At 63.0% G+C, this 111,418-nt stretch carries 108 protein-coding genes, 1 tRNA gene and 2 pseudogenes (1 of these 111 only partly in view); 44 read left to right on the top strand and 67 right to left on the bottom strand.

The genetic code is table 11. The annotated features are described in order from the left end of the window. Nucleotides 1–30: 30 nt before the first annotated feature. Nucleotides 31–1,584 (bottom strand): annotated as a pseudogene (locus F7R19_RS13535) (IS3 family transposase). A gap of 249 nt (nucleotides 1,585–1,833) precedes the next feature. On the opposite strand from F7R19_RS13535, the gene F7R19_RS13530 reads away from it, so the two are divergent. Together F7R19_RS13530 and F7R19_RS13525 are read left to right on the top strand one after the other, a co-directional pair. Beyond that, on the top strand, nucleotides 1,834–2,979 hold the full coding sequence (locus tag F7R19_RS13530) for an acyl-CoA dehydrogenase family protein (protein WP_041863569.1): 1,146 nt from the start codon (nucleotides 1,834–1,836) through the stop codon (nucleotides 2,977–2,979). A 51-nt stretch (nucleotides 2,980–3,030) separates the two neighbouring features. Beyond that, complete coding sequence (locus F7R19_RS13525; RefSeq protein WP_012248113.1) at nucleotides 3,031–4,098, top strand: MBL fold metallo-hydrolase; 1,068 nt, start codon at nucleotides 3,031–3,033, stop codon at nucleotides 4,096–4,098. Between the two features lie 10 nt (nucleotides 4,099–4,108). Here F7R19_RS13525 and F7R19_RS13520 read toward each other — a convergent pair whose 3' ends face one another. Together F7R19_RS13520 and F7R19_RS13515 are read right to left on the bottom strand one after the other, a co-directional pair. Next, the gene (locus F7R19_RS13520) at nucleotides 4,109–5,329 is read right to left on the bottom strand and encodes a phenylacetate--CoA ligase family protein (RefSeq protein WP_012248114.1); all 1,221 of its coding nucleotides are present in this window, start codon (nucleotides 5,327–5,329) and stop codon (nucleotides 4,109–4,111) included. A gap of 27 nt (nucleotides 5,330–5,356) precedes the next feature. Next, entirely contained in the window at nucleotides 5,357–6,145 is a 789-nt protein-coding gene (locus F7R19_RS13515; protein ID WP_012248115.1) for an enoyl-CoA hydratase/isomerase family protein, read from the bottom strand. A gap of 185 nt (nucleotides 6,146–6,330) precedes the next feature. On the opposite strand from F7R19_RS13515, the gene F7R19_RS13510 reads away from it, so the two are divergent. The 12 genes from F7R19_RS13510 (at nucleotide 6,331) to F7R19_RS13455 (ending at nucleotide 19,922) form a co-directional block, all read left to right on the top strand. Then, the gene (locus F7R19_RS13510; protein WP_012248116.1) at nucleotides 6,331–7,428 is read left to right on the top strand and encodes a CaiB/BaiF CoA transferase family protein; all 1,098 of its coding nucleotides are present in this window, start codon (nucleotides 6,331–6,333) and stop codon (nucleotides 7,426–7,428) included. A 123-nt stretch (nucleotides 7,429–7,551) separates the two neighbouring features. After that, nucleotides 7,552–8,790, top strand: a complete 1,239-nt coding sequence (locus F7R19_RS13505) for a thiolase family protein (protein WP_012248117.1) — start codon at nucleotides 7,552–7,554, stop codon at nucleotides 8,788–8,790. A 64-nt stretch (nucleotides 8,791–8,854) separates the two neighbouring features. Then, complete coding sequence (locus F7R19_RS13500) at nucleotides 8,855–10,408, top strand: class I adenylate-forming enzyme family protein (RefSeq protein WP_012248118.1); 1,554 nt, start codon at nucleotides 8,855–8,857, stop codon at nucleotides 10,406–10,408. Between the two features lie 90 nt (nucleotides 10,409–10,498). Then, the gene (locus tag F7R19_RS13495; RefSeq protein WP_012248119.1) at nucleotides 10,499–11,260 is read left to right on the top strand and encodes an SDR family NAD(P)-dependent oxidoreductase; all 762 of its coding nucleotides are present in this window, start codon (nucleotides 10,499–10,501) and stop codon (nucleotides 11,258–11,260) included. Nucleotides 11,261–11,394: 134 nt separating this feature from the next. Beyond that, on the top strand, nucleotides 11,395–12,195 hold the full coding sequence (locus tag F7R19_RS13490) for an ABC transporter ATP-binding protein (protein ID WP_012248120.1): 801 nt from the start codon (nucleotides 11,395–11,397) through the stop codon (nucleotides 12,193–12,195). 8 nt (nucleotides 12,196–12,203) lie between these two features. Then, nucleotides 12,204–14,159, top strand: coding sequence for an AMP-dependent synthetase/ligase (locus tag F7R19_RS13485; protein ID WP_209159056.1), 1,956 nt, complete (start codon nucleotides 12,204–12,206; stop codon nucleotides 14,157–14,159). Then, complete coding sequence (locus F7R19_RS13480) at nucleotides 14,156–15,040, top strand: branched-chain amino acid ABC transporter permease (RefSeq protein WP_012248123.1); 885 nt, start codon at nucleotides 14,156–14,158, stop codon at nucleotides 15,038–15,040. Before F7R19_RS13485 ends, F7R19_RS13480 begins: the two co-directional genes overlap by 4 nt. A 3-nt stretch (nucleotides 15,041–15,043) precedes the next feature. Next, nucleotides 15,044–16,096, top strand: coding sequence for a branched-chain amino acid ABC transporter permease (locus F7R19_RS13475; RefSeq protein ID WP_012248124.1), 1,053 nt, complete (start codon nucleotides 15,044–15,046; stop codon nucleotides 16,094–16,096). 155 nt (nucleotides 16,097–16,251) lie between these two features. Continuing rightward, nucleotides 16,252–17,433 (top strand): ABC transporter substrate-binding protein, encoded by a 1,182-nt coding sequence (locus F7R19_RS13470; RefSeq protein ID WP_223505854.1) that lies wholly within the window; start codon nucleotides 16,252–16,254, stop codon nucleotides 17,431–17,433. Nucleotides 17,434–17,490: 57 nt separating this feature from the next. Continuing rightward, on the top strand, nucleotides 17,491–18,279 hold the full coding sequence (locus F7R19_RS13465; RefSeq protein ID WP_041862736.1) for an ABC transporter ATP-binding protein: 789 nt from the start codon (nucleotides 17,491–17,493) through the stop codon (nucleotides 18,277–18,279). A gap of 26 nt (nucleotides 18,280–18,305) precedes the next feature. Beyond that, entirely contained in the window at nucleotides 18,306–19,103 is a 798-nt protein-coding gene (locus F7R19_RS13460; protein WP_041862737.1) for an enoyl-CoA hydratase, read from the top strand. Nucleotides 19,104–19,157: 54 nt separating this feature from the next. Next, a complete protein-coding gene (locus F7R19_RS13455; RefSeq protein WP_012248128.1) occupies nucleotides 19,158–19,922 on the top strand; it encodes an SDR family NAD(P)-dependent oxidoreductase in 765 nt (254 codons plus the stop codon). A gap of 22 nt (nucleotides 19,923–19,944) precedes the next feature. Here F7R19_RS13455 and F7R19_RS13450 read toward each other — a convergent pair whose 3' ends face one another. Further along, complete coding sequence (locus tag F7R19_RS13450) at nucleotides 19,945–20,889, bottom strand: NAD(P)H-dependent flavin oxidoreductase (protein ID WP_012248129.1); 945 nt, start codon at nucleotides 20,887–20,889, stop codon at nucleotides 19,945–19,947. Between the two features lie 358 nt (nucleotides 20,890–21,247). Between F7R19_RS13450 and F7R19_RS13445 the strand changes: the two genes are divergently transcribed. From F7R19_RS13445 to F7R19_RS30175, 5 genes are all read left to right on the top strand, one after another. Beyond that, nucleotides 21,248–21,958, top strand: a complete 711-nt coding sequence (locus tag F7R19_RS13445) for a TetR/AcrR family transcriptional regulator (protein ID WP_012248130.1) — start codon at nucleotides 21,248–21,250, stop codon at nucleotides 21,956–21,958. Between the two features lie 51 nt (nucleotides 21,959–22,009). After that, entirely contained in the window at nucleotides 22,010–22,687 is a 678-nt protein-coding gene (locus F7R19_RS13440) for a hypothetical protein (RefSeq protein WP_012248131.1), read from the top strand. Between the two features lie 24 nt (nucleotides 22,688–22,711). Further along, nucleotides 22,712–23,089, top strand: coding sequence for a hypothetical protein (locus tag F7R19_RS13435; protein WP_012248132.1), 378 nt, complete (start codon nucleotides 22,712–22,714; stop codon nucleotides 23,087–23,089). Between the two features lie 442 nt (nucleotides 23,090–23,531). Further along, nucleotides 23,532–23,738, top strand: a complete 207-nt coding sequence (locus F7R19_RS13425; protein ID WP_041862738.1) for a DUF6494 family protein — start codon at nucleotides 23,532–23,534, stop codon at nucleotides 23,736–23,738. A gap of 761 nt (nucleotides 23,739–24,499) precedes the next feature. Beyond that, nucleotides 24,500–24,913 (top strand): peptidoglycan-binding domain-containing protein, encoded by a 414-nt coding sequence (locus F7R19_RS30175; protein ID WP_050978206.1) that lies wholly within the window; start codon nucleotides 24,500–24,502, stop codon nucleotides 24,911–24,913. 1 nt (nucleotide 24,914) lies between these two features. Here F7R19_RS30175 and F7R19_RS13415 read toward each other — a convergent pair. Together F7R19_RS13415 and F7R19_RS13410 are read right to left on the bottom strand one after the other, a co-directional pair. Then, nucleotides 24,915–26,467, bottom strand: a pseudogene (locus tag F7R19_RS13415) (IS3 family transposase). Between the two features lie 35 nt (nucleotides 26,468–26,502). After that, a complete protein-coding gene (locus F7R19_RS13410) occupies nucleotides 26,503–26,721 on the bottom strand; it encodes a hypothetical protein (protein WP_223505856.1) in 219 nt (72 codons plus the stop codon). 533 nt (nucleotides 26,722–27,254) lie between these two features. Here F7R19_RS13410 and F7R19_RS13405 point away from each other — a divergent pair. Beyond that, nucleotides 27,255–30,197, top strand: a complete 2,943-nt coding sequence (locus tag F7R19_RS13405; RefSeq protein WP_170292591.1) for an autotransporter family protein — start codon at nucleotides 27,255–27,257, stop codon at nucleotides 30,195–30,197. A gap of 152 nt (nucleotides 30,198–30,349) precedes the next feature. Here the strand turns inward: F7R19_RS13405 and F7R19_RS13400 are convergent, their stop codons facing one another. The 3 genes from F7R19_RS13400 to F7R19_RS13390 are packed head-to-tail and all read right to left on the bottom strand — an operon-like array spanning nucleotide 30,350 to nucleotide 32,984. Further along, nucleotides 30,350–30,850 (bottom strand): GDYXXLXY domain-containing protein, encoded by a 501-nt coding sequence (locus tag F7R19_RS13400; RefSeq protein ID WP_150980947.1) that lies wholly within the window; start codon nucleotides 30,848–30,850, stop codon nucleotides 30,350–30,352. Further along, nucleotides 30,847–31,974 carry a DUF4401 domain-containing protein gene (locus F7R19_RS13395; protein WP_150980946.1) on the bottom strand — a complete coding sequence of 376 codons (1,128 nt, stop codon included), beginning with the start codon at nucleotides 31,972–31,974 and terminating at the stop codon, nucleotides 30,847–30,849. The genes F7R19_RS13400 and F7R19_RS13395 overlap by 4 nt, the downstream gene beginning before the upstream one ends. After that, entirely contained in the window at nucleotides 31,971–32,984 is a 1,014-nt protein-coding gene (locus F7R19_RS13390; protein WP_150980945.1) for a DUF2157 domain-containing protein, read from the bottom strand. The genes F7R19_RS13395 and F7R19_RS13390 overlap by 4 nt, the downstream gene beginning before the upstream one ends. Nucleotides 32,985–33,162: 178 nt before the next feature. Between F7R19_RS13390 and F7R19_RS13385 the strand changes: the two genes are divergently transcribed. Then, entirely contained in the window at nucleotides 33,163–33,930 is a 768-nt protein-coding gene (locus tag F7R19_RS13385) for a 5'-methylthioadenosine/adenosylhomocysteine nucleosidase (protein ID WP_150980944.1), read from the top strand. 49 nt (nucleotides 33,931–33,979) lie between these two features. Here the strand turns inward: F7R19_RS13385 and F7R19_RS13380 are convergent, their stop codons facing one another. Continuing rightward, a complete protein-coding gene (locus F7R19_RS13380) occupies nucleotides 33,980–34,222 on the bottom strand; it encodes a hypothetical protein (RefSeq protein ID WP_061953370.1) in 243 nt (80 codons plus the stop codon). A 156-nt stretch (nucleotides 34,223–34,378) separates the two neighbouring features. On the opposite strand from F7R19_RS13380, the gene hemA reads away from it, so the two are divergent. The 6 genes from hemA to F7R19_RS13350 all read left to right on the top strand — a co-directional run bounded on the left by hemA (nucleotide 34,379) and on the right by F7R19_RS13350 (nucleotide 39,466). Further along, nucleotides 34,379–35,683 (top strand): glutamyl-tRNA reductase, encoded by a 1,305-nt coding sequence (gene hemA, locus F7R19_RS13375; protein ID WP_061953272.1) that lies wholly within the window; start codon nucleotides 34,379–34,381, stop codon nucleotides 35,681–35,683. 104 nt (nucleotides 35,684–35,787) lie between these two features. Then, nucleotides 35,788–36,870, top strand: a complete 1,083-nt coding sequence (prfA, locus tag F7R19_RS13370; protein WP_150980943.1) for a peptide chain release factor 1 — start codon at nucleotides 35,788–35,790, stop codon at nucleotides 36,868–36,870. Nucleotides 36,871–37,042: 172 nt separating this feature from the next. Further along, nucleotides 37,043–37,366, top strand: a complete 324-nt coding sequence (locus tag F7R19_RS13365) for a hypothetical protein (protein WP_061953277.1) — start codon at nucleotides 37,043–37,045, stop codon at nucleotides 37,364–37,366. Nucleotides 37,367–37,512: 146 nt separating this feature from the next. Further along, complete coding sequence (prmC, locus tag F7R19_RS13360; RefSeq protein ID WP_061953279.1) at nucleotides 37,513–38,376, top strand: peptide chain release factor N(5)-glutamine methyltransferase; 864 nt, start codon at nucleotides 37,513–37,515, stop codon at nucleotides 38,374–38,376. Between the two features lie 146 nt (nucleotides 38,377–38,522). Beyond that, the gene (grxD, locus tag F7R19_RS13355) at nucleotides 38,523–38,834 is read left to right on the top strand and encodes a Grx4 family monothiol glutaredoxin (RefSeq protein WP_061953372.1); all 312 of its coding nucleotides are present in this window, start codon (nucleotides 38,523–38,525) and stop codon (nucleotides 38,832–38,834) included. Between the two features lie 14 nt (nucleotides 38,835–38,848). Continuing rightward, the gene (locus F7R19_RS13350) at nucleotides 38,849–39,466 is read left to right on the top strand and encodes a UbiX family flavin prenyltransferase (protein ID WP_150980942.1); all 618 of its coding nucleotides are present in this window, start codon (nucleotides 38,849–38,851) and stop codon (nucleotides 39,464–39,466) included. 167 nt (nucleotides 39,467–39,633) lie between these two features. On the opposite strand, the gene F7R19_RS13345 is transcribed toward F7R19_RS13350, so the two are convergent. From F7R19_RS13345 to F7R19_RS13335, 3 genes are all read right to left on the bottom strand, one after another. Further along, a complete protein-coding gene (locus F7R19_RS13345) occupies nucleotides 39,634–39,852 on the bottom strand; it encodes a hypothetical protein (protein ID WP_223505858.1) in 219 nt (72 codons plus the stop codon). Between the two features lie 154 nt (nucleotides 39,853–40,006). Further along, entirely contained in the window at nucleotides 40,007–41,494 is a 1,488-nt protein-coding gene (gene amaB / locus F7R19_RS13340; protein WP_407648857.1) for an L-piperidine-6-carboxylate dehydrogenase, read from the bottom strand. Between the two features lie 32 nt (nucleotides 41,495–41,526). Continuing rightward, on the bottom strand, nucleotides 41,527–42,720 hold the full coding sequence (locus F7R19_RS13335) for a saccharopine dehydrogenase C-terminal domain-containing protein (RefSeq protein ID WP_150980940.1): 1,194 nt from the start codon (nucleotides 42,718–42,720) through the stop codon (nucleotides 41,527–41,529). 138 nt (nucleotides 42,721–42,858) lie between these two features. On the opposite strand from F7R19_RS13335, the gene F7R19_RS13330 reads away from it, so the two are divergent. Beyond that, nucleotides 42,859–43,308, top strand: coding sequence for an Lrp/AsnC family transcriptional regulator (locus F7R19_RS13330; RefSeq protein WP_061953288.1), 450 nt, complete (start codon nucleotides 42,859–42,861; stop codon nucleotides 43,306–43,308). A 118-nt stretch (nucleotides 43,309–43,426) separates the two neighbouring features. Beyond that, entirely contained in the window at nucleotides 43,427–44,236 is an 810-nt protein-coding gene (gene dapB, locus F7R19_RS13325; protein WP_061953290.1) for a 4-hydroxy-tetrahydrodipicolinate reductase, read from the top strand. A gap of 39 nt (nucleotides 44,237–44,275) precedes the next feature. On the opposite strand, the gene F7R19_RS13320 is transcribed toward dapB, so the two are convergent. The 3 genes from F7R19_RS13320 to F7R19_RS13310 form a co-directional block, all read right to left on the bottom strand. Beyond that, a complete protein-coding gene (locus F7R19_RS13320; RefSeq protein ID WP_061953292.1) occupies nucleotides 44,276–45,055 on the bottom strand; it encodes a hypothetical protein in 780 nt (259 codons plus the stop codon). Between the two features lie 100 nt (nucleotides 45,056–45,155). Then, a complete protein-coding gene (locus F7R19_RS13315) occupies nucleotides 45,156–45,452 on the bottom strand; it encodes a hypothetical protein (RefSeq protein WP_150980939.1) in 297 nt (98 codons plus the stop codon). 197 nt (nucleotides 45,453–45,649) lie between these two features. Then, nucleotides 45,650–47,005, bottom strand: coding sequence for a chloride channel protein (locus F7R19_RS13310; RefSeq protein ID WP_233474140.1), 1,356 nt, complete (start codon nucleotides 47,003–47,005; stop codon nucleotides 45,650–45,652). Between F7R19_RS13310 and F7R19_RS30170 the strand changes: the two genes are divergently transcribed. Further along, complete coding sequence (locus F7R19_RS30170) at nucleotides 46,923–47,237, top strand: hypothetical protein (RefSeq protein ID WP_223505969.1); 315 nt, start codon at nucleotides 46,923–46,925, stop codon at nucleotides 47,235–47,237. The genes F7R19_RS13310 and F7R19_RS30170 overlap by 83 nt on opposite strands. Nucleotides 47,238–47,444: 207 nt before the next feature. Here the strand turns inward: F7R19_RS30170 and F7R19_RS13305 are convergent, their stop codons facing one another. Beyond that, entirely contained in the window at nucleotides 47,445–48,416 is a 972-nt protein-coding gene (locus F7R19_RS13305; protein ID WP_150980938.1) for a Bug family tripartite tricarboxylate transporter substrate binding protein, read from the bottom strand. Between the two features lie 99 nt (nucleotides 48,417–48,515). Continuing rightward, a complete protein-coding gene (locus tag F7R19_RS13300) occupies nucleotides 48,516–50,009 on the bottom strand; it encodes an AMP-binding protein (RefSeq protein ID WP_061953299.1) in 1,494 nt (497 codons plus the stop codon). Nucleotides 50,010–50,138: 129 nt separating this feature from the next. Between F7R19_RS13300 and F7R19_RS13295 the strand changes: the two genes are divergently transcribed. The 3 genes from F7R19_RS13295 to F7R19_RS13285 all read left to right on the top strand — a co-directional run bounded on the left by F7R19_RS13295 (nucleotide 50,139) and on the right by F7R19_RS13285 (nucleotide 53,034). Next, nucleotides 50,139–51,059, top strand: coding sequence for a LysR family transcriptional regulator (locus tag F7R19_RS13295; RefSeq protein WP_150980937.1), 921 nt, complete (start codon nucleotides 50,139–50,141; stop codon nucleotides 51,057–51,059). Between the two features lie 78 nt (nucleotides 51,060–51,137). Then, a complete protein-coding gene (locus F7R19_RS13290) occupies nucleotides 51,138–51,680 on the top strand; it encodes a winged helix-turn-helix transcriptional regulator (protein WP_061953303.1) in 543 nt (180 codons plus the stop codon). 4 nt (nucleotides 51,681–51,684) lie between these two features. Continuing rightward, entirely contained in the window at nucleotides 51,685–53,034 is a 1,350-nt protein-coding gene (locus F7R19_RS13285; protein WP_407648858.1) for an MATE family efflux transporter, read from the top strand. Nucleotides 53,035–53,084: 50 nt separating this feature from the next. Here F7R19_RS13285 and F7R19_RS13280 read toward each other — a convergent pair whose 3' ends face one another. Next, the gene (locus tag F7R19_RS13280; RefSeq protein WP_150980935.1) at nucleotides 53,085–55,505 is read right to left on the bottom strand and encodes a carbohydrate-binding family V/XII; all 2,421 of its coding nucleotides are present in this window, start codon (nucleotides 55,503–55,505) and stop codon (nucleotides 53,085–53,087) included. Nucleotides 55,506–55,766: 261 nt separating this feature from the next. Between F7R19_RS13280 and F7R19_RS13275 the strand changes: the two genes are divergently transcribed. Further along, nucleotides 55,767–56,909, top strand: coding sequence for a metallophosphoesterase (locus F7R19_RS13275; protein ID WP_061953307.1), 1,143 nt, complete (start codon nucleotides 55,767–55,769; stop codon nucleotides 56,907–56,909). Between the two features lie 158 nt (nucleotides 56,910–57,067). Here F7R19_RS13275 and ettA read toward each other — a convergent pair whose 3' ends face one another. Then, on the bottom strand, nucleotides 57,068–58,735 hold the full coding sequence (gene ettA, locus F7R19_RS13270; RefSeq protein WP_061953309.1) for an energy-dependent translational throttle protein EttA: 1,668 nt from the start codon (nucleotides 58,733–58,735) through the stop codon (nucleotides 57,068–57,070). A gap of 139 nt (nucleotides 58,736–58,874) precedes the next feature. On the opposite strand from ettA, the gene F7R19_RS13265 reads away from it, so the two are divergent. Continuing rightward, nucleotides 58,875–59,099, top strand: coding sequence for a hypothetical protein (locus F7R19_RS13265; RefSeq protein ID WP_061953311.1), 225 nt, complete (start codon nucleotides 58,875–58,877; stop codon nucleotides 59,097–59,099). Between the two features lie 42 nt (nucleotides 59,100–59,141). After that, entirely contained in the window at nucleotides 59,142–59,639 is a 498-nt protein-coding gene (locus tag F7R19_RS13260) for a M48 family metallopeptidase (RefSeq protein ID WP_150980934.1), read from the top strand. A gap of 19 nt (nucleotides 59,640–59,658) precedes the next feature. Here F7R19_RS13260 and F7R19_RS13255 read toward each other — a convergent pair whose 3' ends face one another. Next, the gene (locus F7R19_RS13255) at nucleotides 59,659–60,552 is read right to left on the bottom strand and encodes an endo alpha-1,4 polygalactosaminidase (protein ID WP_150980933.1); all 894 of its coding nucleotides are present in this window, start codon (nucleotides 60,550–60,552) and stop codon (nucleotides 59,659–59,661) included. A 5-nt stretch (nucleotides 60,553–60,557) separates the two neighbouring features. Here F7R19_RS13255 and F7R19_RS13250 point away from each other — a divergent pair, with 5 nt between their 5' ends. Next, nucleotides 60,558–60,770: a hypothetical protein gene (locus F7R19_RS13250; protein WP_150980932.1), complete on the top strand. Its 213-nt coding sequence runs from the start codon at nucleotides 60,558–60,560 to the stop codon at nucleotides 60,768–60,770. Nucleotides 60,771–60,931: 161 nt separating this feature from the next. On the opposite strand, the gene F7R19_RS13245 is transcribed toward F7R19_RS13250, so the two are convergent. From F7R19_RS13245 to petA, 6 genes are all read right to left on the bottom strand, one after another. Continuing rightward, nucleotides 60,932–61,007 (bottom strand) — tRNA-Thr (locus tag F7R19_RS13245). 51 nt (nucleotides 61,008–61,058) lie between these two features. Beyond that, nucleotides 61,059–61,559: a ClpXP protease specificity-enhancing factor gene (locus tag F7R19_RS13240; protein WP_150980931.1), complete on the bottom strand. Its 501-nt coding sequence runs from the start codon at nucleotides 61,557–61,559 to the stop codon at nucleotides 61,059–61,061. Between the two features lie 27 nt (nucleotides 61,560–61,586). Beyond that, nucleotides 61,587–62,198, bottom strand: coding sequence for a glutathione S-transferase N-terminal domain-containing protein (locus F7R19_RS13235; RefSeq protein WP_008643086.1), 612 nt, complete (start codon nucleotides 62,196–62,198; stop codon nucleotides 61,587–61,589). Nucleotides 62,199–62,480: 282 nt separating this feature from the next. Continuing rightward, nucleotides 62,481–63,224, bottom strand: a complete 744-nt coding sequence (locus F7R19_RS13230; protein WP_150980930.1) for a cytochrome c1 — start codon at nucleotides 63,222–63,224, stop codon at nucleotides 62,481–62,483. Between the two features lie 37 nt (nucleotides 63,225–63,261). Further along, nucleotides 63,262–64,665, bottom strand: coding sequence for a cytochrome b (locus tag F7R19_RS13225; protein ID WP_150980929.1), 1,404 nt, complete (start codon nucleotides 64,663–64,665; stop codon nucleotides 63,262–63,264). 2 nt (nucleotides 64,666–64,667) lie between these two features. Next, nucleotides 64,668–65,285 carry a ubiquinol-cytochrome c reductase iron-sulfur subunit gene (gene petA / locus F7R19_RS13220; protein WP_061956423.1) on the bottom strand — a complete coding sequence of 206 codons (618 nt, stop codon included), beginning with the start codon at nucleotides 65,283–65,285 and terminating at the stop codon, nucleotides 64,668–64,670. A gap of 231 nt (nucleotides 65,286–65,516) precedes the next feature. On the opposite strand from petA, the gene mscL reads away from it, so the two are divergent. Further along, the gene (mscL, locus tag F7R19_RS13215; RefSeq protein WP_150980951.1) at nucleotides 65,517–65,951 is read left to right on the top strand and encodes a large conductance mechanosensitive channel protein MscL; all 435 of its coding nucleotides are present in this window, start codon (nucleotides 65,517–65,519) and stop codon (nucleotides 65,949–65,951) included. A 34-nt stretch (nucleotides 65,952–65,985) separates the two neighbouring features. Here mscL and F7R19_RS13210 read toward each other — a convergent pair whose 3' ends face one another. After that, nucleotides 65,986–66,732, bottom strand: a complete 747-nt coding sequence (locus F7R19_RS13210; protein ID WP_150980928.1) for a Nif3-like dinuclear metal center hexameric protein — start codon at nucleotides 66,730–66,732, stop codon at nucleotides 65,986–65,988. A 20-nt stretch (nucleotides 66,733–66,752) separates the two neighbouring features. Here F7R19_RS13210 and F7R19_RS13205 point away from each other — a divergent pair, with 20 nt between their 5' ends. Beyond that, nucleotides 66,753–67,946, top strand: coding sequence for a Do family serine endopeptidase (locus F7R19_RS13205; protein WP_061956429.1), 1,194 nt, complete (start codon nucleotides 66,753–66,755; stop codon nucleotides 67,944–67,946). 581 nt (nucleotides 67,947–68,527) lie between these two features. Here F7R19_RS13205 and F7R19_RS13200 read toward each other — a convergent pair. The 27 genes from F7R19_RS13200 to F7R19_RS13070 all read right to left on the bottom strand — a co-directional run bounded on the left by F7R19_RS13200 (nucleotide 68,528) and on the right by F7R19_RS13070 (nucleotide 89,566). Then, nucleotides 68,528–69,670, bottom strand: a complete 1,143-nt coding sequence (locus tag F7R19_RS13200) for a porin (protein WP_061956431.1) — start codon at nucleotides 69,668–69,670, stop codon at nucleotides 68,528–68,530. Nucleotides 69,671–69,925: 255 nt separating this feature from the next. After that, on the bottom strand, nucleotides 69,926–70,708 hold the full coding sequence (gene tatC / locus F7R19_RS13195; protein WP_150980927.1) for a twin-arginine translocase subunit TatC: 783 nt from the start codon (nucleotides 70,706–70,708) through the stop codon (nucleotides 69,926–69,928). 2 nt (nucleotides 70,709–70,710) lie between these two features. Further along, nucleotides 70,711–71,232 (bottom strand): Sec-independent protein translocase protein TatB, encoded by a 522-nt coding sequence (tatB, locus tag F7R19_RS13190; protein WP_061956435.1) that lies wholly within the window; start codon nucleotides 71,230–71,232, stop codon nucleotides 70,711–70,713. 90 nt (nucleotides 71,233–71,322) lie between these two features. Continuing rightward, on the bottom strand, nucleotides 71,323–71,559 hold the full coding sequence (tatA, locus tag F7R19_RS13185; RefSeq protein WP_061956437.1) for a Sec-independent protein translocase subunit TatA: 237 nt from the start codon (nucleotides 71,557–71,559) through the stop codon (nucleotides 71,323–71,325). A 161-nt stretch (nucleotides 71,560–71,720) separates the two neighbouring features. Further along, a complete protein-coding gene (locus F7R19_RS13180) occupies nucleotides 71,721–72,077 on the bottom strand; it encodes a histidine triad nucleotide-binding protein (protein ID WP_061956439.1) in 357 nt (118 codons plus the stop codon). An 84-nt stretch (nucleotides 72,078–72,161) separates the two neighbouring features. Beyond that, nucleotides 72,162–72,554, bottom strand: coding sequence for a DUF4870 family protein (locus F7R19_RS13175; RefSeq protein ID WP_061956441.1), 393 nt, complete (start codon nucleotides 72,552–72,554; stop codon nucleotides 72,162–72,164). 55 nt (nucleotides 72,555–72,609) lie between these two features. Further along, nucleotides 72,610–72,987, bottom strand: coding sequence for a phosphoribosyl-ATP diphosphatase (locus F7R19_RS13170; RefSeq protein ID WP_061956443.1), 378 nt, complete (start codon nucleotides 72,985–72,987; stop codon nucleotides 72,610–72,612). Continuing rightward, entirely contained in the window at nucleotides 72,984–73,391 is a 408-nt protein-coding gene (gene hisI, locus F7R19_RS13165; protein WP_061956580.1) for a phosphoribosyl-AMP cyclohydrolase, read from the bottom strand. The genes F7R19_RS13170 and hisI overlap by 4 nt, the downstream gene beginning before the upstream one ends. Nucleotides 73,392–73,393: 2 nt before the next feature. Further along, nucleotides 73,394–74,164, bottom strand: coding sequence for an imidazole glycerol phosphate synthase subunit HisF (hisF, locus tag F7R19_RS13160; protein ID WP_061956445.1), 771 nt, complete (start codon nucleotides 74,162–74,164; stop codon nucleotides 73,394–73,396). Nucleotides 74,165–74,225: 61 nt separating this feature from the next. Beyond that, nucleotides 74,226–74,969 carry a 1-(5-phosphoribosyl)-5-[(5-phosphoribosylamino)methylideneamino]imidazole-4-carboxamide isomerase gene (hisA, locus tag F7R19_RS13155; RefSeq protein WP_061956447.1) on the bottom strand — a complete coding sequence of 248 codons (744 nt, stop codon included), beginning with the start codon at nucleotides 74,967–74,969 and terminating at the stop codon, nucleotides 74,226–74,228. A gap of 172 nt (nucleotides 74,970–75,141) precedes the next feature. After that, nucleotides 75,142–75,795, bottom strand: a complete 654-nt coding sequence (gene hisH / locus F7R19_RS13150) for an imidazole glycerol phosphate synthase subunit HisH (protein ID WP_061956449.1) — start codon at nucleotides 75,793–75,795, stop codon at nucleotides 75,142–75,144. Continuing rightward, nucleotides 75,792–76,415, bottom strand: a complete 624-nt coding sequence (locus F7R19_RS13145) for a YchE family NAAT transporter (protein WP_061956451.1) — start codon at nucleotides 76,413–76,415, stop codon at nucleotides 75,792–75,794. The genes hisH and F7R19_RS13145 overlap by 4 nt, the downstream gene beginning before the upstream one ends. A 90-nt stretch (nucleotides 76,416–76,505) precedes the next feature. Continuing rightward, the gene (gene hisB / locus F7R19_RS13140; protein ID WP_061956453.1) at nucleotides 76,506–77,093 is read right to left on the bottom strand and encodes an imidazoleglycerol-phosphate dehydratase HisB; all 588 of its coding nucleotides are present in this window, start codon (nucleotides 77,091–77,093) and stop codon (nucleotides 76,506–76,508) included. 7 nt (nucleotides 77,094–77,100) lie between these two features. After that, nucleotides 77,101–78,201 (bottom strand): histidinol-phosphate transaminase, encoded by a 1,101-nt coding sequence (hisC, locus tag F7R19_RS13135; protein WP_150980926.1) that lies wholly within the window; start codon nucleotides 78,199–78,201, stop codon nucleotides 77,101–77,103. A gap of 125 nt (nucleotides 78,202–78,326) precedes the next feature. Next, nucleotides 78,327–79,661 carry a histidinol dehydrogenase gene (gene hisD, locus F7R19_RS13130; RefSeq protein ID WP_061956457.1) on the bottom strand — a complete coding sequence of 445 codons (1,335 nt, stop codon included), beginning with the start codon at nucleotides 79,659–79,661 and terminating at the stop codon, nucleotides 78,327–78,329. A 44-nt stretch (nucleotides 79,662–79,705) separates the two neighbouring features. Next, nucleotides 79,706–80,380 carry an ATP phosphoribosyltransferase gene (gene hisG / locus F7R19_RS13125; RefSeq protein WP_061956459.1) on the bottom strand — a complete coding sequence of 225 codons (675 nt, stop codon included), beginning with the start codon at nucleotides 80,378–80,380 and terminating at the stop codon, nucleotides 79,706–79,708. Nucleotides 80,381–80,418: 38 nt separating this feature from the next. Further along, nucleotides 80,419–81,669 (bottom strand): UDP-N-acetylglucosamine 1-carboxyvinyltransferase, encoded by a 1,251-nt coding sequence (gene murA / locus F7R19_RS13120; protein WP_061956461.1) that lies wholly within the window; start codon nucleotides 81,667–81,669, stop codon nucleotides 80,419–80,421. Between the two features lie 64 nt (nucleotides 81,670–81,733). Next, nucleotides 81,734–81,982, bottom strand: a complete 249-nt coding sequence (locus F7R19_RS13115; protein WP_061956463.1) for a BolA family protein — start codon at nucleotides 81,980–81,982, stop codon at nucleotides 81,734–81,736. Nucleotides 81,983–82,016: 34 nt separating this feature from the next. Further along, nucleotides 82,017–82,853 carry an ABC transporter permease gene (locus F7R19_RS13110; protein WP_150980925.1) on the bottom strand — a complete coding sequence of 279 codons (837 nt, stop codon included), beginning with the start codon at nucleotides 82,851–82,853 and terminating at the stop codon, nucleotides 82,017–82,019. Next, nucleotides 82,850–83,800, bottom strand: coding sequence for an ABC transporter ATP-binding protein (locus F7R19_RS13105; RefSeq protein WP_061956467.1), 951 nt, complete (start codon nucleotides 83,798–83,800; stop codon nucleotides 82,850–82,852). Before F7R19_RS13105 ends, F7R19_RS13110 begins: the two co-directional genes overlap by 4 nt. Before the next feature lie 253 nt (nucleotides 83,801–84,053). Continuing rightward, nucleotides 84,054–84,353: an STAS domain-containing protein gene (locus F7R19_RS13100; RefSeq protein WP_061956469.1), complete on the bottom strand. Its 300-nt coding sequence runs from the start codon at nucleotides 84,351–84,353 to the stop codon at nucleotides 84,054–84,056. 126 nt (nucleotides 84,354–84,479) lie between these two features. Then, the gene (locus F7R19_RS13095) at nucleotides 84,480–85,103 is read right to left on the bottom strand and encodes an MlaC/ttg2D family ABC transporter substrate-binding protein (RefSeq protein WP_061956582.1); all 624 of its coding nucleotides are present in this window, start codon (nucleotides 85,101–85,103) and stop codon (nucleotides 84,480–84,482) included. A gap of 225 nt (nucleotides 85,104–85,328) precedes the next feature. Next, the gene (locus F7R19_RS13090; RefSeq protein WP_061956471.1) at nucleotides 85,329–86,099 is read right to left on the bottom strand and encodes an MlaA family lipoprotein; all 771 of its coding nucleotides are present in this window, start codon (nucleotides 86,097–86,099) and stop codon (nucleotides 85,329–85,331) included. Then, nucleotides 86,096–86,665 (bottom strand): outer membrane lipid asymmetry maintenance protein MlaD, encoded by a 570-nt coding sequence (gene mlaD / locus F7R19_RS13085; RefSeq protein ID WP_061956473.1) that lies wholly within the window; start codon nucleotides 86,663–86,665, stop codon nucleotides 86,096–86,098. Before mlaD ends, F7R19_RS13090 begins: the two co-directional genes overlap by 4 nt. Nucleotides 86,666–86,703: 38 nt before the next feature. Next, the gene (gene mlaE, locus F7R19_RS13080) at nucleotides 86,704–87,480 is read right to left on the bottom strand and encodes a lipid asymmetry maintenance ABC transporter permease subunit MlaE (RefSeq protein ID WP_061956475.1); all 777 of its coding nucleotides are present in this window, start codon (nucleotides 87,478–87,480) and stop codon (nucleotides 86,704–86,706) included. Further along, on the bottom strand, nucleotides 87,477–88,328 hold the full coding sequence (locus F7R19_RS13075; RefSeq protein ID WP_061956477.1) for an ABC transporter ATP-binding protein: 852 nt from the start codon (nucleotides 88,326–88,328) through the stop codon (nucleotides 87,477–87,479). Before F7R19_RS13075 ends, mlaE begins: the two co-directional genes overlap by 4 nt. Nucleotides 88,329–88,477: 149 nt before the next feature. Then, complete coding sequence (locus F7R19_RS13070) at nucleotides 88,478–89,566, bottom strand: Bug family tripartite tricarboxylate transporter substrate binding protein (protein WP_061956479.1); 1,089 nt, start codon at nucleotides 89,564–89,566, stop codon at nucleotides 88,478–88,480. Between the two features lie 172 nt (nucleotides 89,567–89,738). Here F7R19_RS13070 and F7R19_RS13065 point away from each other — a divergent pair, with 172 nt between their 5' ends. Beyond that, nucleotides 89,739–90,263: a GNAT family N-acetyltransferase gene (locus tag F7R19_RS13065; protein WP_150980924.1), complete on the top strand. Its 525-nt coding sequence runs from the start codon at nucleotides 89,739–89,741 to the stop codon at nucleotides 90,261–90,263. Nucleotides 90,264–90,479: 216 nt separating this feature from the next. Beyond that, nucleotides 90,480–90,815, top strand: coding sequence for a DUF1493 family protein (locus F7R19_RS13060; protein ID WP_170292590.1), 336 nt, complete (start codon nucleotides 90,480–90,482; stop codon nucleotides 90,813–90,815). 78 nt (nucleotides 90,816–90,893) lie between these two features. Here F7R19_RS13060 and F7R19_RS13055 read toward each other — a convergent pair whose 3' ends face one another. The 11 genes from F7R19_RS13055 to pilM all read right to left on the bottom strand — a co-directional run bounded on the left by F7R19_RS13055 (nucleotide 90,894) and on the right by pilM (nucleotide 106,581). Beyond that, nucleotides 90,894–92,360, bottom strand: coding sequence for a glutamate synthase subunit beta (locus F7R19_RS13055; RefSeq protein WP_061956485.1), 1,467 nt, complete (start codon nucleotides 92,358–92,360; stop codon nucleotides 90,894–90,896). A 113-nt stretch (nucleotides 92,361–92,473) separates the two neighbouring features. Beyond that, on the bottom strand, nucleotides 92,474–97,141 hold the full coding sequence (locus F7R19_RS13050; RefSeq protein WP_223505922.1) for a glutamate synthase-related protein: 4,668 nt from the start codon (nucleotides 97,139–97,141) through the stop codon (nucleotides 92,474–92,476). Nucleotides 97,142–97,531: 390 nt separating this feature from the next. Further along, nucleotides 97,532–98,269 (bottom strand): transposase, encoded by a 738-nt coding sequence (locus F7R19_RS13045; RefSeq protein WP_150980922.1) that lies wholly within the window; start codon nucleotides 98,267–98,269, stop codon nucleotides 97,532–97,534. Between the two features lie 57 nt (nucleotides 98,270–98,326). After that, the gene (locus F7R19_RS13040) at nucleotides 98,327–99,484 is read right to left on the bottom strand and encodes a deoxyguanosinetriphosphate triphosphohydrolase (RefSeq protein WP_061956491.1); all 1,158 of its coding nucleotides are present in this window, start codon (nucleotides 99,482–99,484) and stop codon (nucleotides 98,327–98,329) included. Nucleotides 99,485–99,540: 56 nt separating this feature from the next. Next, entirely contained in the window at nucleotides 99,541–100,647 is a 1,107-nt protein-coding gene (gene aroB / locus F7R19_RS13035) for a 3-dehydroquinate synthase (protein ID WP_150980921.1), read from the bottom strand. Further along, nucleotides 100,644–101,249 carry a shikimate kinase gene (locus F7R19_RS13030; RefSeq protein WP_099047563.1) on the bottom strand — a complete coding sequence of 202 codons (606 nt, stop codon included), beginning with the start codon at nucleotides 101,247–101,249 and terminating at the stop codon, nucleotides 100,644–100,646. Before F7R19_RS13030 ends, aroB begins: the two co-directional genes overlap by 4 nt. 223 nt (nucleotides 101,250–101,472) lie before the next feature. Continuing rightward, nucleotides 101,473–103,623 (bottom strand): type IV pilus secretin PilQ, encoded by a 2,151-nt coding sequence (pilQ, locus tag F7R19_RS13025; RefSeq protein WP_150980920.1) that lies wholly within the window; start codon nucleotides 103,621–103,623, stop codon nucleotides 101,473–101,475. Beyond that, nucleotides 103,620–104,165: a pilus assembly protein PilP gene (locus F7R19_RS13020; RefSeq protein ID WP_150980919.1), complete on the bottom strand. Its 546-nt coding sequence runs from the start codon at nucleotides 104,163–104,165 to the stop codon at nucleotides 103,620–103,622. Before F7R19_RS13020 ends, pilQ begins: the two co-directional genes overlap by 4 nt. Further along, nucleotides 104,162–104,839, bottom strand: coding sequence for a type IV pilus inner membrane component PilO (locus F7R19_RS13015; RefSeq protein WP_061956501.1), 678 nt, complete (start codon nucleotides 104,837–104,839; stop codon nucleotides 104,162–104,164). Before F7R19_RS13015 ends, F7R19_RS13020 begins: the two co-directional genes overlap by 4 nt. A 2-nt stretch (nucleotides 104,840–104,841) precedes the next feature. Then, a complete protein-coding gene (locus tag F7R19_RS13010) occupies nucleotides 104,842–105,492 on the bottom strand; it encodes a PilN domain-containing protein (RefSeq protein WP_150980918.1) in 651 nt (216 codons plus the stop codon). An 18-nt stretch (nucleotides 105,493–105,510) separates the two neighbouring features. Continuing rightward, nucleotides 105,511–106,581: a type IV pilus assembly protein PilM gene (gene pilM, locus F7R19_RS13005; protein ID WP_200899015.1), complete on the bottom strand. Its 1,071-nt coding sequence runs from the start codon at nucleotides 106,579–106,581 to the stop codon at nucleotides 105,511–105,513. A gap of 462 nt (nucleotides 106,582–107,043) precedes the next feature. Between pilM and F7R19_RS13000 the strand changes: the two genes are divergently transcribed. Next, the gene (locus F7R19_RS13000; protein ID WP_061956505.1) at nucleotides 107,044–109,422 is read left to right on the top strand and encodes a penicillin-binding protein 1A; all 2,379 of its coding nucleotides are present in this window, start codon (nucleotides 107,044–107,046) and stop codon (nucleotides 109,420–109,422) included. A 58-nt stretch (nucleotides 109,423–109,480) separates the two neighbouring features. Here the strand turns inward: F7R19_RS13000 and cyaY are convergent, their stop codons facing one another. Further along, nucleotides 109,481–109,816: an iron donor protein CyaY gene (cyaY, locus tag F7R19_RS12995; RefSeq protein ID WP_150980917.1), complete on the bottom strand. Its 336-nt coding sequence runs from the start codon at nucleotides 109,814–109,816 to the stop codon at nucleotides 109,481–109,483. Between the two features lie 115 nt (nucleotides 109,817–109,931). Between cyaY and lptM the strand changes: the two genes are divergently transcribed. Beyond that, a complete protein-coding gene (lptM, locus tag F7R19_RS12990; protein WP_061956510.1) occupies nucleotides 109,932–110,198 on the top strand; it encodes an LPS translocon maturation chaperone LptM in 267 nt (88 codons plus the stop codon). Between the two features lie 14 nt (nucleotides 110,199–110,212). Then, nucleotides 110,213–111,418 carry the 5' portion of a diaminopimelate decarboxylase gene (gene lysA, locus F7R19_RS12985; RefSeq protein ID WP_150980916.1) on the top strand. It continues 57 nt past the right edge of the window, so 1,206 of the gene's 1,263 nt are visible here — the first part of the coding sequence; its start codon is at nucleotides 110,213–110,215; the stop codon falls past the right edge of the window.

Below are 111,418 nucleotides of genomic sequence, written 5' to 3'. Positions count from 1 at the left end.
CGGCGTCTGTCAAGGCAGTTGGAACCTGATTCATGCGGCCTCTAATACTGGATCGGTGTCTTGCTCATGTTGATCCGGCTCGGGGTTGAGCCAGACGCTGCCGATGGGCTGCCAGTTGCGTAGTTTTCCCGACCATCGTGCTGGGTGGCGTTGCCTGGCTTGTTGGTACAGGCGCTGTCGGGCTTGCAGAATGGGGGCATCCAGGCCCGCATGACGCTGCGCCGGAGCCAAGTAGCGAATGGCGCTGTGGCGATGCTCATGGTTGTACCAGTGGATGAACTGATGCACCCACAGGCGTGCGGGCCTGCACGCTTGCAAAGCCGTCGATCGGGTAACCGGGCCGGTACTTGCAGGTGCGGAACAGGGCCTCGGAATACGCGTTGTCGTTGGATACCTGGGGTCGGCTGTGCGAGGCGGTAATGCCCAGCTTCTCGAGCGTGACCTGCAAGGTCGAGCCTTTCATGGCGCTACCATTATCGGCATGCAATACCAGGGGTCGGTGCTGACACTGCTCGCGCAGCACGGCGCGCTGGATGATGGTGGCACTGTTGGCCATGTTCTCCGATTCAAACACCTCGGCCCCGACGATTTTCCGGCTGTAGATGTCCAGGATCAGATACAGGTAATAGAACCGGCCGCGGATACGCGTATGCAGGTACGTGACGTCCCAGCTCCAGAGCTGGTTGGGTGCGTCGGCACAGTGGCGCCGTGGTGCTCCAGCGTGACGTGGCGCGCGCGCCCGGCCACGGCGGTGCTGCTCATCGGCTTGGCGCAGCACGCGATAGAAGGTCGACTCCGACGCCAGGTACCGGCCCTCTTCATCGAGCAGCCGTACCACGATCTGCGCCGGCGGCAGGCTGGCGAACTCGGGACGGTGGCAGGCCTGCAGCACGGCCTGGCGCTCGGCGTCTGTCAGTGCATGCGATGGCGTGGCATGTATGGCGTGCGGGCGTCTGTCCTCATCGCCCGTCGCCCAGCGACGATAAGTGTTCAAGCCGATACCGAGTTCGATGCATGCGCTCTGCAAGCGTGCACCGGCCTGGCGAGCCTCATCGACCAACGCTACAGCTTGACGGCGATCCTGGGCATTGGTCATTCTTCCTCGTCCCCCCAGATCGCCCGGGCTTTTTTTCGCAAGGTCAGCAATGCTGCCGTCTCAGCCAGCGCGGCGTTCTTGCGGCGCAGCTCGCGCTCCAAATCGCGCGTGCGGCGACGTTCAGCCTTGAGCGCGTCGGCCTCCTGCCGGGCGGCGCTCTGGCTCTGCGCGTTGGCCTGCTCGCAACTCGTTCGCCAGCGGCGCAACTGCTCGGCATACAGTCCCCGGCGCCGGCAGTACTCGGCCAGCTCCACTTCGGACAGCGCAGCGCTTTCCAGCACGGCGTTGAACTTGTCCTGCGAGCTCCAGCCCTCGCTGTCCGACGCCTGGTCTGGCAACAAACGGCCCTGGCCGCGGGCCTGTTTGCGCCAGTTATAGATCGTGGCCTCGGAAATGCCTTCTTCGCGTGCCAGGTCGGAGACCGTGCGGTTGTGCGGGGCCAGTAACTTCTTCAGGATGGCTTCCCGGCGTTCTGCGGAATACTTCATCGGAACCTTCTCTTTGCCCCCAATGGTTTGGGACTCTAACAGCAACTGAGGTTCCAACTATTCTGACAGCGGGGGAGGGTAAGAGGCGGGAACATAATTGACCGAAGAGTAAAATTCATGTTCAATAGGTAAAACGATCTTCCAATAAGTCGAAAATTGGTGAGAAAAGTGCTCCGGAAAGCCCGGCAGCATATGGCACGCATTGATCACTACAACAAGGCGCCGCAAGGCTCCATTCAAGGAGATATGATGTCCGATACTTCCGCAGTCTTCCTGAGCGAACAGGAAGTCATGATCCGCGATTCCGCCAGAAAGGTGGCCAACGAAGTCGTCGCAACGACCGCGGCCGCGCGCGATCAGTCGCAAGCTTGGCCACATGACGAGCTGAAATCTGTGGGTGAACTCGGCTTTATGGGTATGTTGGTGCCAGACGAGTATGGCGGGTCGGGCGCAAGCTTTGTCGAATACTGTCTGGCCATTGAAGAGTTCGCGGCGGCGGATGCTGGATTTGCGACTATCGTTCATGTCCACAACAGTCTGGGTCTGACGCTGATGTGGTCGGCTAGCGAAGAACAGAAGCGTAAATACTTGCCAAAGCTTGCCAGCGGTGAGCACATTGGCGCCTTCTTGCTTACCGAGCCTCACGCCGGATCCGACACCGCGGCATTTCGCACCTCCGCGCGACGAGATGGCACTGAATACGTCCTGAACGGCAGCAAGCAATTCATTTCGAACGGCAGCGAGGCAGGCTTGGCGATCGTGCTTGCGGTCACCGATCCAACCGCCGGCAAGCGCGGAAAAAGCTTGTTCCTAGTCGACCCGAAGCAGCCCGGATACGAGGTCGCACGTGTCGAAAGTAAATATGGTCAACACACCGCACATCTCGCGCAGATCGAATTGAAGGATTGTCGCGTCCCAGCCGGAAATCTCATTGGTGCCGAAGGCGCAGGCTATCAGCAAACGATGGCATTACTGTCGCACGGCCGTGTCGCCATTGCGGCGCAGGCCGTTGGGGTCGCTCGTGCCGCGCTGGAGGCGGCCTTGCGGTACGCCAAGGACCGGGAAGCGTATGGCGCCCCGATCATCAACTTGCAGGCGGTCAGCTTCGACTTGGCAGACATGGCGATGCATGTAGAGATTGCCCATCAGTATGTGTTGCATGCCGCACGCTTGGTCGATGCGAACGTTCCATGCGCGAAGGAAGCGTCGATGGCGAAGCTGTTCGCTAGCGAGATGGCGGAGAAGGTGTGCTCTACCGCGCTACAACTCCATGGTGGGTACGGCTACCTCAAAGATTTCCCGGTCGAACGCTATTGCCGGGACGTCCGTGTCTGCAAGATCTATGAAGGCACGAGCCATATTCAGAAGCTCATCATTGCGCGTAGTCTGGCCTAGGAATAACGCCGGGCGGATGTAATAAGGCCGGCGTATCGTGAGGAGTCCGCCATGAACACTGAAGACGAAGGTAGCACAGCTGCCAAGCTTGGCCTGACATATCCGTGCGGAGAGGTTCCAGAGGCGGGAACCGCCAGGGAAATCGCGCAGGGGGTGCAGTGGATACGCATGCCCCTGCCGTTCCAACTCGACCATATCAACATGTGGGCAATCCGTGATGGGGCCGGCTGGTCGCTGGTGGATACCGGCATCTGGTCGCCCGATACGGCGGCGGCTTGGCGCCGGTTGTTTTCCGGTGTGCTCGGGGATCCTGTGACGCGCGTCTTCGTCACCCATATGCATCCCGACCATATCGGCATGGCGGGCTGGCTGACCCGGAAGTTTGGCTGCAAGCTATGGATCAGTCGCCTGGAGTACCTGAGCTGTCGCGTGCTAGGCGCCGATACCGGTCGTGAAGCGCCGGAGGACGCCGTGCAATTCTATCGTCGGGCCGGCTGGAATGACGAAGACATCGAAAACTACCGTACGCGGTTCGGCGCCTTCGGCAAGATGATCTATGCTTTGCCCGACAGTTATCGGCGCCTGCGGGATGGCGAAGAGCTTTATATCGGCGGACGGCTCTGGCGCGTCGTGGTGGGCACGGGGCATTCGCCAGAGCATGTTTGCCTGTACTGCCCTGAGCTAAAGCAGCTGATCTCGGGCGACCAGATATTGCCCCGCATATCATCCAACGTCTCGGTATTTCCCACCGAGCCGGAAGCTAACCCACTCTCAGACTGGCTGGATTCGCTTGAAAAACTGAGGCGCGAAGTCCCGGACGACGTACTGGTGCTTCCTTCACATAATGAGCCGTTTCATGGCTTGCATCATCGGATCGACTCTCTTTTGCAGAGCCAGCAGCGCGCGCTCGAGCGGCTGCGGAAAGCTCTGTGCGAACCGCGGCGTGTGATCGACGTATACGGGGCACTGTTCGCCCGGGCTATCACCTCGGACCACCATTTGATGAGCATGGCGACGGGAGAAAGTTTGGCCCATCTCAACTATCTCGTAGCCCGAGGTGAAGCTTCGGTGCGAATCGGAGACGACGGCTGCGCCTGGTATCAGATGACCGCCGCCTAACAGCGATTCGCTAAGTACCGCTCTTGCGATCTACCACTAGTACGGTTTCCGCCGCCAGGGCATCGGCCGCTAGCCATTCGAAGTGATCGGGCTTGAGCCGGGACAGGGTCTGGAATTCCTGGGCCACCGTCTGCGCCAACGAATCCTGTCGTGCCGAGGGTTCGACCGCCAGGCGTAGTGTGACTTCCTCGCGGTTGCCGGGGCAGGTGATCACCGCCTGAGCGGCGCGCACTCCAGGAATGCGGATGGCCAACTCCTCCAGTTGCCGAGGATAAATGAAAATTTCCCTGGCCTTGACCGCCTGCCCGACCCGGCCCTGTATTTGGCCGATCCTGCTAACACATCCGTCATCACCGGTTTCGAGGGCGCAAGCGACGTCGCCGGTGCCGAAGCGAATCAGTGGCCAACCGGGCGAAAGCGTGGTAACGACGATTTGGCCCGGCGTGCCCGCAGCGACTGGCAAGCCGGTGACTGGGTCGCAAATCTGCACCAGACGGTCTTCGTGGATTGCATAACCTTCTTGGCCCTTCTGTTCGTAGCCAATCAATCCAAAATCGCCGGTGGCGTAGGTGGAGAAGGTTCGCATGCCATAGCGCTCCTCGAGGCGGCGGCGCTTGCCCATCCAATCTCCCATCTCGCCGCCCAGTAGAGCAGAGCGCACTTTCCAAGCTCGCGGCAGCTCGTGACCGAGGCCCTCCAGTGTCTCGACCAAGGTCATGAAAAAAGCGGTGGAAGCGCAGATGCAGGTGACACCCAAGTCGAGCACAATCTTCGCCTGCAATTCGGCGCCGCCAGTCCCGGCAGGAATGACGGTGGCGCCGCAGGCGACAATGCCCCGGTCAAGCAGAAGGCCGGCGGGAACGAGGTGATAGGACCAGGTGTTCAGAACGCGGTCGCCCGGCCCTACACCGGCAGCCTGAAACACCCGTGCAAAACCATGTCCATCCCGGTCGGAGCGCAGGTGCGGTTCGTTCAGGGGGCCGGGCGAGACAAAGATGTGCGCGATATCCTCTTCCCGAGCGGCGAGGAACCCGCCGAACGGCGGATGTGATTGCTGAAGCGCTAGCAGTTCGTCCTTGCTGGTGACCGGCAGACGTGTCAGATCCTGGGCGGTGCGCAGGTCGGCTGGCGTCATCCCGGCTCTTTCATAGATTGCCCGTATGGCCGGTGCCATCTGCCAAGCGGTTTCCTGCGTGGCACGCAGGCGGGCGAAGCGGTCGAGGGGTGTCATGGTCTCTCTCCTCACAAACAGGCGTTCCTAGCGACCGGTGAACACCGGCGCTCTTTTCTCGTTGAATGCGGCCAGGCCTTCCTTCATGTCCGCGCTATGGGCATGCACCTCGGAAGCCAGCAGTTCTAGCCGCAAGGCCGATTCGATCGGCTGGGCCAGTCCATCATCAACCAGTGCCTTCATTCGGCGCAAGCCAAGAGGGCTCTTCCGGGCTAACGTGGCGACCAGCTCGCCGGTAGCGGAAAGCAGCTCCGCATCTTCCACCACCTTGTTTACCAGGCCGGCGGCCAGCAATTCCTCGGCCGGCAGGAATTCTCCCGTATAGAGCAGATACTTCGCACGACTCGGTCCTATCTTTCGCGGCAGTCGTACCGATCCGCCGCCGCCCGGAAGCAAGCCGTAGTTGGCGTGCGCGTCGCCCAGCTTGGCCGAGCGGGCCGCGATGACCAAATCACAGCACAGTACCAGCTCGAGGCCGCCGGCTAGCGCCAAGCCGTTGATTGCGGCAATGACCGGCATCGGAAAGCTCTCCACGCGGTTCATGAGGGCCAGTACCTCGCTCAGGAAGTGCCGTGTTCCATTGTCGGTGTCGCCGACCTGGCTTTGCACGTACTTCAAATCGGCGCCGGCGCAAAAAGCGCGTCCATTGCCGGTCAGTACCACGGCACGTACGCCGTCAGTGTTCTGCGCCTGATCCAAGGCTCGGGAAATTCCGGCCAGCACCCGTGGCGTCAATGAGTTCATTGCTTCAGGACGGTTTAGGGTAATCCACATGGCGCCGTCGCGCACCTCGGAAATGATCTCTTCCTCATTCATGGGCTGTCTCCTCTGGTTTGGATTGAGTGTCTTATCTTGAACTATTTTCTTCCAATTGGAAAGTCAAATAATTATGTGGTAATTTATCTTACCAGTCGGTAGAATCAAAACTCGAATTCTCTACCGTGCTGTGGAGTTCACAAGTTCGGATCGGTGGCTTTTTTGTTTCGCATGAGAGGAAAGCAATGATTCTCCCGCTTGAAGGCATACGTATTCTTACCCTGGCCGAACAGTATCCCGGGCCGTTCGCCACTCTGGTGGCTGCCGATCTCGGCGCCGAGGTAATCATCGTTGAACGAAGCTCCGGAGACCCGGCGCGCCAATATCCTGGCTTTCACGCGTCACTGAACCGGAACAAGAAGTCGGTGGTGCTGGATCTGAAGACGGAACAGGGCAAGGAAAGTCTGCGTAGTCTGATACGTGACGCCGACGTCCTGATGGAGGGATATCGGCCCGGGACTATGGCTCGCCTCGGATTCGATTACGCCGCCACAGCCACAATCAATCCACGCATTGTCTATCTGTCGATCTCGGGATTCGGGCAAACCGGCCCTTACCGCGATCGGCCGGCACACGACTTGTCATATCAGGCGCTGGCCGGCCTCCTGTCTCGCCAGGCGAAAACCGGCCGAATCGAAGCACCGCCGGACCTTGCAATCGGCGACCTGTCATCCGCAATATTCGCATTGACCGGCATGCTGTCGGCCCTGCTGCGCCGCGAGCGCACCGGCCAGGGTGCATATATTGACGTTTCCATGACTGACTGCTTGGTTTCATTGATGACCGCCATGCTGGCGCCGCGCATGAACGGCATGAATGAGGGTTTCGTCAACGATGAGCCAGGTTACGGCACGTTCGAATGCGCGGATGGAAAGTTACTGACGCTGTCAATCGCGCATGAGGACTGGTTCTGGCAACCGCTGTGCCCGCTGTTGGGTATGGACGACGTGGCCGCGTTGCGGCATCCAGAGCGCGTCGCCGAGCAGACCGTATTGCGAGCGCGAATCACAGCCGCTTTGAAGCACCGATCGCGAGAAGAATGGGGCGCCGAGCTAGACCGGGCCGGCATTCCGTGGGGAGCGGTCAATTCCCTGGAGGAAGTGGTCGCCGACGAGCATTTCCGGCATCGCGGCATGTTCAGGCAAGTGGCGCGTAACGACGGCGGTTCTTCTTGGCACGTGGCACAGCCGTTGGTATTCGGAGGCTTCCACCCGGGGCCGCTGACCGACGTTTCTCCCTTGGGCGCGGACACGGATGCCGTGCTGGCCAATCACAAAAGATAACTCATAAGTTAATACTAATTACCCGTTAGGTATGTTATTTACTCTGCGGTAAAAAATGTGTATGGTGTCTGCAAGGCCGTTGTGCAGACAAAGAAAACAATCTGGATGATGGAGGAGTGACACATGGAACAGATTTATGTGGTGGGCGTTGGCATGACGCCGTTTGGACGCCACCTGGATGTCAGCATGAAGGCCCTGACCCGACAGGCGGTCGAAGCGGCGTTGGCCGATGCGGGACTTGGCAAGGAGGCGCTGGAAGCGGCTTTTTTCGCCAATGCGTCGCAGGGCCACATGGAAGGCCAACACATGATTCGCGGTCAGGTGGCACTGCGCGCGATGGGGTTGGGTGGCATCCCGGTTGTCAACGTAGAGAATGCTTGCGCCAGCGGAAGCAGCGCTTTCACTCTTGCGGTTAACCACCTGCGCGCCGGAGCCGCCGATGTGGCGCTGGCAGTCGGCACTGAAAAGATGTACTCAGCGGACCGCGACCGCATGTTCTCGGTGTTTGACAGCGCCTGGGACGTGCACGAGGCCGAGCAGATCCGCGAGCGCTTGCTGCAACTTGGTGCGGGTGTCGCGGTCCCAGAGGGGAGCGTCTCGTCCAAGCCGTACAGCGTTTTCATGGATGTGTATGCTGCGTTCTCCCGCGCGCACATGAAGCGCTTTGGCACAACGCAAAGACAGCTTGCCGCGGTGTCAGCTAAGAATCACGCTCACTCCGTTCACAACCCTCTCTCGCAATATCGCAATTCATATACGACCGACGAGGTTCTGGCGGCCCCTCCAATTACCTATCCGCTGACCTTGCCGATGTGCTCGCCGATTTCCGACGGATCTGCCGCCGCCGTCGTTTGCACCGCAGCGGGCCTCAAGCGCTGGAATATCGACCCGTCGCGCGCGATCCGTGTACTGGCCTCGATCGTCCATACCGGGTCAGACCGTGAGGATGCCGAATACCGCAATCACTGCACCGCCCTGGCTGCGCGCCGCGCATACGAGCTGGCCGGCGTGGGGCCGCGCGACATCTCGGTGGCCGAAGTTCATGACGCCACCGCGATGGGAGAAATCATTCAGATCGAGAATCTCGGTTTCTGCGAGTTCGGTGAAGGCGGCCCATTTTCGGAGCGCGGTGAAACCAGCATTGGCGGTCGGATTCCGGTCAATCCCTCCGGCGGCCTGGAGTCCAAGGGACACCCTGTAGGCGCCACCGGTATCGCCCAGGTGCATGAGTTGGTGACCCAGTTACGCAACGAGGCCGGCGTCCGGCAGGTGGCCGGCGCGCGACTGGCGCTGGCTGAAAACGGTGGTGGGCTTCAGGGCATCGAAGAGGCGGTCGCCTGCGTCACCATCCTGGGTCGCTAAAACATCAATCGCAAGCTGCAAGTTGGCGCAGACCGGCGACGCAGCTTGGACGAGGAGACGAAAATTGCGTTTAGCAGATTATTTCGACGCGGCCGCGGCGAACTTTCCGCGCCATGAAGCCTTCGTGGATGGGCGAACACGCCTAGTCTACAAAGAGGCACAGGCAATGGTGCACGCCACGGCGCACGCTCTGACCCGTGAGCCGGGGCTACGCGACGGTGCTCATATCGCGATCTATGCGCCCAACGATTACCGCATAAGTTTGCTACAGACTGCGGTCAACCGGGCGGACATGGTATGGGTCGCATTGCATACGCGAAATTCACCCGCCACCAATCTGGCGATGCTGGGATACGCCGACTGCGACCTGATTTTTTTCCATAGCAGCTTCGAGCATCTTGTGCCGTCCTGGAAGGCTGACCTGTCGCAAGTGCAGCGCTTCATCTGCATCGATCGGCCGTCCGAGCACGGGGAGTTCCTGGACACCTGGATTGCCGCACATCGCGAGCCGTACGTCGCTATGCCGGAAGACCCCCAGCGAGCGACGGTACTACAGCCGACCGGTGGCACGACTGGCCCGTCAAAGGGTGCGCTACATTCCCACCGCTCGCTGGAAATGACCCTGATTTCCATCTTCGATATGCTGAAGATTGACTCGGGCTCTCGTATTCTGGCCGTCGCGCCTCTGACGCATGCCGCCGCCATGATCACCTTGGCCGGCGCCGCCCGCGGCGCTTGCACGGTGGTGCTGCCCGGCTTCGACGCGCAAGCGGTTCTGGCCACGATCGAGCGCGAGCGCATCACCCATCTATTCATGCCGCCTACCGTCGTGTACGCCCTGCTCGCGACGCCGCAAGTCGCGATGACGGACCTAAGCCCGCTACGTTGCCTGGCAGTCGGCGCCGCCCCGATTGCGCCGGAAAAGCTGAAGGAAGCGGTGCGGGTGTTCGGGCCAGTGATTTATGAGGTGTACGGCCAGAGTGAATGTCTGTTTCCGGTAGTGGCCAAGCAGCCGGAGGACTACATCCGTGCAGACGGCAGCTTCGATGAGGAGGCGCTACGCTCAGCCGGGCGCGCCGTTCCCTATGCCCGCGTCGAAATCATGGACGACGACGGCAAGCTGCTCGCTCCCGGCGAAAAGGGCGAGATTGTGGTGCGATCTTCGATGGTGATGAAGGGCTATTACAAGAAGCCGGAGGAAACGGCAGAAGTGTCTGGATTCGGCTGGCATCACACCACTGACGTCGGCATCAAGGATGCGCGCGGGCTAATCACCATTGTCGACCGCAAGAAAGACATGATCGTCAGTGGAGGGTTCAACGTCTTTCCGAGCGAGATCGAAGCGGTGATCAACACTCATCCTGCTGTTTTGGACTGCGCCGTTGTCGGCGTGCCCGACGAGAAATGGGGTGAGGCGGTGAAGGCGGTAATCCAGCTGAAACCTGGCCATCAGGCTAGCGGCGATGAACTCATTTCTCTCTGCAAGCGCGAGCTCGGCAGCGTCAAAACACCGAAAAGCATTGAATTCTGGGACGAACTGCCACGCAGCGCTGTCGGCAAAGTGCTCAAGCGCGACATACGGGAAAAGTACTGGCAGGGCCAGTGGCGCTCAGTGTAACTGATCGAGCGCCACTTCAATAGGAAAGGCGCGCCCGACCCGAGAGGCCGTTTCATAGACATTTACTTCAGACAAAAAGGAAATTAGTACATGAACGTCAACAACAAAGTCGCCGTCGTCACGGGAGCCGCTTCTGGCCTAGGATTGGCCACCTGCAAGGCCTTGGCCGCAGCGGGCGCCAGGGTGGTGGGCTTCGACCTGGATGCCAAGACTGTGCAGGCCGCGCTGGCTCCGGATATCAGAGGACTGGCGGTCGATGTCGCCAACGAGGCCGATATAAAGACTGGTATCGACACCGTTCTGGAGCTGCACGGCGCCATCCATATCGTGGTCAATTGCGCCGGCATCCTCGGCCCTTGCAAGACATTGTCGAAAGGCCAGATGTTCCCGACCGAATTGTGGGAACGCGTTATCGCTGTGAACCTGAGCGGCACCTTCAACATGATCCGCCATGCGGCGCTTGCCATGTCGCGCAACGAACCGGATGAGAGCGGCGACCGCGGGGTCATCGTCAACACCGCGTCCGGCGCCGCCTGGCAGGGCCAAATGGGGCAGGCTGCATACAGCGCCAGCAAGGCCGGCGTCATTGGCATGACCCTGCCTATCGCACGCGACCTGGCCGAGCATGGCATCCGCATGGTGGCGATCGCGCCAGGCCTATTCGATACCGGCATGGCGGCGGGCATGCCGCCTAAGGTGGCGGACAAGCTCATCAATAACATGGTGCTGTATCCGGCGCGCATGGGGCAGCCGGAGGAGTTCGCCGGCCTGGTGCGCCATGTCGTGGAAAACTCTTATATCAACGCCACTACCATCAGCATCGACGGCGGCGGTCGCGTCGGCACCCGTTAGCGGGGTCGCCACGCCGGAGGCGCTGGGAGGAGCGCCGGCAGAGAAGGAACTGCGGCACGTGGGCTACGCGCCGGCGCTGCGAATAAAACGACAGGAGACGAGATGAGACAAGGTATCAACGCAGCGGGGGCGGCATGAGCGCGCCCCGGGCCGCGACGCAAGGTGCGCCCGTGGTGCTGGCCGCGGAGGGAATCCGCATGGCATTCGGTGGCATCGTTGCGCTCGACAATGTGTCGGTCGAAGTCCGCGCCGACGAGCTGTTCGCCATCATCGGCCCAAATGGTGCCGGCAAGACTTCCCTGATGAATTGCCTGAGCGGATTCTATCGCCCGCAGCAGGGGCGGATACTGCTCAACCAGCAGGACATCAAAGGCAAGCCAGTCCACGAGATCGCGCGATCAGGGCTGGCCCGGACGTTCCAGGGTACACACATTTTTTCCGGCATGAGCGTGGTGGACAACATCATGGTGGGCCGCCACATCCACATGCGCGCCACATTGCCCGAAGCGTTTTTCTATTTCAACCGCACCCAGCGCGAAGAGTTCGCGCATCGCGAAATCGTCGAAGAAATCATCGAGCTGCTGGAAATTCAGTCGATCCGGCACCAGCCGGTTGGAAGCCTGGGTTACGGCTTGCGCAAGCGGGTCGATCTTGGTCGCGCCCTGGCGCAGGAACCGAAGATCTTGCTGATGGACGAGCCGATGGCGGGCATGAACTCGGAAGAGAAGGAGGACCTCGCCCGCTTCATCCTCGATGTGCGGGAGGCAAAGCGCATTCCAGTCGTGCTGGTCGAACACGACATGGGTGTCGTCATGGATCTGGCCGATCGCATCGCGGTGCTCGATTTCGGCCGCAAGATCGCGGATGGTACGCCCGCCGAGATCCAGGTCGATCCGGCGGTCTTGAAGGCCTATCTTGGCGACGGAGGAAAATGATGTTACCCATGTCAACGCTTCCGCAACTGCTCCAGCAGCATGCGGACCGGACGCCGGAGCGCCTGTCGCAGCGTCACAAATATCGCGGTATCTGGCGTGAGTTCAGCTTCGCCAAGGTCCAGGAAAACGTGCGCGAGCTGGCACTCGGCCTGCATCGACTCGGTATGCAGCGCGGTGAAACGATTGCCATCATCGGTGAAAACGAACCCGAGCACTTCTGGGCTGAATTCGCGGCTCAGGCACTGGGTTGCAAGGTCGTCTCACTTTACCCCGACCTGACAGCGGAGGAGGTTGCCTACGTTCTGGAAGACAGCGAAACGGTGTACCTATTCGCCCAGGACCAGGAGCAGGTCGACAAGGGCTTGGCTATCAGGGACCGTCTACCGCTCCTGCGAGGGATCGCCTATTGGGACGATACCGGCATGTGGTCCTATCGCGAGGATGTGCTGCGCACGGTGGCCGGATTGCAGGAGGAGGGCCGGCGCCTGCATCGCGAACAGCCTGAGCTGTACCGTGCCTTTTTGCAAGAGGGCAAGCCCGACGACATCGCGGTGCTTTCGTACACTTCAGGGACAACCGGCAAGCCCAAGGGCGTGATCCTGAGCCACAAGTACCTGATCGACAATGCGCAGCGCGTCATCGACGCCACCGGCGCCAAGCCGGGCATGGAATATCTCACTTATATCGCTCCAGCCTGGGCGACCGAGCAGATCATCGGCATCACGCTCGGCGTAGGCCTGCCCTTCGTGGTGAATTTTCCGGAGGGGCCGGAACAGGTGCTGAGCAATATCCGCGAACTGGCAGTGGAAGCGATGGTGTTCGCGCCGCGCCAGTGGGAAAGCCTGGCATCGACCATGCAGGCGCGCATGCTTGATGCCGGCAAGATCAGCCGCCGCGTCTACGAGTGGGGCCTAAGCGTGGGCCACGAAGTCAATGTCGCACGCCTGGAGGGGCGGCCGATCAGCACGCGAGCGCGGCTGGCATTCCCGCTGGCCGAGGCGCTAGTGCTGCGGCCGTTGCGCGATCAACTGGGTCTGACCCGCCTCCGGATTGCCGGCTGCGGTGGTTCGACCATGGCGCCGGACGTGTTTCGCATGTTCCATGCGATCGGCGTGCCTTTGCGTAACATCTACGGATCAACAGAAACCGGCCTGCTGACCATGCATCAGGGCGACTGCTACGACCTGGAAACGGTTGGGCACTGGCTGCGCGCTCATCCCGATGCCGATGCGCCGCTGGAATGGCAACTGACGAAGGAAGGCGAGTTGCAGGTCCGAGGTGGCACGCACTTCCGCGGGTACTACCGGCGTCCCGACGCCTCCGCCGAAGAGATCGTCGACGGCTGGATCTGCACCGGCGACGCGGTCACGCGCAGCGGACGCGACGAATTGGTGTTCTTGGAGCGCATGAGCGATCTACGGCGCTTGGCGTCGGGGGAAAGCTTTCCACCGCAATTCGTCGAAACGCGGCTACGCTTCAGTCCGTTCATCAAGGACATCATGACGGTCGGCGACGCCACGCGCGAGTTCGTGGTGGCACTGATCAATATCGACATGAACGTGGTGTCGCGCTGGGCCGAGGAAAAGAATCTCAGCTTTTCCACCTTCACTGACTTGTCACAAAAGCCCGAAGTGGCGGACTTGCTGCGCACCGAGATACAGCGTGTCAATTCCTTCCTGCCGGCCCATGCGCGGGTTCGCCGTTTCGCCAATTTCCCCAAGGAGCTAGACCCGGACGAGGGGGAGTTGACGCGTACGCGCAAACTGCGGCGCGAATTCCTGGAGCAGCGTTACGCCGCCGTGATTGACGGTTTGTACGCCGGGGCCGATGCGGTCGATATCAAGATCCCCGTCACTTATCAGGACGGGCGCCAAGGCAGCCTGGCCGCCCAGGTAGCCATTCACGACAGCGAGACACCCGCGCAGCGGCACGGGAAAGCTGTCGTTCAGCGGAGGGTAGCATGATTGAGTTTCTGAATTACCTGATCAACGGCGCACTGATCGGCTTGCTGTATGCGCTGATCGCCATGGGTTTCGTGGTGATTTACCGCGCTTCCAAAGTGTTCAATTTTGCCCAGGGCGAGCTGGTCGTGTTCGGTGGCTTCCTGGTCTGGTGGATGGTCATGGAGCTCGGCCTGCCGATGTGGACCGGCCTGCCCTTGGCATTTGCGGCCGCCGCCGCATTCGGCCTTCTGATCGAGCGTCTGTTTTTCTCGCGCTTAGTCGGGGAATCGGTCTTCTCGATGGTGATGGTAACCATTGGCCTGCTGATCCTGATCCGCGGCGTCATCCTGGTTGCCTTTGGTCCCCAGGTGCGGCCGTTCCCCATCGTGTTTCCCCTGGCGCCAATCATGGTCGGCGACCTGCTGATTCCGCGCTCATTGTTCTATGGGGGACTTCTGACCATCGTCATCGGTTTCAGCCTGTCCTGGTTCTTCAACAAGACACGGGCCGGCCTGCGCATGACCGCAGTGGCGGAAGACCACCAGGTCGCGATGTCGATGGGAATCTCGGTGCGGCGCTCGGTGGCATTCGCCTGGGCCCTGGGTTCAGTGCTCTCGACCTTGGGTGCGATCGTTTACTTGAGCGGGAAATCGCTCAACCTGCTGACCTCGGAAATCGGCATGGCCGCTTTGCCGGTCGCACTCTTGGCCGGCCTCGAATCGATCGGCGGTCTGTTGCTGGCGGGGTTGCTGGTCGGCATCGTCCAAGGGCTGGCCATGGCCTACCTCGATCCCTTGGTGGGCGGTGCGGTCGGTTCCGTGCTGCCGTTCGTCATCATGCTTTTAGTGCTGCTGATCAGGCCAACCGGCATGTTCGGCTGGAAGACTATCGAGAGGGTATAAATCATGGATCCAGCAGGCGTATTCGCAACCAGCTTTGCCGGGGATCAGGCGCTGATCCGCACTTCCAAGCAGCGCTGGACCCTGGTTTTGTTCGCGCTGTTCATGATGGCCATGCCGCTGCTGTTCGAGCCGCGCATCGTCGCCATCGTGACCACCATGCTCATCACCGTGGTGGTGGTGCTCGGCCTCCAGATTAACACCGGCCTGGCGGGACAGATCAACCTCGGGCAAGCCGCGTTCATGGGCGTCGGCGCCTACACCACAGCAATCCTGGCCAGCAAGGCCGGATGGCCGATCTGGGCAGCGTTGCCGGTGGGCGGCGTGGCGGCGGCCGTATTCGGCTTTATCTTCGGCATGTCGGCGGTCCGCATCAAGGGCTTCTACCTGGCCCTGACAACGATCGCGGCTCAGATTCTGTTCCATTTCCTGGTGCTCAACCTGCCCGCTTCCTGGCTCGGTGGTTCGGCCGGCATCACAGTACAGCCGGCGGAGATTCTGGGGTTCCGTTTCGATTCGGACCGCTCGATCTACTACCTCTGCTTAGCGGTGGCGGCGCTTATGCTGTTCGGGGCCTACAGCGTGGCGCGAAGCCGGCACGGACGCGCCTTTCTGGCGGTACGCGACGACGATGTCGCTTCCGGGATGATGGGCATCAACGTGGTGCGAACCAAGGCCGTGGCATTTCTGCTGGGCGCCTTTTATGCCGGCATTGGCGGTGGCTTATGGGCGTATTACGTGCGCTTCGTCGCGGTCGATCAATTCACGCTGTTTCACTCAATCTGGCTAATCGCCATGATCATCGTCGGCGGCGTCGGCTCAATCACCGGCGCCCTGATTGGTGTGCTGGTGATCAAGCTGTCGCAGGAAATCATCAGTTCGGCCGGTTCCACCATCGTGGAGCTTGTGCCGTTCCTGGGTGGTGACATCGTATTCGCCGCCATGAACATCTTCCTGGGGGCGATGATCGCCGGCTTCTTGATTTTCGAGCCGCGCGGCCTGATGCACAGATGGCAAACCATCAAGCGCTCCTACCGCTTGTGGCCATTTCCCTATTGAAGAAAATGGGAGCGGCAAGATACGCCGTCTCCCTTGTCGGTGCGTTTGTTCAATAACTATCAAGGAGATGAAAAATGGGTGCTTTCAATAAAAAATTTAACAAACGTCCGGTCCAGTCGCGTGCTTGGATGTTCGCCGCGGCTGGAGGGTTAAGCATGTTGTTTGCCGCCGCCGGAGCGCAGGCCCAGACCACCTACAACCTCGCCGGGCTGGCCGATTTCACCGGCCCCTACGCCGACATCATGAAGGACGTCACTGGCTGTCGCCGCGGGGTCGTCGACTGGTGGAACTCCGAGGTCGGGAAGGAACTGGGCGTGGCGCTGAAGATTAAGGATTACGACACCCGCTACGACGTGGCGCAGGTGGCGAGCCTGTGGCCAGGGGCCAAATCGGAATTGAATCCGATCCTGGTGTTCGGCATCGGCGGACCGGAGGCCGCGGCGTTGCAGGAGCGCCTGCCTAATGACAAGGTGCCGATGATCATGGCCACCGCCGGCTACGGCTACGGCTGGAAGCCAAATCCCTGGGTTTTTAATGCGCGTCCCACCTATCCGCACGAAGCGACAGCCTTCATGGAGTGGTTCCGCAAGAAACGCGGCGGCGACGGTGCCCTGAAGCTGGGCATCATCTCCTCGGAAGCTTCGCCCGCCTACGTGGATATCCATAAGGGCATGGAGAAGTACGCCAAGGAAAACCCGAAGCTGTTGGAAGTGGTTGAAACCATCTACACCGAAGTGCAGCCGACGGACTTGACACCCCAGGTGGCACGCCTGGTGCGCAAAGGCGTGGAAGTCATCCAGATCCAGACCAACACGGCGGCGGTGGTAGCGACCCGGCGCGCACTGCAAAGCCTGGGCAAGACCAACATCCCCATCATGATGAGTGCCCATAACAGCCTGCTGGCGTCCGGCAAGGCCATCGGCGGTCTCGCGCAAATGGAAGGCAATTACGAAGCCTACGGCATGGCGATCCCGACCGAGGACAAGACCACGGCGCGCGGCTTTTATGAAAAGCTGCGCGACAAGTACAAGGTCACCGCCGGCTACAACGTTCCCTGCCTGATGGGCCTGAACCAGGCGATCGTGGCGGTGCGCACGATCGAAAACGCGGCAAAGGCGGTGGGTCCGACCAAGCTGACCGGCGAAGTCGTGCGCAAGACGCTGGTGACGACCCCGATCACAGCCGAGCAAAGCTTCGGCGTACTGCCGACGTTGACCTATTCCGAAGACGCGCCGTTTCCAACGCGCGGCCTGACGGTGAACATCGGCACGGTGCAAGGCGGCAAGTACACGATCGTGGACCAAAACGTGGCCGTTCCTGTCCTGAACAAATGGTAAGACCTGCGTGACGCGCCCCGCCCCTTGCGGGGCGCGTGAACTGCTTGGGAGAGACACTTGCTTGAATTGAATAACGTGGAAGCGCTGTACAGCGACGTCATCCTCGCCGTGAAAGGAATTTCGGCTAAGGTTCCGAAAGGGAAATGCGTAACCTTGCTAGGCGCCAACGGGGCTGGTAAAAGCACGACCCTGAAGGCCATTTCGAACCTGATCAGTTGCGAGGACGGCCGGGTTTCAGGTGGCGGCATTTCCTTCGATGGTGCGCCGCTGACCAATCAGGAGCCGGCGCACATCGTCCGGCACGGCATCGTGCATGTGGCCGAAGGTCGGCAGGTGCTGCGACACATGACGGTCGAGCAGAACCTTATCGTCGGCGGTCACATGGTGGGCGGCGCCGAGGCGCGCCGGCGCCTGGACCAGGTGTACCAGCGCATCGGCCGCCTCGCAGCTTTGCGCGGGCGTACCGCGGGCTATCTGTCGGGCGGCGAACAGCAGTTGCTGGTGATTGGCCGCGCCATGATGGCTGACCCCAAGCTGATGATGATTGACGAGCCTTCGCTAGGCCTGGCGCCGCTGATGATCGAAGAAGTGTATGCCTTGCTGGCGCAATTGAAGGCGAGCGGCCTCACGCTATTGATCGTGGAACAGAACACGCGCGTTGCGCTCGACTTGGCGGATTACGGCTACGTTATGGAAAACGGCCGCATCGTGCTTGAAGGCGCCGCCGCCTACCTAAAGGCGAACGAGGATGTGCGCGAGTTCTACCTCGGCCTCACCATGGATGGCGAACGCAAGAGTTATCGTGACATGAAGCATTACCGTCGTCGCAAGCGCTGGCTCGGCTGAGCTGGGAAACCATGGAGGAGGAAAGCATGACTGATTCGCAGGAGGAACTGGTTACCCGCTCGGACCGTGGCGCGGTGAGCTTTCTAGCCCTGAACCGGCCGCAGCGCGGCAACAGCCTGTCGGTGGCGATGATCGATGCACTGCACCGGCGCCTGCTCGAGCTGCGCTCAGAAACCGGCATCGGCGTGATCGTTCTGAGCGGTGTCGGGCAAAGAATTTTTTGCGCCGGGCACGACCTGACCGAGTTCAACGATGAAACGGACCCTGAATTCTTCAAGGCCGTTTCTGTGCGCTGCTCGGCCATGATGCAAGCGATGCGCGAGCAGCCGCAAATCGTAATCGCGCGCGTGGAAGGCGTCGCCACGGCCGCGGGCTGCCAACTGGTAGCCAGTGCCGACTTGGCGATCGCCGCCAGCGACGCCCGATTTGGCACGCCGGGCGTAAACATCGGCCTGTGGTGCCTGACACCGATGGTGGCGCTCGGGCGTGGCCTCCTGCCCAAGCACGCCATGCAAATGCTCGCCACCGGCCGTCTGCATGATGCCGAGTTTGCCTTGCGCGCTGGCCTGGTTAACCAGGTGGTGCCAGCAGCCGAGCTGGATGCAGCGGTTGCGGCACTGGCAAACGAGATTGGCAGCAAGTCCACATATACGCTGGCGCTCGGCAAGCAGGCGTTTTATCGGCAGTTGCCGATGCCGCTGGCGGATGCCTATGAGTACTGCGGTGAAGTGGTGGCACGCAACATGGCGCATGCCGACGCCAAGGAAGGCATCCGCGCCTTCGTGGAAAAGCGCGCTCCGCAGTGGATCGGCCGGCAGCCCTGAATCATCCCGAGGCGCTCGCCGCGGTAGCCGGCGCCCCTTCAATCATGGAAAAATATGATGGAAAACCTGTTTAGCCTGCACGGCAAAACGGCTCTCATCACCGGAGCCTCGAGCGGGATCGGCCAGCATGTCGCTGGCGTTTTTGCGCGTGCCGGCGCCACGGTGGTTTTGGCTGCGCGGCGCATGGATCGCATCGAGGCGGCAGTCGCCGCCTTGCGTGAGCAAGGCCACGCCGCCCATGGGATTTATCTCGATGTCACCCGGACAGAGACGATCGCGGCGGCCTTTGATCGTGCGGAGCAGCAGTGCGGAGCCCCCATCGATATCCTCTACAACAACTCGGGTGTCATCCACGTCAGCCCCTTCGTCGAGCAAAAGGAAGAGGAAATAGCGCGCATCTTCGATACCAACTTAAAGGGCGCCATGCTGGTCGCACAAGAGGCAGCACGTCGCATGCTGCCGCAGCGCGCGGGAGCAATCGTCAACATCGCCTCGGTGGCCGGCATGCGCGCTGGCGGCTGGCTCGCGAGCTATGCAGCGTCGAAGGCGGCGTTGATCCACTTGACTAAGGTGATGGCGCTCGAACTGGCGGCGAAGGGGATTCGTGTCAACGCGATTTGCCCCGGCACGATCGAGAGTGACATGCACGATGCCTTGAGCGATTTCCAAGAGGGTTTGCTCAAGCGCACACCACTGCGGCGCTTCGGCAGGCAGGACGACCTGGACGGCGTGTCTTTGTTGCTGGCGTCCGATGCAGGCCGCTACATTGTAGGTGCGGCGATACCGGTGGACGGTGGGCAGGCGCTGGCCTGGATGTGAAAAAGGGCGGGGGTGCGACTACTCAGACGGCGGATTGGTTGAACTCCTTGATCAGCGTCCTCACAATCTCGGCGGCCGGCTCGACGGTGCGCACCGTGCCCACTCCATGGCCGGCGCTCCAGATATCGCGCCAGCGCTTGCCTTCGCTTTCCTGACCAGGGATGCGAAAAATTTGGTCGTTGTCGTGCTCTGGATACAGGCCGTAGCGTTCCAAGCTGCTACGCAGGAAATTACCAGGCATGCCGGTCACCGCCGTGGTCAGGACGATGTCGTCCGCACTGCTAGCTGCCAACGTGCGTTTATAGTCTTCCGAGGCGAGACTTTCCTGGGCCGCTAGGAAACGCGTTCCCATGTAGACGCCATCAGCGCCGAGTAATTGCGCGGCCCGTATTGCCCGGCCATCCGTGATGCCCCCGGCCAGGACGACGGGGCCATCGAAAAAGCTGCGTACTTCCCGAAGAAAGGCGAAGGGATTGATCCACCCCGTGTGTCCCCCGGCGCCGGCGCACAATAGGATCAGGCCATCTACCCCCGCCTCGATGGCTCGGCGTGCGTGCTTGACCGTCGCCACGTCGCAATACACCTTGCCGCCATAGTCGTGTATTGCTCTGACTGCCGGTCCCGGGTTCCCGACGCTCGCAATGACCAGCGGTACACGATGCCGCACAAGGATGGCGAGATCGGTGTCACGCCTGCTGTTGCTTGCATGCATGATGAGATTGACTGCGTAGGGGGCCACGATTTGTTCAGGCTTTGCCGCGCGGGCAGCGGCGAGCGATGTCTCTATGTCCACGAGCCAATCTTCCAGTAATTCTGGCGTGCGGGCATTAATCGATGGGAAGGAGCCGATCACTCCAGCCTTGCAGCAGGCGGTTACTAGTTCGGGACCAGAGATGAGAAACATCGGCGCCACGATGACGGGCACGGCATGCGGTCGAGGAACATACGAGGAGCGATTGAATATCATGGATGAGCTGCCATTACTCAGTCTGTCAATGAATCCAGCGGCTGCTGACTTCCTGGGTACGCGGCAGTCATCCAAAATCTGCCTGGCATGAGCGTCAGCGTGCACTGGTATAAAATCTACTTATTAGTCAATAATATTACTATTCGGTTAGACATCCGTCCACAGCGACTTTCTAGTCTGAGCGCGACGGAAGGGTACAGGTTTCGCTCATCATTGGTGTTGATGTGGAAATGCAACTGCAACGTAGTGGAAAGCGCCTCTCGTAATAGGGCGCAGCGAGCCCGGGTCTTATAATTGAATCTTTGGTAGGGCCTTTTATCGGCAAGTAGACTGTCACCGCACAGCGACGAGGGAAAAAATGAAAAAGGTTGAAAGCATCATCGAACGCGCTGAGGCGAAGAAGGCGGGTACCAAGAGGAAGGCAATAGCGCCCAGACGATGGAACAATTTGGTCAAGAGCCAAGACGAGCAATACCAGTTGAAACGGCAGGCGGTGATCGCAGAGGCCTCGCGCGCGTTCGGACATCGTGGTTACCAGAACGTCTCGCTGGACGAGATCGCGAAAAGCCTAAATGTGACCAAGCCGGCCTTGTATCACTACTTCAAGAGTAAGCAGGAGTTGCTATACGAATGCCACAATCTCTCGATGGAGATCGGCGATATGGCGCTTGAGGAGGCGATGACAACAGGGAAAAATGGCCTCGAAAAACTTGAGAAGTTTGTGTCGATATACATTCGAGACTTTGCCAGCGAACTGGGAGCTTCCGCCGTCCTTCACGAATACAGCGGGATGACACCTAAAGACCGCAAGCAGATCATGGCGCGCCGTCGGCAATTCGATCTTCGCCTGCGCGACTTAATACAGGAAGGTATAGACGACAAAACTATTGCCGAGTGCAACCCGAAACTCGCCGTATTCTGGTTCATGGGCGCGATCACCAGCATTCCACGCTGGTACAGACTCGACGGCGATCTCTCCGGCGCCGACATCGCTCAAACTTTCGTTCACTTTCTCGTGAAGGGAATTCAAGGTCAGGGGTTATTTGACGGTGGTGAGTGCAGTACCTGAATTGAGCGGACATGGAAAGAGGTGGCCGATATATGAAGAAATGGTCGAGCCGTGTCCGATATCCGGTCAGACATCCGCTGGCGCGAAGACCTCCTGAAAGGCGGCCCGGTCGAGCGCCAATCCGTGCTGGATTTATATGCGCGTGTGGACCGGTGGACCGCACCCGTTGCGGTCGCCGATGATGCGACCCTCACCTGGGCGGAACTGACCAGCCGGCGCATGGGCGAGAAGCAAGCCATCGAGTCGCTGATGCAGGCCATTGCGAACGGCGCTGTGAAAGCCGTCGCACATGCTCGAACACTGGGCGAAATGTCCTTTCTGAGGGCGGACGTGTCACGGTATTTCGGCACGCCGCTGCTCGAGGCCGGCATGTCGATTCAGCAACTGGCCAAAGCGACAGGCTGGAAATGGGAGTCCATCGCGCACTGGGTGGACGAAGGGCTGCTGGCGTCCGAGTCGATTCAACGCCGTGGCCAGCCTTGCCGGGTCGTGTTGCCGCATCAGTTGCTGGCGTTCCGCCAGAGCTATATCCCGCTGGCAGACCTGGCTCGCTCCATGGGTACAAAGTCGTCAGCGCTGTCTCGCTTGCTGCCCGGCGTCGAACTGGTCGGTGCGAAACAGTTGCCAGATGGTGCCATGCGCGGCGGACTGATTCGAATCGCCGACCTCGGCCGGCTGGCGGTTATCGGCGCGAGAGCCGGACATGACCTGTTCGTGCCCGCGCCGTAGTTCCTTGTCCAGCAGGAGGCGGCCATGACGAATGAACATGCTATGCCGGAAGATTTCCTGCGGGAGACGCAGGCGGGCGCGCTTGCAGGCTCGCGTCCGAAACTGCTGCTGCGCAAAGTTGGCAATAAGTACTTTGCTGGTTTGACGCCTGATGAGTTGTACCAGCAGTATGCCGCGGGCAAAGACCTGGCGCAACAGCTTGCGGTCTACACCCAGCGCAAAATTGACACCAAAGGAGGGGGCTTCGATGAGGGCTTGCGCCGGGTCGAGTTGGGCGTCGAGAACAAGGTTCGCTCCGGCGCGTGGGATTTCTCTGCCGCAGAGAGTTCGTGGCGCATGTCACGCACACGGCAAATTCTGAAGGATGCAGACTTCCGCGCTGCCGGCGAGCCAAGCGATTAGCGGATTCTGGATTGACTGGCAGAAACCGTTGCTCTAACTTCGACCATCAATCTGCTCAAGCTGACTCGAACTACGACCCGCGCGAGAAAGCGCTTACACTAAGCGAGAAAAGGCGCGGTTGTTTTGAGTTTCGAATAAATGATGGTGCGGACAAACCGGGGAGGAAAATGATGTCATCAGACAATCGCATCGACTTGGACGTCGCACTTCGCAAGCTCCATGAACTCGCACTGGCAGACGGCGACCTAGGTTATGAATACTGGGACCAAGTCGGCCAGTTGCTTAGGCGGGCCGCTAGCATGCAGTCGCAAATCGACTCGCTGTCCCGGGAACTTGAAATGTGTCGGGCGCAGCAGGACAAATGGCCAACCGCTGCAACCCATACGAATCCCGTCCAGTAGAGAAGGGGGAGCGTGCTAAGGGGCATTTGGAAGAGGGAATCATGAACGAAGAAACATTCAACCTGAGTCTGCGCAAATTTCTGAAGATGGTGGGCGTCAGCTCCCAGAACGAAATCGAGAAAGCGGTCGCCAGCGCGCTGGCCGAGAAGGCCATAACCGGGAATGAAAAGCTCCCTGCCACGATGACGCTTGAGATTGCCGGCGTCAAATTGAATGTGACATTCGAGGGCACTATCGCTCTGGAGTAGACAGGGAGTGTCCGTGACGGCGCGCCCAGTAGGTAGGTGTGCTGAAAAACCATGAGCCACGGGGCAAGCCGTTGGCCACCATGATTTCCACCCACACTGTGGCACTCCGATAAGCCCATAACAGGCTCTAGTGTTCAGACATAGCACGCAGTAATCCGCTACTTTTCAGACAAAACAAGCGGTAATCAACTACTTTTCAGACATTTTTACCCAGCATCGCTGGGTAATCGAGTGCTTTTCAGACATCGAGGGTAGGTTTACGCTGTCAAGGCGTCCTTGGTCAATCTGTCCAAAATTCCGAGTTACCAGGCTGGGGCGGAATCTGAGGTGGGAGGAGCGGCCGCCCGGGCAGAAAAAGCCACATGTCTGTGTTGTACGTGTGCCACCACCAGCAACGGGCCAGAAGCGCCTGCTCGTGCCCGCCGCTGGTTTACGGACCAACCCCGTGCGCTATGCCGCTTGACGCAAGTCTGCTGCCGGCTCGACAATCATCGGTCATGATCCCACGGCCTTCTTCTTGCACGCGCTTACTCGTCATCACGGCGGCAGCATTCTTCAGTCTTGCCTTACCTGCGCATGCACAGGCCACGTCAACGGAGCCCGGGCTTCGCCTGACTTCCGCTCGGACGACGGCTTCCGAGGCCGCCGCGGCGCAAACGCCAGGCCCTGCGGCGCGCCACAGCGCACCCACGGGGGCCCAGGCCGCCACGCTGCGTGCGATCGGCGGGTCAGGGTCACTCACGCAGGAGCTGCGCTACCGCGTGAAGTCGCCGCAAGTGCGCGAGTTGCAGGTGCGGTTGCGGCTTGCCAAATACCTTGCGCTGTACGATGTCGACGACCGCTTCGGCATGCTCACGCGAGAGGCGGTGCTGAAGTTTCAACGCGACAACGGATTCCGCGCCACCGGCATGGTCGACCAGCAGACCTGGGACACGCTGCTACTGCGCTCGCGCGTGCCGACCGAAGCCGAGCTGAACAACACCGACGTCGGTTCTTGGTTCACGGCGCCGGAGCAGACCGGTTATATGAGGGAGTTGCAGCACCGGCTGCGCCAGGTGGGGCTGTACCAAGGCGCGGTCGACGGCACATTCAACGACACCACCCGGCGGGCGATCGAAGCTTGGCGCGTCCGCATGGGCTTGCCCGCGGCGTCTGTCAAGGCAGTTGGAACCTGATTCATGCGGCCTCTAATACTGGATCGGTGTCTTGCTCATGTTGATCCGGCTCGGGGTTGAGCCAGACGCTGCCGATGGGCTGCCAGTTGCGTAGTTTTCCCGACCATCGTGCTGGGTGGCGTTGCCTGGCTTGTTGGTACAGGCGCTGTCGGGCTTGCAGAATGGGGGCATCCAGGCCCGCATGACGCTGCGCCGGAGCCAAGTAGCGAATGGCGCTGTGGCGATGCTCATGGTTGTACCAGTGGATGAACTGATGCACCCACAGGCGTGCGGCCTGCACGCTTGCAAAGCCGTCGATCGGGTAACCGGGCCGGTACTTGCAGGTGCGGAACAGGGCCTCGGAATACGCGTTGTCGTTGGATACCTGGGGTCGGCTGTGCGAGGCGGTAATGCCCAGCTTCTCGAGCGTGACCTGCAAGGTCGAGCCTTTCATGGCGCTACCATTATCGGCATGCAATACCAGGGGTCGGTGCTGACACTGCTCGCGCAGCACGGCGCGCTGGATGATGGTGGCACTGTTGGCCATGTTCTCCGATTCAAACACCTCGGCCCCGACGATTTTCCGGCTGTAGATGTCCAGGATCAGATACAGGTAATAGAACCGGCCGCGGATACGCGTATGCAGGTACGTGACGTCCCAGCTCCAGAGCTGGTTGGGTGCGTCGGCACAGTGGCGCCGTGGTGCGCCAGCGTGACGTGGCGCGCGCGCCCGGCCACGGCGGTGCTGCTCATCGGCTTGGCGCAGCACGCGATAGAAGGTCGACTCCGACGCCAGGTACCGGCCCTCTTCATCGAGCAGCCGTACCACGATCTGCGCCGGCGGCAGGCTGGCGAACTCGGGACGGTGGCAGGCCTGCAGCACGGCCTGGCGCTCGGCGTCTGTCAGTGCATGCGATGGCGTGGCATGTATGGCGTGCGGGCGTCTGTCCTCATCGCCCGTCGCCCAGCGACGATAAGTGTTCAAGCCGATACCGAGTTCGATGCATGCGCTCTGCAAGCGTGCACCGGCCTGGCGAGCCTCATCGACCAACGCTACAGCTTGACGGCGATCCTGGGCATTGGTCATTCTTCCTCGTCCCCCCAGATCGCCCGGGCTTTTTTTCGCAAGGTCAGCAATGCTGCCGTCTCAGCCAGCGCGGCGTTCTTGCGGCGCAGCTCGCGCTCCAAATCGCGCGTGCGGCGACGTTCAGCCTTGAGCGCGTCGGCCTCCTGCCGGGCGGCGCTCTGGCTCTGCGCGTTGGCCTGCTCGCAACTCGTTCGCCAGCGGCGCAACTGCTCGGCATACAGTCCCCGGCGCCGGCAGTACTCGGCCAGCTCCACTTCGGACAGCGCAGCGCTTTCCAGCACGGCGTTGAACTTGTCCTGCGAGCTCCAGCCCTCGCTGTCCGACGCCTGGTCTGGCAACAAACGGCCCTGGCCGCGGGCCTGTTTGCGCCAGTTATAGATCGTGGCCTCGGAAATGCCTTCTTCGCGTGCCAGGTCGGAGACCGTGCGGTTGTGCGGGGCCAGTAACTTCTTCAGGATGGCTTCCCGGCGTTCTGCGGAATACTTCATCGGAACCTTCTCTTTGCCCCCAATGGTTTGGGACTCTAACAGCAACTGAGGTTCCAACTATTCTGACAGCGGGGGCGGCGCAACTGCCCCAGATTCGCCAGCGGACTGATGCCCTCGGCAGAGCGCAGCATGCGCAGAACCTGCCAGCCATTGCGCTCCAGCGGCGTGAGGCGGGCATCGAGCATAAGCGAGGCCGGCGTAGTGAACAGGGCGTCTTGCCCCAGCGGATTGTGGCGGTTGTGATGGTCTGCCATGGGAGTTCTCCAAGGTCTGGGCCACAGCGGCCCGTTCCCCTGCATCTCATCGCGTACCGTTCAAGGCGTCAGCCAACAATGCGGTCTGCGCCATAGCCGATTTATCCGGCTGGGCGCGGCGCTGGCACCGGTAGCCGGACTGATCTATCATCCCGATACCCCCATGGGGGTACAACTGGGGGTACTTCCAGCGATTCCCGCAAAGGCCGTGGCCCGATTTCCCCGCGAAACCTAGCATTCACGGCCCTTTGCCGACCGATCAACGTTTAAACGTGTGATCAACGTCTAAGCGTCTTCGCTCCCCACGAAAAAGCCCGGCAAACGCCGGGCTTTTTTTGTCTCGACGTCAGCCCGCAGACACTGATCGGCGCCTGAATGCAAGGCGTGCTTCGACGTTGCCAGAAGCTGGCGCGTCACTAGTTTGTCGCCTGCGCGACGCCTATGCTCGTTTCGATTTGTGAACGAGGAGCAGGCCAATGCAGGACGGCGTTCGCAGGCCGAGTGGGTCTCCATGTCGCCAGGCGCGCTGGTACTTGCTCGCGCTGTTGCTGTGCATGGCGTGGAGCATGCCGGCGCAGCCGTGCTCGCTCGGATCGCCCAACCAGTTGCGCGCGGACGGCTGCACGGCGATCGTGCCCGCCAACCAGACTTACGATACCGGCACGGTCGCTCTGGCCTTCGGGCACGCGTTCTATGCCACCGGCGCAGGCGTGATCGTCGCCACCGCGGGCGGCCTGCAGTTGCGCACTGGCGGCGCCGAAGCCTACGGCATCGAGGCCGATTCGAAATCGTCGGTAACCGTGGACGGCGCCAGCATCGCCATCACGGGCGCCAATTCGCGCGGCGCCGTGGCGCGCAGCGGATCGTCGGTCAGCCTCGCCAACACCACCATCGACGGCAGCGTCGGCGATCGACAGGTCGGCGCGCAAGCGACCACAGGCGGTGCGGTCCAGCTGACCGGCGTAAATGTGAATATGTCAGGGACCGGCGCATACGGCGTGGCCGCCAACGGCGTGGAGTCGGTGCTGGTGGCGCGCGACGTCACGATCCACATGAGCGGCGCGCGCTCGACGACGGGCGCGACGGGTGTGGTGTCCGAGAATGGCGCCGATGTGCTGGTGATCGGCGCCAGCACGATCACGACGGTGGGCGACGATTCCTACGGCGCGTTCGCGCAACCGGCCGGCGTGGGAACGTCGCGGCTGGCGATCGATGGCCGCGAAGGCCGGGTGGAAATCCGCACTAGCGGCTTGCGCGCCCACGCGCTGTTCTCCCGTAGCACCGCCGATGTGTTGCTGGGCACCCAGATCGTCGCCGTAACGAACGGCGATGATGCCGAAGGCGCACGCGCCGAAACCGGCGGCAGATTGCTGCTGGTCAACGGCCTGGTGCAGACCCGCGGCGCGAACGCGGCGGGGTTTCACGCGATCGACGCGGGCAGCCAACTGGTGTCGCAAGGCGCGGGCATCTCCACGCTCGGCAGCCAGTCGCACGGCTTGTTTGCCGAATCGGGCGGCGGGGTAGAAGTGGGCAATGCAGCCGTGATCACCAGCGGCGCGGGATCATCGGCGATGTACGTGACCGGCGTCGGCAGCTATGGGCTGGCAGACAGCGCGCGACTGAACACCCAGGGGAGCGCCGCGCATGGCGTCATGCTCGAAGACGGCGGCACGATGACACTGCGCGCATCGAGCGTTCGCGCCGAATCGGCGGACAGCGTGGCGTTGATGATCCACGGCGGCGCACCCATCAGCCTGAGCGCCACAGATACGTCATTCGCCTCGTCCGGCACGACGCTGGCGGCGCGCAACGGCAGCGGCGTGCTGAACCTGTCCGGCGTAACGATGACCGACAACAACGGCGTGCTGGCCGATCTCGACGCGGGCAGCGTGCTCGCGCTGTCGGCCACGGCTGGATCGCGCCTGGCCGGGGACGTGATGGGCGCCGGCAGACTGTCCGTCACGCTGGACGCCGGTTCGGCATGGACTGGCGGCGGCACTAATCTCGGCGACGTGACCCTCGGATCGGGATCGGAATGGAACGTGACGCGCGCGTCGGCCGCATCGGCGCTGACGCTTGCCGGCGGCACGCTGACCTTTGCGCCGCCCACCGTCAACGGCTTCAAGACCCTTTCGGTCGGCACGCTACGCAGGGCGAATTCGAGCGGCCTGTTCGCCGCGGATGCCCGCGGCAGCACGCTGGTGCTCAACGCCGTGCTTAACGAAGGCGGCGCGGGCACACAAGCTGATGAACTGCGTGTCGGCGCCAGCGCCAGCGGCGTGTATCGCCTGCTGGTGCAGCCCGCGGGCGGCACGGGCGCACTGACCAGCGGCGACGGCATCCGGCTGGTTCATATCGGCGCTGCCAGCCCCGATGTGGCGTTCAAGCTCGCCAATGGTCCGCTGCAGGCTGGCGCTTACGAGTACTTCCTGTTACGCGGCGGATCGAGCGGCGCGGACGACTATTTCCTGCGCACCAACTTTGCAAACCCGGGCCAGCGGCCGGAACCCTCGTACCGCCCTGCCGCCATCGGCTACATGTATGCGCCCGCGCTGATGCGCGAGTTCGGATTCGCGACCATCGGCACCGTGCACGAGCGCGTCGGCGACGCCGCCATCGCCATTGCGGAAGGCAACGCATCGACATCGACCCGCAGGGGCTGGGCGCGTGCCGCCGTGCAAACGCTCGACCAGCGTGGCGGCGGCGCCAGCTACAACAGCACCATGTTCTCCATGCAGGGCGGCGTGGATGTGTTTCGCCGCGCGCGCCCGGACGGCAGCGGCAGCCAGGCCGGCGTGACGCTACGCCTGGGCAGCGTCGATACCAATACCTCGTACGCACCGCGCACTCGCGTTGGCCTTGGTGCATCGACGGGATCGATTTCCACCAGCGCGATCAGCCATGGCGGCTACTACACGCACTATCTTGGCGACGGCACGTACGTGGACCTCGCGGGCGAATTCAACTACTTCGAGCATCAATACCAGGACGTCTATGCGACGCAGGCGCGCCAGAAAGGCTACGGCGTCACCGTGTCCGCCGAGACGGGCAAACCGCTACCCATCGGCAACATCTGGCGGCTGGAACCGCAACTGCAGATCGCCTACCAGTTTCTGCATGCGAGCAGCTTTGGGGACGCCATCTCGCAGGTGTCCGGCGGCAACGACAATGCGGTGCGGGGTCGGCTTGGGCTGCGGCTGTTTCGCGACGGGGAGGTCGACAACCCCGAAGCCGGTCATTTCCGGCCTTACATGACGGTCGATCTGCTGCGCGACTTCACGCCGCTGCCGGTGGTGTCGATGGCCGACGCATCGCTGCGGCCCGATCTGGCAAGAAACTGGTGGCAAGCCGGCGCAGGCGTGACGCTGCAGATGACAAAAGCCGCGCATCTGTTCACCGATCTGAAATACCAGCACGCGTTTGGCAACGGGCGCGACGGGCTGGCGTTCCGCGCGGGAATGTCGTGGCGATGGTAATGCGCGCGCGCCGCGTTTCGTTGCTCGCCGCCGCGCGCGGTCGTGGACTCGGTTGTAGGATCGCTTATCGGCCCGAATGAGCGCGAATGCATGCCGCGCGCCGCTTGGTCGCTCGGACGGGACGCGCCCAGCGAGGACGCATCCGCAGCGGCTCAGAGCGGGCGCAACTGATCGTCGCGTAATCCCACCAGCAATGCCCGCCCGTCCGCGTCGACCCGGAATTCGCCGTATCGCGCGTGCGCGTAGCGATCGGCCTGCCCCTCCTGGAAGAACCACGCATCGGTGGAGACCTGCACCAACGTTCCGCCCCAGCGCGATGGCACGGACTGCACGCGCAGCAGGTGTTCGTCGGCGGCCAGCGGCTCCCCTTGCGGCAAGCGTGCGAGAGTACCTTCGCCGCGCGCATCGAGACGGATCACGACCACCGCCTCGCGCGAGGGCGCCTTCGCCTGCCGCCCGTACGCGGCCGTGATCTCCATGCCGATGGCAAAATTCAGCGCCATGTAGTCGCCCTGCATCAGCGAGCGGGGATCGACCGGGGCCAGGCGCAGGTACACCGTATCGCCTCTGGCCAGCAGGCGCTCCTTGTCGACGATGCCGGCCGCGGCGATGCCGATGCTCAGCAGCCAGGCAACAATGATCCAGCGCTTCATGCAACGGACTCCTTGCGCGACATTGCGATGGCCAGCGCGCGCGCCATCAACAGCAATACGCCGGCGCCCGCCAACGTGGCGGACTTTGCCAGCAGCGTCCAATGCAGCGTGCCGTAGTACCACACAAAGCCGATCAGCACGGTGCCGATGGCCAGGCCCAGCCATGGCAACGACCCACGCCGTAACGCCACGGCCATTGCCAGCACACCGGCGCTCACCGCCGGCGCGTACACCATCAATGCGCCGAAGGCCAGCGCGACGGCCAATACCGACGCGCTGACGCGCGGATCGCACGCCAACCGCTTGCATTCGATCAGCACCAGCGCAGCCAGCTCCGCACCGATCAACGCGCCGGCGAGCCAGAAACCGGGCGCGGGCCGCGCCGTGGCGGTGCCAAAGAGCAGATCCACCGGATGCGCAAACGCCGTGACGATCAGCGCGCCAGCCACGGCGAACAGCAGCGTGGCGTCGGCCGCCGGCTCCCACATCGCGTGACGGCCCGACGCCGCTGCGGCTGCCTCCTGCAGCGCGAATGTCAGCACCATGGCGAGCGCCACGGCAACCAGAACGCCGAGGGCCACCGGAATCGCCGTCCAGCGTGGCGCGACCAGATCGCCCAGGCCGATGCACACCGCCATGGCGAGCGCCGACCACATCCCCAGTGCAGCGATGAAGCGATGCAGCCGATCGGGCACCAGCAGGAACAGCACGGCCTCCAGCAGCGCCACGCCCATCCAGAACGGCGCGGTGTCGACCAGCCGGTTGGCCCCGATCACTTCCCCCACGCCGACCACCAGCATGCCCTGGCCACCCAGGCTCATGGCCAGCGCGAACTGGCCCATCGCGATGCGGCCGCTTTCCTTTGCCTTGACGCGGAATAGCAGCATCGCGATGCCAATCATGACGATGCCGGTCACCGCCATCGCCACGCCATTCTCGCGCATGGACACAAACACGGTGCCGACCAGAAACAGCTGGAAGAACAGGGCGCCAAGCCAGCCTGCGCCGCCCATCAGCAGGCGGATCGGCCACGGCACGCGCTGCGTGGCAACGTAGTCCCCGCTCACCGCGCCGCGCGCGCTCAACTGGCTCCACAGCGTTCTTTCGATACGGTCGCGATTCATGCCGCACGCTCCCCTGCCGCGCGCCATGCGCGCAACAGCCATGTGGCCGCCACCACGGCCAGTCCGATCGTGATCATCGCCAGTAACAGGAACGCGCCGAATCCACCATCCCGATCGGCCAGCCATCGCCCCGCCGCCACGACGACCAGTCCGATGCCCGTCAGGCAGGCCAGGCTGAGCACGACGATATCGAATGCGCGCCAGCGGAACCAGACGATCAGTCCGACCAATGCCGCCGCACCGGTCAGCCAGCCGATCGGCGCGAAATTCCGGGACAGCATGCTCATCACGCCAAGCCATCCCGCATATGCGCAGACCAACGCGCCGATCAGACGCGGGCCGGTCATGCCACGGAATCCGAGGTGGGTGGCGTAGCGGGCGAGTCCAAACCACACTGCGAGTTGCAAGAGCGACGCGCCGAGCAGGAATGTCATCGTGTCGCGCGCCTGCGGCGCCGAGAACAGCAGGTCGATCATTGCGCCCACGCCAAGCCGGACACTGCAGTAGCGCAGCAACGCGACGTTGGCGACCACCAGCACGATCCACCAGTGCGGCGCGGCGCGCGCGGCCAGCGCCCATGGCGCCGCCAGCAACGCCCACAGCGCAAACAGCTGCCACGCATCGGCACCGGTCTGGTACGTCTGGCCGATCACCGCCAACAGCACGCCGGACACGATCTGCGCGCCGGCCAGCGCCGCGTGGCCGGCCAGATCGCCGGACGGGCGCACATATGCCACCGCCGCCAGTACGCTGAGCAGCGCCGCGAGCAAGCCGAATTTTGCGAACTTGTGGAGTTCCGCCCAGTTGTAGGCGAAGAAGACAATGACGCCGGCACAGAGCAAGGCCGTGCCAAGGATCATCAGCGCGCGATCAAGCCAGCCATGCCAAGCAGCGCGATCGGGCAGCGTGGGTGTCCATGCCGTGCGCAGCGCGTCGGCGCCGAGGCGCCCTTGCGCGCGCCAATCGGCAAGTGCCTGCTGGACGCTGCGGCGAGTCGAAAAGGTTTCCAACCGGCAATCCCCCGAGTGACGACATGGGCAGCAATGTAGCAAAGCGGCATGCCAAAGTCTCGCCGGCCGCCGCAATCTCGTGGAACGGCGACCATCGCGCGCGACGCGCTTTCCCTGCCGCACGGTCGCCGGTATGCTGGCGCCGGACTCGACAACGGCGGCTTGCGCCCCAGACATCATGACGCTTGGCATACTCGCCGCCCTGCACGACGAAGTGGATGGCTTGATCGCCGCGATGCGGCACGAAGACGCGCGCGCCACCCGTATCACCATCGGCATGCGCGACTACTACCGCGGCACGCTGCACGGGCAACCCGTGGTGCTGGTGCTGGCGCGCGTCGGCAAGGTGGCTGCTGCGGCCACGACCGTGACGCTGATCCGCGAATTCGGCGTGGACGAGATCGTCTTCACCGGACTGGCCGGCGGCGTCGGACCGGGGGTCAGCGTGGGCGATATCGTCGTGGCCGATCGCACGGTCCAGCACGACATGGACGCGCGACCGCTGTTTCCCCGCCATGAAGTGCCGCTGCTGGACAAGGCCGAATTTCCGGCCGATCCCGTACTCACCGCTGCATTGCGCGACGCGGTGGCGCATTTTCTGCGCGACGACCTGGCCACGGCCGTGCCGGACGCCGTGCTGGCACGCTTCGGCCTGCATGGGCCGCGCCTGCATGTGGGCATGATCGCCAGCGGCGACCAGTTCATCAATTCCCCGCAGGCCGTGGCGACGCTGCGGGCCGAGCTGCCAGCGTTGCAGGCGGTGGAAATGGAAGGCGCCGCGCTGGCGCAGATCTGCTACGAATATGGCGTGCCGTTCGCGCTGATGCGGACCGTGTCGGACCGCGCCGACGACGCGGCCCATGTCGATTTTTCGTCGTTTTTGCGCGACGTGGCCAGCCACTATTCGAGCGCCATCCTGCGCCGATTCCTCGACGCCAGGGCCTGAATCGACCCACGCATCACACCGATTACCGACTTTTTTGTCGATTCACCCGTTACCGGCGCGGGCGCAAAAGGCCCCACGCCGCCACAAACAGCGCGGCGCCGACGATGGCCGCGCCCCAACCAAAAAGTTGCCCATCGGTGAAGAAATGGGCCGCGCGGCCGGCGTAAAAAAACGCCCATGCGCCCAGCGCGCCCAGCCACAGCGCGGCCGGCAGCGTGACCACGCGCCCGGCCGGATGCAGCAGTCGCCCCGCCAGACCGACCATCGCGCCCACCACCGCCAAGCCCAACATACCGTTCTCCTGTGTCTTTTTGGCCACATCGACGAGGCCGTGGCGTAACGATACTGCATGTCGCACTAACGGCCGGGTTTCCTGCAACCTTGTGGCGTGGCGGTATAATGATCGCCGCTTCCGGACCACGCGCCGGATGGCCACGACACCCCACAAATGCAACTGCTCGCGATCGGCATCAATCACACTACGGCACCCGTCTCGCTGCGCGAGCGCGTGGCGTTTCCGCTTGAGCAGATCAAACCGGCACTTGGCGCGTTGCGCACCCATCTGGCTGGCCGCAGCGGCACCGAGGCCGCCATCCTTTCCACCTGCAACCGCACCGAGATCTACTGCGCCACCGATGTGCTGCAGCCGGGTCAGGACGGTTTCGAGCACACGCTGCGCTGGCTGGCCCAGCATCACAACGTGCCCGCGGGTGAACTGGCGCCGCATTTGTACGCACTGCCCCAGTCCGAAGCCGTGCGCCATGCGTTCCGCGTGGCCAGCGGTCTCGATTCAATGGTGCTGGGCGAAACCCAGATTCTCGGACAGTTGAAGGATGCGGTGCGCACCGCTGGCGAAGCCGGCGCGCTTGGCACGTACCTGAACCAGCTGTTCCAGCGCACCTTCGCGGTGGCCAAGGAAGTGCGCGGCCAGACCGAGATCGGCGCGCACTCGGTATCGATGGCCGCCGCCGCGGTGCGTCTGGCGCAACGGATTTTTGAAAGTGTGTCGACGCAGCGCGTGCTGTTCATCGGCGCCGGCGAAATGATCGAACTTTGCGCGACACACTTCGCCGCGCAGCAGCCGCGTCAGATCGTGGTGGCCAACCGCACCGTCGAACGCGGCGAGAAGCTCGCCGAACAACTGGCCGGACAAGGGCTGACGACGCAGGCCATCCGCCTGCAAGACCTGAACGAGCGCCTGCACGAATTCGATATCGTCGTGTCCTGCACAGCCAGTTCGCTGCCGATCATCGGACTGGGCGCCGTGGAGCGCGCAGTCAAGCGCCGCAAGCATCGCCCGATCATGATGGTCGACCTCGCCGTGCCGCGCGACGTGGAGCCCGAAGTCGCGCGCCTGAACGACGTATTCCTGTACACCGTCGACGACCTTGGCGCCGTGGTGCGCGAAGGCAATGCGCTGCGCCAGGCCGCAGTGGCACAGGCCGAAGCGATTATCGAATCGCGCGTGCAGAATTTCATGCACTGGCTGGAAACGCGCAGCGTGGTGCCGGTCATCCGCGATCTGCAATCGGCCGGCGAGGCAATCCGCCAGGCCGAGCTGGAACGCGCACGCCGCATGCTGGCGCGCGGCGACGATCCGGCAGCCGTGCTCGACGCGCTGTCGGGCGCGCTCACGCGCAAGTTCCTGCACGGCCCCACGCACGCCCTGAACCACACCCAGGGCGAAGACCGCGAGGCGCTGCTGCGCCTGGTGCCGGGCCTGTTCCGCCAAAGCAGTCACTCCGAGCGCTAGCCTCGATCCCCGCCTTGCACCGGCATCCGCCGGCGCGCGGCCAATGCCTGCCGCTTCCGCACAATCGCCCGCGTTGTGCCAATGCCACGAATTCCGCCTAACCCATGAAAGCCAGCATGCTCAACAAGCTCGACCAACTGGCCGAGCGACTCGATGAAGTCAACGCCCTGCTTGCGCACGAAAACGCCACGGCAGACATCAACCAGTACCGCAAGCTGTCGCGCGAGCACGCCGAATTGTCGCCAGTGGCCGAGCAGTACGGCCAATATCGCCAGGCGCAGGAAGATCTGGCCACGGCCGAGGCGCTGCTGGGCGATCCGGAGATGAAGGACTTTGCCGCCGACGAGATCGACGCCGCGCGCGCGCGTCTCGAAACGCTTGAAAAGAACCTGCAGACGCTGCTGTTGCCCAAGGACCCGAACGACGATCGCAATCTGTTGCTGGAAATCCGCGCAGGCACCGGCGGCGAGGAAAGCGCGCTATTTGCCGCCGATCTGCTGCGCATGTACACGCGCTATGCGGAACGTCAGCGCTGGCAGGTGGAAGTCATGAGCGAGTCCGAGTCGGACCTGGGCGGCTACAAGGAAGTGATCGTGCGGATCGCCGGCGACGCCGCGTTTTCGAAACTGAAGTTTGAATCGGGCGGGCATCGCGTGCAGCGCGTGCCGGCCACCGAGGCCCAGGGCCGCATCCATACATCGGCGTGCACCGTGGCGGTGATGCCTGAAGCCGACGAAGTCGGCGAGGTCGAGATCAATCCTTCGGACCTGCGCGTCGATACGTTCCGCGCGTCCGGCGCCGGCGGCCAGCACGTCAACAAGACCGATTCCGCCGTGCGCCTGACCCACCTGCCCACCGGCATCGTGGTGGAGTGCCAGGACGATCGCAGCCAGCATCGCAACAAGGAAAAGGCGATGAAGGTGCTGGCGGCGCGCATCAAGGACATGCAAATGCGTGCGGCGCAGGCCAAGGAGGCGAACACGCGGCGCAACCTGATCGGTTCGGGCGACCGCAGCGACCGCATCCGTACCTACAATTTTCCCCAGGGCCGCGTGACCGATCACCGCATCAACCTCACGCTCTACAAGATCGACATGATCATGGACGGCGACATGGACGAACTGATATCCGCACTTGCCGCCGAGCACCAGGCCGACCAGCTCGCCGCGCTGGGGGACGACGCGTGATGCTTTGTAACTGAGGTAAATGCTTGAAACAGCACTGGCTTGTCAAATACCGCTGTCTATAATCGATTTCGACCAGACCACCCGATACGTCACTTTTCAATAGACCGACTGACGGGCCCTCGAAGTCTGGGTGGATGCCACTCCTCCAACAAACAAACCCAAGGACGAAATCATGAAAAAGTTGCTCGCGATTCTGATGATGACCGCCGCTGTGGCGGCCTGCAGCAAGAAGGAAGAAGCCCCCCAAACCAATGCCGACAGCGCGATGCAAAGCGCTGCGGAATCGGCCAAGGCCGCCGCCAGCGACGCCGCCGCCGCGGCAGCGAATGCAGCCGACGCAGCCAAGGCAGCCGCCAGCGGCGCTGCCGCCGATGTCTCCGTGGCCGCCGAGAAGGCCAAGGTTGACGCCGGCAACGCCATGGCGCAGGCCAAGGAAGCCGCCAAGGACGCCGTCAACACCACGGCCGACAAGGCCAAGGACGCCGTCAACAAGTAAAAGCCCTACGCAGGGAGGTGTCGAATCCAAGCGCCAAACGGCTTACACTAGACACCTTCCGCGAAGCGGCGCAAAAAACCCCGTCTGGCTGACGCCCGGCGGGGTTTTTTGCACGTACGCAATCCGTTATACCCAGACGTAAAACAATGCCCTCCAATGCTCCAGGTGCGCTCTCGGCTGATCCCACCGTGCGCGAAGCCCTGATCCTCGCCGCCATGGCTGGCTTGCCGGCGCTGGAGGCGCGCATGCTGCTGTGCCACGTCACCGGGCTGACGCGCACGCAGTTGATCACACGCGATCACCAACAACTGGATGCAGCACAACGTGATGCATTTTCGACGCTGCTGGCCAAACGGCTGACGGGCGAGCCGATGGCGTACCTGCTGGGCCAGCGCGAATTTTTTGGCCGCACCTTCCGCGTCACGCCAGACGTTCTGATCCCGCGCCCCGACACCGAGGTCGCCGTGGAAGCATCGCTGGCCCGTCTTGCCGATATCCACGCGCCGCGCGTGCTGGACATGGGCACCGGCTCGGGCGTGCTGGCCGTGACCATCGCGCGCGAACGACCCGACGCCGAAGTGTGGGCCACCGATGTGTCGGCCGGCGCGTTGACGGTAGCGCAGGACAACGCCCGGGCGCTGCAGGCCGACAACATCCGCTTCCTCGCGTCCGACTGGTACAAGGCGCTGCCGGACAACGAGCGGTTCCATTTAATCGTCAGCAATCCGCCCTACATTGCCGAAAGCGACCCGCATCTGGCCGAAGGCGACCTGCGTTTCGAGCCGATCGATGCGCTGACCGATCATGACGACGGCCTGTCCGACCTTGCACAGATCGTGGCGGGCGCGCCGGATCATCTGCTGCCGGGCGGCTGGCTGTTGCTGGAGCACGGTTACGATCAGGGCTACGCCACGCGTCACCTGCTGACGACCGCCGGTTTCTTCGACGTATTCACCGCCCGCGATCTGGGCGGCAACGAACGCTGCAGCGGCGGCCGCCGGCCGCACTAGGCCCGGCAATCCGGCGGACTGGCCACGTAGCGCGTTCGCCGCAAAGCGCTGGCCTGAAGGCCGGGCGCGATTCCGGTAAAATCCCGAGCCAATCCCCCATTTCTGCGATGCCTGCCTGGCGTCGCGCGCAACCGGAACATTTGATCATGAGTGACGTACAACAGAAGATCGACCAGATCGTGAAGGGCAGCCCCGTGGTCCTGTTCATGAAGGGCACGGCGCAATTCCCGATGTGCGGCTTTTCGGGCCGCGCCATCCAGATCCTGAAGGCATGCGGCGTGGACGCCCCGACCACGGTCAACGTGCTCGAGGACGACGGCATCCGCCAGGGCATCAAGGAATACGCCAACTGGCCGACGATCCCCCAGCTTTACGTGAACGGCGAGTTCGTCGGCGGTTCGGACATCATGATGGAGATGTACCAGAACGGCGAACTGCAATCGCTGCTGAAGGCCTGAGCCCGCAGCCCACCATGTCCGTGATGCATGCAGGCGGCGCGCCGCAACGGCTGATCGTCGCCATCACGGGCGCAACCGGCGCTATCTATGGCGTCCGGCTCCTGCAGGTGCTGCGGGATGTGAGCGGCGTGGAAACCCACCTGCTGATCTCGCCCGCCGGCATCATGAACCTGCAGCACGAACTCGACATCGGCCGAGCGGAAGTCGAGGCGCTGGCCGATGTGGTGCACAACGTGCGCGATGTCGGCGCGACCATTGCCAGCGGATCGTTCCGCGCCCAAGCGATGATCGTCGCGCCATGTTCGATGCGCACGCTGGCCGCCATTGCCCACGGCCTTTCCGACAATCTCATCACGCGCGCGGCCGACGTCACGCTCAAGGAGCGTCGCAAACTGGTGCTGATGGTGCGGGAAACGCCGTTGAATCTTGCGCATCTGCGCAATATGACGGCCGTGACGGAAATGGGAGGCATCATCTTCCCGCCGGTTCCCGGCTTTTATCAAAAGCCGCAGTCGATCGCCGAACTGGTCGACCACACGGTCGGGCGCGTGCTCGATCTGGTGGATCTGCGCGATATCGGTGAAACGCTGGCGCCGGGCTGGCCCGGGCTGAACAGCGCTCCGCTTCCCTAGCACCACCGCTGGCGCGCATCCGTTGCGCCGTTCCTGGGCACCTGGTGGCGCCCTCGCCGCCTGCAATCATGCCGTCGTGCCGTCCGCCAGCCAGTGCCGGCGCGCGCTACGGGACGCGCGCGGGCCATCGTCGCTATTCGACACTGTCCGGCGCGCTGGGCGCCCGCTTACCAGTGCCGGTAGCGGCGTCCGTAGTAGCCGCCATAGTATCCGCCGTAATACGGCCGGACCACCACGGCAGGCGGGCCGACATAGACCGGCGCGGGCGCAACCGCGACCGGTGCGGGTTCAACCGCCGGACCATACGGCGTGGGATATACGGCGCATCCGCCCAGCATTGCCGCGCCGGCCACTGCCAAACCCGTCACCATCCATTTTGCTTTCATTGCGACGTCCTTTTTTCACAGGCATTGAGATCCATCAATGCACTGCCCTTAAGAACGTTATACGGGCGGCTTTGGTAATACAGCGTCAAGCTGCTGTAACCCTTGTTACGATTCGCAACGTCTCGCCGAATGTAAGCGCACAGCGTCTCCGGCTTCAGACGTCGAAGCGGATGCCCTGCGCCAGTGGCAGTGCATCGCCGTAGTTGACGGTATTGGTGGCACGCCGCATGTAGCCCTTCCACGCATCGGAGCCCGATTCCCGCCCGCCGCCGGTTGCCTTTTCTCCGCCAAAGGCGCCGCCGATTTCCGCTCCGCTGGTGCCGATGTTCACGTTGGCGATGCCGCAGTCGCTGCCGGCCGCGGACAGGAACGTTTCGGCCTCGCGCAGCGATTCCGTAAAGATGCACGACGACAGTCCATGCGACGCGGCGTTGTTGAGCGCAATCGCCTCGTCGAGCGAGGTGTAGGGCATCAGGTAGAGAATCGGCGCAAAGGTCTCGGTCAGCATCGTGTCGTGCTGCGTGTCCGTCAGCACCAGCGCCGGACGCACGTAGCACGCATGCGGAAAGCGATCGACCAGCAGCCGTTCGCCGCCATGCACGACGTTGCCCTGCGCGCGGCAGCTTGCCAGCGCATTGGCCATCGCGTCGCCCGCCGCGGTGTCGATCAAAGGGCCGACCAGCGTGCCGCCCTGCAGCGGATCGCCCACCGGCAGGCGCGCGTACACCTGGCGCAGGCGCTGCGTCACGGTTGCAATCAAGTCCACATGCACGAAGGCGCGTCGCAGCGTGGTGCAGCGTTGCCCAGCCGTGCCGGCCGCCGCGAACGTCATCGCTCGCAGCGTCAATTCCAGATTGGCCGACGGCGCAACGATCGCGGCGTTGTTGCCGCCCAGTTCGAGGATCGCGCGCTTGAAATGCGCGGCGCAGGCCATGCCCACTTCGCGGCCCATGCGCGTCGATCCGGTCGCGCTCATCAGCCGCACCGACGGATGCTGCACCAGAAGCTGGCCAAGCTGGCGCCCGCCGATCAACACGCAACTCAGCCCCGCAAACTGTGGGGCGTGCCCGTCGATCACGCGATCGAGCAGAGCCTGCGCGGCCAGCGCGCACAGCGGTGTTTTTTCGGACGGCTTCCACACCACGCCATTGCCGCACACCAGCGCCAGCGCCGCGTTCCACGCCCACACCGCGACCGGAAAATTGAAGGCCGAAATCACGCCGCACAGCCCATACGGATGCCAGGTCTCGCGCATTGCATGGGCGGGCCGCTCGGACGCAATCGTCAAACCATGTAGCTGGCGCGACAAACCCACCGCGAAATCGCAGATATCGATCATCTCCTGCACTTCGCCCAGCCCTTCCTGCAAGATCTTGCCGGCTTCCAGCGCCACCAGGCGGCCCAGCGCGTCCTTGTGGGTGCGCAGCGTTTCGCCGAAACGCCGCACCACTTCGCCGCGCGCCGGCGCCGGTGTCAGCGCCCAGAGGCTTTGCGCGGCGTGCGCCCGCGCGATCTGCGCATCGGCATCGGCCGGCGAGCACACCGGCAACGTGCCGAACATTTCGCCATCGATCGGCGAACTCACGCCCAACTGACCCGACGCGACATGTTGCGCGCCGGCCCATGGCTGCGCCTGGCCCATGGCCCGAAAGCAGTCGGCAATTTCCTGTGCCTTCATGCGAGTGTCTCCTGTAGCGGATGGCGCGCGTAATGCTGACCAAAGCGATTGGCGAGGAATCGATCGAGCGGCATCGATTCCTGCCGCACGAATCCCGCCTGCGGCAGCACACCGGTCGCGACCAGATCCAGCGCCGTGCAAATGCCCGCGGCGGTGGTCAGCTGGATCGCATTGACGTGGCCGAGGCTGGCAAAATCGTCCATGCCGCCGATGCGCGCCGAGAACGATGCCTGCGTCAGCGGCCCGCGCTTGCCCTGGCCTTTCACGCCCGGCGGATGGCCGGTGGCGCTGGCAAACACAATCACCACGTCCTGCTGGGTGACCGGGATCGCGTGTTCGAAGATATCGCGCAACCAGTCCCGCCGTTCGCGCATACGCAAATCGTTCAACAGCAGCTTCATCTGCGCGCAGTGACCCGGATAGCGGATCGACTTGTAGTCGACCTGGCGCGCGCGGCCGCCTAGTGTCTCGGGCAGCGTGCCCAGCCCACCCGAGGTATTAAAGGCTTCGTATTCCACGCCGTCCAGCGCAAATGTCTCGAGTCCTTCCAGCGCGGGCAGTTCCACGCGACGACCATCGACGATCGCCTCGCACGGATTGCAGTATTCGTTGATCAGCCCTTCGGTGCTCCACGTCAGGTTGTACTTGAGCGCATTGCTTGGATAGCGCGGCAACGCGCCCACGCGCATGCGCAGCTCAAGCAGCTCGCCGCCGCCGCGTAGAAATTGCTGGGCCAGGTCGTTACCGACCAGGCCGATGAAACCGGGCGCCAGCCCGCACTGCGGCATCAGCACCGAACGTGCGTCATTGGCCAGCGCGCGGATCGCGTGCGTGGCGGCGACGTCCTCGGTCAGATCGAAATAATGCACGCCCAGGCGCGCCGCAACCGTCGCCACGTGCACCGCCGCGTGAAACGGCAAGGCGTTCAGCACCGCGTCGGCACCCGCGAGCAGCGCCGCGCACGTGCCCGGCTCGGTGGGATCGCCAGCCCGCACGGCAATCGCGCGCGGCAGGCCGTCCAGCCGATGGGCATCATGATCGACCAGGCAAACGCGGTAGTCGCCGCTATCGGCCAGCATCGTGGCGATCACGCGCCCGATCTTTCCGGCGCCCAGCACGACAACCGAAAGCGGCCGCGGCGCGGCGGTCAGGTCACGCACGGCGGCGGGACCCAGCGAGGAAAGTTGCATGGCGGACTCCGTCAGTAATCGCAGGGATGACTGAAGTATGAGCAGCGTGACGCACGTTTTATAGCCACAAGATTGACGAAAGCCCGGCATAATCGGTCGTATCGACGTAGTAATTCGACGAATCGTCAGGTGACAACGATGGCCGACCTCGATCAGACCGATCGCCACTTGCTGGCGCTGCTGCAAGCCAACGCGCGGGAAAGCGCGGCCAACCTGTCGCGCGCGCTGGGCATCGCGCGCACGACCGTGGTGGCCCGCATTGCCCGGTTGGAACGGACCGGCGTGATTGCCGGGTATGGCGTGCGCCTCGGCAGCCGGATGGAGGACAACGCCATCCTGGCCTTCTGCGGCCTGTCGGTGCAGCCGAAGGCCGCGCCCGGCGTGGTGCGCGCGCTGCAGCGGCTGCCGGAGGTGGAAGAGCTTAATTCCGTCAGCGGCCCCGTCGACTACATGGCTGTGATCCGTTGCGACACGCATGCACGGCTCGATAAATTGCTCGACGAGATCGGTATGCTCGATGGCGTGAACCACACCACGACGTCGATCGTGCTGGCCAGGAAGATCGACCGCCGACGCGCGGCCGATTAGCAGGCGCCCGCGCAATCGTCCGATCACGCCCTTCGGCAACCCGCGAATGCGCCCGGCCCGGCGCGGAACATTGCGCCGCGCTATGCTTGCAGCCCTTGCAACGATTCGGAGGACAGCAATGAGCGATCGTATTCGCGTGGTGGTGGGCGGCGTGACGGGCTGGGCGGGCGCGGAACTGGCGCGCGGCGTGGCGCATGCGTCCGATATGACGCTGGTGGGCGGCCTGTCACGCGGCGCGGCCGGACAGCCGCTTGCGAGCCTGACCGGCCACCGGGACACCCCGGGCGTGGCCGCCGCCAGCATCGACGCGCTGGGCACCACCCCCTATGACGTGTATGTGGAATACACCAAGCCGGCCGTCGCCAAGCAGAACATTCTGCAGGCGCTGGCCCATGGCGCGCATGTGGTGGTTGGCACATCGGGGCTTTCCGACGAAGACTACGCCGACATCGACGCGGCCGCGCGCAAGGCCGACCGCGGCGTGCTTGCGTGCGGCAACTTCGCCATCACGGTGGTGCTGCTGCAGAAATTTGCCGAGATGGCGGCGCGCCATCTCGATCATTGGGAAATCATCGACTATGCCAAGGCTGGCAAGGTCGACGTGCCATCGGGCACGGTGCGCGAGCTTGCATTCCGGCTCGGCGAGATCAAGCAGGCGGCCCAGGCGGTGCCTGTCGATCAGGTCAGCGGCCCGCGCGAAACACGCGGCGCAACGATGTCCGGCACGCAAGTGCATGCCGTGCGGTTGCCGGGCTATCAGCTTGGCGTCGAAGTGATTTTCGGCGCCGACGGACAGCGCCTGCACATCAAGCACGAAGCGGGCGACGGATCGAAGCCCTATGTTTCCGGGGCGCTACTGGCAATTCGCCGCGTGCATACGTTGCGCGGCGTGGTGCGCGGGCTCGACAAGGTCATGGACGGCCTCTGAAGCCGCCCCGCTCGCCAAGCCCACCCGCGCGCCGCTGGCTTACCAGCTGCCCGGGTTGATCGGCTTGGCGGGCGCTTTCTTGTCGGCCTTATCCGCCTTGTCCGATTTCTCGGCTTTCTCGGCTTTCTCCGGTTTGTCACCCTTCTTCGCCGCGGCGGCCGAGGCCGGCGGCGGCGCCAGCGCCTTCGCCACGTCGGCATCGCGGTTGGCCATCAATGCGCGCGCCTGCGGCAGCAGCAGTTCGATCGTGCCCTCGCTGGGATTTTCGGGAATCGCGTAAAGCTCGACAGTCAGCGGCTTGCGCATCCAGCCGGCGTGAATGCTCTTCACCGGCTTGCCCGCCTTGTCCTTCATGTCGATGTTTTCCTGGCGAAACGGTTTGCCGTACCGTGCGTTCAGGGCCTGCGCGGCAGCGTCCTGGGATCGGATGCCATCGGTCGGCACGATCAGGCCCACCAACGCATTACCGTCGACAAACGCCACCAGTCGCGGACCATCCATGAAGGTTGGACGCTTGTCACGCGGCACGCCAACCTGGCGCATGACGCCGTCACCGCGCAATTCCACGCAGTAGGCGTTGACATCCTTGCCGTCCGGCGACCGATGATCTGCGCAATCGGGCAGCGCAGGCAACGGGCTACCAATTTCGAGCGTATCGAGCATCGTCGAAAACTTGTCCTTGCCTTCGATAATCGATGCGGCGCTCGGGGCCACAGCGGGCGCGGCGGTAGAGGCAGCGGCGGGCGCTGCGGGTGCGGCATGGGCGACAACGTTCGCCAGCAGGGCAGCCACGGCCAGCCCGGCAACAGTAAATCTCAAAACACGCTCCTGAAATAGGCTCCGCTTTGGAGCCCGCTCCGTGTTGAGGGTTCCTGCCGGGTCTGGCTGGCATCACGGTGTGATGCCTAACCGACAGGAATTAACGGAGCATATGCTTCACGGTCTGGAAGCATACCAGTGCGATGCCAATCAGCACGGCCCAAAGGATAAGACGCGGCACGGGGCTCGGCGGCAACTGGCGCACGGGCGTGCGTTGCACCAGCGGCGCGCGCATGCGCGAGTTGGTCTGCAGACCGCGCGTGTGCCAGATGGCGGTATCCGCGGCGAGGTCCGGCGCCGGCACGGCCGGCTTGCGCGGCGCGCTTTGCGCCGAGCCGTGCGGCGGGCGTTGTTGCGCGGCGGTTGGGCGCGTACCGCCCGGTCGTTGCGTGGCCATGTCCTGCTCCCCGAAAGGCGTCGAAGCCCACTTCACCGACGAGTCAATGTGCCGCCGGTACACAGGCGCGGCTTGGCGATCTGCTGCCGCCGGTGCGCGCGCGGCACATGGTAAGACATCGCCGATAGCGCCGCCATCGGGTCGATCGTTCGAACGGACACTTCAGCGGCGCGCCCGCAACGGTCTGTAACAGGCTGTTACGGCGACGGTTGCCGGCGGCCGATCGCCATCGCTTCGCGGCGGAACGCGTGGCCCATATGGTGATAGAACGGATGCGGATTGAACTGTCGCGACAGGAACGACGCCAGCAGCGAAGCCGCGAGCAGATAGATGGTCAGATCCTGCGTGCGCGTCATTTCCATGACGATCACGCTGGCCGTGATCGGCGCCTGCGTGGCCGCCGCCAGGAACGCAGCCATCGAGACCAGCGCCAGCACGCGCGGTTCGGCCATGCCGGTCATGAAATGCGCGATGTTTTCGCCGATGCCGGCGCCGATTGCCAGCGAAGGCGTGAAGATCCCGCCGGGAATGCCGGCGAAATACGACACAACGGTCGCCACGAACTTGGCAATGCCAAACCACAGCGTGCTGTGCGATTCGCCGTTGATGAGTCCGGATGCCTGCTCATAACCGGTGCCAAAGGTGGCGCCGGCCGTGGCCCAGCCCAACGCCGCCACCACCAGCCCGCAACCGAAGGCCACTGCCACCGGATGCTCCGACAGCCAGCCGCGCCACGCGCGCGGCGCCAGGCCCGGTACGCCGGCGATCAGGATTTTTGCAAACAGGCCGCCCATCACGCCGTTGACCACCGCGCAAAGCAGCACCGGTCCCCACGCGCTGGTCAGCACCAGCATCGGCACCTTGACGCTGAAGTAGGGGTTGTTGCCGAATATGGCCAATGAAAGAAAGCCCGCGGTCAGCACGCCGGACAGCACCACCCTGTCCCAGCGCACAGCCGTGCCGCGGCCCAGTTCCTCGATGGCGAACACCACGCCGGCCAGCGGCGTATTGAACGCCGCGGCGAGTCCGCCCGCCGCACCCGCGGCGATCAACGCATTCGGATGGAAGCCGATCCGGAACTGCAGCTTCTCGTGACACCAGCGCCCCCACGAGAGCATTGCCGCCGCGCCGACCTGCACCGACGGCCCCTCGCGCCCGACCGACGCGCCGGCCAGCAGCGCGCCCGTGGTCAGCAACACCTTCCACATCGACTGACGGAACGACACGAGCACGGTCTGCGCCGTACTCGCGGGCGCCAGTGTCACCGCCGCAATGACTTGCGGAATGCCGCTGCCGCGCGCCTGCGGGGCAAAGCGGATCGTCAGCCAGCGCAACGCGGCAAGGCCAAACGGCAGCATGACGAACGCCAGCCATGGCGTGGCTCTGGTGACCGAAGCATTCCAACGCAGCGCCAGTTCGGCGATATAGGCGAACACCATCGAAAACGCGGCCACGCCGCCGGCGCCGCACATGAACACCGCATACCGCATCGACGTGCGCGAGATGCGTCCAACCTGCCGACTCTTTCGATCCGCCGCCCTGCGCGCGCGCAGACGGAGCTCGCGCAGGCGATCCGCACGCGTCGGCGGGCCCATAGCGGGCTCCGGCCGCGCCGATGATGCGCCGGACGATTCAGACGGTGCAGCCGCATCGGAAACCGTTGCGCCCGATCTGGAAGCGGAAGACGAAGAAGGATGCGCAGAGCGCGAAGCGTCCGATGAAGAAGAATCAGGCGGCTCGACAGAATCTGTCATGGCGGGAATGCGGCAGCGTGCGTGGAACTGAAGGGGGCGAAGTCGTCGACGCAGCGAGACCACGTCGACCACCCCGAACTATACGCCCCATCGGCCAGCCGACTGCCGCTGGATGCCATCTGCCATCGCCACCGACTTCCAACATCGCCATCGCCATCGCCATCGCCATCGCCATCGCCATCGACATCGACATCGACATTGGCAGTGGCAGTGGCAGTGGCACCCGCAGTTTCAGCCGTCAGTCCAGGCTGATGTGGTTATCCCGAATGACCTTTCCCCAGCTTTCGCGGTCGGCAGCCACGTAGCGATCGATTTCGGCCTGGGTGCGCGGCGCTTGCACCAGTAATCCCAGCGCGCTAAACGTGTTGCGGAACGCGGCTTCGGTCAGGACATGCGACGCAGCGGCCTGCAGCTTGGCGACGGCTTCCGGCGGGGTCTGCGCGGGCACCGCAAGGCCGAACCATGTCGCGGCATGGAAATTCGGATGGCCGCTTTCCGCCACCGTCGGCACGTTCGGCAGCACCTCGAGCCGCGAGCGCCCGGTCACGGCCAGCGCCTTGAGCTTGCCCGCCTTGATATGCGGCAGCGATGTGCTGACCACATCGACCATCAATTGCACATCGTTGGCCAGCAATGCCGACAACGCGGGTGCGCTGCCGTTGTACGGCACATGCGTCATGTCGATGCCGAGTTCGGACTTCAACATTTCCGTCGCCAATTGCAGCGGATTGCCAAGTCCCACCGACGAATAGTTGAGTTTGCCGCCGGCTGCCTTGGCATACGCGGCAAAGTCCTTGAGGTTGCTGGCCTGCACCTGATTGTTGGTGACCACCACCAACGGCACTTCGATGCCAATCAGGATGACCTTGAAGTCCTTCGGGTCGTATCCCGTCTTCTTGTAGAGCAGCGGATTCAGCACCATGCTGGCGCTGGTGCCCATCAGCACCGTGTAGCCGTCGGGCTGCGCACGGGCCACGCTCTGCGTGCCGACCATCGTATTGGCGCCGGGGCGATTCTCCACCACAACTGGCTGCTTCAGCCCACGCGTCATGCCTTCGGCCAGCGCGCGGCCGAACTGGTCAGTGGATCCGCCCGGCGTGTAAGGCACAACCAGTTTGATCGGACGCTCCGGCCACGCCGCGAACGTTGCGGGCGCGGCGACAGCGACGCCGAGCGCGGCGGCCAGCATCAGCAAGATTCTTCGATTCATGTGTTGTCTCCTGTGTCTTCTTTGTTGTTTGTTGCGTTGGCGATGCGCTTCGAAAGCGGGCTCTGGAAAGCGGCAATCGGCGACGCCAATCGACCGCGGCTATACGCGCCGTTGGCGGCCGGCCCAATGCTGATCGCGCAATCGCCGCTTGGCGAGCTTGCCGGTTTCGTCGCGCGGCAATTGCGCGACGATCTCGATGGTGCGCGGCACCTTGAAGCCGGAAAGCCGCCCACGTAACCACTCCACAACCGCTTCAGGCGCGACGCTGGCGCCCGCAACCGGCTGGATCACGCCATGCAGTCGCTCGCCGTATTCGTCGTCAGGCACGCCAAACACCACGCAATCTGCCACGCCGGGATAGTTCGCAAGTTCATGCTCGATCTCGGCCGGGTAGATGTTCACGCCGCCGGAAATCACCATATCCGAGGCCCGATCGCAGATGAACAGGTAGCCGTCGGCATCGACATAGCCAAGGTCGCCCAGCGCGACGCGGCCGTCGACATCGATGGCGCGCCGTGCCGCATCGTTGTTCAGATAGGTGAAGTCGGGATACGCGGGCTGGCGGACATAGACCAGCCCCACTTCGCCGGGCGCGCACGGCTTGCCGTCCTCACTCAGGATCCGAATACTGGCATCGTCGACGGGACGTCCTGCCGTGCCTGGGCGCGACAACGCGTCGGCAGGCGTGGCCACGGTGATCATGCCGGCTTCGCTCGACGCGTAGGTTTCGTGAATCACCGGTCCGAACCACTCGAGCATGGCGCGCTTGGTTTCCGGGGCGCACGGCGACCCGGTCGACGCCACAAAGCGAATCGATGACAGGTCGTACCGGGCGCGCACTTCCGGCGGCAACTTCAGCAGCCGCACGTACATGATCGGCACCAGATAAAGCACGTCGATGCGGTGCTTTTCGACCAGCGCCAGGACCTGCTCCGGATCGAAGCGCGGCGTAAGGACCAGCCGCTCCGCGATCTGCAAGGCATTCTGCACAAATACGCTTGGCGCGCTGTGATAGAGCGGCGCGGACATCAGCGCGCGGCATCCGGGAACGATGCCGATCGCCTTGGCTACGACAGACCGCATGCGGGCGAGCTGATCATCGAGCTGGTCGAGCGGCACGGGCTGGCGCAGCACGCCCTTCGGCCGCCCGGTCGTGCCGGACGTATAGGCCAGGTGCCCGCGCGGCGCAACGCGCGGCCCGTCGTAGGGGGCTCGCGTCTGGAGCCACGGCTCATATTCAATTGCATCGGGGTGCGCGCCATTGACGCTCAACACCACCATTCCGGGCGGTAGCACCGCCTGCACGGCCGGAAGGAGATCGGCATCGGCAATCAACACGCGCGCGCCGCTATCGTGCAGCAGGAATCGCACTTCCTCGGCCGTGAAGTGCCAGTTAATGGGGCAGTAGTAGGTGCCCGCCGTGCGGCAGGCAAACACCACGTCGGCAAAAACGGGATCGTTACGAAGCAGCACCGCCACCACGCCGCCCTCGCCCAACCCCAACTGCCCCAGTCCGCCCGCCAGCCTCGTGCCGCGATCCAGTACGTCCGCGCCCGCGCGATGCAATGATTCGAACCAGAGGTCTGCGGCCATGCGATGTCTCCTTGTAATTGCCTTATGACTAGCAGCGGATCACTTTAACGACGCGCGCCTGCATCGACAATCCCTTCCAGCGGAATCACAATGTTGCGTCAAACTTGACGTTGCTTTCGGATTCGTCGCATGGACCTCAATCTTGTTCAAGCTTTTGTGGATATCGTCGAGGCCGGCAATCTGGCGGAAGCCGGCCGGCGGCGCGGCGTCACGCGTTCCCAGGTGAGCCGCCAGTTGGCCCAGTTGGAGGAGCAGGCCGGGACGATGCTGTTGCGGCGAACCACCCGCCGGCTCGAAATGACCGACGCGGGCCAGTCGCTGTATGAGCATGGCTTGCGCATCCTGCAGGAAGTCGCCGCCGCGCGCGCCGAAATCGACAGTCTGGGCAAAACCCTGCGCGGCCACGTGCGCGTCAGCGTGCCGACCGGCCTTGGCGATGCGTTCATCGCGCCGCTGCTGCTGCAGTTTGCCGAACGACATCCGGGCATCTCGCTGCGCGTGTTCTTTGCCAACCGCGTCACCGATCTGATCGCCGCCGAGATCGATGTCGCGTTGAAGGTGACGTCCGAACCGCCGCTCGATACCGTGGCGCGCGAAGTCTGCGCGATCCGCTGGCAACTGTGCGCATCGCCCGAATATCTGGCCCGGGTGCCGCTACTGAACAAGCCCGCCGATCTGACCGCGTGCCGCTTCCTGTGCCCGCCATACACATCCAGACGATTCTTATTGACCCTGGGTCGGGATTCGACATGCGGGCCGGAACGCGAGGATGTCGAGATCACACCCTATCTGCAATCCGAACACTTTCCGTTCCTGATGAACGCGGTGCGCCAGGGCCACGGCATCAGCCTGCTGCCGCGCTACATGGGCTGGGACGATGTGCGGCGCGGGTCGCTGGTGCCGGTGCTGCCGGACTGGAAACCCGAAGGGCTGGGAAACCGGCTTTACATCATCACCACGCCCAACCCGCATCTGTCGATGGCCACGCGGGCCCTGATCGGATTCCTTCGCGACGCGATCGCCGGGCTGGAGGTGTTCTCGGCCGCGTAAAAACAAAATCCCGGCACACTTGCGATTTGCAAGCTATGATTCCCTAAACTTGCATTTCAAAAGTAAAAAAGGGAGACCATGGCGCCTACAGACTTTGCCAGCATGCCCTGCCCTGTCGCCCGTTCGATGGCGATGCTGGGTGAGCGCTGGGCCATCCTGCTGATGCGCGAGGCGTATTACGGCAGTTCGCGTTTCGATGAATTCGAGAAGCATCTGGGCATTGCGCCCAACATCCTCAGCGCGCGCCTCAAGACGCTGGTGGAGCACGGGCTGCTGGCGAAAGTGCCGGCGCCGGGCGGCGGCGCGCGCCATGTGTACCAGTTGACCGAGATGGGACGCGACTTCTTTCCCGTCTACGTGGCGCTCAAGTCGTGGGCCGACCGTTGGCTGGCCGATGAAAAGGGGCCGCTGACGGTGCTGGAAGACCGGCGCGAGGGCAACGAGATCGTCGCCGGTCGGCTGACGCGGGCCGACGGCAGCGCAATCGGCGTGGACGATCTGCGCGTGCGGCCGGGCCCAGGGGCCGGCCGTTATCTGCGCGCAAGATTTGGCGATGTCGATGGCCAGGATCGGCCCGTCGAAAACGCTCCCAGCAAGGAGGCGGCCGATGAGCAAGCCTGAGGCGATGACCCTGGGCGGTGCCGCGACGCCGGCCGAACCGATTTCCTCCGCCGACATTGCGCGCCGCATTGCTGTGCTGGCCGCGCCGACCAGCCTGGTGGCCTTTCTCCAGGCCGGCGCGCAGTTGATCGAAACGTGGCTGGCCGCCCGTCAAGGCACGTCGGCGCTGGCCGGCTGGGCCGTGGTGCTGCCGTTTGCGCTGCTGCTGCAACAGATGTCCACCGGCGCGATGGGCGGCGGCGTGGTCTCGGCCATCGCACGCGCGCTGGGGGCCGGTAAGCGCGAAGACGCCTCTTCGCTGGTGATCCACGCGCTGATCATCGCGGTCACGGCGGGCTTGCTGTTTGCCATTGCGCTGGCCGGATTTCCGCGCGAAGTGTTCGGCGCAGTGGCCGGCGCGACGGCGGCCGAAGCGGCGGCGCAATACGCCATCTGGCTGTTCGGTGCGGGCGCGGTGCCCGCGTGGCTGGCCAATACGCTGGCGTCAGTGCTGCGCGGCGGCGGGCGTCATGCGTTGGCGGCGCGCGTGTTGGCCGGCATGTGGATCGCCTTTCCGATCGTGTCATGGTGGTTTGCCGAGCCGCTCGGCATGGGCCTGGCCGGTATCGGAGCGGGACTGGCGCTGGTGTCGTGGGGCGCGGCGCTGGCGATGGCGTGGGTGGTGATCCGCGGCGGTGCGGGGTTCGTGCCGACCCTGCGCGTCCGGCCGTCGGGTGCCCTGTTCTACCGGATCCTTTCGGTCGGACTGGTGGCGTGCGCGCTGGCGTCGGTAGCCAATCTGACGACGATTCTTGTGACCGCGCAACTGCGGCATTTCGGCACCACGGCGGTGGCCGCCTACGGCGTTTCGGCGCGTCTGGAATTCCTGATGATTCCGCTGGCCTTCGGCGTGGGATCGGCGCTGACCGCGCTGGTCGGGCGCGCGGTGGGCGCTGGCGACTGGCATACGGCGCGCCGCACCGCGTGGGTCGGGGCGCTGCTTGCGCTGCTGATCGCCGGGAGCGTGGGCGCGGCCGTCGGTCTGGCGCCGGAGCAGTTCGCACGGCTGTTCACGCGCGACGCGGAAGTCGCGGCCATTGCTGCGCGTGCGCTGTCGTGGGTCGGGCCGGCGTTTGGAGGCTTCGGCCTTGGCATGGCACTGTACTTTGCGTCGATGGGTGCCGGACGCATGCGTTGGCCGATCATCGCCGGCCTGAGCCGCATCGCGCTGGCCGCGGGCGGCGGCTGGTTGCTGGCCAATATGGCCGGAATGGGCCTGGACGGCCATTTCCTCGGCGTCGCGCTGGGCATTACGTCGTATGGCCTGATCACCGCCGTCGGCGTGCGAAAGACGGAATGGTCGGCACGCCATTGACAGGCGCAGCACGCTGACCGCGCGATGCCGGCGCAGCGCCAGGGCTGCGTCTAGCGACGGAATCCGTGGAAGTGGCCACCACCGCCAAATCGCCCGCCGGCGCCTTGCGCGAACCTGCCTTGCCACTGCTGGGCAGCAGCGTTGCCAAAGCGCTGCTGGCCCACTTCGCGCGCCTGTCGTTGCTGTTCGAGCTGGTTGTGAACTTCACTGTTCTGTTGCACAGGTTCCCAGCCGTTGCTGGTGTGCTTCTGCCATCCGCCGTCCGTGTGTTGGTAGACGTTGCCGTCGTGGCCGGCATAGACGTTACCGTTATTCCAGACCACTGCGTTGTCCTTGTTCGGATTGGCGACGAAACCGCGGCTGCCGGCGGCGTACTGTCCGGTCTGCGCGTTCCCGGCGACACCGGCTTCGGCGGCGCCAACACGACCTGTCTGCGCGTTATAGCCCGCGGCCTGACGGCCCGCGGCGTAATTGCCGGTGTATTGATTGCCGGCCACGCCGCCGCGCGTCGCGCCTTCGCGCCCGGTGGACGGATTGGCGAACGACCCCTGCCTGCCGGCCGCAAAGTTGCCGGAATAAGGATTGAATGCCGCGCCCTGGCTACCCTGGAATCGCGCGCCGGTGGTCGGGTTATAGCCGGCGCCGGCCGTGCCGCGCCATTGCGTGCCCGTCCAGCTGTTCCAGCCCTCGGCATGCGTCACCGTACCCTGTCCCCAGCGGCCATAGAAGTTGGCTGAATTGATATTGACGAAGCTTGCGCCGCCATACCAGTACGGGCCCCAGTACGGCGCTGCCGCGCCCCAGATTGCGCCCGCCGCGAAACCGAACGCAAACCCTTCGGCCACGCCGATGCCGAATCCCGCGCCGTATCCATAAGTCACGGGATAGCCGTAGTAATAGCTGCCGACGTATGGCGGATAGACGTAGCCGGTGCCATATACCACCGTGCCATCCGGGCTCACCACCACGCCCATATAGCCGGGCGTGTAGCCCACCACGACGGTCGTCGGCGTGACCGAATAGATCCGCACATAGGTGACGTAGTACAGCGGCGAACTGGGCGGGATCGTGTAGATCGCCGACGGCACCTCGGTGGCAACCTGCCACGGGCCGCCCGGCGCGCTGGCCGTGAACCAGACGCCGTTGGCGACCGCGTAATAGTGCGAGCTGTCGGTCTCGATGACCGGCGTGCCGGTATTCACGGCGTAGTGCAGCGACGTGCCCGAAATAGGTTCGAACTTTGGCGTGCCGTCGTAGGTGACCGCGATGGTCGCCTTGCTGCGTGACACCGACGCCGTCTGCGGAATGGTGGCGGCGATTTCCGCCTCGCGCGCCTGGGGTGTACCGGGCACCGACACCAGCACATTGGACTTGGGATCCTGTGGCGAGATCTTTGCGAAGTCGGCCGGCAGCTGCGAGCCGGGCACGTATTCCCACGGACCGTTCAGCATCGAGGCGCGAAACCATCGGCCCGATATCAGTACGTAGGTCTGATTGTTCGCGGGATCGACGAAGACCGCGTGGTCCGCATTCGCCATCGTCAGCAGCCCCGCGCCGCCCACCGGCTTCATCTGCGGCTCGCCCGTCGTGATGATCAGTTCGGCCGGCCGCGTCGCCATCAGCACGACCGGCGCGCGCGCCGGCTTTTTGCCATCGGCCGGCAACATGGGATCGGGCTTGGGCTGGCCAGTCGCCGCCGCGATCTTGCCGGCCGCGCCCAGCAGCGCAGCCGGCGGACTGGCGACGACTTCCCACGCCCCGCCCGCCGATTCCGATCGATACCAGTAACCGGCCGCCTGCAGCCACATCTCGTTGCTCGCGTCGCGCAACAGAAGTGCCCGGCTGTTGATGGCGCGCTGATAACTGCTGCCCTCCACGGCGCGCCAGACCGGGTCGCCGTCCACATGCACCAGAATCGTCGGCGTGGTGGCGAACAGGATCTGCGGCGCATCGTTTTTCACCGGTACGCGGTCGGCCTTCGCCAGTTGCTGGGACACCGCGTAGCTGGCCTGCAGTTCCTCGAGCGGCACGGTCAGGCCCTTTGGCGACAGGCGGGCGATCAGCGCCTGGCGAATCTTGTCGGCGGCGTCGGGGCGTGTTGGCACATCGACGCTATCGATCTGAATATCGGACAGTTGCACCAGCGAAGACGGCTTGTCGATATCTGCCTGCGCCGAGAAACGCACCACCCCGTAGGTTGGCGTCGCCTGCTTTGCGCCGATCGCCACCGCCGCGCGACCCGAGATCCGGTTGCCGTCCCACTTTTCGATTTCCGGCTGGTATAGCTCGACATGGTCGCTGGCCACATCGAAGTTGCGCGGCCAGCTTAGCGGCGCCAGCTTCTGCGCGGTGCTGGCCGCTTGGGCGTGAGCCGTGCCGATCACGAGTGCGCCGGGCGCGGCGGTCGACACCAGTACGGCCGCAATCAGCATCTGACCGATCGGGGTACGCTTCGGCTTGGGTAAGGACATGGATTCTCCGACAGGGATGGGCAGCATGCGGCACGCGTGCAACTCGACGAATCTAATTTAGTGCGATGGCGGGAACAACGCGCATCGAAAACATTCATCGGTCATAAATAAATCGGACAGATCGCACAACACGCCAATACTATGGTGTGCATCTTGCTTCGCTGGATTGGCCCGATTTCACTGAAGATGCGAATCATTCGCCCTTGAAGGCGAGCGGCAGCAACCTCACCTACACCCGAATCCGACTCTGAAACCCCCGCCATGAGTTCCAGGCGCTTAAGCCGCTCCCTGCTGTTTCCGGCCGCCATCGTCACTGCGCTGCATGTCTACATCGGCGTGCGGCTGTTGCCCGATCTGCCGGTGCCGATGGCGGTCCATGGCTTGGCCGTGCTCTGGCTGATCGCCTCCACGCTGCTGATTCCTGCCGCGCTGATGGCGCGTCGGTTGTCCACTACCTGGGCGGACGCGCTGAGCTGGATCGGCATGCTCGCGATGGGATTTTTCTCATCGCTTCTGGTGCTGACATTCTTGCGCGACATTGTCCTGCTAGTGGCGACGATTGCGGGCTGGCAGCCGAACTGGCTGCGCGCCGACAGCGCGACGACGGTGGCGCTGCTGGCAATCGCCGTTTGCGTGATCGGGTACATCAATGCGCGCAGTCTGGCCAAAGTGGTAAAGATCGACGTGCCCATCGCCAACCTGCCGGATGCATTCCACGGCTTCACGATCGCGCAGATCAGCGACATCCACGTCGGGCCCACGATCAAGCGGCCGTATCTGGAACGCATCGTCGAGCGCGTCAACAGCCTGCAGCCCGATGCGATCGCGGTGACCGGCGACCTCGTCGACGGGTCGGTGCGCGAGCTGTCGGCCCACACCGCGCCGTTCGCCCGGTTATCGGCGCGGCATGGCGCCTACGTGGTCACCGGCAACCATGAGTATTACTCGGGCGCTGAAGCATGGATCGCGGAATTGCGACGCCTGGGACTGCGCGTACTGCTGAACGAGCACGTGGTGGTGCGGCGTGGCGATGCGTCGCTAGTGCTGGGCGGTGTGACCGATTTCACCGCGGGCGGATTCATCGAGAGTCATCGCAGCGATCCGGCGCAAGCGCTGCTAGGCGCGCCGTCCGATGCCGCGGCACGCGTGCTGTTAGCGCATCAGCCGCGCACCGCCCCGGCCGCCGCTGCCGCGGGTTTCGATCTGCAGTTGTCGGGACATACGCATGGCGGACAGTTCTGGCCGTGGAATCTGTTCGTGCCAATGCAGCAGCCATATGTGCACGGGCTGAATCGACTCGAAAATCTCTGGATTTATGTGAGCCGTGGCACCGGATATTGGGGACCGCCAAAGCGATTCGGTGCGCCGTCGGAAATTACGCTGGTGCGGCTGGTAAGGGCATAACGAAAGGCGGGACGCTCGGCAAAACCGGCGCTCGTGGATGCGCCTTGCCGAAACGCCAATATGAAAAAGGGGCGAACCCCGGCGGCAACGATATTGCCTTCGGGATCGCCCCTCGCGTTTCGCTCCATGAGCGGAGCGATCGCGCTTTCAGACTGCCATCAACGCATGATCGGCTTGTAGCGGATGCGCTTCGGCTTGGCGGCCTCTTCGCCCAGACGCTTCTTCTTGTCGGCCTCATATTCCTGATAATTGCCGGGGAAGAACTCCACATGCGAATCGCCTTCGAAAGCGAGGATGTGGGTGGCAATACGGTCCAGGAACCAACGATCATGGGAAATCACCATGACGCAGCCGGCAAATTCCAGCAACGCGTCTTCCAGCGCGCGCAGCGTTTCCACATCGAGATCGTTTGACGGCTCATCAAGCAGCAGCACATTGCCGCCCGCGATCAGCGTCTTGGCCATATGCAAACGACCGCGTTCGCCGCCCGACAATGTACCGACAGTCTTTTGCTGATCGCCGCCCTTGAAATTGAAGCGGCCGATATAGGCGCGCGACGGGGTTTCGTAACGGCCGACGGTCAGGACGTCCGAGCCACCCGAGATTTCCTCGAACACGGTCTTGCTGCCGTCCAGCGCATCGCGGCTCTGGTCGACAAACGCCATCTTTACCGTGGGTCCGATCTTGATCTCGCCGCTGTCCGGTTTTTCCTTCCCAGTCAGCATCTTGAAAAAGGTCGACTTGCCGGCGCCGTTCGGGCCGATGATGCCCACAATGGCGCCCGGCGGCACCTTGAAACTCAGGTTGTCGATCAGCAGGCGATCGCCATAACCCTTGCTGACATTTTCGAACTCGATGACTTCGTTGCCGAGGCGCTCGCCGACCGGGATAAAGATTTCCTGGGTTTCGTTGCGCTTCTGGTATTCCTGGCTGTTCAGTTCGTCGAAACGCGCCAGACGAGCCTTCGATTTGGCCTGGCGGCCCTTCGGGTTTTGGCGCACCCATTCCAGCTCCTTGTTCAGGGCTTTCTGACGCGCCGATTCGCTGGCCTCTTCCTGCTTCAGGCGATTTTCCTTCTGCTCCAACCACGAGCTGTAATTGCCCTTCCACGGAATACCGTGGCCTCGGTCGAGTTCCAGAATCCATTCGGCCGCGTTGTCGAGGAAATAGCGATCATGGGTGACAGCCACCACGGTGCCGGGAAAGCGCGTCAAGAACTGTTCGAGCCAGTCGACCGATTCGGCATCGAGGTGGTTGGTCGGTTCGTCGAGCAACAGCATGTCCGGGCGCGACAGCAGCAGGCGGCACAACGCGACGCGGCGCTTTTCACCGCCGGACAGATTGCCGATCTTCGCGTCCCACGGCGGCAGGCGCAGCGCATCGGCAGCAATATCGAGCTGCAACTCGGCGTTATTGCCATCGCTGGCGGCGAGGATCGCCTCATATTTCGCCTGCTCGGCGGCCAGCGCATCGAAATCCGCATCGGGCTCGGCATACGCGGCGTAGATTTCGTCGAGTTTCTTGCGCGCTTCGAATACGCCGCCAAGCGCGGCTTCCACCGATTCGCGCACAGTCTGCTCGGGATCGAGTTGCGGCTCTTGCGGCAGATAGCCGATATTGAGGTTCGGCATCGGCGTGGCTTCGCCCTCGATCTCCTTGTCGAGACCGGCCATGATCTTCAACAGCGTGGACTTGCCCGAGCCATTCAGGCCCAGCACGCCGATCTTGGCACCGGGGAAAAAGGACAGCGAAATGTCCTTGAGAATGTGGCGCTTGGGCGGAACGATCTTGCCCACGCGGTTCATGGTGAAAACGTACTGTGCCATGGGATGCGTGTTCGGTTGGATTTCGGGGAATGGCGGCAGTGTAGCAAACCGATCGACCTGCAACGGCCCGCTGGGCACGCTTGGAGCGCGGCAAGTACAATATCGGGTTCGCATTTCCGCAGATTTTCCACCGATTCCAATGAGCAAACCCGCCCTTACCCTGAAGTTCAAGTGCAAGAAGTGCACGAAACCCGTCACCCTCTATCTGCAGAAGACGTCGGCCTGCTCGCACATCACGCCTTACCAGGGTTTCTGCAAATGCGGCGAACTGATGCGCCACGCCACTGGTGACAAGGACGCTGTGGAATCCTTCGTGAATTCGATGGATAACAGCTGGATGCATCACCATCATCACCACCACTAAATCGCTGTGACGGGCAGCTGGCAACCGGGCGTAAAAGACCCGATGCGTTTTCTGGGCGGTTATCCGTCCAATGTGCTCGACCAGGTGCGCGCCGCCATATCGGCAGGTACGCTGGGCGATCATATTGCCCGCCGCTATCCCGAGCGACACAGCGTCCAGACCGATCGCGCACTCTACGAATACACGGCCGCGATCAAGCAGGAATATCTGCGCAGCGCACCGCCATTGCACAAGGTCGGTTATGACGCGCGGCTCGACACCGCGCAGCACGCGCTGGGTCTGCACACGGCAATTTCACGCGTACAGGGCGGTAAGCTCAAGGCGAAAAAGGAAATCCGCGTAGCGTCGCTATTCAAGGAAGCGCCACCGGAATTTCTTCGCATGATCGTCGTGCATGAACTCGCGCACCTGAAAGAATCCGATCACAACAAGGCGTTCTATCGGCTTTGCGAGCATATGGAACCGCGATATCACCAACTGGAATTCGATACGCGCCTTTATCTGGCGTGGCGCGAGATGGAAAAGGCGAGCGGCAGATAGCCCACCCGCCGCCGTCCACTTAATCGCAGCTATATCGGAATTTGTCGTTCAGCGCCAACGGCAAGACCAGTGTCCGCAAGCTCAATGCCTTCGCCTTGGCACAGAGCGTCTGGCGCGTGGTCGCGTCCTTCCATTTGGTCTGATACTCGACGTTGAACACCGGCTTGCCTTGTACGGTAAATGCTGAATAACCGCTGCATTCGTTGTACTGGAAGCACTGCTCGTTGACCGCAAAATCGAAAGCCGAGGCCAGATCGGATAGTTGCGCCACGCCGTTCTTCAGACCCACCGCCAGACCACGCGCGTGTGCTTGCGTCGCCAGGAACCGGTTGTAATCGAGTTGCGTCGCTGCCGTCAGCGGGAAGCCGGGCTTGTTCGTGTAGCCATCGACATTGTCGGGATCGACGCCGTCGCACCCCTTCGATTTCGCCAGGTCCATGCGAGCCATCATCACGGCACGCACATTCGCCGAGCGCGTATCGAGCCAGCGCTCGCCAGCCCAGCCGTCCAGCGCATTGCCCATGTCGGCCGCTTTGAATTTCGAAAAATCGGGCCGCCAGTTTTCACTGCTGCCTGCCGAAAAATAGCAGACGACACGCTTGCCCTGCGCCTTCAATGCATTGATAGTGGCTTGCGGCGTATCGAATAAATCGATGTCAAAAACCGCGGCGTTGTAACTGGTATTGATCGTGCCTTGCAACTGCAATTGCCAAGTGTCGTTAACCGACGGCATCCATCGTGCCGGATCGGTTGTGCTACTCATCAGCGCGGAAGGAGAAAGCGTGGTGGCCTCCGAAACGCGCACCACCGATCCACCATCATCGTCCCCACCACCGCCACACGCGGCCAGTGTCCCGACGACAATTGCCGCAATCCAGCGCCCAATGCGCTGGCCCCCCAGTTTGCTAAGCATAGCGATTGACCCTCCTGTTTAACCCAACGAAACACCGCAATTTGACCGGTTATATCCGCACCGCGTGGCCGGTCACCGGCGCGATGGCTGCCCTTTTTGGCAAGGGTCGAAGTGGCGCAAAGCCGATTATGCGCGAGACGGCCGTCGTCGCCATGACGATGAAAAGTCACTGGTGGAAAAGCTACACCGCCGCCTCGGCCGCACCGGGCAACCATTGATCGCTTGTCTGCTGACGTGATATCGGAACGGGAAAATGTCGACTTGAGCGGGGTGCGGGTCGGCACGGGATTGCCATCGCTCCCGAATTGATGAAGTGAGGAATGATTGGCGATGCCCAAAGCAAAAAAGCCACGCGTGAGCGTGGCTTTTCACAGAAATTTGGTGCCGGCTGCAGGACTCGAACCCGCCACCTGATGATTACAAATCAACTGCTCTACCTGATGAGCTAAGCCGGCATGTTTGGTGCAGGCCGCGATTCTACTGCATGCGGCGCGCTTTGGCGATGCCTATTTGACCACCTTCAAAGACGGCTTCTTGCCGCCGATACGCGGGACGGGAGGTGGCGTGGGATCTTCGTCCGATCCCTTGTCGCCCTCGTCGGTCGAGGCTTGCGGCGACGTGTCGGCATCGACGGAGGCCAGCTTGGGCGGCGGGTTGTTTTCGCGTTCCGTGCCGGCCTGCGTTTCAGGAACACTGCGCTCCACCGGGAATGCCATACCTTGGCCATTTTCGCGCGCGTAAATGGCCAGCACGTTTTCCACGGGGACTTCGATCTTGCGGGAGACACCACCGAAGCGGGCACTGAAGGCGATCCACTCATTGCCCATATCCAGGCCGCTGGTCGCGTCAAAACTCACGTTCAGCACGATCTCGTTGTTCTTGACGAACTCTCGTGGAACGTTAGTGTTGCCGTCGACAAATACGGCGATATAGGGCGTAAAACCATTGTCCGTGCACCATTCGTAAATAGCGCGGATCAGATAGGGCTTGGTGGAAGTTTCAGACATTACGCTTGCGGTGGCGTCGGATCCGTCTTAGCGACGCATCACCTTTTCAGACGGGGTCAGTGCTTCGATATAGGCCGGGCGGCTAAAGATCCGTTCGGCGTACTTCAACAGGGGAGCCGCATTCTTCGACAGTTCGATGCCGTAATGGTCGAGACGCCACAGCAACGGAGCGATCGCGACGTCGAGCATCGAAAATTCCTCGCCCAGCATGTACTTGTTCTTGACGAAGATCGGAGCAAGCTGCGTCAGGCGGTCGCGAATCGCGGCGCGGGCGCGCTCGTGATTCTTTTCCGCGGCCTTGCCTTTTTCGTTTTCCAGCACGTACACATGGGTGAACAGTTCCTTTTCAAAGTTGAAAAGGAAGAGTCGCGCCCGAGCGCGCTGCACCGGATCGGCCGGCATCAGTTGCGGGTGCGGAAAACGCTCGTCAATATACTCGTTGATGATGTTCGATTCGTACAGGATCAGATCGCGTTCAACGAGAATCGGGACCTGGCCGTACGGGTTCATCACCGAAATATCTTCCGGCTTGTTGAACAGGTCAACGTCGCGAATCTCAAAGTCCATCCCTTTTTCAAAAAGGACGAGGCGGCAACGCTGGGAAAACGGGCAAGTGGTACCCGAATACAACACCATCATGGTTGAATTCCTTGGGTGGTAAGTGCGCCAGTTCGTAGGAACTTGACGAACTCTGCAAAGCTAGTTCGGACAGGGCAAACATTCTGCCGGATCGCCCCATCGAAAAGCAAATTAGTTACAAATAGCGGGAGGGTTGCTGACCGCTCGTCCCGCGTCACAATCGCGGAGTGGCGCACGGCAAAAGGGCCGGCGCGGTGCTGCACTGCTGCAACCGCCGCGCCGACCCTTTCCACAACATCCAGATTTGTTACAACTCCTGCGACCGAATCTTCTAAGCGAAGCTTACTTCACATCCTTCCAGTAAGCAGCATTGAGACGCCACGCGAAGATCGTAAACAGGCCGAGGAACAGCAGCACCCAAACGCCAAGCCGTTTGCGATGACTTTGGGCAGGCTCGGCCATCCAGTTCAGGTAATTGACGAGATCGGCAACGGCTTGGTCGTATTCCTGCGTGCTCATCTTGCCGGGCGTGAGTTGTTGCCATCCCGCGAACTTGTGCACCTTTTCGCCGTGTTCTTCCACTTCGGTGTACTTCGGTGCGCGCTGTCCTTGCAATTCCCATAGCACATGCGGCATGCCTACGCTCGGGAACACTAGATTGTTCCAGCCCGTCGCGCGGACATCATCGCGATAGAAGGTGCGCAGATACGTATAGAGCCAGTCATTGCTCCGGGCTCGCGCAATGACAGACAAATCTGGCGGAATTGCACCGAAAAACGCTTTCGCATCCTTCGGCGGCAGCGCAATCGCCATGGTTTCGCCAACTTTGTCGGCCGAGAACAACAGGTTCTGGCGGATCTGGTCGTCCGTCAGATCGAGGTCCTTCAACCGGTTGTAGCGCATCATCGACGCGCCATGGCAGTTCAGGCAGTAGTTGACGAACAGCTTGGCGCCACGCTGCAGCGAGGATACATCGCTTGTATCCAGCGGCGCCGGCTCCAGAGGGTAGCCTCCCTCCGAAGCCATCGCGGGCAGCGCGGCAAAGCATGCGCCGACCAGTGCGAAGATCGAAAGCAACTTTTTCATCTTGTGTCCTTGTCCTCTTGTAGGGTCGCGCGGCGTCTTAGTGCGGATGGAACGTGACACGCTCCGGCACCGGCTTGAACGTGCCGGCACGGCTCCACAGCGGCATGGTCAGGAAGAAGGCAAAGTACAGCAGCGTACCCAGCTGCGATACCTTCTCGCCAACCGGCGACGGCGGTTGCACACCCAGATAGCCCAGGATCAGGAACACCACCACGAAGACGATCAGGATCGACTTGTGGAACGATGGACGATAGCGGATCGACTTGACCGGCGAGCAGTCGAGCCAAGGCAGGAAGAACAGCACGATCACCGAGCCGCCCATCACCAGCACGCCCCAGAACTTGGCGTCGATGAAATAGAAGCCCACGGCCAGGATCACGAGCACAGCCACCGAGCCAATACGGACGCGCGCATCCTTCGTGCGCAGGAACACCATGCCAAGCACGACCGCGAAGAACAACCACAGGATCGGCAGGAAGTTCGACGTGGTGGCGCGCAGCATCGAGTAGAACGGCGTGAAGTACCACACCGGTGCGATGTGCGGCGGCGTCTTCAGCGGATCGGCCGGGAAGAAGTTGTTGGCCTCCAGGAAATACCCGCCCACTTCGGGGAAGAAGAAGATGACGGCCGAGAAAATGATCAGGAATCCGCCAACCCCGAGTAGGTCGTGCACCGAGTAGTACGGGTGGAACGGAATGCCGTCGAGCGGAACGCCGTTTTCGTCCTTCTTGGCCTTGATTTCGACGCCGTCCGGGTTGTTCGAACCGACTTCATGCAGCGCGATGATGTGCGCCACGACCAGGCCCAGCAGCACCAGCGGCACCGCAATGACGTGGAACGAGAAGAAGCGGTTCAGCGTGGCATCGCTGACCACGTAGTCACCGCGGATGAACAGCGACAGGTCCTGGCCGATCACGGGAATCGCCGAGAACAGGTTCACGATCACCTGAGCGCCCCAGTACGACATCTGGCCCCACGGCAGCAGATAGCCCATGAAGGCTTCGGCCATCAGACACAGGAAGATCAGGCAGCCGAAGATCCACACCAGCTCACGCGGCTTGCGATACGAACCGTACAGCAGCCCGCGGAACATGTGCAGGTAGACCACGACGAAAAACGCCGAGGCGCCGGTGGAATGCATGTAGCGCACCAGCCAGCCCCAGGGCACTTCGCGCATGATGAATTCCACGCTCGCGAAGGCCACCGGAATGCCGGCGGCGTTGAGAGTGCCGTCCGGTTTGTAGTTCATCACCAGGAAAATGCCGGTGACGATCTGGATCACCAGCACCAGCAGCGCAAGCGATCCGAAGAAATACCAGAAATTGAAATTCTTGGGCGCGTAGTACTTGGAGAGATGGTCTTCCCAAAGCTGCGTCGCGGGGAAGCGGGCGTCGATCCAACCCAGCAGCCCGGTAGTCTTGACTTCTTTTTCGGCCGCCATGATCACGCTTCTCCTTTCTCGTCCTTGCCGATCACGATTTTCGTGTCGGACAGGAACTGGTACGGGGGGACGTCAAGATTCTGCGGGGCAGGCTTGTTCTTGAAGACGCGGCCGGCCAGGTCGAAGGTGGAACCATGGCATGGGCACAGGAAGCCCGGATCGCCGCCGAGCTGGGGATTGGCGCCGGCCGGGAACGGACCCGATGGCGAACAGCCCAGATGGGAACAGATGCCAACCACGACAAGCAGGTCTTTGTGGTCTGCGCGGGAACGGGTTTCGTTCTTGCAGTACTCCGGCGTTTTCATCGTGAAAGGCACGTCGGAGTTTGGATCGGCCACTTCGGGATCTGTTTTCTTGAGCGAAGCCAGCATCTCGGGCGTGCGGCGCAGAATCCAGACCGGTTTGCCGCGCCACTCCACCGTCATCATCTCGCCAGGTTTCAGCGCGCCGATATCAGCCTCGACTGGCGCTCCGGCGGCCTTGGCCTTCTCCGACGGTGCAAACGTACTAACAAACGGTACCGCTACTGCTACGCCTCCTACGCCGCCCGCGACAGATGTCGCGATCAACCAATTGCGGCGACCTTTGTCCACGTTCTTCACGTTCTGCTGGTCACTCATTCCAAACCCCAGGGGATGTCATCAATTGAATCCTGCGTCAACAAAAAATTATACCTGAGGCACATCTGGCGACGATAGGCGAACTACTGATAGCCGTCGCGCCGATAATCGGTCATGGGATCGGTGTTGGGGCGTTCGAACGCGGCATCCAGACTTGCACTCGAGGTTGCGATGATGCAGTCTTACTCGAACGCAAACGTTAATCTGGAACAACAAATTGGAGAAAAGCCTATGGGAATGATGAGCGAGTTCCGAACTTTTGCCATGCGCGGCAACGTGATCGACCTGGCTGTGGGTGTCATCATCGGCGCGGCTTTTGGGAAGATCGTCGATTCGGTCGTCAATGACCTGATCATGCCGGTGGTGGGGCGCGTGGTAGGCAAATTGGATTTTTCCAACATGTTCATCGCGCTGGCGGAACCTCCGCCGAATGTCCCCCACACGCTTGACGCGCTGAAAAAAGCCGGTGTACCGGTGTTTGCCTACGGCAACTTCCTGACTATCGCGGTCAATTTCGTCATCCTGGCTTTCATCATCTTCTTGATGGTTCGCGGCTTCAACAAGATGCGGGCCAAACACGAGGCAGCCCCCGCGCCGGCGGAAACGCCAGAGGACATCAAGCTGCTGCGTGAAATCCGCGACAGCCTGCAGGCGCCGCGCGCCTGATTTTTGCGGTTCTCGCCGAAGACCCGGACCCGGTTCAGACCGGGTTCGGAATATCGATGAACGTGTGGCGCAGGCCGAAGCGCTGCGACAAATGCTCCCCCACTGCGCGAATGCCATAGCGCTCGGTAGCGTGATGGCCCGCCGCGATATACGCCACGCCGCTCTCGCGCGCCAGGTGGGTGGTCGGTTCGGACACTTCGCCGCTCAAATATACGTCCACGCCCGCTGCCACAGCCGCGGCAAAATATCCCTGCGCGCCGCCCGTACACCAGGCGATCGACCGCACCGTCTGGTCCGGATCGCCAATCGCCAACGGCTCGCGATCCAGAACCCCACCGACGTGCGCGGCAAACGCGCTCAACGGCATCGGCTGGGGCAGCGTCCCGGTCCATCCCAATTGATCGTCGCTAAAGCGGCCGTTCGGCGCGATGCCGAGCTGTAGGCCAAGCTGGGCGTTGTTGCCCAGTTCGGGGTGCGCATCGAGCGGCAGGTGAAATGCCAGCAAATTGATATCGGCGGCAAGCAACTTTTTCAGCCGCGCATGCTTTTGTCCGATAACGCGGGCGTCCTCGTTTTTCCAGAAATATCCGTGGTGAACGAGGATGGCGTCGGCCCCCGCATCGATCGCTGCGTCGATTAACGCCAGGCTGGCGGTTACGCCGGTGACGATATGCTCGATTTCCACGCGGCCTTGCACTTGGAGTCCGTTCGGGCAATAGTCCTTGAAACGGGAAACCTCCAACAGGTCGTTCAAGTACAATTCAAGCTCTTTTGTTTTCATTTTCTGCTCAAAACTCCAATATGTTGCGCCGCTTTTGGCTGTTCTTCGCTCAGGCTGTCACGGTTGTGCTAGCCGTGTGGTTCGTGGTGGCTACGCTCAAACCCGAGTGGCTACAGCGCGGGCGGGTGGCCGTGCAATCCGGGTCTCCCATCGTCGCACTGAAAGAAGTCGTGCCAAGTGTGGCGGGGTCGGCTGCGCAGGGGTCGTATAGCGACGCCGCCAAGGAGGCCATGCCCGCGGTGGTCAATATCTTCACCAGCAAGAACGGGGCAAAGCGCTCGCCCAATCCGCAGGCTGAGGATCCATGGTTCCGGTTCTTCTTTGGCGACCGGCTTCCGGAGCGCCAGGAACCGGTTTCCAGCCTGGGCTCAGGGGTGATCGTCAGCGCCGAAGGTTACATTCTAACCAACCACCATGTCGTGGATGGCGCAGACGAAATCGAGGTGGCGCTCACCGACGGCCGGAAGGCTAACGCCAAGGTAGTGGGCTCCGACCCGGAGACCGATCTGGCCGTTCTCAAGATTTCGCTCAAGGATCTGCCTGCGATCACGCTGGGTCGCATCGAGAACGTGAAGGTTGGCGACGTGGTGCTGGCCATCGGCAATCCGTTCGGCGTTGGACAAACCGTGACGATGGGCATTGTTTCCGCGCTGGGGCGCAGCCATCTTGGCATCAACACGTTCGAAAACTTCATCCAGACCGATGCGGCGATCAACCCCGGCAATTCGGGTGGTGCGCTGGTGGACGCCCAAGGCAATCTGCTGGGCATCAACACCGCGATCTACTCGCGTTCCGGGGGATCACTGGGCATTGGTTTCGCGATTCCGGTGTCGACCGCAAAGCAGGTGATGGAATCGATCATCTCGACTGGTAGCGTCACGCGCGGCTGGATCGGCGTGGAGCCACAGGATCTCACCCCTGAAATCGCGGAATCGTTTGGCTTGGATGCGAAGGAAGGCGCGCTGATTGCCGCCGTGGTCCAGGGTGGGCCTGCCGACAAGGCAGGAGTGAAGCCGGGTGACGTGCTGGTATCGGTCGACAATCAACCGATCACGGATACGACAGCACTGCTCAATGCCATTGCGCAACTGAAGCCTGGCGCCGAGATCAAGATGAAGGTGATCCGCAGAGGCAAGCCGGCCGATCTGGCGGTCACCATCGGCAAGCGCCCGCCGCCACCGCGGCGCGCGATGCCGCTGGATGAAGAAGAGTAAAGATCGTGGCTGCACAGCCACTGTAGCTCGACCGATGACAGGTCGGCCAATGACAAACCCTCGTCAGCAATGACGGGGGTTTTTTGTTTGGCCGCGCGAGAATGATGGCATCCGCGGCAAATTTGCGGCAGGACTGCAAACCGAATGGGCATACAGGGCGATTTCCGGCGCGGTCCGCAAAGGTCAACACGCAGCCTGAAGTGGTCCCTCGATGGGGATTTGGCTACCGATGGCGAAATGGCTTGCCTCGGCCACCAGTGGCCGCGATACATATGTGGATCGGCGCCCCCCTTTTTCCTATGCCGGGGCGCCATTCAGTGCCAATCGGGTGACGCCAAGCGTGCCGGCCCTTTCCCAGACGCATGGTGAGCTCGGCAAGCTGATGCTCTACGGACGCGGCCGATGGTGCCGACCTGACAGGCTCGGGCGACTCACACGAAGATAGCCGGACACGATATCGACTTCTACGACACGCGAGGCCGACACTTAAAAGCCCGCGCACAAAAGAAAACGCCGGCATCCTTTCGGAAGCCGGCGTTTCCATCAAGCCGAATCTGAAGCGGGCTTACACCCGCGTCAAATTAGAACTTGTGGCGAACACCAACCACAGCGCCGAACTGGTTGGCCGAACCGTTGGTCGCGCCGAAGCCCGAACCAGCAGCGCCCGTGCCCGACAGGCCCAGGGTCGAACCATCCTTGTTCTTCGTGTAAGCCACGTTGAAGTATGCGTCGGTACGCTTCGAGAAAGCGTAGTCCGTCGACACCACGAAGCTCCACGGATCAGCACCGGTGTTGCGGAAGTCTTGGTAGTAAGCTGCGCCGGTCAGCGACAGAGCCGGGGTCAGCTGGTAACCCAGACCCAGCCAGTACAGGTTCGACACGTTGGCAGCAACCGTACCGTTTGCCAGCGTACCGCCCGGCAGACGTGCGTTGTCCAGGGCGTGAGCGTAACGGTAGCCAGCGAAGACCTTGGCCGGACCGAAAGCGTACGTACCAGCCAGCGAAGCGCGTTGGATCTTGGCGCGGGTCGAGTCAACACCAGCGATAGCCGGGTTGCCCAGGTTCGTTTCGTCAAAGATTGCGCCGATCGAGAACGGGCCGCCGTTGTAAACCACGCTGGCGCTGTACTCACGGCCGGTCTTGTACGAACCCGGAACTTCGCCGCTGATACCTTGGTAGGCGCTGGCCGTACCAACAGTGTTGGCACCGGTGCTGTACAGCAGCGAGGTGGTCAGGCCACCGAACGTGCCGATGTACTTGACCGAGTTGTCAGCACGCGACTGGAACTCGGTGCCTTGCGACGTGATCGAGTAGTTCGACGAGATGGCCATCGGGTCGAAGGCCAGACCGAAGTCATAGAACGGCGTTTGGTGGCGACCCAGGGTCAGGGTACCGAACTGGCTTTGCACACCCACGAAGGCTTGACGGCCGAACAGACGGTTGCTTTGACCCGACACGCCGGTGTCAACGCTGAAACCGCTTTCCAGGACGAACACGCCCTTCAGGCCGCCGCCCAGGTCTTCCACGCCACGCAGGCCCCAACGGCTGCCCGACATGTTGCCCGAGTTCAGACGCACCACGTCGTGGCTGCCCGACACGCCCGGCTGATGGTTTTGGTATTCGACACCAGCGTCAACCACACCGTACAGGGTCACGCTCGACTGGGCATAGGCACCGCCGGCGGCCAGAGCGGCAACGGCAGCTGCAAACAGTTTCATCTTCATATCGACACTTTCCTTGTCAACTGATTGGGAAATCTTGGTTGCCCAAGTGCTTGGGCGACGCATTAACCTTCACGTCTGCGTCGTATTATGTGTCACCCCCCCGGCGCGTCAGAAGTCTTTTTCGCCGTAAACTCGGTTTACCGACCGATCTTGTTGTGATGAAGCAACAGCAATCGGGGGGATTTTCACTACTTTGGTGCAAAACCCGACATTCAGACCCGCGGGATACAGGCCGTTAACATCTTCCGATGCAACTTAATCGGCCTGAGCTTCGCCTTCTGCGGCCGCATGGAGGGGCTGTTTTGTCACAAAGCGCGCCATCAGCAACCCGAGCTCGTATAACGCGATCAAAGGTACAGCCAGCAACAGTTGCGACATCACATCAGGCGGTGTGACGACAGCGGCGATCACAAATGCGCCGACGATCACGTACGGGCGGATCTGCTTGAGCTTCTCCAGTTCCACCACGCCAAACTTCACCAGCACGATAACCACCACCGGTACTTCGAAGGTGATGCCGAAGGCCAGGAAGGTGGTCATTGCAAAGCTCAGGTACTTGTCGATGTCGGTCGACATCTCGGCGCCGAGCGGTGCGTTGTAGTGCGCCATGAAATGGAACACCGTCGGAAACACCAGAAAATATGCGAACGCCACGCCGCAGAGGAAAAGGAAATAGCTGCTGCTCACCAGCGGCAGAATCAGCTTCTTTTCGTGTTGATACAGGCCCGGCGCAACAAAACGCCAGATCTGGTAAAGCACCCAAGGCAACGCGATCAAAAAGGCAACAAGCATCGTCACCTTCATCGGCACAAAGAACGAGCCGGTGACATCGGTGACGATCATGCGCCCATTCTTTGGCAGCGACCGGGTAAGCGGCGCCGAGAACAGTTTGAAAATCTCCGCGGCCCAGTAAACCAGGCCGAGAAAGACGATGACGACCCCTGCCACCGCCTTGACCAGCCGCTCACGCAGTTCGATCAGATGGGAGATGAAGGTTTCCTGCTGGGATTCGTCGTTAGGATCTGGAGTGCCCGACATGCTTACTCGAAGAAGGATCGGTTACGGCCGCTGGCCGGGCGATGACGCTTGACGCGGGCCGCGCCGGACTGCACCCAGACGCGCGTGTTCTGTTGGCGCTTGAACCAGATCGGCCTTGCGCCCTGTTTCACGCGCCAGCTCTTGCGCCCGTTGCGCGTCTTGTGCGCGCTATCCCAGCTCGGGACATATCCGGCCGAGACGTCGGTGCCACTGGACCCCGCCGCGTCCGCGCGCGAGTCGGTTCCGCCCAGCGCGTCGTTCAGCGCCTGCGAGTGCTCGCTGACTTCCTTGTGGATCGTCTGCTCCACATCGCGCGCGGCGGTCTCGAATTCGGTGCGCATCTTGCGCAGTTCTTCAAGTTCCACCTCGCGGCTCACTTCGGCCTTCACATCGTTGATATAGCGCTGCGCGCGGCCGACCAGTGCGCCAACCGTACGCGCAACTTTCGGCAAACGCTCAGGGCCGATCACGATCAGCGCAACGGCGCCGATCAGTGCCAGCTTGGAAATGCCGAGATCGATCATGCGGACATCGGAACAGGGAAACGGGGCAGGCAAGCCGCGTCATGCGCGGCCGCCGGGAGGATGACTGACAAGCCAAAAGTCGCCGACAGCTTATTGCTGACGGGACTTCTCCTTGGCTTCGACGTCGATCGTGGTGGAATCGCGCAGTTCCTTGGCCGGTGCGGCCTGACCGCCCGCTTCTTCGGCGTTGCCTTCCTTCATGCCGTCCTTGAAGCCTTTCACCGCGCCGCCCAGATCCTGGCCGATATTGCGCAGCTTCTTGGTACCGAAGACGAGCATGACGATCACCAGCACGATCAGCCAGTGCCAAATGCTTAACGAACCCATTTCTTGCTCCTGATAAAGCCGCGGGCGTCGGAAACTTACCGCCCGGCCCCGTAGTTCCGTCCATCGAAAGTTGCGGCGGGCGACGGTGGCCGACGCAACAACCGGCAGGGCCATTTTTCTGGCCCGACCTGACTCATGCCCTGGCTGTCCTGCAAAAATTCTCAGAACGCCGGTGATTTCCACTGATCGCGCGGACCGCCGAGTACATGCAAATGGAGGTGGAACACTTCCTGTCCGCCGTCCGTGCCGGTGTTGATCACCGTCCGGAAGCCATTGTTGCAGCCGGCAAGGCGCGCCAGTTCTGGCACCTTGAGCATCATTCTAGCAAGCACATCCGCGTCGCCGGCGCTGCAGTCTGCCAGCGAATCGACATGCGATTTCGGAATAACCAGAAAGTGTACCGGCGCTTTGGGATGAATGTCGTGAAAAGCCAGCAGCTCGTCGTCCTCATACAGCTTGTTGGACGGGATCTGGCCGGCCACGATCTTGCAGAAGATGCAATTGTCCTGGGATTTCATGAAGTTTTTGTTGCAGCGTGTCGGTGCGTTCGTACTTGCGTGGCGCACCACCCGGCATTACCGCGCACGGAATTCCCGCTCGTCTCAGAATTGCTCGCCCGGATACATCGGCTTGCGGTCGTTCAGATAGAGCCAACCCTTGACGATACGATACAGCATCCAAAGTGACAACACGCTCCACAGGCCGATCGCGACCGGGAAAAGCAACACCGTCAAGAACATGCAACCGCCCACCGCAAACCACAGGATCGACCACCAGAAGGTACGGATCTGCCAAGCAAAATGCGACGCATACAACGTGCCGCGCGTATCGTCCCGCTTCACATAGTTGACGATGATTGCGATCAGCGCCGTGATACCGCCCGTAACCCAGTGAATCGCGTAGAGCGCATAGAGGATGTGGGTGAGCTTGCGCAGCCCATCGAGCTTGTCGCTGTCCGCAGTCGTCGTAACTTGCGAGGTGTAGTCCGTCGCCATCGTGCCCTCCAGCGTTGCGCCGTGCCCGGACCAGTTCCGGGCGGCATGCGTAATGCTACTCCTTGCGGCCAGCCTTCTCTGCCAAGCCAGACATTCCCTCGCGGCGCGCCAGTTCGTTGACGACATCTGCCGGCGAAAGGCCAAAGCGGGCCAGCAAGATCATGGTGTGAAACCACAGGTCGGCCACCTCGTACACAACTTTGCCCACCGCCTGCCCGTCAAGGTTTGCCGCGCGGGCATCCTTGGCGGCCATCACGGTCTCGGTGGCTTCCTCGCCGATCTTCTTGAGGATGGCGTCGTCGCCTTTCTTGAACAGCTTGGCGACATATGACGTTTCCGGATCGCCGCCATTTTCGGGCTTGCGCGACTCCAGTGTCGCAGCGACGCGCGCCAGCACGTCGGCCAGGTCGGCCTGGGATGTTTGCTGCGTCATGATTTTGCGGCGTAGATCGTCGACGGGTCCTTGAGCACCGGCTCGACCGTCTGCCAGTCGCCCGATTCCACATCGCCTTCGAACTTCTGGAAAAAGCACGAATGCCGGCCGGTATGGCAGGCGATGCTGTCGACCTGCGTGACCTTGAGCAGTACAACGTCTTCGTCGCAATCCAGGCGGATTTCATGCACCTTTTGCACGTGGCCGGATTCTTCGCCCTTGTGCCACAGCCGTTTGCGCGAGCGGGACCAGAACACGGCCTCGCCCAGCTCCACGGTGCGCTGCAGCGCCTCGCGGTTCATGAACGCAAACATCAGCACATCGTTCGAGCCCGTCTCCTGGACGATCACCGGCACCAGACCGTTATCGTCCCACTTCACCTTGTTCAACCACTTCTTTGCCATGATCACATCCGGACGGGTATGCCCTCGCGGGCCATGAATGCCTTTGCTTCGCCAACCGTGTGCTGGCCGTAGTGGAAAATGCTCGCGGCCAGGACCGCATCGGCATGCCCCAGGCGAATGCCATCGGCCAGATCCTGCAAGCCCCCTACGCCGCCCGATGCAATGACCGGCACCGGCACGGCATCGCTGACAGCGCGCGTCAGCTCCAGGTCGAAGCCGCTTTTCGTGCCGTCCCGGTCCATGCTGGTGAGCAGGATTTCCCCCGCGCCGCGCCGCGCCATTTCGCGCGCCCATTCGACGGCGTCCAGGCCGGTCGCCTTGCGGCCGCCATGGGTGAACACTTCCCAGCGCGGCGGCTCGCCCGGCGCCGAACTGCGCTTGGCGTCGATCGCCACGACGATGCACTGGGAGCCATACTTGCCGGTGGCGTCCGACACCAGTTGCGGATTGGCGATGGCCGACGAATTGACGCTGATCTTGTCGGCGCCGGCATTGAGCAGCCGCCGCACGTCCTCGACGGCGCGCACGCCGCCGCCAACCGTCAGCGGAATGAACACCTGCGAGGCAACGGATTCGATGATATGGAGGATCAGGTCGCGACCGTCGCTGGTAGCGGTGATGTCCAGGAATGTGATTTCATCGGCGCCCTGCTCATCATAACGACGCGCGATCTCCACGGGATCGCCCGCATCGCGCAGCTCGACGAAATTGACGCCCTTGACCACCCGCCCGTTGGTCACGTCCAGGCAGGGGATGATACGTTTGGCTAGCATGAGGTTCCTTGCCTGCCGCCTCCCGCCCGGGTGCGGCTGGTTATGGCGCGGCGTCCGGCGGTTACTCGGCGCCCAGCTTGTCCGCGCGCGCCTGGGCGTCCGCGAAGTTCAGGTCGCCCGAATAAATTGCGCGGCCGCAAATCACGCCTTCCACACCTTCGCGCTCCACGGCGCAGAGCTGGTCGATATCGGCCAGATTGGACAAGCCGCCGCTGGCGATCACCGGAATCGACATCGACTGGGCCAGTTTCACCGTCGCATCGATGTTGATGCCCTGGAGCATCCCGTCGCGTCCGATGTCGGTGTAGATGATGGCTTCGACGCCGTAATCCTCGTACTTGCGTGCCAGATCCGCCACTTCGTGGCCGGTGAGCTTGCTCCAGCCGTCGGTGGCAACCTTGCCGTCCTTGGCGTCGAGGCCAACGATGATGTGGCCGCCGAACGCCGAGCAGGCATCCTTGAGGAAGCCCGGATTCTTGACGGCGGCCGTGCCGATGATCACGTACGACAAACCGTCGTCGAGCCAGCGCTCGATCGTGTTCAGGTCCCGGATGCCGCCGCCAAGCTGCACGGGGATCTCGTCGCCCACTTCGGCGATGATCGACTTGATGGCCGCCTCATTGCGCGGCTTGCCAACGAATGCGCCGTTCAGGTCGACCAGATGCAGGCGACGCGCGCCCTGATCGACCCAGTGACGTGCCATGGCGGCGGGATCTTCGGAAAAGACGGTGGCCTGGTCCATGTCGCCTTGTTTGAGGCGTACACACTGACCGTCCTTCAGGTCGATGGCCGGAATGAGCAACATAGCGTAACGAGCGTGGTGGTTGTGTAAAAAAGAAAAAGGCAGCGATGCCGACGCGAGGCGCCGGCGTTCAGGTCATTCGTGTCAGATTTGCAGTGCGCAGTCTGGTCGGTGGCTCTGAGGGAATCGCTGGACAGTCATTGTGGCGCTTCTGGTAACAGGTGCTTCGGACGCTTTACGGATTCCAGTGCACGAAATTCCGGTATAGCTGCAAACCCATCTTGGCGCTCTTCTCCGGGTGGAACTGCGTGGCGAAAATATTATCGCGTGCCACCGCACTGGTAAACACGACGCCATAATCGGTTTCGCCGACAACATGGGCCCGGTTCTGCGCATGCACATAATAGCTGTGCACAAAATAAAACCAACTATCGTCCGGAATGCCGTTCCACAGCGGATGCTCCACCGCCTGGCGCACGCGGTTCCATCCCATCTGCGGCACCTTGAAGCGCGAGCCATCGGGCTGCGTCATCCCGTCCAGTTCGAAGCGGATCACCTCGCCAGGCAGCAGCGCCAGGGCGGGCGTGGCGTCCGAACCAGCGCGAGCTTCGCGGCTACGCTCGAACAACATCTGTTCGCCAACGCACACACCCAGCATCGGCTTGGTTGCCGCGGCTTCCAGCACAGCCTGCTGCAACCCCGATTCGCCCAGCGCGCCCATGCAGTCCGGCATCGCACCCTGGCCCGGCAGCACCACGCGGTCCGCCGCGCGAATGCCTTCCGGCCGGTCTACGACCTGGACGTCCGCTTCCGGCGCCGCGGCGCGCAGCGCCTGCGCCACCGAGCGCAGGTTGCCCATGCCGTAATCCACAATTGCTATGGTAGTCATGATTTCAAAACAGGCAACAATGTCTTCAGCCCGTCAACAATGAATTCGACGGCCAGCGCCGACAGGATCAGTCCCATCAGACGCGTGCCGATATTGATCCCGGTCCGGCCAATCACCCGCGCGATGGGATCCGCCGCGCGGAACGTTCCGTACACCACCAGGCCCAGCAGCATCCCAATTCCCACCAGTATCAACAGCTCATACCAGTGGTGGGTCTTTCCCGCATAGACGATCACCGTACTGATCGACCCCGGCCCGGTCAGCAACGGCAGCGCCAGCGGCACCACCGCCACGCTGGTCTTTGCCTCGGCCTCGTCCTCTTCCTCGGGCGTGGCTTTGGTGCGGCCAGTCTGGGCGTTCAGCATGTTCATCGCCATCATGATCATGATGAGACCGCCCCCCACCTGCAGCGACGCCACCGAGATATTGAAGAACTCGATGATCTGCTGCCCCAGCAATGCCGACAATCCCACCACGATCGCCACGGCGATGGACGCAGTCTTGATCGTCCGCAGTTTCTCGTCTTCAGTCTGCTGCGTGGTCAGACTGATAAAGAACGGAATGGCACCGATCGGATTGATCAGCGCCAGCAGCGAGATGAAAGACTTGAGCGTATCCATCGGATGCGGGAGTGTCGGTGGTCAGGAGCGTCGCCGCAACCAGCCGGCTCGCCTGCAATGGTGCCGCAGGTCAGTGTGGACGAGTATCGCTCAGAGAGACCCCTTGGTCGACGGAATCTGATTACCCGCGCGCGGATCCATTTCCACCGCCATGCGCAGCGCGCGGCCAAAGGCCTTGAACACCGTTTCGCATTGATGATGGGCATTGATGCCACGCAGATTGTCGATATGGAGCGTCACACCCGCATGATTGACGAAGCCGCGGAAGAATTCGATCGTCAGGTCGACATCGAAGCTGCCAACGCGCGCGCGCGTAAAAGGCACGTGAAACTCCAGGCCCGGACGGCCCGAAAAATCGATCACGACGCGCGACAGGCATTCGTCGAGCGGCACGTAGCTATGCCCGTAGCGGGTAATGCCTTTCTTGTCGCCGATGGCGCGCGCCACGGCCTGCCCCAACGTGATACCGACGTCTTCCACCGTATGGTGATCGTCGATATGCGTGTCGCCGGTGGCTTCGACTTCGAGGTCGAACATGCCATGGCGGGCAATCTGGTCCAGCATGTGGTCGAGGAACGGCACGCCGGACGCCAGCTTCTGGCGACCGGTGCCGTCGAGATTCAGCGAAACGCGGATCTGCGTTTCCGAAGTATTGCGGGTGACCTCTGCAACACGCATGGTGGGGTTAATCCTGCAATGAAGCGTTAAAGGCTTCAAGAAACTGCGCGTTTTCTTCGGGGGTGCTGACCGTCACGCGCAGACAGTTGGCCAGCAATGCGTGCATTTTACTCACGTTCTTGATCAATACCTTCCGCGCCAGCAAACGGTCGAACGTCTGTGCCGCATCCGGCACGCGTACCAGCAGGAAATTCGCGGCGCTCGGAAACACCGTTACGCCCGGTGCGGCGGCCATCGCCGCGGCCAGCCTGGAGCGCTCGGCGCGCAATTGCGCCGCCTGGTCGTCAAGCACATCGACATGCTCGAGCGCGAACAAGGCGGTTGCCTCGGTCAGCACGTTGACGTTGTACGGCGGGCGCACCTTGTCGAGTTGCGACAGCCATTCGGGCGCGCCGGCCACATAACCGAGGCGAATACCGGCCAGGCCCAGCTTGGACACCGTGCGCATCACCAGCAGATTTCCGAATTCGGTCAGGCGCGGCATCCAGCTTTCCTGCGCGAACGGCTGATACGCCTCGTCCACTACCACCAGGCTGCGGCAGACTTCGCCCTGCGCGGCGCGCACGATCGCTTCCATGTCGGCCGCGTCGAACAGGTTGCCGGTCGGATTGTTCGGATAAGCCAGATAGATGATCGCGGGCTGGTGCTCGGCCATCGCCTGCAGCATCGCCGCACGGTCGAGCGAAAAATCGACGCTCAGCGGCACACCCACGAATTCGAGGCCGGCAAATTGCGCCGACATCGCGTACATGACAAAACCGGGCACGGGCGCCAGCACTTTCGCACCGGGCCGCGCTGCAGCCAACGCCAGGATGCTGATGATCTCGTCCGAACCGTTACCGAGCAGCACATCCATCCCGGCGGGCACCTGCATCACCGACTTCAGGCGTGCGCGCAATGCCTCGCTGCTGGGAACGGGATAACGATTAAGTGCGACTTCGCCAAGCCGGGCGGCCAGTTGCGCGCGCAGTTCGGGAGGCAGCCGGTACGGATTCTCCATCGCGTCGAGCTTCACCAGTCCATGCGAATCGGCCACGTGGTAAGCGCCCATGGCGCGTACGTCGTCACGGATGATGCGTTCGATCAGAGATGGGTCTACGACTGGCATGAATGGTCCTTACTGTTTTCGCGATACAAGATGCAACTCGATGACGCGGCGGCGCGTCGATGACAGCCGCACGCGCCGCCGCTACCCGCCGACGTCGCGGGTGGCGGACGACATCAAACGTTCGCCTAACGCTTGAAGCGGTATTCGGCACTGCGGGCATGGGCCTGCAGCCCTTCGCCATATGCCAGTTCGGCGGCAATCTGGCCCAGCATCTGCGCGCCGCCCTCGCTGACTTCAATCAGGCTCGAACGCTTCTGGAAGTCATACACGCCCAGCGGCGACGAGAAACGCGCGGTGCGGGACGTCGGGAGAACGTGATTCGGGCCCGCGCAATAGTCGCCCAGCGATTCGCTGGTGTAGCGACCCAGGAAAATGGCACCGGCGTGGCGGATCCGCTCGCTCCACTGGCGCGGATTTTCCGCGGAAATCTCGAGATGCTCGGGCGCGATCGCATTCGCGATCTCGCAAGCCTCGTCCATGTCGCGCACCTTGATCAGCGCGCCGCGGCCGGACAGCGAGGCCGCAATGACTTCGCGGCGCGGCATCGTAGGCAACTGGCGCTGGATGCTTTCTTCCACGCGGGCGAGATATCCCGCGTCGGGGCACAACAGGATCGACTGCGCCAGCTCGTCGTGCTCCGCTTGCGAGAACAGGTCCATCGCGACCCAATCCGGGTCGGTCGTGCCATCGCAGATCACCAGGATCTCGGACGGCCCGGCGATCATGTCGATGCCGACCGTGCCGAACACGCGACGCTTTGCGGCGGCCACATAGGCATTGCCCGGACCAACGATCTTGTCGACTTGCGGCAGCGTCGCCGTGCCATACGCCAGCGCACCCACCGCCTGCGCGCCGCCGATCGTGAACACGCGATCGACGCCGGCGATCTGCGCGGCGGCCAGCACCAATTCGTTACGCACGCCGCCGGGCGTGGGCACGACCATGATCACTTCCTTGACGCCCGCCACGCGCGCCGGGATCGCGTTCATCAGCACCGAAGACGGATACGCGGCCTTGCCGCCCGGCACGTACAGGCCGACGCGGTCCAGCGGCGTCACCTTCTGGCCCAGCATCGTGCCGTCGGCCTCGGTGTATTCCCAGCTATGACTGCCGCATTCGATCTTCTGCTTCTCGTGATAAGCGCGCACGCGCGCAGCAGCGGCTTCCAGCGCGGCGCGGCGCTTGGGCTCCAGCTCCTCGAGCGCGGCATCGAGCTGCGCCTGCGTGAGTTCCAGCGCGCCCATCGAGGCGGCCTCCACGCGGTCGAATCGTCGCGTGTATTCCAGCACGGCGTCGTCGCCGCGCTTGCGCACGTCGGCCAGGATATCGGCCGCGGCACGATCGATCGCCTCGTCTTCCGATGCCTCGAAGGCCAGCACCTGACGCAGCGCATCGGCAAAACCCGGCTCGGCCGAGTCCAGCCGGCGGATCGACAGGTTGTCCATATCGGTTTCGTTCATGACTACGTTTCCTCGCGGGTCCCCGGTCTTTTCGTGTGACTACCTCAGGCGAGTGCCGCCGAGGCCCGTTCAAATGCATCGAGAATTGGCGCCAGCCGCTCGCGCTTGAGCTTGAGCGCGGCCTGGTTGACCACCAGTCGCGACGAGATCTGCGCGATTTCTTCCACCTCGACAAGATTGTTGGCGCGCAACGTGCCGCCCGTGCTGACCAGATCGACGATCGCGTCGGACAGGCCGACCAGCGGTCCCAGTTCCATCGATCCGTACAGCTTGATCAGGTCGACGTGCACGCCCTTCTTGGCGAAATGTTCACGCGCGGTTTGCACGTACTTGGTTGCCACCGCCAGGCGCGCGCCCTGGCGCACAGCATTCACATAATCGAAACCCGCGGGCACGGCCACCGACATCCGGCAGCGCGCGATGTTCAGGTCGATCGGCGCATACAGCCCCGTCATGCCGTGCTCCATCAGCACATCCTTGCCGGCCACGCCAAAATCGGCGGCGCCGTATTGCACGTAGGTCGGCACGTCGGACGCGCGCACGATGATCACGCGCACGGCCGGATCTGACGTCGGCAGAATCAGCTTGCGCGAGGTCTCCGGATCCTCGGTCACATGGATGCCGGCGGCGGCCAGCAGCGGCATGGTTTCGGTAAAGATGCGGCCCTTGGACAGCGCCAGCGTCAGCTGGTCGGGCGATGCATTGAAGGCGGGGCTCATAGATGGCTCTGTGCGGATTCGGGGCGACGGTGTCGGGCTTAGCTGATGCGGCGGATCTTGGCGCCGACGGCCGACAACTTGTCTTCCATGCGGTCGTAACCGCGGTCCAGGTGATAGATGCGCTCGATCATGGTTTCGCCTTCGGCCACCAGGCCCGCGATCACCAGGCTCGCCGACGCGCGCAGGTCTGTGGCCATGACATTGGCGCCGGACAGCCGCGGCACGCCGATCACCACGGCCGTGTTGCCCTCTGCCGTGATATTGGCGCCCAGGCGGTTCAGTTCCTGCACGTGCATGAAACGGTTTTCGAAAATCGTTTCGGTGATGCGGGCAGTGCCGTCGGCCACGGCGTTCAGCGTCATGAACTGCGCCTGCATGTCGGTCGGGAATGCAGGGTACTCCGACGTGCGGAAGCTGACCGATTGCGCTCGCCGGGGCATTGCCAGGCGGATCCAGTCGTCGCCGGTTTCCACCGTGGCGCCGGCCTCGCGCAGCTTGATCAGCACCGCATCGAGAATCAGCGGCGGGATGTCGCGCAGCACGATGTCGCCGAGCGTTGCGGCAGCCGCGCACAGGAACGTGCCAGCTTCGATGCGGTCGGCCACCACGCGGTGCTCGGCGCCATGCAGACGTTCGACGCCCTGCACCACCAGGCGATCCGTGCCGATGCCGTCGATCTTCGCGCCCATCTTCACCAGCAGCTCGGCCAGGTCGGTGACCTCGGGCTCGCGCGCGGCGTTTTCGAGCACGGTCTCGCCGTCGGCCAGCGTGGCCGCCATCAGCAGGTTTTCCGTGCCGGTCACGGTGATCATGTCCGTCACCACGCGGGCGCCCTTCAGGCGGCTGGCGCGCGCGTGGATGAAGCCATGCTCGATCGTGATCTCGGCGCCCATCGCCTGCAGGCCCTTGATGTGCTGGTCGACCGGGCGCGCGCCGATGCCGCAGCCGCCGGGTAGCGACACGCGCGCCTCACCGAAGCGCGCCACCAGCGGGCCCAGCACCAGGATCGACGCACGCATGGTCTTCACCAGGTCGTACGACGCTTCCGGCGAGTTGATGTCCGCGCCGTTCAGCGTCGCTACGCCGTCGACCATGTCGGCCTGCATGCCCATCTGGCGCAGCAGCTTGAGCATGGTCCGCGTGTCCTGCAGGTCGGGCACGTTGCTGATGGTCACAGTGTCCGCAGTCAGCAGGCCGGCGCACAGGATGGGCAAAGCGGCGTTCTTGGCGCCCGATACGCGGATTTCGCCCTTGAGCGGCCCGTTGCCCTGGATCTGGAATTTGTCCATGTCTTGTCTTGTTAGCCGGACGGGTCACGCCCGGCCGGTCATTGTCGTGATGCGGCGATACCGCTTATTTGCCTGCGTCGGCCTGCCACTCGGCGGGCGTCAATGTCTTCATCGACAACGCATGGATCTCGGCGCGCATGCGGTCGCCCAGGGCTGCATACACGCGCTGGTGACGCTGGATCAGGCGCTTGCCGTCGAATTCCGCGCTGACGATCGTCGCGAAGAAGTGCTGGCCGTCGCCTTCCACTTGCAGATGTTCGCAGGGCAATCCTTGGGCAATGTAGTCCCTGACTTGTTCCGGGGTAGGCAGCATGTCTGTCTCTCTTGAAATCGGTGATTACGGCCGCTCAGTGCCGCAGCTTGTAGCCCTTGCGCAGCAGCCGCAGCGCCAGCGCCGCCAGCACCACGAAGGCCACGACGACCACCGCCAGGCTGTGCAGCGGCGGCACGTCGGATACGCCGAAAAAGCCGTAGCGGAAACCGTCGATCATGTAGAAGAACGGATTGGCGTGCGAGACGGCCTGCCAGAACGGCGGAAGCGAATGGATCGAATAGAACACCCCGGACAGGAACGTCGCCGGCATGATCAGGAAATTCTGGAACGCGGCGAGCTGGTCGAATTTCTCGGCCCAGATCCCGGCGATCAGCCCGAGCGTGCCGAGGATGCAGGCGCCCGCCACGCCGAACACGAGAATCCACAACGGATGCGCGAAATGCAGGTGGGCAAACCACGCCGTCACCAGCAGCACGCCAAGCCCCACGCACAGCCCGCGGACCACCGACGCCACCACGTACGCGCCGAACATCTCCCAGTGCGACAGCGGCGGCAACAGGATAAACACCAGATTGCCCGTGATCTTGGACTGGATCAGCGACGACGAACTGTTGGCGAAAGCGTTCTGCAGCACGCTCATCATCACCAGGCCCGGCACCAGGAACGCGGTGTAGCTGATCTGGTCATAGACGCGCACGCGGTCTTCCAGCACATGGCCGAAGATCAGCAGGTACAGCACGGCGGTCAGCACCGGCGCCGCCACGGTCTGGAAAGACACCTTCCAGAAACGCAGGACTTCCTTGTACAGCAGCGTGCGGAAACCGACCAGGCCACCCACGGCCATCGATTGCAGGCGTTGCTGTTCGAGCTCGCGCTGCTGGGCCACTTCGATATCCACCGGGTTCTTCATGCCGCTGCCTCCATGGCGCTGTTCGGCATGCTGCCGGGCATCTGGCCTTCGCGACGCATGATCTGCACGAACACGTCTTCAAGATCGGCCTTGTTGATTTCCATGTCCTCGATCTCGCAGCCGGCCGCGCGCAAGGCGGCCAGGATCGGCTCGACCGCCTCGTAGCCCGACAGGCGCAGGCGGTGCGCGCGCTCGCCGGGGCTGCTCGGGGTGCGCAGCGCCTCCAGTTCGGCGGGCAGGACGCCGCGCGACAGCGTCAGCACGAGCTGCAATCCGGCAAACTGGTTCAACAGGCTGCTGGTGCGGTCCAGCGCCACCACTTCGCCGAACTTGAGCATCGCGATGCGATCGCACAGCGACTCGGCTTCTTCCAGGTAGTGGGTGGTCAGGATGATCGTGTGCCCCTCGCGATTCAGGCGCGAGATGAACTTCCAGAGCGTCTGGCGCAGTTCCACATCGACGCCGGCGGTCGGCTCGTCGAGCACGATGACCGGCGGACGATGCACCAGCGCCTGCGCCACCAGCACGCGACGCTTCATGCCGCCGGACAGCTGGCGCATGTTGCTGTCGGCCTTGTTGGTGAGATCGAGGTTGGCCATGATCTCGTCGATCCAGTCGTCATTGCGCGTCAGGCCGAAATAGCCGGACTGCAGGCGCAGCGTCTCGCGCACGGTGAAGAACGGATCGAACACCAGTTCCTGCGGCACCACGCCCAGCATGCGGCGCGCCATGCGGTAGTCGTCCACCACATCGTGACCGAGCACGCTGATGCTGCCCGAATCGGCGCGGTTCAGCCCCGCGAGGATCGAGATCAGCGTGGTCTTGCCGGCGCCGTTGGGGCCGAGCAGGCCGAAGAATTCGCCCCGCTCGACGCTGAAACTGACGCCCTTGAGCGCCTGCAGATTGCGGTAGCGCTTGCGGACATCGGTAATTTCGATGGCTTTCATGGCCGAATGTCTGTGACGGGTCCGCGTGAAAAAGCGGCCTCTCTTGGAGTTGGGAGCGCCCTTGGGGTTAGCCGCGCAGCACCTGGCGAATCGTGTCAGGACACTTGGGGGCGACTTGGGGACGAACAACCCGGAATTATAGGGGATGCGGGGGAAGTCCCGCTCCGGACCGGCGCGCGGCGCGGGCCAGGCCCGACGCCGTGGCATCGCATGGCCGCGCGCAAAGGCAAAGCGCACGGCGACGGATGCCGGTTCAATGTCGGTGGTGGTGGGATTCCGGGTAGGCAGCGGCAGGCGTCAGGCCGAGCAGGCCTTCCACGCCGTAGAGGCTCGCCAGCGAGCGCAACTGCGGCGTGACGCCGGCAAGCGCCAGCGCTTGACCGCGTTGCGCCGCGGCACGCTGCCACGCCAGCAGGACTGCCACGGCCGCCGAATCGATCTGCGTCAGCGCGCTGCAGTCCACCGTGACATCGCCCTGCTGCACGCGCGACAACCCGTCGCGCAGCACGGCTGCGGCGTTGCGGTTGGTCAGCGAGGTGCCGAGGGCAGGCATGGGAACGGAGGCGGTGTGCGTGAGATGGAAATAAAAACTCCCGCCCGATGGCGGGAGCGCGTTGGCATTGTAGACCAGATCAGATCGCTTTGCTGCAGTGCAATCGGCATCCGGCCAATTTGCCGATCAGCTCTTGGCGTTGGCCAGCTGACGATTGCGGTCCTGCAGCGTCTTGATGATGCCGTCCACGCCCTGCTGGGTGGCGATCGTATTGAAGCTGCCCTTGTACGCCTCGGTCAGCCACGCGCCCAGCACGTTGATGTCATAGACCTTCCAGCCTTGCGCGGTCTTTTCCAGGCGGTAGTCGAGCTGAATCGGCTCGCCCTTGTTGATCACCTGCGTGCGGATCGTGGCATCGGTATCGTCAGCCGTGCCGCGATATGGGCGGAACTGCACCTGCTGGTCGCGGATCTGCGCAATCGCGCCGGCGTAGGTGCGGATCAGCAGCGTCTTGAATTCGTCGGTGATGACCTTCTGTTGTTCCGGCGAAGCCTTCGACCAATTGCGACCCATCGCGATCTGCGTGGTCTTGGTGAAGTTGGCGTGCGGCAGGATCTTCTGTTCAACCAGTTGGGTGATCTTGCCGACGTTGCCGGCCTGCATGTCCTTGTCGCTCTTGACGGTGGCCATCACATCGCTGACCACGGATTTCACCAGCGCATCGGGCGAGGTGGCGTCGGCCTGCTGCGCCTGCGCGGCGCCCGCGAAGGCGAAAACGGTAAGAAAGGGAAGCAGCAGTCGCTTAAGCATATCGGTTATGTCCTTTTCCATTCCGGGCGATGTCCGAGGCAAGCCCCGCTATCTGGCCCATCCAATACAGCGGCGCGGCGCCAGCATCGGAAAACATTGAAACACAGGCGCCGGCATGACGTGGCATGCCGAGATGAAACAAACGCCACTTTCAAACACTTTGTTTCAGGCCTCACAGCGCGCTCACAGCCGCCGCAAGACCTTGACCAGCTTGCCCAACGGGCCTCAGCCAGCTTTTGGCGCGGCCGGCGGCGCCGCGCCATCGTCCTTCGGATCCTTGGTCGGCGGTGCGTCGTCATCGTCCTGCGACGGCGGATTGCCATCGTGGATCAAGTACTGGCGACGCTGGAGATACGAATCGCGCAGGAAAGCGTACTTGTCCAGCGCCGCCGCTTCGATCAGGTTCGACGCGCCAAGCAGTTGCGCACGACCATCGACGACACGGACCGCGGACAGCGAAAGACCGGCGTACCACGGCGAGATATAGCTGGTCGGGTCCATGAAGCGGTCGACTACCATGCCCGACGCATCGCGCACGCTGCTGGGGCCGAACAGCGGCAGGACCAGGTACGGTCCGGACGGCATGCCCCACACGCCCAGCGTCTGGCCGAAATCCTCCTTGTACTTCGGCAGGCCGGCGGGCGTGGCAATGTCGATCAGCCCGCCGATACCGAGCACGCTGTTGATCGCCACGCGCATCGTATCCTCGGCCGCGCGCGAGGGCTTGCCCTGCAGCAGGTTGTTGGCGGCCGAGTAAACATCGCTGACGTTCGAGAAGAAGTTGCCAACCGCGGTGCGCACCGGCGACGGCACATAGTCCTGATAGCCTTCGGCCACCGGCTTCAGCGCGTATTTATCGAGATTGTCGTTGAACGTCGAGACACCCCGGTTGAACGGCTCCAGCGGATCCGCCGGATTGGCGTTCGGTCCGGTGGCGCAACCGGCCAGGACAAGCGCGGCCCCCGACGCCGCGATCAAGCGAGAGAATGCAATCATTTGTTGCCGCCCATGCCTGGCGCGGCCGGCAATGCGGCCGCCCCCGAACCGGACGTATTCGACGAAGAAGAAGACGAAGATTGGGAAGACGACGCGCCGCCGCTGGCGCCCGCATCGGCCGCCTTGTTATAGAGGAACTGGCCGATCAGGTTTTCCAGCACGACAGCCGATTGCGTCATCGTGATTTTGCTGCCCTGCGCCAGCATCTTGTCGTCGCCGCCGGCTTCCAGGCCGATGTACTGCTCGCCGAGCAAACCCGAAGTCAGGATCTTGGCCGACGTGTCCTTGGGAAACTGATAGCGCTTTTCCAGGTTCAACGTCACCGTGGCCAAGTACTGCTTGTCATCGAAATTGATCGATGCCACGCGGCCGACCACCACACCGGCGCTCTTCACGGGCGCGCGCGGTTTCAGTCCGCCAATATTGTCGAACTGCGCGGTGACGGCATACGTGTCCTGGAACGAGAAGCTGCTCATGTTGCCAGCCTTCAGCGCCAGGAACAGCAGCGCGGCAAAGCCCAACACCACGAACAGCCCCACCCAGTAGTCGAGCGAATTTTTCTTCATGCGAGTCTCTTGTCGAATGCTTGTCGGTAAGGCCGGCCTCAGCTGAACATCAGCGCGGTCAGCAGGAAGTCCAGCCCCAGCACGGCGAGCGAAGCCATCACCACGGTGCGAGTGGTGGCGCGCGACACGCCTTCCGGCGTCGGGTTGGCTTCAAAACCTTGATACAAAGCGATAAACGTCACGGCGATGCCAAAAATGAAGCTCTTGATCACGCCATTGAGGATATCGGCGCGCACGTCGACGCCGCCCTGCATCTGCGACCAGAACGCGCCGGCGTCCACGCCGATCAGTTGCACGCCCACCAGATAGCCACCGAGCACGCCGACCGCGCTGAAGATGGCGGCCAGGATCGGCATGGCGATGACGCCGGCCCAGAAGCGCGGCGCGATCACGCGCTGCAGCGGATTGACCGCCATCATTTCCATTGCGGTGAGTTGTTCGCCCGCCTTCATCAGGCCGATTTCGGCAGTTAGCGACGTGCCGGCGCGGCCCGCAAACAGCAGCGCGGAAACGACCGGTCCCAGCTCGCGCACCAGCGACAGCGCCACCAATAGGCCGAGCGCCTGTTCGGAGCCGTAGCGGTTCAGCGTGTAATAGCCTTGCAGACCCAGCACGAAACCGACGAAAAGCCCCGACACGGCGATGATCACCAGCGACAGGTTGCCGACGAAGAACACTTGGTCGGACACCAGCCGGGAGCGGCGCAACAATGCGGGCGACAACGCCAGCAGCGCGAAGAACATGCGCGTGGCGCGGCCCAGGCCCGCGACGAACTGGCGCACGGCGGCGCCGATAGTGGTGAAGAAGCCGGTCAACGCGCGCCTCCGGCAAGAAAATCGTCGGCCAGCGACGGGGCGGCATAGTGAAACGGCACCGGGCCATCGGCCTGCGCGTGGACGAACTGCCGCACGAACGGATCGCTCGACGCGCGCAGGTCCTCGGGCGCGCCTGCGGCGGCAATTCCGCCGTTTGCAATGAAATAGACGTAGTCGGCGATCTGGAACGTCTCCTGCACGTCATGCGAGACGATGATCGTCGTGGCGCCCAGCGCGTCGTTGAGATCGCGGATCAGTTTCGCGGTCAGACCGAGCGAAATCGGATCGAGTCCGGCGAATGGTTCGTCGTACATCAGCAGCGCGGGATCGAGCGCGATCGCCCGCGCCAGCGCGACCCGCCGCGCCATGCCGCCCGAAATCTGTGCGGGCATCAGGTTGCGCGCGCCGCGCAGCCCCACCGCGTTGAGCTTCATCAGCACCAGGTCGCGAATCATCGATTCGGGCAGGTCGGTGTGCTCGCGCAACGGAAACGCCACATTGTCGAAGACCGACAGATCGGTGAACAGCGCGCCGAACTGGAACAGCATGCCCATCTGGCGGCGGACCGCATAGAGGTCCTTCTGGCCCATCGCGTCGATATCCGCGCCGTTGAATGTGACGCTGCCGCGCTGCGGACGCACCATGCCGCCGATCAGGCGCATCACGGTGGTCTTGCCGCAACCCGAGCCACCCATGACCGCGACTACCTTCCCGCGCGGAAAACGCATGGAAAGCCCGCTAAGAATGGGCTTATCGCCGGGCGCGTATGCAAAATCTACATCCGCAAGCTCGACGACATTCGGGCCGGTAAAAAGCTGGCCAGACGGATTCGGCACGATAGCGGTCACTTGGGGGGCGGGATTTGGATGGACGGCCATTATAAGGGCTACCACCTATCCGCTATCGTCCCGTGTGGTGATCTCACCATTGCACCGGCGACAACAATCTGCTCTTGCAGCGAGTCCCAGGCCGGACATACCGCCGGTCGCACTGATAGTCAGGGTTCGGCGCGCGGCCCGGCCTGGCGCAGAATGACCTGCCATTGCACGGATTCCGAGCGAATCGCCGTCGCAAAGGCTTCCGGGGAATCGCGCACCGGCGAGAGCCCCGCCGCAAGTAACTGCGCGCGCACATCTCGTTCGTTGGTCACACTGTCCAGCTCATTGGCCAGTCGCGCAATGATGGCGCGCGGGGTCTTGGCGGGGGCCATGACGCCGTACCAGGCAAGGGCGCCATATCCCTCCATGCCCGATTCCTGCAGCGTCGGCGCGCTGGGCACCACGGGCGACCGCATCGGCCCCGTCACACCGAGAATTTTCAGCGCGCCCGAGCGGACATGGGACTGGACCGAGCTCCACGAACAGAAACAGGCGCTGATGCGGCCCGCCAGCATTTCCTGCACGACAGCGCTTTCGCCCTTGGCGGTGACCAGCGGCACGCTGTTGGGAATACCGCGCACGGCATATTCGGCATACAGATGCGAAGGGCTGCCGGGCTGGCCATAACCGTAGCTGTAGGACGCCGGGCTTGAACGGACCGCCGTGACCCATTGCTGCACGGTTGTCATCGGCAGATGCCCGTCGATCACAAGAAAGAGCGGGGTCGCCGCGACGCGGGCCACTGGTGTGAAGTCGCGGATCACGTCGTACGGCACCGGTTCGAGACCGGGCTGAATCAGCATATTGGCCTGGTGAAACAGCAGCGTATGTCCGTCCGAATTGGCTTTGGCGACCATATCGCCGGCCATCGTGCCTGCCGAGCCGGGCCGGTTGTCGACCTCGACGGGCACGCCAAGCCGCACCGCGAGACGCTCGGCCAGCAGCCGCGCGACGGCGTCGGCCACGCCTCCAGCCGGGAATGGAACGATCATGCGCAAGGCGCGCGCGGGGAACGTCACGGAACGGCCCGCCATTTCGGCCCGGCTAACAGGCGGAATGCTGGCGAGCTGGGCAAAGGCGGGAGGTTGCGCCAGGGCTGTTGCCGAACTCGCCACGCAGGCCATCGACACACTGAGCCACCGAGCGGCGAGCATGGGCAAATTCGCTTTACCTCGCCAAAGACGCATGCATTTGCGCACTTCGGACATCAATTTCCTCCGGACCGCGGCACACGTCCGCAGCACCACATCGGCTGAAAGGGATTCGAGGCAGTTTCTTCGTTATCTTTTGGAGAAATTGTAGGGACAATACGAGAGCGGGCACAGACCGCGTAAACGCTCTCCGGGAGGACCCGGATGTGAGCGTTCGTATAATCACGGGATGTCCGAAATCATCGTGCGCCTCATGCAAGAGGCCGATTTGCCTGCCGTGCTCGCGGTCCAGGCGCAGTGCTATGGCAATGGTCTGATCGAAACCCGGCAGGCGCTGGCAAGCCGGCTACGCCTGTCGCCCGCCACCTGCTGGGTGGCTGCCCTGCCCGAAGGCCGACTGGCCGCCTACCTGTTCACCCACGCCTGGCCGGAGGCCACGCTCCCGGCGCTCGACGGCGTGCTCGCGCGCGACTGGCCACCCGCCACTCCCCTGACCTGGTTCGTCCACGACATGGCCGTGGCGCCGGCCGGCCAAGGCACCGGCCTGGCCGCCCGCCTATACGCCACCGCCGAACAGTCGGCCCGCGCACTTGGCCTGACCTCGTCACGCCTGATCGCCGTACAATCGGCCGCCACCTGGTGGCGCAGGATCGGGTACGCCCCGCTCACCGCACACGAAGCCGCTCCCCACGCCCACAAACTGGCCGCCTACGGCGCCGACGCCATCCTCATGGAGCGTAGATTCGGCGGTTGACGGGAGGCTGACAGGTTGAGTGACCAAACATCTCGCCCGGTATTTGACGTGCAGCAAGTCCGACCGGGAACTCGCTGAAGTCCGATTTCTTCACCGGCGGCATGGCGACACGGTTTCCCGCTCAATAGAGTTAGAGCTATGTATGGGCAACACCTATCGCTATGGCATCCACGAAAGTCTTTCGCCCGGAGAATTACTTCTGGACAAGGTCTTCTCATGACAGACGCTACGCTTGCGACACTTACCGCTTTTATTCGACAAAGCACTGGCCTTCCGGAAGGCAGACGCATTTCCCGCACCGACAGCCTTGAACGCGACCTGGACCTAACGGGCGACGAAGCCTTTGAATTCATGGAGAAATTACTCGAGCACTTTGGCATCGATCGTGGCGACTACGCGTTTCAGCGTTACTTCTGCGCGGAGGGCTTCAATCTGCTCGAGATCCTCGCCATGCCGTTCTCGCGGAAAACTCGTCAAAAGTACGAGAGGCTGCCACTGACCATCGGCATGCTGGAGCGGGCAATCGAGGCGGGGGTATGGGAAACGCCATAGGACCCTGATCTACCGTGTCCCAAAACAAAAAGCCCGCCCGGAGAACCCCGTGCGGGCTTTTTTACCTACAACGCGCGATCAGCGCGGCAGCTCGGAGTGTCCCATCAGGAACGTGTCGACCGAACGGGCGGCCTGGCGACCTTCGCGGATCGCCCAGACCACCAGCGACTGGCCGCGACGCACGTCGCCGGCGGCAAACACCTTCGGCACGTTGGTGTAGTACGCACGGTCGCCATCGGTCGACGCCTTGGCGTTCTTGCGCGCATCGGTGTCCACGCCAAACGCATCGAGCACCGAACCCACCGGGTTGGTGAAGCCCATCGCCAGCAGCACCAGGTCTGCCGGCAGCACGAACTCGCTGCCCGGCACTTCCTGCATCTTGCCGTCCTTCCACTCCACGCGGCATGCCTTCAGCGCGGTGACCTTGCCGTTTTCGCCGATGAATTCCTTGGTGGCGATCGACCAGTCGCGCGAGCAGCCCTCGTCGTGCGACGACGACGTGCGCAGCTTGATCGGCCAGTACGGCCAGACCAGCGGCTTGTTCTCTTCTTCGGGCGGTTGCGGCAGCAGTTCGAATTGCGTCACCGATGCGGCACCGTGACGGTTCGACGTGCCCACGCAATCGGAACCCGTGTCGCCGCCGCCGATCACGATCACGTGCTTGCCGTCGGCGCGGATTTCGTTGATGCCGTCGCCGGCCACTTCCTTGTTCTGCGGGATCAGCATTTCCAGCGCGTAGTGCACGCCGGCCAGATCGCGCCCCGGCACCGGCAGGTCGCGCGGCACTTCGGCGCCGCCGGCCAGCACCACGGCGTCGAACTGTTCCATCAGCGCCTGGGCCGAGACCGTTTCACGCGCGTAGTTCTTGATGCCGGCCGGCAGCTTGTCGCCATCGGTCACCATCACTCCCGGGCGGAACGTCACGCCTTCGGCCTGCATCTGTTCAATGCGGCGGTCGATCAGGCCCTTCTCCATCTTGAAGTCGGGAATGCCATAGCGCAGTAGGCCGCCGATGCGATCGTTCTTTTCGAACACGGTCACGTCGTGACCGGCGCGCGCCAGTTGCTGCGCCGCAGCCATGCCCGCGGGACCGGAGCCCACTACGGCGACCGTCTTGCCCGTCTTGTGCTTGGGCACCTGCGGCTCCACCCAACCCTCTTCCCAAGCCTTGTCGATGATCGCGTGCTCGATCGACTTGATGCCGACCGGCAGTTCATTGATGCCCAGCGTGCACGCCGCCTCGCACGGCGCCGGGCAGATGCGGCCCGTGAACTCGGGGAAATTGTTGGTCTGGTGCAGGACTTCGATGGCCGACTTCCAGTCCTGGCGATACACCAAGTCGTTAAAGTCGGGAATGATGTTGTTGACGGGGCAGCCGTTGTTGCAGAACGGAATCCCGCAATCCATGCAGCGCGCGCCCTGGATCTTCGCTTCGCTGTCCGACAGTGCGAAGACGAATTCCTTGTAGTGCTTCACGCGCTTGACTACGGGTTCGTAGCCTTCGTTCTGGCGCGGAAATTCGAGAAAGCCAGTCGCCTTACCCATGTTGCATCCTTGGTCTTGCTTGGCGCGAGGCGGCCGTGCCGGCCTCGCGTGGGGTCAGTATCTTGTTGGCGCCGCGGCACGGGCCGCGGCGCCTCTCGTCGTGTGGCTGCCGGTCAGGCGGCTACCGGTTCGCGATCGTTGTCGCGGGCAGCCTGTTCCTTGGCGTACATTTCGCCCAGCGCGCGCTTGTACTCGGTCGGGAAGACCTTGACGAACTTGCGGCGTGCCGTGGTCCAGTCGGCCAGCAATGCCTTGGCGCGCTCCGAACCAGTGTGGCGGAAGTGCTGTTCGATCAGATCGCGCAGGATGACTTCGTCGAGCTGACGCTTGCCGCCGATCTTGTGCCATTGCGCTTCCGGCTGACCCTTCTGCTGGTCGGCCGAAGCCAGCACGGCTTCCAGCGCCACCATCGACGTATTGCAGCGACGGTCGAACAGGCCATCCTCGTCATACACGTAGGCCACGCCGCCCGACATGCCCGCCGCGAAGTTGCGGCCGGTGCTGCCCAGCACCACCACGGTGCCGCCCGTCATGTATTCGCAACCGTGGTCGCCGGTGCCTTCCACCACGGCCGTGGCGCCCGAATTACGCACCGCGAAACGCTCGCCGGCCACGCCGTTGAAGAACGCCTCGCCCGCGATTGCGCCGTACAGTACGGTATTGCCGACGATAATGTTGCGCGTCGGATCGCCGCGGAATTCATGCGGCGCGCGCACGATCACTCGGCCGCCCGACAGACCCTTGCCGACGTAGTCGTTGGCGTCGCCCACGAGGTCGATCGTGATGCCGTGCGCCAGGAACGCGCCGAACGACTGGCCGGCCGTGCCCTGGAACTGGATGTGGATCGTGTCGTCCGGCAGGCCCTCATGGCCGTACTGCTTGGCCACCACGCCCGACAGCATCGCGCCGACCGTGCGGTTCACGTTCTTGACCGGCTGGATGAACGACACACGTTCGCCCTTGTCGATCGCCGGACGCGCCTTGGCGATCAGCGTGTGGTCCAGTGCCTTGCCGGCTTCCACCGACAGACCGTGGTCCTGCACGTCGGTGTGGTAGCGCGGCACATCGGCCGGGAACGGCGGCTGGTAGAAGATGCGGCCGAAGTCCAGGCCGCGGGCCTTCCAGTGCTCGATCCCGGCGCGCGTGTCGAGCAGGTCAGCGCGGCCGATCAGTTCGTCAAACGTGCGGATGCCCAGTTGCGCCATGATTTCGCGCGCTTCCTCGGCAACGAAGAAGAAGAAGTTCACCACGTGCTCGGGCTTGCCCTGGAACTTCTTGCGCAGTGCCGGATCCTGCGTCGCCACGCCCACCGGGCAGGTGTTCAGGTGGCACTTGCGCATCATGATGCAGCCTTCGGCCACCAGCGGCGCGGTGGCAAAACCGAACTCGTCGGCGCCCAGCAGCGCGCCGATCACGACGTCGCGGCCGGTCTTCATCTGACCATCGGCCTGCACGCGGATACGGTTGCGCAGACCGTTGAGCATCAGCGTCTGTTGCGTCTCGGCCAGGCCCAGTTCCCACGGCGTGCCGGCGTGCTTGATCGACGACCACGGCGATGCGCCAGTGCCACCGTCATGACCGGCGATCACCACGTGGTCGGCCTTGGCCTTGGCCACTCCGGCTGCCACGGTACCCACGCCCACTTCGGACACCAGCTTGACCGAGATGTCCGACGCCGGGTTCACGTTCTTCAGGTCGTGGATCAGCTGTGCCAGATCTTCGATCGAGTAGATATCGTGGTGCGGCGGCGGCGAAATCAGGCCAACGCCGGGCACCGAATAGCGCAGCTTGCCGATGTAGTCGGACACCTTGTGGCCCGGTAACTGGCCGCCTTCGCCCGGCTTCGCGCCCTGCGCCATCTTGATCTGGATCTGGTCGGCCGATGCCAGGTATTCGGCGCTCACGCCGAAACGGCCCGACGCCACCTGCTTGATCTTCGAGCGCAGCGAATCGCCGTCCTTCAGCTCGAGATCCTTCTCGACGACGTGGTCGCCCAGCACGCTCTTGAACGTATCACCCTGCTTGATGGGGATGCCGCGCAGCTCATTGCGGTAGCGCTTCTCGTCCTCGCCGCCTTCACCGGTGTTGGACTTGCCGCCGATGCGGTTCATCGCCACGGCCAGCGTGGCATGCGCTTCGGTCGAAATCGAACCGAGCGACATGGCGCCCGTGGCAAAGCGCTTGACGATTTCCTTGGCGGGCTCGACTTCGTCCAGCGGAATCGCGCGGGCCGGATCGACCTTGAACTCGAACAGGCCGCGCAGCGTCATGTGGCGGCGGCTCTGGTCGTTGATGATGTTCGCGTATTCCTTGTACGTCTGGTACTGGCCACGGCCGTCGTCGGCGCGCACTGCGTGCTGCAGCTTGGCGACCGAATCCGGGGTCCACATGTGTTCTTCGCCGCGGACACGGTATGCGTACTCACCGCCGGCGTCGAGCATGCTCTGCAGCACCGGGCTGCTGCCAAAGGCATCGCGATGCAGGCGCAGCGCTTCCTCGGCCACCTCGAAGATGCCGATGCCTTCCACGTTCGACGGCGTGCCGTGGAAATACTTTTGCACGAGTTCGCGCGACAGGCCGATGGCTTCGAAAATCTGCGCGCCGGTGTACGACATGTACGTGGAGATGCCCATCTTCGACATCACCTTGAACAGGCCCTTGCCAATCGCCTTGACGAAGTTCTTGACGGCCTTTTCCGGCGACAGGTCGCCCGACAGGCCCGCGGCCATGTCGGCCAGCGTTTCCATCGCCAGGTACGGGTGGACAGCTTCCGCGCCGTAACCCGCCAGCAGCGCGAAGTGATGCACTTCGCGAGCCGAGCCGGTTTCGACCACTAGGCCGGCGGACGTGCGCAGGCCCTTTTCCACCAGATGATGGTGGATGGCCGACGTTGCCAGCAGAGCGGGGATGGCCACGTGGCCGTCGTCGACGCGGCGGTCCGACACGATCAGGATGTTGTAGCCCGAACGCACGGCATCCACGGCCTCGGCGCACAGCGACGCCAGGCGCGCCTCGATGCCTTCCTTGCCCCATGCCACCGGATAGCAGATGTTCAGTTCGTACGAACGGAACTTGCCGCCGGTGTAGTGCTCGATGTTGCGGATCTTGGCGATGTCCTTGAAGTCCAGCACGGGCTGGGCCACTTCAAGACGCATCGGCGGGTTGATGTTGTTCAGTTCCAGCAGGTTCGGCTTGGGGCCGATGAACGACACCAGCGACATCACCATGTTCTCGCGGATCGGGTCGATCGGCGGGTTGGTCACCTGTGCGAACAGCTGCTTGAAGTAGTGATAGAGCGTCTTGTTCTTGGACGAGAGCACGGCCAGCGGCGAATCGTTGCCCATCGAGCCGGTGGCTTCCTCGCCGGCCAGCGCCATCGGCGCCATCAGGAACTTGACGTCCTCCTGGGTGTAGCCGAATGCCTGCTGGCGATCGAGCAGCGGCGACACCGGCTTCTTCTCGGCGGCGACGTCCTCGGGCTTGGCTTCGATCTCGTCGAGCTTGATGCGCACGGCATCGATCCAGCTCTTGTACGGCTTGGCGTTGGCCAGGTTGTCCTTGAGTTCCTTGTCGTCGATGATGCGGCCCTGTTCCATGTCGATCAGGAACATCTTGCCCGGCTGCAGACGCCATTTCTGGACGATGCGCGACTCCGGGAACGGCAGCACGCCGGCTTCCGAGGCCAGCACGACGAAATCGTCCTCGGTGACATAGAAACGGGCCGGACGCAGGCCGTTACGGTCGAGCGTGGCGCCGATCTGACGACCGTCGGTAAAGCAGATCGCGGCGGGGCCGTCCCACGGCTCCATCATCGCGGCGTGGTATTCGTAGAAGGCACGGCGGTTGTCGTCCATCAGTGTGTGCTGTTCCCAGGCTTCCGGGATCATCATCATCATCGCGTGGACGAGCGGGTAGCCGGCCATCGTCAGCAGTTCGAGACAGTTGTCGAACGAAGCCGTGTCCGATTGGCCCGGATAGATCAGCGGCCAGAGCTTGGGCAGGTCGTCGCCAAGCACCGGCGACGAGATCGCGCCGGTACGCGCGTTCACCCAGTTCACGTTGCCCTTGACCGTGTTGATTTCGCCGTTGTGGGCGACCATGCGGTACGGGTGGGCCAGTTCCCAGGCGGGGAACGTGTTGGTCGAGAAGCGTTGGTGCACCAGTGCCAGCGCCGACACCGCGCGCGAATCCTGCAGGTCGCGGTAGTACTCGCCCACCTGGTTGGCCAGCAGCAGGCCCTTGTACACGACCGTGCGCGCCGACATCGACGGCACGAAGTATTCCTTGCCATGCTTGAGCTTAAGCGCCTGGATGGCGTGGCTGGCCGTCTTGCGGATGACGTAGAGCTTACGTTCCAGCGCGTCCGTGGTCATGATGTCGCGACCGCGGCCGATGAAGATCTGGCGGATCACCGGCTCGGTGGTGCGCACGGTCGGCGACATCGGCATGTTGCAATCGACCGGAACATCGCGCCAGCCCAGTACGACCTGGCCTTCCAGGCGCACGGTGCGTTCGAGTTCCTGTTCGCACGCCAGACGCGAGGCATGTTCCTTCGGCAGGAAGATCATGCCGACGCCGTATTCGCCGGCCGGCGGCAGCTTCACGCCCTGCTTGGCCATCTCCTCGCGGTAGAACTGATCCGGAATCTGGATCAGGATGCCCGCGCCGTCGCCCATCAGCGCGTCAGCGCCAACCGCACCCCGGTGATCGAGGTTCTCAAGGATCTTCAGCCCTTGCGAGATGATTTCGTGGGATTTCTTGCCCTTGATATGCGCAACCATGCCGACGCCGCAGGCGTCGTGCTCGTTGGACGGGTCATACAGGCCCTGGGCCTGCGGGCGGGCGGCGAGATCGGTGGGTTGTTGCGAGTGGTCCACGGGCTGAATTCCGGTGAAGGCTGCGAGCCAGCAAGGCAGACCGAACGGGATGACTGTCGCAAAACCTCTCGATGGGCCTGGCTGACAGCGGGACCGCAGCGGCGTACACAGGCGTGACGCGCCGCACAATGACTGTGGGTGCAGCCACTATAAGAGAATCGTCTCGTGCCCGCAAAAATTTTAAATGGGGTCAGAACACATTTCAGATTGCACCAAACAGAATCCAAATTTAATTGGGGACATATTAAAGTCGGGCGAATGTGCCGGTGGAATGCGACACGTTGGTGCGTCGCCTCAGGCGTCCATGTCGGCTGGAGCGGTGCCGGCGTCGTCCACGGCCTCGGCGGCGTGCTTCCGAGGTCGCCCTTTCGGCAGCGGACGGATCCGGCGGGTGGCGTGCCGGGCAAGCTGCGCCAGAAACGCTTCGTCGCCCAAGGGCCAGCCGCTGTGCGCATGCTGGCGCAACGTCTCCAGCGTCTTGCCCGACAAGCCCTCGGCAGTCAGCGCGCGATAGTTGGATTGGCGCTCAAACGGCGTATTTCCCATGTCCCAATATGCAGAGTGATCGCTCACAATCGAGCTTGCCTCGATGCCGGCGTGGTGACGGTAGCTGCTCCAGCGATCGTGCTCGGGCGCGGTCACGTCGCCGGCGCGCATCCCATTACCCTCGACATAAAGCATGGCCGGGAGCAGCCAGGTGTCCGGCTCAATGACAGCGGAGCGGAAACGCCCTTCCCACAACGTTCCCGTTCGATTGGCCACGCGATTGAAATGCCGCGCATAACGACGGCCCACCGCCTGCATCGTCAGACTCAGTGATTCCGGCGTCTTGGGCGTGGCAACGAGGTGGATATGGTTGGGCCGCAGGCCGAACGCGTGGATCGCCAGTTCGTGCTCGCGCGCCGCCATGCGCAGGCAATCGAGGTAATGGAGGTAGTCTTCCGGGCCGAGGAATACCGGCTGGCGGTTGTTGCCGCGCTGCAACACTAGAACGGGCAAACCGGCGGGGGAGAATCGGGGAAGGCGGGCCATCGCGCACTCATCAGCAAGGATGCGCGCATGATATCCCGATCTGTCCCCGTTTATCGCTCAGCCAATGGAATTGCTTTCGCTGACCGCGAAAATGCGGCGGTGTTCGCGAATCGCATAGCGGTCGGTCATGCCGGCGATGTAGTGCGCGATCAGGCGCGGCTGGTCCGCCCCGGGGCCCGCCTGATATTGCGGCGGGAGCAAGCGCGGGTCCTGCATAAACGCACCGAACAGGTCTGAAATAATGCGCTGCGCCTTGGCGGACATCCGCATGACCAGGTAATGCCGGTACAGATGACGGAAAAGGAAACGCTTCAGTGCGGCGGCTTCCTCGTGGATCTTCGGACTGAACGACACCAGCGGGCCAGCCGCGCGTACCGCGTCGATCGATTTGGGATTGGCCGCCGCAATATTGCGCGCGGTGGTTTCTATCAGGTCGATGATCAGCGTGTTGATCATGCGCCGGACCGTCTCATTGATCGCCCGGCGCCCATTGATACCGGGGAACACGGCAGCAACTTCGGCGCGATGCCGGGCCCACATCGGCACCTCGTCGAGCTGTTCCAGTGTCAGCAGGCCGGAACGCAGTCCATCGTCGATATCGTGATTGTTGTACGCGATCTCGTCGGCAAGATTGGCCAGTTGCGCTTCGAGCGAGGGCTGGGTGCCTTCCAGGAAGCGGCGTCCAAGCTCGCCCAGTGCGGCGGCGTTGACGCGCGAGCAATGCTTGAGAATGCCCTCGCGCGTTTCGAACGTCAGGTTCAAGCCATTGAAACCGCCATAACGCTCCTCGAGCTCGTCGACCACCAGCAGGCTCTGCAGATTGTGTTCAAAGCCGCCGTGATTCTTCATGCAGCCATTGAGCGCGTCCTGGCCGGCATGGCCGAACGGCGTATGCCCGAGGTCATGGGCCAGCGAGATGGCTTCGACCAGATCTTCGTTGAGCCGCAGGTTTCGAGCAATCGACCGCGCGATCTGCGCCACTTCCAGGCTATGGGTCAGCCGTGTGCGGAACAGGTCGCCTTCATGGTTCACGAAGACCTGAGTCTTGTATTCGAGCCGGCGAAATGCGGTGCTGTGGATGACGCGGTCACGATCGCGCTGAAATTCACTGCGCGACGACGACGCCGGCTCCGCATGCACCCGGCCGCGCGTTTGCGCGGAGCGTGCGGCGTAGGGCGCGAGATGCGCTTCGAGGTCAGTCACTTGAGTGGTCATGCGGGCAATCCAGTAATCCGTTGGGTGGTTCAGGGTTGCAAGGCATAACCAATCGCTCAGGCGACTGGCGCCTCGGTTGGCGGTTTCAGTACCGCGTGACGCAGCGTGTCGCGCAGATCCTGATCCGGCACGGTGGTGATGAAGGCCTCGCCGAGCTTGCGCAGCAGGATGAACTTGATGCTGCCCGCCTCCGCCTTCTTGTCCACCTTCATTAATTCGACGTAACGGTCGACGCCGAGATCCGGCGCCACGATGGGCAGCATCGCCGCCTGGGTAAGGGTGCGGATGCGCGCACGCGTTTCGACATCAATAAAGCCAAGCCGATGCGAAAGATCTGCCGCCATCACCATGCCGCAGCCGACGGCCTCGCCGTGCAGCCACTCGCCATAGCCCATGCCAGCTTCGATTGCATGTCCGAACGTATGGCCGAAATTGAGGATGGCGCGCAGCCCGCCCTCGCGTTCGTCCTGCGCCACGACGCCTGCCTTGATCTCGCACGAACGTCGCACGGCCTGCGCCATCAGGCTGGCGTCGCACGCATTGAGCGCCGCGATGTTCTGCTCGATCCAGCCGAAGTAATCGGCGTCAGCAATCGCGCCGTGCTTGATGACCTCGGCGAGCCCTGCCGCGAGTTCGCGCGATGGCAGCGTGCGCAGCGTATCGATGTCCGCGATCACGGCGTTGGGCTGATGGAACGCCCCGATCATGTTCTTGCCCAGCGGGTGGTTGATGCCCGTCTTGCCGCCGACCGACGAATCGACCTGCGCCAGCAACGTGGTCGGCATCTGCACGAACGGCACGCCGCGCATGTAGCAGGCTGCGGCAAACCCGGTCATGTCGCCCACCACGCCGCCGCCAAGGGCAATCAGCGTGGTCTTGCGGTCGGCGCCCGCCTTCAGCAGTGCGTCGAAAATCAGGTTGAGCGTTTCCCATTGCTTGAACCGCTCGCCGTCGGGCAGCACCACGGTTCGCACGGTCTTGCCCAGGCCGCTCAAGGCGGCTTCGACGCGCGCCGCGTACAGCGGACCGACCGTTTCATTGGTCACGATGACGGCGTGCTGGCCGCGGATATGCGGCTGCAGCAGGTCGGCGCGGTCCAGCAGGCCGCTGCCGATATGGATCGGGTAGCTTCGCGTCCCGAGATCGACTTCCAACGTAATCATGAATGGGTGTCCTGCGCCGGTTGTCCAGTCGCCGCATCGGCAGCGGATTCGCATTCGGAATCTGCGGGGGCAAACGTGAAACCGGCCATTTCAAGTTGCATAAGAACCATATTAGCAAGCTGCGCCACGGTCGGCTTGCCGGTTTCGATGACGAAATCGGCGACTTCGCGATAGAGCGGATCGCGCTGCGCATAGAGCGCCTCAAGGCGCCCCTTCGGATCCTCGGTCTGCAATAGCGGCCGATTGCGGTCATGGCGCGTTCGCAGCCATAGATCGTGCGGACTGGCGCGCAGATAGACCACCGTGCCGTTGGCCTTGAGCGCCTCGCGGTTGGCCGGACGCAGCACCGCACCGCCGCCAGTGGCCAGGACGATGCCCTGCTGCGCGGTCAGTTCGGCAATGATCTGCGCCTCGCGGTCGCGAAATCCGGCCTCGCCTTCGTGCTCGAAAATGATCGGAATGCGCACGCCACAACGCGCCTCGAGTTCATGGTCCGAATCGAAGAACGGATAGTTGAGGCGCCGGGCCACGGTGCGGCCGACGGTAGTCTTGCCGGCGCCCATCAGGCCAACAAAGAATAGGTTCGGGCGATTGGCTGTCACTGGACTGTCTTGCACGATAAGGCTTGGGGCATCGACACGCCGACCGTCAGGGCCAGGTCCGTCTCGACGTGATGCATCCGCCATTGTGCATCATCGCAACGGGCCCGCCGCGGCTGGCTGTCGCCACCACTAACGATGCCGCCAAAATGAAAAAAGCCGCGTCCGAATCCGACGCGGCCTGCCAGTCTACTGCATCCGGGCTTTGTGCTGCACCCGGCCGGCATTATTTCAGCGACACGCTGTCGTTCAGGATACGTGGGGTCAGGAACACCAGCAGTTCCGTCCGGTTGTTGACCTTGGCGTTGTTCTTGAACAGATTGCCCAGCACCGGGATGTCGCCCAGCCACGGCACCTTGTTGTAGTTGTTCGATTCTTCCTGACTATAGATGCCGCCGATCACCACGGTGCCGCCGTTCTCCACCAGCACCTGCGTCTGCACGTGCTTGGTGTCGATGGCGAAGCCGTTGACGGTCTGGATGCCCACGCTGTCCTTGTTGACGTCGACGTCCAGCAGCACGTTGCCTTCCGGCGTGATCTGCGGGGTGACTTCCAGTTTCAGGTTGGCCTTGCGGAACTGGATCGACGTGGCGCCGCTGGAGGTGGCCGATTGGTACGGCAGCTCCGTGCCCTGTTCGATCAGGGCCTTGATGTTGTTGGCCGTCACGACGCGCGGGCTGGAGATGATCTTGCCTTTGCCGTCCGCCTCGAGCGCGGACAGTTCCAGGTCGAGGAAACGACCCGCACCGGCATTGAAGATGCTGAATGCCACCGATGCCGGATTGGTGCCGTTGATGGCTGCCGCGGGCAGGCTCAACGCCGGGCTGTTATCCCACTTGGCATCCTGCGTGAACGGCGACGCAACGTTCTGGTACGTGTTGCCAAGCGCGCTACCGGCGCGTGGCAAGGCGAAACCAAGCTTCACGCCAAGGTTGCGACTGAAGGTGTCGCTGGCTTCGACGATACGCGCCTCGATGATCACCTGGCGCACGGGGATGTCGATCTTCTGCAGGAAGATCTGCACCTCTTCCAGCTTGCCCGCGATATCGGACACGAACAGCTGGTTGGTACGCGGGTCCGCCGTCAGCGAGCCACGCTTGGACAGCATGCGCGTCACGCCCATTGCGCCAGCGCCGCCCACCGCGGCCACCGGCGCCGCACCGCCGCCCGCGCCACCGGTCGCCGGCATGCCCAGCAGCATCCGGCGCACGTCGTCGGCGCGCTGGTAGTTCAGCTGGAAGACCTGGCTGCGGATCGGCTCGAGTTCGTTGATCTGCTGCAGCGACTCGAGTTCCAGCTTTTCCTTGGTGGCAAGTTCAGCCTTCGGTGCCACCCACAGCACGTTGCCGTTGCGGCGCGAGGCAAGACCCTTCGAATCCATGACGATCTGCAGGGCCTGGTCCCACGGAACATCCTTGAGACGCAGCGTCAGGTTGCCCTGCACGGTATCGCTGGTGATGATGTTCAGGTTCGTGAAGTCGGCGAACACCTGCAGCAACGAGCGGATGTCGATGTTCTGGAAGTTCAGCGACAGGCGCTCGCCGCGATAGCCCTGGCCCGAGATCAGCTTGTTCGGATCTTCCTTGACCTGGCGGACTTCCACGACGAACTGGTTGTCGGTCTGGTACGAGCTGTATTCCCAGTTGCCGCGCGGCTCGATGGTCAGGCGCGCGCTGCCATTGGTGTCTGCGGCGCGCATGGCCTGGACCGGCGTGCCGAAGTCCGTGACATCGAAGCGGCGACGCAAATCCGTTGGCAGCGAGGTGCCCATGAAATCGACCACCAGGTTCTGTCCCTGTTGCGCGATGTTGATACCCGAATCGCGCGACGAGAGATCGACCACGATGCGGCCCGCACCGTCCTGCGCGCGGCGGAAGTCGATATTGCGCACCGACGGCCGGTTGACCGCCATCGACTGGGCTGCGGCGGCCGCGGCAGCCGTGGGCGCGAACGTCGGCGCCGCGGCATTGGGCGCCTGCACCACGTTATCGAGCAGCACGACGTACTGCGTGCCGCGCATTTCGGTCCGGTAGGTGGTAGTGCGGCTCAGGTTCAGCACAACCCGCGTGCGGTCCCCGATCTGCATCACGTTTGCGCTCTTGAGCAGCTTGCCGGCGTACTCGTACTGCGCACGCCCAGCGCCAAATCCCGTATCGAAAAAATCGATCGCGATCTTGGCGGGATTCTGGGTTGTGAAATCCACCGGTTTCTGCGCGAGCGGACCCTGCAGGTCGACCGTAAACACGGTCTGCTCGCCCACGACGTTGGCTTCCACCTGCCTGAGCTGATTCTTCTGTGCCAATGCGGCCGGAGAGGCCAGCACCAGCGCCATCGCTGCAGCGCCCGCAAGCGCCCGGACCCAACGTACGGTGATCATGCGGATGCCTCCAGCTTCAGGCTGGTCATTTTCTCTTTCCAATCTGAGACCCCTTCCCGAACCAATTCGCGCAACACGATCTCTTGATCGGTGATGCGGACCACCCGGCCGTAACTCTGGCCGAGATACTGACCCACCTTTACGTGATGGATCTTGTTATCTACGCGTACGACACCGTAGGTCTCGCCGTTCTTCTTCAGCATCCCGAGCATCTTGAAGTTTTCCAGCGGAAAATCTTCGAGCGGCTCGTGTCGCCGTCCGGCCTCCGGCGACTCGGACATCGTTCTGTTCAGTTCGCCGATCTTCGTCTGCGCGAAGGGCTCCGGCGATGCGCGACCACCATACTCGCGCGGCACATACGGCTTGACGTCGGGCAGGGGCTCGGGCGGCGGCGCCTTGGCGGCACGGGTCTGGCTCATCCATTGGCGCAGGCCTTCGTCGTCGCTGGATCCGCAGCCGCCCAGCGCGATGACCGTAAAGGCGGCGACGCCAAGCGTGCGCCACGCAAGCAGGCGAACTCGATTCACGCGGACAGGGCTCATTTGGCGCCTCCCGCCTTGGTCTTCTTGGCGGCCGCGTCGGCCGCGGCGCGACGCTGTGCGGCCTGCTCGTCAGGATCCAGCGCACGATAAGCCATGGCAACGGCTTCCATCGATAGCGTGCCGTCCTTGGCCACCGACATGTTCAGGTTTCGCATCGAAACGATCCGCGACAACGCGGCGACGTCGGCATTGAACAGCGCAACATCGTGGTAGCGGCCCGTAACCTTCAGGTTGACCGGAATCTCGGCGAAGTAAGGCTTTACCGTGGCGGGCTGCGGCTTGAACAGTTCGAACTGGAGCCCGCGCGCCACGCCGGCGTGATTCACGTCAGCCAGCAACGCATCCATTTCGGTGCTGTTCGGCAGTTGCCGTTCGGCAAGGGCCACGCGCTTTTCGACCTCGACCTTTTGCTTGCGCAGTTCGTCGAGGTTGGCCACCTGGGCGACCTTGGTCTTGAACTGCGTCTTCAGCGTCGCGTTTTCGGCGTGCCTGCGATCGAGTTCGTCGCTCTTGTCGGTCCAGTAGAACTGCCAGCCCAGAATCAGCACGATCACCGCAGCAAGAATCGAAAACAGCACGCGCGGCGCTGCGGGCCAGGTTTCCGGCTCGTTCAGGTTCAGACCGCGAAATTGCGTGGTCAGGTCCTGCAGGGAAATATCGGAATTGAGCGCCATGGTCAGACCTTGTCCTTCGCGGCTTTGGCAGCGGCGCCCGAGGCCCCGCCGGCGCCCTTCTTGTCGGCAGGCTGCTCCGGTGCGCGGTAGGAAAAGCGCATCGAGAAGTCGAACAATCTGCGCTGCTCCCGCAGATTGTTGGTCATGGTGATGGCCTTCGATTCCACCAGCTCGGCGCGATCCAGCCACTGCACCTGACCGATATTGCGCAGCAGTTCCGATACGCGCTCGTTGGATTGCGCAACGCCAGCCATGACGAAGTCGTCGCCGGTCTGCTTGAGACTGGTCAGGTACACGCCTTCTGGCACCTGTCGCACCAGCTCCTCCAGCAGTTGCACCGGCAGGTTGCGCTGCGCCTGCAGGCTTTCGATGGCGCGCTGCCGGTCCAGCAGCGATTCGATGTCCTTCTTGAGCGAATTGACTTCGGCGATCTGCCCGTCCATGCGGGCGTTTTCGGTCTTCAGGGTCTGATTCAGCCGGGTCACTTCATCGATCTGTGCATCGATGTAGAAACCCCCGAGCAACACCACGAGCACGCCGGCGCCCGCGGCGCCGCCCAGCATGGTGTAGACCTTCTTGCGCCGGGCCGCCTTGCGGGCCTCGTGATACGGCAGCAGGTTGACCGACGGAATGGTATTCGTCGTCGTGGACATGCGTGTCCCCTCGATGGGTTATTGCAGTCCGCGCAGCGCCAGTCCCGCACTGACGATGTAGGCAGGCAGGTCGCGCTGGAGATAGCGCTCGTTGACCTTGCCTGCGGTCGTCATGTTTGCGAAGGGATTGGCCAGCGTGGTCGTGATCTGCGTCTGCTGCTGGATCGCTGCCTGGACGCCTAGCAGCGACGCGTGCCCGCCAGACAGGAGGATTTCGTCGACGCGACCGAGGCTGGAACTGGCGATGAAGTTGCCGATGGCGCCCTGCACTTCCATCGCCAATGCCTCGAGCGACGGCTTGAGCAGTTGCGCGCGCCAGGCTTCGGGCAGCGTGTTCTTGCGCTTCTTGATCTCTGCCTTGAGCGCATCGAGCGTGAACATGCGTGCCGCACTCTGCGTGAGCTGGTCGCCGTAGCTGTTCAGCGGCTGCTCGTACAGTTCCTTCCAGCCCTGGTAGAAAATGGCCTTGGAGCGGCTTCCGCCAAGATGGACGACCGCCACCACGGGCAGGTCCTTGGCATCGGTCTCGGTCAGGCTGGCGGGAACGCCCAGCATCTGCACGACCGAACGCTGCACGGCGTATTCCTCCACATCCATGACCTGCGGTTTCAGGCCGGCCATCTCGGCCGCTGTCACGCGTTCCTGGACACGATCACTGTTGGCGGCCGTGACGCGTACGCCGATGCCGCCTTCCGTTTCGCTGGGACCAATCACCGCGAAGTCGAAATTCACCGCCTGCGAAGGCGGATAGAGGCGATGCGCCTCGGATTCGACCTGCGAATAAAGTTCGTCCTCGGACAGGTTGTCCGGAAGACTGACCGTCTGGGATTCCGTCAGCATGGACGGCACGCCAAGCACGACGTCCTTGGTGCGGATGCCGGCCTTGCCGAGCGCGCGTTTCAGCGCGATGCCCACGGCTTCGATGTTGACCACGTTGCCATCGGCAACGGCGTTGCGGTCCAGCAGTTCGCTGGCGCATTTTTCCAGCCTGAAGTCGTTCTTGCCCGTCCCCACGGACAGCTCGACGACCTTTACGCTGGACGACCCAATATCTACGCCGACCGTAGTTCGGCGTAGAAGACCCGACAAGATGCCCCGTCGCAAGGTGACCCCCTGACATTTGAACTCGCCCACGGCATGTCTGCTCTAATGGTGCGAGCCAGTTTCTTGGATGAAACGTTTGCTCTTTTATGTTCGTGGATTCTCACAAAATCCGGAGGCGCTGGCAATGTGCCGGTTCGACCACGCTTTCTTTTTCGGGGCCGCGTTGCCAAAATCCGACGAATGCCCGAAAGCCGGTCACAGGCCCGTCGCACTCCGTTGTGCAAGAGCGACTTCTCGCCGCCTCACACCCCACCGATTGAAGCGCCCGTTCCACTGCCTGGCACCGCCCGCAAACCCGCGCCGCGCCTGCCCTCTTCACGGCGTGACAGCCTGATATCAACGGCATTACATCTTGTAACAGCGGCATAGCGGCTTCGGCGGCACTGCGCATGAGGAACCGGGGAGTGCCGACGATATAATCCGGGCACTCTTATTAGGTAAACCCTTATGGCCACAGCACAACAGAAGCCGTCCCTTCCCGTCCGCCGTCCGCTATGGATGCGGATCACGTTCTGGGTACTCGGACTGCTTGTCGCGGGCGCTGTCGCCGTGGCGCTGCTGGTGGGCTATGCACTGGTCGTCGCGGCGCCGAACCTGCCCTCGCTGGATACCATCACCGACTACCGGCCGAAGATTCCGTTGCGGATCTATACGGCCGACAACGTGCTGATAGGCGAATTCGGCGAAGAGCGCCGCAACTTCGTGCCGATCACCGAGATTCCCGATGTCATGAAGAAGGCGGTGCTCGCCATCGAGGACGACCGCTTCTACGAACACGGCGGCGTCGATTTCGTGGGCGTGCTGCGCGCGGGCCTGGCCAACCTGCGCGGCGGGTTGTCGCAGGGCGCCTCGACGATCACCATGCAGGTGGCCCGCAACTTCTTCCTGTCGAGCGAAAAGACTTATACGCGCAAGATCTACGAGATGCTGCTGGCCTACAAGATCGAGGCCAACCTGAACAAGGATCAGATTCTCGAGCTGTACATGAACCAGATCTATCTGGGACAGCGCGCCTATGGCTTTGCCAGCGCCGCGCGCGTGTATTTCGGCAAGTCGATCAAGGACGTGACGCCGGCAGAAGCCGCCATGCTGGCCGGCCTGCCCAAGGCGCCGTCGGCCTATAACCCGGTGGTCAATCCGCGCCGCGCAAAGGTGCGCCAGGAATACATCCTGCAGCGCATGCGCGATCTGCACTACATCACGCCCGAGCAGTACGACCAGGCCGTGCGCGAAGAACTGAAGGTGCGCAGCGAAGGCAATGAATTCTCGACGCACGCCGAATACGTGGCGGAAATCGTGCGCCAGCTGATGTACGCGCAATACCGCGAAGAAACCTATACGCGCGGCCTGACGGTCTACACCACGCTGACCAAGACGGATCAGGATGCCGCGTACGAGGCCGTGCGCAGCGGCATCATGACCTACGAGCGCAAGCACGGCTATCGCGGCCCGGAAGCCTTCATCGATCTGCCGTCGGACAGCGCGGAACGCGAGCAAGCGATCGACGACGCGCTGGTCGAACATCCCGGCAGCGACGATCTGCGTTCGGCCGTGGTGACATCGGTCACGCCCAAGCAGGTCAAGGCAACGCTGCTGTCCGGCGAGGTGGCGACCATCGAAGGCACGGCGCTGCGCTTTATCGCGCCGTCGCTGTCGGCCAACGCGCAGCCCAAGGTAAAGATCCGTCCCGGCGCCATCATCCGCGTGACGCAGGACGCCAAGGACAACTCGTGGTCGGTCACGCAATTGCCGGAAGTGGCGGCCGCGTTCATCTCGCTGAGCCCCGAGGACGGCTCGATCCGGTCGATGGTCGGCGGCTTCGATTTCAACCGCAACAAGTTCAATCACGTGACGCAGGCTTGGCGCCAACCCGGTTCGAGCTTCAAGCCGTTCATCTACACCGCCGCACTGGAAAAGGGCTTTTCGCCGGCGACGGTGATCAACGATGCGCCGCTGACGATCGGTCCCGACACCGGTGGACAGGTATGGGAGCCCAAGAACTACGATGGCAAGTTCGAAGGCCCGATGACCATGCGCCGCGCACTGGCGAAATCGAAGAACCTGGTGTCCGTGCGTATCCTGCGCGCCATCGGCACGCAATATGCGCAGGACTACATTACGCGCTTCGGCTTCGAGGCCGACAAGCATCCCGCCTACTTGCCGATGGCGCTCGGCGCCGGCAGCGTGACGCCGCTGCAAATGGCCGGCGCCTACTCGGTATTTGCCAACGGCGGCTATCGCGTGAATCCGTACTTGATCCAGCGCGTGGAGGATTCGCGCGGCAAGGTGATTTCGGAAACCCATCCGCAAAAGGCCAATGAGGATGCCGTGCGCGTGCTGGACGCGCGCACCGCGTTCATTGCGGACAGCATGCTGCGCGAAGTGGTGCGCAGCGGCACGGCGAATCCCGCCAAACAGCGCCTGGGACGCAACGACCTGGCGGGCAAGACCGGCACCACCAATGACGCCGTCGACGCCTGGTTCGCCGGCTACACGCCGAAGCTCGTGGCCATCGCCTGGATGGGATACGACCAGCCCAAGAGCCTGGGCGTGCGCGAAACCGGCGGCGGCCTCGCGTTGCCGATCTGGGTCGGGTATATGAGCAAGGCGCTCAAGGGCGTACCGGAAAGCCCCGAACGTCAGGCGCCGGAAGGCGTGGTCATGGTGGCCGGCGACTGGACGCTCGAGGAAAATGCCGGTGGCGCTGGCGTGGCGTCTGTCGGCCTGGGCGATCCGTGGCCCGGCAAGCCGGAGGAAAGCTCGCGCCCGCCGCAGGACACCGAGGCGGAGAAGAAAAAGATTCTGGAAATGTTTGGCGGCGCGTAACCGTCCCGCGCACAAAAAAACCGGCCCTCGCGGCCGGTTTTTTTGTGCGCGGGACGGCCTACTTCAGCGTCAAAGCCGCGCCCGCCTGCTGGCTCACATACCCCGACAGCGCGGCATAAAGCTCGGCGCCGCTGCGCGTATCGACCCATTTGCCGCCATCGTGCCGAAAGTGGAAACCGCCGGCCTTGGCGGCCACCCAGAGTTCCTGCATTGGCGCCTGGCTGTTGACGATGATCTTGGAGCCGTCTTCGAATTCCAGCTCCATGACGTTGCCCGTGCGGTTTATCTCGATATCGGCATCGGCGGCGTCGGCGGCGGCTTCGATGGCCGTTTCAAGCTGATCCAGGGCCGCACCGGCCAGGGCCAGGAACTCGGTTTCATTGAGGGGGGGCATGCTACACTCCAAGGCCGCCGGCAGCCCGTCCCGACAGGCCAATGCGCCGGCATCAAATTGATGGAAATCGTGGAAGCGTCAGGCTTCCGACAGCCATCCAGAAGCCATCCAGACAATGAAGGACTCCCCGATGCTGCGTCGTGGTGCGATTGTATCGGCGTTTGCCGCCACGCTCGCGATGACCCTTGCCGGCTGCGGCATTCGCGGCCCGCTGTACATGCCGAAGGTGCCGCCAGAGCCCACGCCGCCAGCCGTGGCCGATCCGGGCCTGGGCCAACCGGGCGCCACGCCTCCGGCAGCCCGCCCTGCCAATGACCCGGCGACATCGGCACCAGCCCCCGTGGAGCCCGCAAAAGGCACCTCCGCCCCCTCCGCACGTTGAGTGCGTACCAGAACATGACTGATTTTTTTCATCGCGGCAAAGATGGCGCCCTCGCCGTCGAGCAAGTACCGCTGGCGCAAATCGCCGCGGCATTCGGCACCCCCACTTTCGTCTATTCCCGCGCGGCGCTGACCGCCGCGTACGGCGCGTACGCCGCCGCCTGCAAGGGCCGCAATGCGCACGTGCAGTACGCGGTCAAGGCAAACTCCAACCTGGCCGTGCTGCAGGTGTTCGCGCTGCTTGGCGCGGGATTCGACATCGTTTCCGGCGGCGAGCTGCTGCGCGTGATCGCGGCGGGCGGCGACCCCCGCAAGGTGGTTTTCTCGGGCGTCGCCAAGAGCGAAGCCGACATGGCGCTGGCGCTGGAACACGACGTTCGCGGCTTCAACGTCGAGTCGATTCCGGAACTCGATCGGCTGAACGCCGTGGCCGGCCGTCTGGGCAAGCGAGCGCGCGTGTCGCTGCGCATCAATCCCGATGTCGATGCGAAGACCCATCCGTATATCTCGACGGGTCTGAAGGGCAACAAGTTCGGCGTGGCCTTCGAGGACGTGCTGCCTACCTATCGCGCTGCGGCGGCGCTGCCGCATCTCGACGTGGTCGGCATCGACTGCCACATCGGGTCGCAGATCACGGAAGTCGCGCCGTATCTTGAGGCGCTGGACAAGGTGCTCGATGTCGTCGAAGCACTCGAGGCCGAAGGGATCAGGCTGCAACATATCGACGTGGGCGGCGGCCTGGGGATCACCTACGCGGACGAGACGCCGCCGGACATCACTGGCTTTGCCACCACGCTGATCGACCGCGTGGCGGCGCGCGGGCACGGTCATCGCGAAGTGCTGTTCGAACCGGGACGCTCGCTGGTGGGCAACGCCGGCGTGCTGCTTACGCGCGTGGAATTTTTGAAGCCGGGCGCGGCGAAGAATTTCTGCATCGTCGACGCGGCGATGAACGATCTGGCGCGCCCTGCCATGTACGAGGCGTATCACCGCATCGAGCCGGTGATGCCGCGCGGCGAAGCGACAGTGTCCTATGACGTGGTGGGCCCGGTGTGCGAATCGGGCGATTGGCTGGGTCGCGATCGCGCTCTGGCGGTGCAGCCGGGCGACCTGCTCGCCGTCATGTCAGCCGGCGCCTATGGCTTTGTCATGAGTTCGAACTACAACACACGCGGCCGCGCCGCGGAGGTGATGGTCGACGGCGACGCCGTGCATCTGGCG

The sequence above is a fragment of the Cupriavidus pauculus genome, from assembly GCF_008801835.1.
In the GTDB taxonomy this organism is placed as follows: Bacteria; Pseudomonadota; Gammaproteobacteria; order Burkholderiales; family Burkholderiaceae; genus Cupriavidus; species Cupriavidus pauculus.
Note: the sequence above shows the minus strand (reverse complement) of the source record. Positions and strands in the feature narration are given on the sequence as shown.

Bases quoted from the DNA above. Each gene is read 5' to 3' on its own strand.
- F7R19_RS13210 (WP_150980928.1), bottom strand. From the start codon at position 66,732: ATGAAAACAAAAGAGCTTGAATTGTACTTGAACGACCTGTTGGAGGTT.
- F7R19_RS13330 (WP_061953288.1), top strand. From the start codon at position 42,859: ATGGCCGACCTCGATCAGACCGATCGCCACTTGCTGGCGCTGCTGCAA.
- F7R19_RS13520 (WP_012248114.1), bottom strand. From the start codon at position 5,329: ATGACACCCCTCGACCGCTTCGCCCGCCTGCGTGCCACGCAGGAAACC.
- F7R19_RS13305 (WP_150980938.1), bottom strand. From the start codon at position 48,416: ATGAATCGAAGAATCTTGCTGATGCTGGCCGCCGCGCTCGGCGTCGCT.
- F7R19_RS13475 (WP_012248124.1), top strand. From the start codon at position 15,044: ATGGATCCAGCAGGCGTATTCGCAACCAGCTTTGCCGGGGATCAGGCG.
- F7R19_RS13235 (WP_008643086.1), bottom strand. From the start codon at position 62,198: ATGATGGTGTTGTATTCGGGTACCACTTGCCCGTTTTCCCAGCGTTGC.
- F7R19_RS13515 (WP_012248115.1), bottom strand. From the start codon at position 6,145: ATGAATGAGGAAGAGATCATTTCCGAGGTGCGCGACGGCGCCATGTGG.
- F7R19_RS13070 (WP_061956479.1), bottom strand. From the start codon at position 89,566: ATGTCCGAAGTGCGCAAATGCATGCGTCTTTGGCGAGGTAAAGCGAAT.
- hisG (WP_061956459.1), bottom strand. From the start codon at position 80,380: ATGAGCCCCGCCTTCAATGCATCGCCCGACCAGCTGACGCTGGCGCTG.
- F7R19_RS13015 (WP_061956501.1), bottom strand. From the start codon at position 104,839: ATGGCGCTCAATTCCGATATTTCCCTGCAGGACCTGACCACGCAATTT.
- F7R19_RS13145 (WP_061956451.1), bottom strand. From the start codon at position 76,415: ATGGATACGCTCAAGTCTTTCATCTCGCTGCTGGCGCTGATCAATCCG.
- dapB (WP_061953290.1), top strand. From the start codon at position 43,427: ATGAGCGATCGTATTCGCGTGGTGGTGGGCGGCGTGACGGGCTGGGCG.
- tatC (WP_150980927.1), bottom strand. From the start codon at position 70,708: ATGTCGGGCACTCCAGATCCTAACGACGAATCCCAGCAGGAAACCTTC.
- F7R19_RS13380 (WP_061953370.1), bottom strand. From the start codon at position 34,222: ATGTTGGGCTTGGCGGTGGTGGGCGCGATGGTCGGTCTGGCGGGGCGA.
- F7R19_RS13455 (WP_012248128.1), top strand. From the start codon at position 19,158: ATGATGGAAAACCTGTTTAGCCTGCACGGCAAAACGGCTCTCATCACC.
- cyaY (WP_150980917.1), bottom strand. From the start codon at position 109,816: ATGCCCCCCCTCAATGAAACCGAGTTCCTGGCCCTGGCCGGTGCGGCC.
- hisI (WP_061956580.1), bottom strand. From the start codon at position 73,391: ATGGCAAAGAAGTGGTTGAACAAGGTGAAGTGGGACGATAACGGTCTG.
- grxD (WP_061953372.1), top strand. From the start codon at position 38,523: ATGAGTGACGTACAACAGAAGATCGACCAGATCGTGAAGGGCAGCCCC.
- F7R19_RS13110 (WP_150980925.1), bottom strand. From the start codon at position 82,853: ATGAAGAACCCGGTGGATATCGAAGTGGCCCAGCAGCGCGAGCTCGAA.
- F7R19_RS13020 (WP_150980919.1), bottom strand. From the start codon at position 104,165: ATGAGCCCTGTCCGCGTGAATCGAGTTCGCCTGCTTGCGTGGCGCACG.
- F7R19_RS13285 (WP_407648858.1), top strand. From the start codon at position 51,685: ATGACCCTGGGCGGTGCCGCGACGCCGGCCGAACCGATTTCCTCCGCC.
- F7R19_RS13090 (WP_061956471.1), bottom strand. From the start codon at position 86,099: ATGATTGCATTCTCTCGCTTGATCGCGGCGTCGGGGGCCGCGCTTGTC.
- F7R19_RS13485 (WP_209159056.1), top strand. From the start codon at position 12,204: ATGTCAACGCTTCCGCAACTGCTCCAGCAGCATGCGGACCGGACGCCG.
- F7R19_RS13365 (WP_061953277.1), top strand. From the start codon at position 37,043: ATGAAAAAGTTGCTCGCGATTCTGATGATGACCGCCGCTGTGGCGGCC.
- F7R19_RS13050 (WP_223505922.1), bottom strand. From the start codon at position 97,141: ATGGTTGCGCATATCAAGGGCAAGAAATCCCACGAAATCATCTCGCAA.
- tatA (WP_061956437.1), bottom strand. From the start codon at position 71,559: ATGGGTTCGTTAAGCATTTGGCACTGGCTGATCGTGCTGGTGATCGTC.
- F7R19_RS13425 (WP_041862738.1), top strand. From the start codon at position 23,532: ATGAACGAAGAAACATTCAACCTGAGTCTGCGCAAATTTCTGAAGATG.
- F7R19_RS13045 (WP_150980922.1), bottom strand. From the start codon at position 98,269: ATGGCCCGCCTTCCCCGATTCTCCCCCGCCGGTTTGCCCGTTCTAGTG.
- F7R19_RS13240 (WP_150980931.1), bottom strand. From the start codon at position 61,559: ATGTCTGAAACTTCCACCAAGCCCTATCTGATCCGCGCTATTTACGAA.
- F7R19_RS13265 (WP_061953311.1), top strand. From the start codon at position 58,875: ATGAGCAAACCCGCCCTTACCCTGAAGTTCAAGTGCAAGAAGTGCACG.
- F7R19_RS13225 (WP_150980929.1), bottom strand. From the start codon at position 64,665: ATGGCGGCCGAAAAAGAAGTCAAGACTACCGGGCTGCTGGGTTGGATC.
- mscL (WP_150980951.1), top strand. From the start codon at position 65,517: ATGGGAATGATGAGCGAGTTCCGAACTTTTGCCATGCGCGGCAACGTG.
- F7R19_RS13525 (WP_012248113.1), top strand. From the start codon at position 3,031: ATGAACACTGAAGACGAAGGTAGCACAGCTGCCAAGCTTGGCCTGACA.
- lptM (WP_061956510.1), top strand. From the start codon at position 109,932: ATGAAGGACTCCCCGATGCTGCGTCGTGGTGCGATTGTATCGGCGTTT.
- F7R19_RS13175 (WP_061956441.1), bottom strand. From the start codon at position 72,554: ATGGCGACGGACTACACCTCGCAAGTTACGACGACTGCGGACAGCGAC.
- F7R19_RS13490 (WP_012248120.1), top strand. From the start codon at position 11,395: ATGAGCGCGCCCCGGGCCGCGACGCAAGGTGCGCCCGTGGTGCTGGCC.
- amaB (WP_407648857.1), bottom strand. From the start codon at position 41,494: ATGGGCCAGGCGCAGCCATGGGCCGGCGCGCAACATGTCGCGTCGGGT.
- murA (WP_061956461.1), bottom strand. From the start codon at position 81,669: ATGGACAAATTCCAGATCCAGGGCAACGGGCCGCTCAAGGGCGAAATC.
- F7R19_RS13295 (WP_150980937.1), top strand. From the start codon at position 50,139: ATGGACCTCAATCTTGTTCAAGCTTTTGTGGATATCGTCGAGGCCGGC.
- prmC (WP_061953279.1), top strand. From the start codon at position 37,513: ATGCCCTCCAATGCTCCAGGTGCGCTCTCGGCTGATCCCACCGTGCGC.
- F7R19_RS13055 (WP_061956485.1), bottom strand. From the start codon at position 92,360: ATGGGTAAGGCGACTGGCTTTCTCGAATTTCCGCGCCAGAACGAAGGC.
- F7R19_RS13450 (WP_012248129.1), bottom strand. From the start codon at position 20,889: ATGATATTCAATCGCTCCTCGTATGTTCCTCGACCGCATGCCGTGCCC.
- F7R19_RS13115 (WP_061956463.1), bottom strand. From the start codon at position 81,982: ATGCTGCCTACCCCGGAACAAGTCAGGGACTACATTGCCCAAGGATTG.
- mlaD (WP_061956473.1), bottom strand. From the start codon at position 86,665: ATGAAGAAAAATTCGCTCGACTACTGGGTGGGGCTGTTCGTGGTGTTG.
- prfA (WP_150980943.1), top strand. From the start codon at position 35,788: ATGAAAGCCAGCATGCTCAACAAGCTCGACCAACTGGCCGAGCGACTC.
- pilQ (WP_150980920.1), bottom strand. From the start codon at position 103,623: ATGATCACCGTACGTTGGGTCCGGGCGCTTGCGGGCGCTGCAGCGATG.
- F7R19_RS13105 (WP_061956467.1), bottom strand. From the start codon at position 83,800: ATGAAAGCCATCGAAATTACCGATGTCCGCAAGCGCTACCGCAATCTG.
- F7R19_RS13275 (WP_061953307.1), top strand. From the start codon at position 55,767: ATGAGTTCCAGGCGCTTAAGCCGCTCCCTGCTGTTTCCGGCCGCCATC.
- F7R19_RS13205 (WP_061956429.1), top strand. From the start codon at position 66,753: ATGTTGCGCCGCTTTTGGCTGTTCTTCGCTCAGGCTGTCACGGTTGTG.
- hisH (WP_061956449.1), bottom strand. From the start codon at position 75,795: ATGACTACCATAGCAATTGTGGATTACGGCATGGGCAACCTGCGCTCG.
- F7R19_RS13230 (WP_150980930.1), bottom strand. From the start codon at position 63,224: ATGAAAAAGTTGCTTTCGATCTTCGCACTGGTCGGCGCATGCTTTGCC.
- F7R19_RS13180 (WP_061956439.1), bottom strand. From the start codon at position 72,077: ATGAAATCCCAGGACAATTGCATCTTCTGCAAGATCGTGGCCGGCCAG.
- F7R19_RS13410 (WP_223505856.1), bottom strand. From the start codon at position 26,721: ATGGCAGACCATCACAACCGCCACAATCCGCTGGGGCAAGACGCCCTG.
- F7R19_RS13000 (WP_061956505.1), top strand. From the start codon at position 107,044: ATGGCCACAGCACAACAGAAGCCGTCCCTTCCCGTCCGCCGTCCGCTA.
- F7R19_RS13395 (WP_150980946.1), bottom strand. From the start codon at position 31,974: ATGAATCGCGACCGTATCGAAAGAACGCTGTGGAGCCAGTTGAGCGCG.
- F7R19_RS13010 (WP_150980918.1), bottom strand. From the start codon at position 105,492: ATGTCCACGACGACGAATACCATTCCGTCGGTCAACCTGCTGCCGTAT.
- F7R19_RS13200 (WP_061956431.1), bottom strand. From the start codon at position 69,670: ATGAAGATGAAACTGTTTGCAGCTGCCGTTGCCGCTCTGGCCGCCGGC.
- F7R19_RS13170 (WP_061956443.1), bottom strand. From the start codon at position 72,987: ATGACGCAGCAAACATCCCAGGCCGACCTGGCCGACGTGCTGGCGCGC.
- hisA (WP_061956447.1), bottom strand. From the start codon at position 74,969: ATGTTGCTCATTCCGGCCATCGACCTGAAGGACGGTCAGTGTGTACGC.
- F7R19_RS13335 (WP_150980940.1), bottom strand. From the start codon at position 42,720: ATGCAACTTTCCTCGCTGGGTCCCGCCGCCGTGCGTGACCTGACCGCC.
- F7R19_RS13345 (WP_223505858.1), bottom strand. From the start codon at position 39,852: ATGAAAGCAAAATGGATGGTGACGGGTTTGGCAGTGGCCGGCGCGGCA.
- F7R19_RS30170 (WP_223505969.1), top strand. From the start codon at position 46,923: ATGAACACCGCATACCGCATCGACGTGCGCGAGATGCGTCCAACCTGC.
- hisD (WP_061956457.1), bottom strand. From the start codon at position 79,661: ATGAACGAAACCGATATGGACAACCTGTCGATCCGCCGGCTGGACTCG.
- hemA (WP_061953272.1), top strand. From the start codon at position 34,379: ATGCAACTGCTCGCGATCGGCATCAATCACACTACGGCACCCGTCTCG.
- F7R19_RS13435 (WP_012248132.1), top strand. From the start codon at position 22,712: ATGACGAATGAACATGCTATGCCGGAAGATTTCCTGCGGGAGACGCAG.
- F7R19_RS13505 (WP_012248117.1), top strand. From the start codon at position 7,552: ATGGAACAGATTTATGTGGTGGGCGTTGGCATGACGCCGTTTGGACGC.
- F7R19_RS13530 (WP_041863569.1), top strand. From the start codon at position 1,834: ATGTCCGATACTTCCGCAGTCTTCCTGAGCGAACAGGAAGTCATGATC.
- F7R19_RS13460 (WP_041862737.1), top strand. From the start codon at position 18,306: ATGACTGATTCGCAGGAGGAACTGGTTACCCGCTCGGACCGTGGCGCG.
- F7R19_RS13280 (WP_150980935.1), bottom strand. From the start codon at position 55,505: ATGTCCTTACCCAAGCCGAAGCGTACCCCGATCGGTCAGATGCTGATT.
- F7R19_RS13470 (WP_223505854.1), top strand. From the start codon at position 16,252: ATGTTGTTTGCCGCCGCCGGAGCGCAGGCCCAGACCACCTACAACCTC.
- F7R19_RS13260 (WP_150980934.1), top strand. From the start codon at position 59,142: ATGCGTTTTCTGGGCGGTTATCCGTCCAATGTGCTCGACCAGGTGCGC.
- F7R19_RS13255 (WP_150980933.1), bottom strand. From the start codon at position 60,552: ATGCTTAGCAAACTGGGGGGCCAGCGCATTGGGCGCTGGATTGCGGCA.
- hisF (WP_061956445.1), bottom strand. From the start codon at position 74,164: ATGCTAGCCAAACGTATCATCCCCTGCCTGGACGTGACCAACGGGCGG.
- F7R19_RS13350 (WP_150980942.1), top strand. From the start codon at position 38,849: ATGTCCGTGATGCATGCAGGCGGCGCGCCGCAACGGCTGATCGTCGCC.
- F7R19_RS13480 (WP_012248123.1), top strand. From the start codon at position 14,156: ATGATTGAGTTTCTGAATTACCTGATCAACGGCGCACTGATCGGCTTG.
- F7R19_RS13385 (WP_150980944.1), top strand. From the start codon at position 33,163: ATGACGCTTGGCATACTCGCCGCCCTGCACGACGAAGTGGATGGCTTG.
- ettA (WP_061953309.1), bottom strand. From the start codon at position 58,735: ATGGCACAGTACGTTTTCACCATGAACCGCGTGGGCAAGATCGTTCCG.
- F7R19_RS13495 (WP_012248119.1), top strand. From the start codon at position 10,499: ATGAACGTCAACAACAAAGTCGCCGTCGTCACGGGAGCCGCTTCTGGC.
- F7R19_RS13510 (WP_012248116.1), top strand. From the start codon at position 6,331: ATGATTCTCCCGCTTGAAGGCATACGTATTCTTACCCTGGCCGAACAG.
- F7R19_RS13095 (WP_061956582.1), bottom strand. From the start codon at position 85,103: ATGCTTAAGCGACTGCTGCTTCCCTTTCTTACCGTTTTCGCCTTCGCG.
- F7R19_RS13040 (WP_061956491.1), bottom strand. From the start codon at position 99,484: ATGACCACTCAAGTGACTGACCTCGAAGCGCATCTCGCGCCCTACGCC.
- hisB (WP_061956453.1), bottom strand. From the start codon at position 77,093: ATGCGTGTTGCAGAGGTCACCCGCAATACTTCGGAAACGCAGATCCGC.
- F7R19_RS13065 (WP_150980924.1), top strand. From the start codon at position 89,739: ATGTCCGAAATCATCGTGCGCCTCATGCAAGAGGCCGATTTGCCTGCC.
- F7R19_RS13315 (WP_150980939.1), bottom strand. From the start codon at position 45,452: ATGGCCACGCAACGACCGGGCGGTACGCGCCCAACCGCCGCGCAACAA.
- petA (WP_061956423.1), bottom strand. From the start codon at position 65,285: ATGAGTGACCAGCAGAACGTGAAGAACGTGGACAAAGGTCGCCGCAAT.
- F7R19_RS13300 (WP_061953299.1), bottom strand. From the start codon at position 50,009: ATGGCCGCAGACCTCTGGTTCGAATCATTGCATCGCGCGGGCGCGGAC.
- F7R19_RS13290 (WP_061953303.1), top strand. From the start codon at position 51,138: ATGGCGCCTACAGACTTTGCCAGCATGCCCTGCCCTGTCGCCCGTTCG.
- F7R19_RS13060 (WP_170292590.1), top strand. From the start codon at position 90,480: ATGACAGACGCTACGCTTGCGACACTTACCGCTTTTATTCGACAAAGC.
- F7R19_RS13400 (WP_150980947.1), bottom strand. From the start codon at position 30,850: ATGAAGCGCTGGATCATTGTTGCCTGGCTGCTGAGCATCGGCATCGCC.
- F7R19_RS13445 (WP_012248130.1), top strand. From the start codon at position 21,248: ATGAAAAAGGTTGAAAGCATCATCGAACGCGCTGAGGCGAAGAAGGCG.
- aroB (WP_150980921.1), bottom strand. From the start codon at position 100,647: ATGATTACGTTGGAAGTCGATCTCGGGACGCGAAGCTACCCGATCCAT.
- F7R19_RS13100 (WP_061956469.1), bottom strand. From the start codon at position 84,353: ATGCCTGCCCTCGGCACCTCGCTGACCAACCGCAACGCCGCAGCCGTG.
- hisC (WP_150980926.1), bottom strand. From the start codon at position 78,201: ATGCCAGTCGTAGACCCATCTCTGATCGAACGCATCATCCGTGACGAC.
- tatB (WP_061956435.1), bottom strand. From the start codon at position 71,232: ATGATCGATCTCGGCATTTCCAAGCTGGCACTGATCGGCGCCGTTGCG.